Source organism: Pseudonocardia adelaidensis (assembly GCF_039543345.1).
In the GTDB taxonomy this organism is placed as follows: Bacteria; Actinomycetota; Actinomycetes; order Mycobacteriales; family Pseudonocardiaceae; genus Pseudonocardia; species Pseudonocardia adelaidensis.
The window spans coordinates 111423-223527 of the sequence record NZ_BAABJO010000002.1; the positions used below are offsets into that span (position 1 = coordinate 111423).

General features: G+C 73.4%; 114 protein-coding genes and 1 pseudogene (2 of these 115 only partly in view). 47 read left to right on the forward strand and 68 right to left on the reverse strand.

Going from position 1 to position 112105, the window contains the following annotated elements; all coding sequences use genetic code 11:
- The 3 genes from ABEA81_RS02375 to ABEA81_RS02385 all read right to left on the reverse strand — a co-directional run.
- A protein-coding gene (locus ABEA81_RS02375; protein WP_345602905.1) for a glycosyltransferase family 4 protein crosses the window boundary here: on the reverse strand, window positions 1-292 show its start. Its footprint begins 788 nt before the window's first position; 292 of the gene's 1080 nt are visible here — the first part of the coding sequence; the start codon lies at window positions 290-292; its stop codon lies off the left edge, out of view.
- Window positions 289-687, reverse strand: a complete 399-nt coding sequence (locus ABEA81_RS02380) for a 6-pyruvoyl trahydropterin synthase family protein (protein ID WP_345602906.1) — start codon at window positions 685-687, stop codon at window positions 289-291. The genes ABEA81_RS02375 and ABEA81_RS02380 overlap by 4 nt, the downstream gene beginning before the upstream one ends.
- A 106-nt stretch (window positions 688-793) precedes the next feature.
- Window positions 794-1771: a zinc-dependent alcohol dehydrogenase gene (locus ABEA81_RS02385; protein WP_345602907.1), complete on the reverse strand. Its 978-nt coding sequence runs from the start codon at window positions 1769-1771 to the stop codon at window positions 794-796.
- 124 nt (window positions 1772-1895) lie between these two features.
- Between ABEA81_RS02385 and ABEA81_RS02390 the strand changes: the two genes are divergently transcribed.
- The gene (locus ABEA81_RS02390) at window positions 1896-2564 is read left to right on the forward strand and encodes a CDP-alcohol phosphatidyltransferase family protein (protein WP_345602909.1); all 669 of its coding nucleotides are present in this window, start codon (window positions 1896-1898) and stop codon (window positions 2562-2564) included.
- A gap of 98 nt (window positions 2565-2662) precedes the next feature.
- A complete protein-coding gene (locus ABEA81_RS02395) occupies window positions 2663-4120 on the forward strand; it encodes an MDR family MFS transporter (RefSeq protein ID WP_345602910.1) in 1458 nt (485 codons plus the stop codon).
- A gap of 83 nt (window positions 4121-4203) precedes the next feature.
- Here the strand turns inward: ABEA81_RS02395 and ABEA81_RS02400 are convergent, their stop codons facing one another.
- On the reverse strand, window positions 4204-4494 hold the full coding sequence (locus ABEA81_RS02400; protein ID WP_345602911.1) for a hypothetical protein: 291 nt from the start codon (window positions 4492-4494) through the stop codon (window positions 4204-4206).
- 27 nt (window positions 4495-4521) lie between these two features.
- Between ABEA81_RS02400 and ABEA81_RS02405 the strand changes: the two genes are divergently transcribed.
- Window positions 4522-4656 (forward strand): hypothetical protein, encoded by a 135-nt coding sequence (locus ABEA81_RS02405; protein ID WP_345602912.1) that lies wholly within the window; start codon window positions 4522-4524, stop codon window positions 4654-4656.
- Between the two features lie 6 nt (window positions 4657-4662).
- Here ABEA81_RS02405 and ABEA81_RS02410 read toward each other — a convergent pair whose 3' ends face one another.
- Both ABEA81_RS02410 and ABEA81_RS02415 read right to left on the reverse strand, forming a co-directional pair.
- Window positions 4663-5514, reverse strand: coding sequence for a spermidine synthase (locus ABEA81_RS02410; protein WP_345602914.1), 852 nt, complete (start codon window positions 5512-5514; stop codon window positions 4663-4665).
- Window positions 5515-5920: 406 nt separating this feature from the next.
- Entirely contained in the window at window positions 5921-6406 is a 486-nt protein-coding gene (locus ABEA81_RS02415; RefSeq protein ID WP_345602915.1) for an anthrone oxygenase family protein, read from the reverse strand.
- A gap of 124 nt (window positions 6407-6530) precedes the next feature.
- Here ABEA81_RS02415 and ABEA81_RS02420 point away from each other — a divergent pair, with 124 nt between their 5' ends.
- The 3 genes from ABEA81_RS02420 to ABEA81_RS02430 all read left to right on the forward strand — a co-directional run bounded on the left by ABEA81_RS02420 (window position 6531) and on the right by ABEA81_RS02430 (window position 9624).
- Window positions 6531-7469, forward strand: coding sequence for an AraC family transcriptional regulator (locus ABEA81_RS02420; protein WP_345602916.1), 939 nt, complete (start codon window positions 6531-6533; stop codon window positions 7467-7469).
- Window positions 7470-8076: 607 nt separating this feature from the next.
- Entirely contained in the window at window positions 8077-8730 is a 654-nt protein-coding gene (locus ABEA81_RS02425) for a hypothetical protein (protein WP_345602917.1), read from the forward strand.
- 132 nt (window positions 8731-8862) lie between these two features.
- On the forward strand, window positions 8863-9624 hold the full coding sequence (locus ABEA81_RS02430) for a hypothetical protein (protein WP_345602918.1): 762 nt from the start codon (window positions 8863-8865) through the stop codon (window positions 9622-9624).
- Window positions 9625-9692: 68 nt separating this feature from the next.
- Here ABEA81_RS02430 and ABEA81_RS02435 read toward each other — a convergent pair whose 3' ends face one another.
- Entirely contained in the window at window positions 9693-11801 is a 2109-nt protein-coding gene (locus tag ABEA81_RS02435) for a PhoX family protein (protein ID WP_345602919.1), read from the reverse strand.
- Window positions 11802-12133: 332 nt separating this feature from the next.
- Between ABEA81_RS02435 and ABEA81_RS02440 the strand changes: the two genes are divergently transcribed.
- On the forward strand, window positions 12134-12709 hold the full coding sequence (locus ABEA81_RS02440) for an ATP-dependent Clp protease proteolytic subunit (protein WP_345603264.1): 576 nt from the start codon (window positions 12134-12136) through the stop codon (window positions 12707-12709).
- 5 nt (window positions 12710-12714) lie between these two features.
- Here ABEA81_RS02440 and ABEA81_RS02445 read toward each other — a convergent pair whose 3' ends face one another.
- Both ABEA81_RS02445 and ABEA81_RS02450 read right to left on the reverse strand, forming a co-directional pair.
- Window positions 12715-14895, reverse strand: a complete 2181-nt coding sequence (locus ABEA81_RS02445; RefSeq protein ID WP_345602920.1) for a GAF domain-containing protein — start codon at window positions 14893-14895, stop codon at window positions 12715-12717.
- Window position 14896: 1 nt separating this feature from the next.
- Window positions 14897-16057 (reverse strand): FIST signal transduction protein, encoded by a 1161-nt coding sequence (locus ABEA81_RS02450; protein ID WP_345602921.1) that lies wholly within the window; start codon window positions 16055-16057, stop codon window positions 14897-14899.
- Between the two features lie 193 nt (window positions 16058-16250).
- On the opposite strand from ABEA81_RS02450, the gene ABEA81_RS02455 reads away from it, so the two are divergent.
- A complete protein-coding gene (locus tag ABEA81_RS02455; RefSeq protein WP_345602922.1) occupies window positions 16251-17276 on the forward strand; it encodes a 6-phosphofructokinase in 1026 nt (341 codons plus the stop codon).
- Between the two features lie 98 nt (window positions 17277-17374).
- Here ABEA81_RS02455 and ABEA81_RS02460 read toward each other — a convergent pair whose 3' ends face one another.
- Together ABEA81_RS02460 and ABEA81_RS02465 are read right to left on the reverse strand one after the other, a co-directional pair.
- Window positions 17375-18022 (reverse strand): DedA family protein, encoded by a 648-nt coding sequence (locus ABEA81_RS02460; RefSeq protein WP_345602924.1) that lies wholly within the window; start codon window positions 18020-18022, stop codon window positions 17375-17377.
- Between the two features lie 81 nt (window positions 18023-18103).
- Window positions 18104-18835, reverse strand: coding sequence for a response regulator transcription factor (locus ABEA81_RS02465; RefSeq protein ID WP_345602925.1), 732 nt, complete (start codon window positions 18833-18835; stop codon window positions 18104-18106).
- A 153-nt stretch (window positions 18836-18988) separates the two neighbouring features.
- Here ABEA81_RS02465 and ABEA81_RS02470 point away from each other — a divergent pair, with 153 nt between their 5' ends.
- Entirely contained in the window at window positions 18989-20461 is a 1473-nt protein-coding gene (locus tag ABEA81_RS02470; protein WP_345602927.1) for a GAF domain-containing protein, read from the forward strand.
- Between the two features lie 37 nt (window positions 20462-20498).
- On the opposite strand, the gene ABEA81_RS02475 is transcribed toward ABEA81_RS02470, so the two are convergent.
- The 10 genes and pseudogenes from ABEA81_RS02475 to ABEA81_RS02520 all read right to left on the reverse strand — a co-directional run bounded on the left by ABEA81_RS02475 (window position 20499) and on the right by ABEA81_RS02520 (window position 32276).
- Complete coding sequence (locus tag ABEA81_RS02475; RefSeq protein WP_345602929.1) at window positions 20499-21467, reverse strand: TIGR04222 domain-containing membrane protein; 969 nt, start codon at window positions 21465-21467, stop codon at window positions 20499-20501.
- Complete coding sequence (locus ABEA81_RS02480; protein WP_345602931.1) at window positions 21467-21943, reverse strand: hypothetical protein; 477 nt, start codon at window positions 21941-21943, stop codon at window positions 21467-21469. The genes ABEA81_RS02475 and ABEA81_RS02480 overlap by 1 nt, the downstream gene beginning before the upstream one ends.
- A complete protein-coding gene (locus ABEA81_RS02485; protein ID WP_345602933.1) occupies window positions 21936-22790 on the reverse strand; it encodes an MbnB/TglH/ChrH family RiPP precursor modification enzyme in 855 nt (284 codons plus the stop codon). Before ABEA81_RS02485 ends, ABEA81_RS02480 begins: the two co-directional genes overlap by 8 nt.
- A gap of 249 nt (window positions 22791-23039) precedes the next feature.
- Window positions 23040-23828 (reverse strand): annotated as a pseudogene (locus ABEA81_RS02490) (erythromycin esterase family protein); the annotation flags it as partial.
- A gap of 69 nt (window positions 23829-23897) precedes the next feature.
- Window positions 23898-24326: a pyridoxamine 5'-phosphate oxidase family protein gene (locus tag ABEA81_RS02495; RefSeq protein WP_345602935.1), complete on the reverse strand. Its 429-nt coding sequence runs from the start codon at window positions 24324-24326 to the stop codon at window positions 23898-23900.
- Between the two features lie 85 nt (window positions 24327-24411).
- Window positions 24412-26238 carry a glutamine--fructose-6-phosphate transaminase (isomerizing) gene (gene glmS, locus ABEA81_RS02500; RefSeq protein ID WP_345602937.1) on the reverse strand — a complete coding sequence of 609 codons (1827 nt, stop codon included), beginning with the start codon at window positions 26236-26238 and terminating at the stop codon, window positions 24412-24414.
- A gap of 16 nt (window positions 26239-26254) precedes the next feature.
- Window positions 26255-26524 (reverse strand): hypothetical protein, encoded by a 270-nt coding sequence (locus ABEA81_RS02505; RefSeq protein ID WP_345602939.1) that lies wholly within the window; start codon window positions 26522-26524, stop codon window positions 26255-26257.
- A 72-nt stretch (window positions 26525-26596) separates the two neighbouring features.
- The gene (locus ABEA81_RS02510; protein WP_345602941.1) at window positions 26597-27853 is read right to left on the reverse strand and encodes a YbfB/YjiJ family MFS transporter; all 1257 of its coding nucleotides are present in this window, start codon (window positions 27851-27853) and stop codon (window positions 26597-26599) included.
- A gap of 8 nt (window positions 27854-27861) precedes the next feature.
- Window positions 27862-28407, reverse strand: coding sequence for a MarR family winged helix-turn-helix transcriptional regulator (locus ABEA81_RS02515; RefSeq protein ID WP_345602943.1), 546 nt, complete (start codon window positions 28405-28407; stop codon window positions 27862-27864).
- A gap of 149 nt (window positions 28408-28556) precedes the next feature.
- Window positions 28557-32276 carry an ABC transporter ATP-binding protein gene (locus ABEA81_RS02520; protein WP_345602945.1) on the reverse strand — a complete coding sequence of 1240 codons (3720 nt, stop codon included), beginning with the start codon at window positions 32274-32276 and terminating at the stop codon, window positions 28557-28559.
- 171 nt (window positions 32277-32447) lie between these two features.
- On the opposite strand from ABEA81_RS02520, the gene ABEA81_RS02525 reads away from it, so the two are divergent.
- The 3 genes from ABEA81_RS02525 to ABEA81_RS02535 are packed head-to-tail and all read left to right on the forward strand — an operon-like array spanning window position 32448 to window position 34620.
- Window positions 32448-33203: an amino acid ABC transporter substrate-binding protein gene (locus ABEA81_RS02525; protein WP_345602947.1), complete on the forward strand. Its 756-nt coding sequence runs from the start codon at window positions 32448-32450 to the stop codon at window positions 33201-33203.
- A gap of 44 nt (window positions 33204-33247) precedes the next feature.
- Window positions 33248-33871 (forward strand): amino acid ABC transporter permease, encoded by a 624-nt coding sequence (locus tag ABEA81_RS02530; RefSeq protein ID WP_345602948.1) that lies wholly within the window; start codon window positions 33248-33250, stop codon window positions 33869-33871.
- On the forward strand, window positions 33868-34620 hold the full coding sequence (locus tag ABEA81_RS02535; RefSeq protein ID WP_345602949.1) for an amino acid ABC transporter ATP-binding protein: 753 nt from the start codon (window positions 33868-33870) through the stop codon (window positions 34618-34620). Before ABEA81_RS02530 ends, ABEA81_RS02535 begins: the two co-directional genes overlap by 4 nt.
- A gap of 134 nt (window positions 34621-34754) precedes the next feature.
- Here the strand turns inward: ABEA81_RS02535 and ABEA81_RS02540 are convergent, their stop codons facing one another.
- From ABEA81_RS02540 to ABEA81_RS02555, 4 genes are all read right to left on the reverse strand, one after another.
- The gene (locus ABEA81_RS02540) at window positions 34755-35585 is read right to left on the reverse strand and encodes a hypothetical protein (RefSeq protein WP_345602950.1); all 831 of its coding nucleotides are present in this window, start codon (window positions 35583-35585) and stop codon (window positions 34755-34757) included.
- Window positions 35582-36499 carry an ABC transporter ATP-binding protein gene (locus ABEA81_RS02545; RefSeq protein WP_345602952.1) on the reverse strand — a complete coding sequence of 306 codons (918 nt, stop codon included), beginning with the start codon at window positions 36497-36499 and terminating at the stop codon, window positions 35582-35584. Before ABEA81_RS02545 ends, ABEA81_RS02540 begins: the two co-directional genes overlap by 4 nt.
- 19 nt (window positions 36500-36518) lie before the next feature.
- Entirely contained in the window at window positions 36519-37349 is an 831-nt protein-coding gene (locus ABEA81_RS02550; protein WP_345602954.1) for an SGNH/GDSL hydrolase family protein, read from the reverse strand.
- Between the two features lie 177 nt (window positions 37350-37526).
- The gene (locus ABEA81_RS02555) at window positions 37527-37988 is read right to left on the reverse strand and encodes an NUDIX domain-containing protein (RefSeq protein WP_345602956.1); all 462 of its coding nucleotides are present in this window, start codon (window positions 37986-37988) and stop codon (window positions 37527-37529) included.
- 125 nt (window positions 37989-38113) lie between these two features.
- On the opposite strand from ABEA81_RS02555, the gene ABEA81_RS02560 reads away from it, so the two are divergent.
- The 4 genes from ABEA81_RS02560 to ABEA81_RS02575 all read left to right on the forward strand — a co-directional run bounded on the left by ABEA81_RS02560 (window position 38114) and on the right by ABEA81_RS02575 (window position 44353).
- Entirely contained in the window at window positions 38114-39145 is a 1032-nt protein-coding gene (locus ABEA81_RS02560; protein ID WP_345602957.1) for an LLM class F420-dependent oxidoreductase, read from the forward strand.
- 69 nt (window positions 39146-39214) lie between these two features.
- Window positions 39215-40021 carry a hypothetical protein gene (locus tag ABEA81_RS02565; RefSeq protein ID WP_345602958.1) on the forward strand — a complete coding sequence of 269 codons (807 nt, stop codon included), beginning with the start codon at window positions 39215-39217 and terminating at the stop codon, window positions 40019-40021.
- Between the two features lie 346 nt (window positions 40022-40367).
- Window positions 40368-44117, forward strand: a complete 3750-nt coding sequence (locus ABEA81_RS02570; RefSeq protein ID WP_425570436.1) for a multifunctional oxoglutarate decarboxylase/oxoglutarate dehydrogenase thiamine pyrophosphate-binding subunit/dihydrolipoyllysine-residue succinyltransferase subunit — start codon at window positions 40368-40370, stop codon at window positions 44115-44117.
- 53 nt (window positions 44118-44170) lie between these two features.
- Complete coding sequence (locus ABEA81_RS02575; protein WP_345602961.1) at window positions 44171-44353, forward strand: DUF6104 family protein; 183 nt, start codon at window positions 44171-44173, stop codon at window positions 44351-44353.
- Window positions 44354-44359: 6 nt separating this feature from the next.
- On the opposite strand, the gene ABEA81_RS02580 is transcribed toward ABEA81_RS02575, so the two are convergent.
- Both ABEA81_RS02580 and ABEA81_RS02585 read right to left on the reverse strand, forming a co-directional pair.
- Entirely contained in the window at window positions 44360-44755 is a 396-nt protein-coding gene (locus ABEA81_RS02580; RefSeq protein WP_345602962.1) for a nuclear transport factor 2 family protein, read from the reverse strand.
- Between the two features lie 95 nt (window positions 44756-44850).
- Entirely contained in the window at window positions 44851-45768 is a 918-nt protein-coding gene (locus tag ABEA81_RS02585) for a MerR family transcriptional regulator (protein ID WP_345602963.1), read from the reverse strand.
- A gap of 57 nt (window positions 45769-45825) precedes the next feature.
- On the opposite strand from ABEA81_RS02585, the gene ABEA81_RS02590 reads away from it, so the two are divergent.
- On the forward strand, window positions 45826-46593 hold the full coding sequence (locus ABEA81_RS02590; RefSeq protein ID WP_345603266.1) for a maleylpyruvate isomerase family mycothiol-dependent enzyme: 768 nt from the start codon (window positions 45826-45828) through the stop codon (window positions 46591-46593).
- Between the two features lie 48 nt (window positions 46594-46641).
- On the opposite strand, the gene ABEA81_RS02595 is transcribed toward ABEA81_RS02590, so the two are convergent.
- From ABEA81_RS02595 to ABEA81_RS02615, 5 genes are all read right to left on the reverse strand, one after another.
- Window positions 46642-47262, reverse strand: a complete 621-nt coding sequence (locus tag ABEA81_RS02595; protein WP_345602964.1) for a class I SAM-dependent methyltransferase — start codon at window positions 47260-47262, stop codon at window positions 46642-46644.
- 104 nt (window positions 47263-47366) lie between these two features.
- On the reverse strand, window positions 47367-47723 hold the full coding sequence (locus tag ABEA81_RS02600) for a hypothetical protein (RefSeq protein WP_345602966.1): 357 nt from the start codon (window positions 47721-47723) through the stop codon (window positions 47367-47369).
- Window positions 47724-47748: 25 nt separating this feature from the next.
- A complete protein-coding gene (locus tag ABEA81_RS02605; RefSeq protein ID WP_345602967.1) occupies window positions 47749-50484 on the reverse strand; it encodes an FtsK/SpoIIIE domain-containing protein in 2736 nt (911 codons plus the stop codon).
- A gap of 6 nt (window positions 50485-50490) precedes the next feature.
- Complete coding sequence (locus ABEA81_RS02610) at window positions 50491-50742, reverse strand: hypothetical protein (RefSeq protein WP_345602968.1); 252 nt, start codon at window positions 50740-50742, stop codon at window positions 50491-50493.
- 121 nt (window positions 50743-50863) lie between these two features.
- Window positions 50864-51124 (reverse strand): hypothetical protein, encoded by a 261-nt coding sequence (locus tag ABEA81_RS02615; protein WP_220257148.1) that lies wholly within the window; start codon window positions 51122-51124, stop codon window positions 50864-50866.
- A gap of 129 nt (window positions 51125-51253) precedes the next feature.
- Between ABEA81_RS02615 and ABEA81_RS02620 the strand changes: the two genes are divergently transcribed.
- Entirely contained in the window at window positions 51254-52504 is a 1251-nt protein-coding gene (locus tag ABEA81_RS02620) for an MFS transporter (RefSeq protein WP_345602969.1), read from the forward strand.
- A gap of 8 nt (window positions 52505-52512) precedes the next feature.
- Here ABEA81_RS02620 and ABEA81_RS02625 read toward each other — a convergent pair whose 3' ends face one another.
- Window positions 52513-53055 carry a DUF5134 domain-containing protein gene (locus ABEA81_RS02625; RefSeq protein WP_345602970.1) on the reverse strand — a complete coding sequence of 181 codons (543 nt, stop codon included), beginning with the start codon at window positions 53053-53055 and terminating at the stop codon, window positions 52513-52515.
- A 144-nt stretch (window positions 53056-53199) separates the two neighbouring features.
- Between ABEA81_RS02625 and ABEA81_RS02630 the strand changes: the two genes are divergently transcribed.
- The 7 genes from ABEA81_RS02630 to ABEA81_RS02660 all read left to right on the forward strand — a co-directional run bounded on the left by ABEA81_RS02630 (window position 53200) and on the right by ABEA81_RS02660 (window position 59393).
- Window positions 53200-54051: a nitrilase-related carbon-nitrogen hydrolase gene (locus ABEA81_RS02630; protein WP_345602971.1), complete on the forward strand. Its 852-nt coding sequence runs from the start codon at window positions 53200-53202 to the stop codon at window positions 54049-54051.
- On the forward strand, window positions 54048-55340 hold the full coding sequence (locus ABEA81_RS02635) for an aspartate aminotransferase family protein (RefSeq protein WP_345602972.1): 1293 nt from the start codon (window positions 54048-54050) through the stop codon (window positions 55338-55340). The genes ABEA81_RS02630 and ABEA81_RS02635 overlap by 4 nt, the downstream gene beginning before the upstream one ends.
- Window positions 55337-56731 carry a dihydropyrimidinase gene (gene hydA, locus ABEA81_RS02640; RefSeq protein WP_345602973.1) on the forward strand — a complete coding sequence of 465 codons (1395 nt, stop codon included), beginning with the start codon at window positions 55337-55339 and terminating at the stop codon, window positions 56729-56731. Before ABEA81_RS02635 ends, hydA begins: the two co-directional genes overlap by 4 nt.
- A gap of 5 nt (window positions 56732-56736) precedes the next feature.
- Entirely contained in the window at window positions 56737-57750 is a 1014-nt protein-coding gene (locus ABEA81_RS02645; protein ID WP_345603269.1) for a TIGR03842 family LLM class F420-dependent oxidoreductase, read from the forward strand.
- Between the two features lie 12 nt (window positions 57751-57762).
- On the forward strand, window positions 57763-58056 hold the full coding sequence (locus ABEA81_RS02650) for a DUF1330 domain-containing protein (protein WP_345602974.1): 294 nt from the start codon (window positions 57763-57765) through the stop codon (window positions 58054-58056).
- Window positions 58057-58122: 66 nt separating this feature from the next.
- Window positions 58123-58524 (forward strand): cupin domain-containing protein, encoded by a 402-nt coding sequence (locus ABEA81_RS02655; RefSeq protein WP_345602975.1) that lies wholly within the window; start codon window positions 58123-58125, stop codon window positions 58522-58524.
- A 5-nt stretch (window positions 58525-58529) separates the two neighbouring features.
- Entirely contained in the window at window positions 58530-59393 is an 864-nt protein-coding gene (locus ABEA81_RS02660) for an NAD-dependent epimerase/dehydratase family protein (protein WP_345603271.1), read from the forward strand.
- 56 nt (window positions 59394-59449) lie between these two features.
- On the opposite strand, the gene pdxR is transcribed toward ABEA81_RS02660, so the two are convergent.
- Both pdxR and ABEA81_RS02670 read right to left on the reverse strand, forming a co-directional pair.
- A complete protein-coding gene (gene pdxR / locus ABEA81_RS02665; RefSeq protein ID WP_345602977.1) occupies window positions 59450-60829 on the reverse strand; it encodes a MocR-like pyridoxine biosynthesis transcription factor PdxR in 1380 nt (459 codons plus the stop codon).
- Window positions 60826-61233 (reverse strand): MerR family transcriptional regulator, encoded by a 408-nt coding sequence (locus ABEA81_RS02670; protein ID WP_345602979.1) that lies wholly within the window; start codon window positions 61231-61233, stop codon window positions 60826-60828. The genes pdxR and ABEA81_RS02670 overlap by 4 nt, the downstream gene beginning before the upstream one ends.
- A 28-nt stretch (window positions 61234-61261) precedes the next feature.
- Here ABEA81_RS02670 and ABEA81_RS02675 point away from each other — a divergent pair, with 28 nt between their 5' ends.
- Window positions 61262-62014, forward strand: coding sequence for a methyltransferase domain-containing protein (locus ABEA81_RS02675; protein WP_345602980.1), 753 nt, complete (start codon window positions 61262-61264; stop codon window positions 62012-62014).
- Here ABEA81_RS02675 and ABEA81_RS02680 read toward each other — a convergent pair.
- Window positions 62001-63548 carry a multicopper oxidase family protein gene (locus ABEA81_RS02680; protein WP_345602981.1) on the reverse strand — a complete coding sequence of 516 codons (1548 nt, stop codon included), beginning with the start codon at window positions 63546-63548 and terminating at the stop codon, window positions 62001-62003. The two genes, ABEA81_RS02675 and ABEA81_RS02680, sit on opposite strands and share 14 nt — an antisense overlap.
- Window positions 63545-63970, reverse strand: coding sequence for a hypothetical protein (locus tag ABEA81_RS02685; RefSeq protein WP_345602983.1), 426 nt, complete (start codon window positions 63968-63970; stop codon window positions 63545-63547). The genes ABEA81_RS02680 and ABEA81_RS02685 overlap by 4 nt, the downstream gene beginning before the upstream one ends.
- A 100-nt stretch (window positions 63971-64070) precedes the next feature.
- Between ABEA81_RS02685 and ABEA81_RS02690 the strand changes: the two genes are divergently transcribed.
- Both ABEA81_RS02690 and ABEA81_RS02695 read left to right on the forward strand, forming a co-directional pair.
- Window positions 64071-64403 carry a PadR family transcriptional regulator gene (locus ABEA81_RS02690; protein ID WP_345602984.1) on the forward strand — a complete coding sequence of 111 codons (333 nt, stop codon included), beginning with the start codon at window positions 64071-64073 and terminating at the stop codon, window positions 64401-64403.
- Window positions 64400-65095 (forward strand): permease prefix domain 1-containing protein, encoded by a 696-nt coding sequence (locus ABEA81_RS02695; RefSeq protein ID WP_345602985.1) that lies wholly within the window; start codon window positions 64400-64402, stop codon window positions 65093-65095. The genes ABEA81_RS02690 and ABEA81_RS02695 overlap by 4 nt, the downstream gene beginning before the upstream one ends.
- Here the strand turns inward: ABEA81_RS02695 and vapC are convergent.
- Window positions 65063-65470 carry a type II toxin-antitoxin system VapC family toxin gene (vapC, locus tag ABEA81_RS02700; RefSeq protein WP_345602986.1) on the reverse strand — a complete coding sequence of 136 codons (408 nt, stop codon included), beginning with the start codon at window positions 65468-65470 and terminating at the stop codon, window positions 65063-65065. The two genes, ABEA81_RS02695 and vapC, sit on opposite strands and share 33 nt — an antisense overlap.
- The gene (locus ABEA81_RS02705) at window positions 65461-65688 is read right to left on the reverse strand and encodes a type II toxin-antitoxin system VapB family antitoxin (protein WP_345602987.1); all 228 of its coding nucleotides are present in this window, start codon (window positions 65686-65688) and stop codon (window positions 65461-65463) included. Before ABEA81_RS02705 ends, vapC begins: the two co-directional genes overlap by 10 nt.
- A 64-nt stretch (window positions 65689-65752) precedes the next feature.
- Here ABEA81_RS02705 and ABEA81_RS02710 point away from each other — a divergent pair, with 64 nt between their 5' ends.
- Window positions 65753-66676: an SDR family oxidoreductase gene (locus ABEA81_RS02710; RefSeq protein ID WP_345602988.1), complete on the forward strand. Its 924-nt coding sequence runs from the start codon at window positions 65753-65755 to the stop codon at window positions 66674-66676.
- Window positions 66677-66737: 61 nt separating this feature from the next.
- Here ABEA81_RS02710 and ABEA81_RS02715 read toward each other — a convergent pair whose 3' ends face one another.
- From ABEA81_RS02715 to ABEA81_RS02745, 7 genes are all read right to left on the reverse strand, one after another.
- Entirely contained in the window at window positions 66738-67655 is a 918-nt protein-coding gene (locus ABEA81_RS02715; protein WP_345602989.1) for an ABC transporter substrate-binding protein, read from the reverse strand.
- The gene (locus ABEA81_RS02720) at window positions 67652-68413 is read right to left on the reverse strand and encodes an ABC transporter permease (RefSeq protein ID WP_345602990.1); all 762 of its coding nucleotides are present in this window, start codon (window positions 68411-68413) and stop codon (window positions 67652-67654) included. Before ABEA81_RS02720 ends, ABEA81_RS02715 begins: the two co-directional genes overlap by 4 nt.
- Window positions 68410-69075 carry an ABC transporter permease gene (locus tag ABEA81_RS02725; protein ID WP_345602992.1) on the reverse strand — a complete coding sequence of 222 codons (666 nt, stop codon included), beginning with the start codon at window positions 69073-69075 and terminating at the stop codon, window positions 68410-68412. The genes ABEA81_RS02720 and ABEA81_RS02725 overlap by 4 nt, the downstream gene beginning before the upstream one ends.
- A gap of 10 nt (window positions 69076-69085) precedes the next feature.
- The gene (locus tag ABEA81_RS02730) at window positions 69086-70183 is read right to left on the reverse strand and encodes an ABC transporter ATP-binding protein (protein WP_345602993.1); all 1098 of its coding nucleotides are present in this window, start codon (window positions 70181-70183) and stop codon (window positions 69086-69088) included.
- 103 nt (window positions 70184-70286) lie between these two features.
- Window positions 70287-72842 (reverse strand): putative bifunctional diguanylate cyclase/phosphodiesterase, encoded by a 2556-nt coding sequence (locus tag ABEA81_RS02735; RefSeq protein ID WP_345602994.1) that lies wholly within the window; start codon window positions 72840-72842, stop codon window positions 70287-70289.
- Between the two features lie 175 nt (window positions 72843-73017).
- Window positions 73018-74178, reverse strand: coding sequence for an NAD(P)-dependent malic enzyme (locus ABEA81_RS02740; protein ID WP_345602996.1), 1161 nt, complete (start codon window positions 74176-74178; stop codon window positions 73018-73020).
- A 509-nt stretch (window positions 74179-74687) separates the two neighbouring features.
- Window positions 74688-75008, reverse strand: coding sequence for a S26 family signal peptidase (locus ABEA81_RS02745; RefSeq protein ID WP_345602997.1), 321 nt, complete (start codon window positions 75006-75008; stop codon window positions 74688-74690).
- Window positions 75009-75078: 70 nt separating this feature from the next.
- Here ABEA81_RS02745 and sodN point away from each other — a divergent pair, with 70 nt between their 5' ends.
- From sodN to ABEA81_RS02760, 3 genes are all read left to right on the forward strand, one after another.
- Window positions 75079-75495 (forward strand): superoxide dismutase, Ni, encoded by a 417-nt coding sequence (gene sodN, locus ABEA81_RS02750; protein WP_425570425.1) that lies wholly within the window; start codon window positions 75079-75081, stop codon window positions 75493-75495.
- 704 nt (window positions 75496-76199) lie between these two features.
- Complete coding sequence (locus tag ABEA81_RS02755) at window positions 76200-76793, forward strand: acid phosphatase (protein ID WP_345602998.1); 594 nt, start codon at window positions 76200-76202, stop codon at window positions 76791-76793.
- A complete protein-coding gene (locus ABEA81_RS02760) occupies window positions 76790-77269 on the forward strand; it encodes a GNAT family N-acetyltransferase (RefSeq protein ID WP_345602999.1) in 480 nt (159 codons plus the stop codon). The genes ABEA81_RS02755 and ABEA81_RS02760 overlap by 4 nt, the downstream gene beginning before the upstream one ends.
- 19 nt (window positions 77270-77288) lie before the next feature.
- Here ABEA81_RS02760 and ABEA81_RS02765 read toward each other — a convergent pair whose 3' ends face one another.
- Window positions 77289-77702, reverse strand: coding sequence for a hypothetical protein (locus tag ABEA81_RS02765; RefSeq protein ID WP_345603000.1), 414 nt, complete (start codon window positions 77700-77702; stop codon window positions 77289-77291).
- A 540-nt stretch (window positions 77703-78242) separates the two neighbouring features.
- On the opposite strand from ABEA81_RS02765, the gene ABEA81_RS02770 reads away from it, so the two are divergent.
- Window positions 78243-78494, forward strand: coding sequence for a WhiB family transcriptional regulator (locus tag ABEA81_RS02770; RefSeq protein WP_343943538.1), 252 nt, complete (start codon window positions 78243-78245; stop codon window positions 78492-78494).
- 155 nt (window positions 78495-78649) lie between these two features.
- Here ABEA81_RS02770 and ABEA81_RS02775 read toward each other — a convergent pair whose 3' ends face one another.
- Window positions 78650-80140 carry a sensor histidine kinase gene (locus tag ABEA81_RS02775; protein WP_345603001.1) on the reverse strand — a complete coding sequence of 497 codons (1491 nt, stop codon included), beginning with the start codon at window positions 80138-80140 and terminating at the stop codon, window positions 78650-78652.
- Between the two features lie 87 nt (window positions 80141-80227).
- Between ABEA81_RS02775 and ABEA81_RS42510 the strand changes: the two genes are divergently transcribed.
- Window positions 80228-80302, forward strand: coding sequence for a 50S ribosomal protein bL37 (locus ABEA81_RS42510; RefSeq protein WP_369805044.1), 75 nt, complete (start codon window positions 80228-80230; stop codon window positions 80300-80302).
- 168 nt (window positions 80303-80470) lie between these two features.
- On the opposite strand, the gene rsrA is transcribed toward ABEA81_RS42510, so the two are convergent.
- Both rsrA and ABEA81_RS02785 read right to left on the reverse strand, forming a co-directional pair.
- On the reverse strand, window positions 80471-80812 hold the full coding sequence (gene rsrA, locus ABEA81_RS02780; protein WP_345603002.1) for a mycothiol system anti-sigma-R factor: 342 nt from the start codon (window positions 80810-80812) through the stop codon (window positions 80471-80473).
- Window positions 80809-81501 carry a sigma-70 family RNA polymerase sigma factor gene (locus tag ABEA81_RS02785; protein ID WP_425570437.1) on the reverse strand — a complete coding sequence of 231 codons (693 nt, stop codon included), beginning with the start codon at window positions 81499-81501 and terminating at the stop codon, window positions 80809-80811. The genes rsrA and ABEA81_RS02785 overlap by 4 nt, the downstream gene beginning before the upstream one ends.
- A gap of 222 nt (window positions 81502-81723) precedes the next feature.
- Here ABEA81_RS02785 and ybaK point away from each other — a divergent pair, with 222 nt between their 5' ends.
- On the forward strand, window positions 81724-82197 hold the full coding sequence (ybaK, locus tag ABEA81_RS02790) for a Cys-tRNA(Pro) deacylase (protein ID WP_345603003.1): 474 nt from the start codon (window positions 81724-81726) through the stop codon (window positions 82195-82197).
- 94 nt (window positions 82198-82291) lie between these two features.
- Here ybaK and ABEA81_RS02795 read toward each other — a convergent pair whose 3' ends face one another.
- Entirely contained in the window at window positions 82292-82930 is a 639-nt protein-coding gene (locus ABEA81_RS02795) for an alpha/beta hydrolase family protein (protein WP_345603004.1), read from the reverse strand.
- A gap of 795 nt (window positions 82931-83725) precedes the next feature.
- Window positions 83726-84520, reverse strand: coding sequence for an SOS response-associated peptidase (locus ABEA81_RS02800; RefSeq protein WP_345603005.1), 795 nt, complete (start codon window positions 84518-84520; stop codon window positions 83726-83728).
- A 108-nt stretch (window positions 84521-84628) separates the two neighbouring features.
- Here ABEA81_RS02800 and ABEA81_RS02805 point away from each other — a divergent pair, with 108 nt between their 5' ends.
- From ABEA81_RS02805 to ABEA81_RS02820, 4 genes are all read left to right on the forward strand, one after another.
- Window positions 84629-85048, forward strand: a complete 420-nt coding sequence (locus ABEA81_RS02805; RefSeq protein WP_345603006.1) for a hypothetical protein — start codon at window positions 84629-84631, stop codon at window positions 85046-85048.
- A gap of 184 nt (window positions 85049-85232) precedes the next feature.
- A complete protein-coding gene (aroA, locus tag ABEA81_RS02810; RefSeq protein ID WP_345603007.1) occupies window positions 85233-86504 on the forward strand; it encodes a 3-phosphoshikimate 1-carboxyvinyltransferase in 1272 nt (423 codons plus the stop codon).
- Window positions 86501-87499, forward strand: coding sequence for a ribosome small subunit-dependent GTPase A (gene rsgA, locus ABEA81_RS02815; RefSeq protein ID WP_345603008.1), 999 nt, complete (start codon window positions 86501-86503; stop codon window positions 87497-87499). Before aroA ends, rsgA begins: the two co-directional genes overlap by 4 nt.
- A gap of 28 nt (window positions 87500-87527) precedes the next feature.
- Window positions 87528-87953, forward strand: coding sequence for a DUF1707 SHOCT-like domain-containing protein (locus ABEA81_RS02820; RefSeq protein ID WP_345603010.1), 426 nt, complete (start codon window positions 87528-87530; stop codon window positions 87951-87953).
- Here ABEA81_RS02820 and ABEA81_RS02825 read toward each other — a convergent pair.
- From ABEA81_RS02825 to ABEA81_RS02835, 3 genes are all read right to left on the reverse strand, one after another.
- Window positions 87950-88618: a hypothetical protein gene (locus ABEA81_RS02825; RefSeq protein ID WP_345603011.1), complete on the reverse strand. Its 669-nt coding sequence runs from the start codon at window positions 88616-88618 to the stop codon at window positions 87950-87952. The two genes, ABEA81_RS02820 and ABEA81_RS02825, sit on opposite strands and share 4 nt — an antisense overlap.
- 171 nt (window positions 88619-88789) lie before the next feature.
- Window positions 88790-89299 carry a DUF6912 family protein gene (locus tag ABEA81_RS02830; RefSeq protein ID WP_345603012.1) on the reverse strand — a complete coding sequence of 170 codons (510 nt, stop codon included), beginning with the start codon at window positions 89297-89299 and terminating at the stop codon, window positions 88790-88792.
- Window positions 89300-89304: 5 nt separating this feature from the next.
- Window positions 89305-90714, reverse strand: a complete 1410-nt coding sequence (locus tag ABEA81_RS02835; protein WP_345603013.1) for a WS/DGAT/MGAT family O-acyltransferase — start codon at window positions 90712-90714, stop codon at window positions 89305-89307.
- Window positions 90715-90736: 22 nt separating this feature from the next.
- On the opposite strand from ABEA81_RS02835, the gene ABEA81_RS02840 reads away from it, so the two are divergent.
- From ABEA81_RS02840 to ABEA81_RS02850, 3 genes are read left to right on the forward strand one after another with little or no spacing between them, the layout of a single operon-like run.
- Window positions 90737-91504: a TrmH family RNA methyltransferase gene (locus ABEA81_RS02840; protein WP_345603014.1), complete on the forward strand. Its 768-nt coding sequence runs from the start codon at window positions 90737-90739 to the stop codon at window positions 91502-91504.
- A 9-nt stretch (window positions 91505-91513) separates the two neighbouring features.
- Window positions 91514-92734: an alpha-hydroxy acid oxidase gene (locus tag ABEA81_RS02845; RefSeq protein ID WP_345603015.1), complete on the forward strand. Its 1221-nt coding sequence runs from the start codon at window positions 91514-91516 to the stop codon at window positions 92732-92734.
- Window positions 92735-92775: 41 nt separating this feature from the next.
- Window positions 92776-92994: an antitoxin gene (locus ABEA81_RS02850; protein WP_345603016.1), complete on the forward strand. Its 219-nt coding sequence runs from the start codon at window positions 92776-92778 to the stop codon at window positions 92992-92994.
- On the opposite strand, the gene ABEA81_RS02855 is transcribed toward ABEA81_RS02850, so the two are convergent.
- A complete protein-coding gene (locus tag ABEA81_RS02855; protein WP_345603018.1) occupies window positions 92988-93482 on the reverse strand; it encodes an HAD-IA family hydrolase in 495 nt (164 codons plus the stop codon). The genes ABEA81_RS02850 and ABEA81_RS02855 overlap by 7 nt on opposite strands.
- On the reverse strand, window positions 93461-93919 hold the full coding sequence (locus ABEA81_RS02860) for a MarR family winged helix-turn-helix transcriptional regulator (RefSeq protein ID WP_345603019.1): 459 nt from the start codon (window positions 93917-93919) through the stop codon (window positions 93461-93463). Before ABEA81_RS02860 ends, ABEA81_RS02855 begins: the two co-directional genes overlap by 22 nt.
- 99 nt (window positions 93920-94018) lie before the next feature.
- On the opposite strand from ABEA81_RS02860, the gene ABEA81_RS02865 reads away from it, so the two are divergent.
- A complete protein-coding gene (locus tag ABEA81_RS02865; RefSeq protein ID WP_345603020.1) occupies window positions 94019-94480 on the forward strand; it encodes an Rv3235 family protein in 462 nt (153 codons plus the stop codon).
- A 20-nt stretch (window positions 94481-94500) separates the two neighbouring features.
- Here ABEA81_RS02865 and secA read toward each other — a convergent pair whose 3' ends face one another.
- From secA to ABEA81_RS02905, 8 genes are all read right to left on the reverse strand, one after another.
- Window positions 94501-97512: a preprotein translocase subunit SecA gene (gene secA / locus ABEA81_RS02870; RefSeq protein WP_345603021.1), complete on the reverse strand. Its 3012-nt coding sequence runs from the start codon at window positions 97510-97512 to the stop codon at window positions 94501-94503.
- A 176-nt stretch (window positions 97513-97688) separates the two neighbouring features.
- Complete coding sequence (hpf, locus tag ABEA81_RS02875) at window positions 97689-98342, reverse strand: ribosome hibernation-promoting factor, HPF/YfiA family (protein ID WP_345603023.1); 654 nt, start codon at window positions 98340-98342, stop codon at window positions 97689-97691.
- 255 nt (window positions 98343-98597) lie between these two features.
- Window positions 98598-99239 carry a ComF family protein gene (locus ABEA81_RS02880; protein WP_345603024.1) on the reverse strand — a complete coding sequence of 214 codons (642 nt, stop codon included), beginning with the start codon at window positions 99237-99239 and terminating at the stop codon, window positions 98598-98600.
- A gap of 232 nt (window positions 99240-99471) precedes the next feature.
- Window positions 99472-101238 carry an LpqB family beta-propeller domain-containing protein gene (locus ABEA81_RS02885; protein WP_345603025.1) on the reverse strand — a complete coding sequence of 589 codons (1767 nt, stop codon included), beginning with the start codon at window positions 101236-101238 and terminating at the stop codon, window positions 99472-99474.
- Complete coding sequence (mtrB, locus tag ABEA81_RS02890) at window positions 101235-102935, reverse strand: MtrAB system histidine kinase MtrB (protein WP_345603026.1); 1701 nt, start codon at window positions 102933-102935, stop codon at window positions 101235-101237. Before mtrB ends, ABEA81_RS02885 begins: the two co-directional genes overlap by 4 nt.
- 22 nt (window positions 102936-102957) lie before the next feature.
- Window positions 102958-103635 carry an MtrAB system response regulator MtrA gene (gene mtrA / locus ABEA81_RS02895; protein ID WP_147257591.1) on the reverse strand — a complete coding sequence of 226 codons (678 nt, stop codon included), beginning with the start codon at window positions 103633-103635 and terminating at the stop codon, window positions 102958-102960.
- 192 nt (window positions 103636-103827) lie between these two features.
- Window positions 103828-104469: a dTMP kinase gene (locus tag ABEA81_RS02900; RefSeq protein ID WP_345603027.1), complete on the reverse strand. Its 642-nt coding sequence runs from the start codon at window positions 104467-104469 to the stop codon at window positions 103828-103830.
- A 57-nt stretch (window positions 104470-104526) separates the two neighbouring features.
- The gene (locus ABEA81_RS02905) at window positions 104527-105894 is read right to left on the reverse strand and encodes an MFS transporter (protein WP_345603028.1); all 1368 of its coding nucleotides are present in this window, start codon (window positions 105892-105894) and stop codon (window positions 104527-104529) included.
- 64 nt (window positions 105895-105958) lie between these two features.
- Between ABEA81_RS02905 and ABEA81_RS02910 the strand changes: the two genes are divergently transcribed.
- A complete protein-coding gene (locus ABEA81_RS02910) occupies window positions 105959-106702 on the forward strand; it encodes an ArsR/SmtB family transcription factor (RefSeq protein ID WP_345603030.1) in 744 nt (247 codons plus the stop codon).
- Window positions 106703-106801: 99 nt separating this feature from the next.
- Here ABEA81_RS02910 and ABEA81_RS02915 read toward each other — a convergent pair whose 3' ends face one another.
- Window positions 106802-107254, reverse strand: a complete 453-nt coding sequence (locus tag ABEA81_RS02915; RefSeq protein WP_345603031.1) for an NUDIX domain-containing protein — start codon at window positions 107252-107254, stop codon at window positions 106802-106804.
- 41 nt (window positions 107255-107295) lie between these two features.
- Window positions 107296-108795 (reverse strand): adenosylhomocysteinase, encoded by a 1500-nt coding sequence (gene ahcY, locus ABEA81_RS02920; RefSeq protein ID WP_345603032.1) that lies wholly within the window; start codon window positions 108793-108795, stop codon window positions 107296-107298.
- A 273-nt stretch (window positions 108796-109068) separates the two neighbouring features.
- Between ahcY and ABEA81_RS02925 the strand changes: the two genes are divergently transcribed.
- The 3 genes from ABEA81_RS02925 to ABEA81_RS02935 are packed head-to-tail and all read left to right on the forward strand — an operon-like array spanning window position 109069 to window position 111898.
- Window positions 109069-109797, forward strand: a complete 729-nt coding sequence (locus tag ABEA81_RS02925; protein ID WP_345603033.1) for a (Fe-S)-binding protein — start codon at window positions 109069-109071, stop codon at window positions 109795-109797.
- Window positions 109794-111260 carry a LutB/LldF family L-lactate oxidation iron-sulfur protein gene (locus ABEA81_RS02930; protein ID WP_345603034.1) on the forward strand — a complete coding sequence of 489 codons (1467 nt, stop codon included), beginning with the start codon at window positions 109794-109796 and terminating at the stop codon, window positions 111258-111260. The genes ABEA81_RS02925 and ABEA81_RS02930 overlap by 4 nt, the downstream gene beginning before the upstream one ends.
- A complete protein-coding gene (locus tag ABEA81_RS02935) occupies window positions 111257-111898 on the forward strand; it encodes a LutC/YkgG family protein (RefSeq protein ID WP_345603035.1) in 642 nt (213 codons plus the stop codon). The genes ABEA81_RS02930 and ABEA81_RS02935 overlap by 4 nt, the downstream gene beginning before the upstream one ends.
- Before the next feature lie 67 nt (window positions 111899-111965).
- On the opposite strand, the gene ABEA81_RS02940 is transcribed toward ABEA81_RS02935, so the two are convergent.
- Window positions 111966-112105 carry the final stretch of a hypothetical protein gene (locus ABEA81_RS02940; protein ID WP_345603037.1) on the reverse strand. 202 nt of this gene lie beyond the right edge of the window, so 140 of the gene's 342 nt are visible here — the last part of the coding sequence; its start codon lies beyond the right edge, outside the window; its stop codon occupies window positions 111966-111968.

Here is a 112105-nt window from a genome sequence, read left to right on the forward strand (position 1 = left end):
GCCGCGCGTGCGGGGCGAGCACGTCCGGCACGGAGCACGCGACGAGCCCGTCGAGCAGCACGTCGGCCCCGTCCGGCACCGCCGCGAGGCGCCGGCCCAGCTCCCCGCGCGCCGCAGCGTCGGGCTCCGGCCAGCGGCCGTCGACGGCGATCTCGCACACGGTCCGGCCGACGGCCGGCAACGCCTGGCAGACGCGCCGGTCGTACGCGTTGCCGCCGCTGGGACGGGCCGGGTCGTCGATGTCGCCGGGGACGACGACGTAGATCGTCCGGGCCGTCACGGGAGCCGTCACAGGGACCGCTCGTAGCTCGCCCACGCGATGTGCGACTCGTGCAGCGTCACGACGATCCCGGAGATCCCGCGCGCCCCCTCGCCCAGCGCTCCCGCGTGGATGCGGTCGGCGAGGCGGTCGGCCACCAGCCGGGCCAGGAACTCGGTGGAGGTGTTGACGCCCGCGAAGGCTGGCTCGTCGTCGAGGTTGCGGTAGTTGAGCTCGCCCAGGACCTCGCCGAGCTGCTGGGTGGCCAGCCCGATGTCGACCACGATGCCGTCGTCGTCGAGCTCGGGGCGGCGGAACGTCGCGTCCACCACGAACGTGGCGCCGTGCAGGCGTTGGGCGGGACCGAACACGTCGCCCCGGAAGCTGTGGGCGACCATCATGTGGTCCCGGACCGTAATGCTGAACACTCTGGCTCCCTCGCCCCGCGGCTGGATTCCGTTCCTACCCCACACGTGCCGCTGCCCCGGGAAGTTCACCGGCACCGGTGAAACGGTGACCGCCGCCCCGGGTGCGTCAGGCGGTCGGGTAGCGCAGCCGCACGCACAGGGCGGGCAGCGTGCCGTCGGCGAGGCGGGGCAGCAGCGCGGGCAGCTCCTCGAACGGGTGCTCGGCCGTGACCAGCGCGTCGAAGCGCGGGTCGGCGAGCAGCCGCAGCGCGACGGCCATGCGCCCGGCGTAGCCGCGGCCGGCCCGGCGCGGCGAGACCGTGCCGACCTGGCTGCTGCGGACCGCCAGGCGCTTGGCGTGGAACGCCTCGCCGAGCGGCAACCGCACCGGCCGGTCGCCGTACCAGGACAGCTCGACGACCTCGCCCTCCGCGGCCAGCAGCTCGAGCGACCTCGCGAGTCCCGCCTCGGTGGCGCTGGCGTGCACGACGAGGTCGCAGTCGCCCTCGGCGGCGTCCGGCGTGGCGAACCCCACGCCCAGCTCGGCGGCGATCGCGGCCCGGGCCGGGTCGGCGTCGACCAGCTGGACCCTGGCTCCGGGGATCCCGGCGAGCAGGGCCGCGACGCTGCACCCCACCATGCCCCCGCCGACCACGGCGACCCGGTCGCCCACCAGCGGCGCGGCGTCCCACAGCGCGTTCACGGCCGTCTCCACAGTGCCCGCCAGCACCGCGCGGGCCGCCGGCACGTCGTCGGGGACGGGCGTGACGGCCGTCGCGGGCACCACGAAGCGCGTCTGGTGCGGGTACAGGCAGAACACCGTCCGGCCGACGAGGTCGGCTGCTCCGTGTTCGACGACCCCCACCGCGAGGTACCCGTACTTCACCGGGGCGGGGAAGTCCCCCTCCTGGAACGGGGCCCGCATCGCGGCGTGCTGGCTCCGTGGCACGCCGCCGCGGAAGACGAGGGTCTCGGTGCCGCGGCTCACCCCGGAGAACAACGTGCGGACGACGACGTCGGTGGGGCCGGGTTCGGGCAGGTCGACCGCCCGGATCTCGCCCTCGTGCGGCGCGCGCAGCCAGAATGCTCGGGCGCTGTGACCCATCTCTCATCCTTCCAGAGGTGAACCGACGGGACCGCGCGGACGTGATGCGGAGGTGGAACGCGGAGTGGTCACCAGCACGTGCACATTAGTGAAGGGAGGCCCGGAACAGGCCGCAGCTGCCGGCATGCAGCTGCTGATCCTGGCCGGGCTAGCCGCCGCGTTCGGGCTCGGACCGCTCGGTGTACTGGTCGGAGTGGTGTACGCGGCGGCATTGCTGGGGCTGCTGTCCGCCGCGATGCACCGTGCCGGGCGGTCCGTGCTCGGCCCCGCCGACCTCGTCACGCTCGCCAGGGCGCTGCTGGTCGGCGGGGTCGCCGCGGTCGTCGCCGACGGCCTGCTCACGGGCCGGACGGCCCCGGCCGCGCTGGTCGCCCTCGCCTCGGTGGCGCTGGCGCTCGACGCCGTCGACGGGAAGGTGGCCCGGCACACGGGCACCGTGTCGCCCGTGGGCGCCCGCTTCGACATGGAGGTCGACGCGTTCCTCGTCCTCGTCCTGAGCGTGCACGTCGCCGGCATCGTCGGGCCGTGGGTCCTCGCGATCGGCCTGATGCGGTACGTGTTCGTCGCGGCGGGCCGCCTGCTGCCCTGGTTGCGCGGGCCGGTGCCGCCGAGCCACGTCGCGAAGACGGTGGCCGCCGTGCAGGGCGTGGTGCTCGTGGTCGTGGCCGCCGGGTTGCTCCCGTACCCGGCCACAGTCGCGCTGGTGGCCGTGGCGCTCGCCCTGCTGGTCTGGTCGTTCGGCCGGACGGTGCAGTGGCTGTGGCGGGCCGCGCGGGTTCCGGCCGCCTGCTGAGGACACGCGTCCGGAGAGCATCCGCGCAGGGCGAACCGCGTGGCCATCACCGGGTCGCGATCGGTAGCGTCGAGGGGCCGAACGACAGGAGCTCCTCGATGACCGGCCCAGCCACCGGCCACCCCGACGCCGAACCGCAACCCGCTGCGGCCGCGGCCGCCTCGCTGGTGATCTGGCTCCTCGTCGGCTCCGCGTTCGTCATGATCCTCAACGAGACGATCATGAGTGTCGCCCTGCCGGCGCTGATCGCCGACCTCGGCATCTCCGTCAGCACCGCACAGTGGCTCACCAGCGGCTTCCTGCTGACGATGGCGGTGGTCATCCCGATCACCGGGTTCCTGTTGCAGAGGTTCCCGCCGCGGCGGGTCTACCTCACGTCGATGCTGCTGTTCAGCACCGGCACCCTCGTCAGCGCGCTCGCGCCCGGGTTCCCGGTGCTGCTCACCGGCCGGATCGTGCAGGCCGCTGGCACCGCGGTGATGGTCCCGCTGCTCATGACCACCGTGCTGCGCCTGGTGCCCGCCGAGCGCAGGGGCGCCACGATGGGCACGATCACGATCGTGATCGCCGTCGCCCCCGCGGTGGGGCCGACGCTCTCCGGCGTCATCCTCAGCACCCTCGGCTGGCGGTTCATGTTCTGGATCGTGCTGCCGATCGCCCTGGTCGCGTTCGCGGCGGGCGCCCGGTGGCTGCGGGTGGCCGCCGAGGTGCGACCGGTCCCACTCGACCTCGGCTCGGTGGCGCTCTCGGCCCTCGGGTTCGGCGGCCTCGTGTTCGGGCTGAGCAGCGTGGGCGAGTCCGCCCGTGGGCACGCGCTCGTCCCGCCGTGGATCCCCACCCTGATCGGGGTGGTGGCGCTCGCCGTGTTCGTCGCCCGCCAACTGCGGCTGCAGGGCGCGGGCAACGCGCTGCTGGACCTGCGGCCGTTCGCGCACCGGCCGTTCGTCCTCGCGATGGTGCTCGTCGTGCTGAGCATGATGTCGCTCTTCGGCGTGCTGATCCTGCTGCCGCTCTACCTGCAGGACGTGCTGCGGGTCAGCCCGTTCGTCACCGGGCTCGCGGTGCTGCCGGGCGGGCTCGCGATGGGCCTGCTCGGGCCGGTGGTCGGCCGCCTCTACGACGAGCTCGGCCCGCGCACGCTCGTCATCCCCGGAGCGGTGGTGCTCACCGCCGCGCTCTGGGCGTTCACCACGCTGGGCGATGGCTCGCCGCTGTGGATGATCATCGCGTTCCACGTCGTGCTGGTGCTCGGGATCTCGCTGATGCTCACCCCGCTCATGACCGACGCGCTGGGCCGGCTGCCCGGGCACCTCGACTCGCACGGCAGCGCGATCATGGCCACGCTCCAGCAGGTGGCGGGCGCGGCCGGCACCGCGCTGTTCATCACCGTGATGGCGGTGGCATCCGATGGCGCCACCGCGGGCACGGACGCCGGGGGCGCCCGCGCGGCGTTCATGGTGGCGGCGATCATCGCCACGATCGCGCTCCCGCTCACGTTCCTCGTCGGCGCCGGCACGCAGAGCTCCCGCGACGCGAACGGCACTCTGGCGCACTGATCCGAGAATGATGTCGGGGACGGGCGAGCGGGATCATCGGTCCCGGCGGGGTGGGTGCCCGGTCGGGACGGGCTGGGGTGCGGTCAGGCGGCGGGTTCGAGGGTGACCTTGTAGCCGAGTGCTTCGAGTTGGCGGACGTGGGTGCGTTTCTTGCGTTCGGGGCCGATCCGGTTGTCGTAGAAGTCGGCGCCGAGGTCGTGGTAGCGGGCCTCGGGTTCAGACAGCAGATGCCAGACGATGACCAGGATGGAGCGTCCGATCGCGACGATGGCCTTCTTCTTGCCGCGCCGGCGCGCGATCCGCCGGTAACGCTCGCCCAGGAAGGTGTCGGTTCGGCGGGCGGCGACGGCGGCTTCGCCCAAGACACGGGCCACGAGCTGGCCCGCCGCAGCCTCGGGCGCGTGTACGTCCTCGAGGACGACTACCGGCGTGCGATGGTCGGGGCCGAACAGGCGTGGGTGCGCTCGGTGCTCGGGCAGCTCGACGCGGGGGCGCCGGACGACGACCACTGGCGGGCCCACCACGCCGGCGGGTAGGGACGGTCAGCGCGTCTCGAAGGTCCCGTGTGGAGGCGCAGGCGACGCGGTGGCCCCTGCGTCGGCGACCGGGCGGGCGTCGCCGCGGAACCGGTCGAGCTCGGACCCGTGCAGCAGGCGCCCCGCGGACGGGTCGCCCGCGGCCCGCGCCGCCAGCAGGTCCACCGGCAGCGCGTCCCGGCGGCCGACGAGCAGCAGGTTCCCGAACCGCCTTCCGCGCAGCACCGCCGGGTCGGCCACGAGACAGGCGTGCGGGAACACCGCCTGCAGCGTGGCCACCTGAGCACGCGCGAAGGCCAGCGGGCCGCCGTCGGTCAGGTTGGCCGCGTAGGTCGCGTCCGGGGCCATGACGTCCGCGACGGCGTGCAGGAACTCGGTGGAGGCGAGGTGCGCCGGCGTGCGGGCGCCTGCGAACACGTCCAGGACGACGAGGTCGAACGTGCCGTGCCGGAGCCGCCCCACGACGTCGCGCGCGTCGCCCGTGCGCACCCGCAGCCGCCAGGACCGGTCGAGCGGCAGCTCCCGGCGCACCAGCTCCACCAGCGCCCCGTCCCGTTCCACGACCTGCTGGCCGGACCGCGGCCGGGTGGCCGCGACGTAACGGGCGAGCGTGAACGCCCCGCCGCCGAGGTGCAGCACGGTCAGCGGCCTGCGGGGCGGCGCCGCGAGGTCGACGACGTGCCCGAGCCTGCGGGTGTAGCCGAACTCCAGGTGCGTCGGGTCGTCGAGGTCGACGTGCGACTGGGGCGTGCCGTCGAGCAGGAGCGTCCACCCGCGCCTGCGGTCGAGGTCCGGCCGCAGCTCGGCGATCCCGGACGCGACGCGAGCACGCACCGGGTCCCGCCCGCGCCGTGCCACCGGGCCAGTATCGGATGGCGCAGCACCATGCTCCACAACGCGGTCGGAAGCGCCCGAGAACAGCGCTACGGCCCCATGACGCTGAGGACTGCGGGAGCGCCTGAGAGGGTGATCGGCAGCCTTCTGCTGCTTGCCACCACCGGATCAGTGGGCGGGAGAGCCCGGAGGCCGCCGGCGGGTCAGCGACGTCGGAAGAACGTGAACACGGGGCGAAGCTAGATCGGCGGCGCCCCGGGCGCACCTCGTTTCCCATCCCCGAGGAGTGCGCTGGAGGACCCCGGCCGTAGCGAGCGGCGTCCTGGGTGGCCGCCTCGCAAGGCGGAGCAGGAGGCCGATCCCGGGTCGTGTCCGCGACGACGTCAACGCAGCGAGGTGGCCGCCTGGGCGGCGCGCAGGTCGGGGCTCTTCAGCGCACCCCTGGGAGGCCGACCGCGAGCGCTGCCGTCGCCGCGACGCACGCGAGGGCACGGGCGTGGTTCCACGCGGTCCAGCGGGACAGGTAGTCCGCCCAGGTCGCGGCGCCTTTGTCGGTGAGGGGGTTGGCGGCGTCGAGCCGGTTGTTCATCGGGACGTTCACCACGAACGTCAGCCCGATGCTGCCGACGAGGTACAGCAGCCCACCGATCACGACCCAGGCCGTGCCGGGGCTGCCGCTGATCGGCGCGCCGATCACGAGCAGCAGGCTGAGCACACCGGTGCCCATGAACACGAGGAGGAAGAGCGGGTTCTGGATCACGCGGTTCACCTGCTGCATCGCCTCGGCTCCCGCGGCGGGGCGCAGCCGGCGCAACGCCGGCATGACCGACGTGGAGAAGGCGAAGAAGACCCCGGCCATGAGGCCGGAGCCGACGACGCCGAGCAGCGCGACGACGGGCAGGACGGTGGCGATCACGGTGTCCTCCTGGCGGGGTGGTGGGCATCCAGATTGCCCGGGTGATCCAGGACCATCAATGCTCGCCGGTCCCGGTCTCGTGCTCGTTCGTCCAGGAACCCTGGATGCGGCGCATACTCGGCCGGTGGCGACCGACCCGATGCAGGCCGACGACCCGCTCGGCGAGGCACTCCACTTCCTGCGCGTCACGGGCAGCTTCTACTGCCGATCCGAGCTGACGGCGCCGTGGGGCCTCACGATGCCGAGCTGGCCGGACTGCATGTGGTTCCACATCGTCACCGCGGGCCGGTGCGAGCTCGACCTGGGCACCGCCGTCCCGAGCCTGCTGCGTGCCGGCGACATCGCACTCGTCCCGCACGGGCAGGGGCACGCGTTGCCCAGCGGGACGGGTGCCGTCGCCCCGGACGTCATGAGCCTGGAGCACGAGTTCCGCAACCGGTACGCGGTCCTGCGCCACGGCGGTGGCGGTGCCGGCACCACGCTCGTCTGCGGCGCCGTCCGGCTCGACCACCCCGCCGCGCACCACATCGTCCCGCTGCTGCCGCACCTGATCCACGTCGAGCCCGGGGGCGACCCGCAGGACGAGTGGATGCAGAGCACGCTGCGGCTGATCGCCGCGGAGGCCGCGTCGCTGCGCCCCGGCGGCGAGGCCGTGATCACGCGCCTCTCGGACATCCTCGTCATCCAGACGCTGCGCTCCTGGATCACGGACGACCCGGCCGCGCAGCGCGGCTGGCTCGGCGCGCTGCGGGACCGCCAGATCGGCCGGGCGATCTCGCTGATCCACCGCGACCCGGCGCGGGACTGGACGGTCGCCTCCCTCGCAGGCGAGCTCGCGATGTCGCGCTCGGCCTTCTCGGCGCGGTTCACCGAGCTCGTCGAGGAACCCGCGATGCGCTACGTCACCCGGTGGCGCATGCAGGTGGCCCGCACCTGGCTCGCCGACGACGGTGCCACGGTCGGCGAGGTGGCGGGCCGGCTCGGCTACCGGTCCGAGGCCGCCTTCAGCCGGGCGTTCAAGCGGACCGTCGGGGTGCCTCCAGGCGCCCTCACCCGCGGCTGACCGACCCGGCGGAAGGCGGCACGACGCAACCCGTCTCGCCCCGCGCACACCGTCGACGCGGCTGCCCGGACGAACGGGGTGCGCCGACCGAATCGGGGGCGCGGGAGCGCGGCTCGGACACGTCGCCGACGCCCTCGCGGGTCACCCCCACACCGGCATCTGCGCCCACCCGCCACCTGCGGTCGACGTGCGGTGACCACGGTCCTTGCGCGAGCCACCCGCGGGAGGCCCCGACCGATCACCGGCAGCACCTCCCCCGAACGGGGCAAAAGGAACACCGCTCGTCGCTCCCGGGGGCACTCTCGTCCGCTTCGGCAGGGCTGTGACGTGCGACGATCTTCGCGGTTGCTTAGGTTCCCTCTCGGATCAATGACGGCACGGTCACGAAAAGGACACGGGACTCCCCACCCGCCGGCACCCCCGACGCCGGACGTCCTTACCGGGCCGCCGATCCGGAAGGCAGGTCGTGGCTCGGCATCGCTCCCCCCGGGGCCGAGGCGCGCACCAGCACCCGCTCACGGCGGTCCCCCGCCGCCGACGACGAGCGAGTGCGAGCGCGCTGCGGTCCGTACCGACCCCGCTGCGGCGGGGTGCCGCAGCAGTCGCCGTGACCGGCAGCGCGTTCTCGCTGGTCGGCGGCGCTGCACCCGATACGCAGGTGCGTCCGGACCCGGCGGTCGTGCCGCTCGCACAGGCGAGCTCGGACGACGCCGCGGCGGCCGACGTGTTCGAGACGGCCGTCGAGCCGATCGACCAGGAGCCGGAGATCGCCGACGCGGCCGGGCTCGTCAAGGCCGCGCAGCTCGCGGAGCAGCAGGTCACGCGCGCGGCCGAGCAGGCCCGCGCCGAGGCCGAACGGGCCGCGGCCGAGGCGGCACGCGGGCCGGTGAGCTGCGATCTGAACACCTCCGACCTCGGCCGCGTCAAGTCGAACGTGCGCACGGCCGCCGAGCAGCTCGGATGCACGTTCGGCCGTCCGACGATGTACGGCGTGGCCGGGCGGGCGGGCACGTCCGACCACCCGGGCGGCCTGGCCGTCGACTTCATGGTCGACCGCGCCACCGGCGACCGGCTCGCCGCCTGCGCGCTCGAGAACATGGACGCCCTCGGCGTCAAGTACGTGATCTGGCGGCAGCGCATCAACTTCGGCAGCGGCTGGAAGCCCATGGAGGACCGCGGCGGCGCCACCGCGAACCACTTCGACCACGTGCACGTCTCGTTCGACCGCGGGTCCGGCGGCGGCACCTTGCGCGGCTGCTGAAACACGCAGGGTGAGCGCCCGTCTCGCTGAGTGACCGATCCGCTATGGTCTGCGACGGACCGACGCGCGATCCCGCTCCCTGCCGGCATCCCCCGATCGCCGGCTCGGGTCGCGCGGTCCGGAAGGCAGGTCGTGTCTCGGCACCGCTCCCCCGGCGGCCGGAACGCGCACCCACGCCCCGTCGCGACCGCGGCGGCGCTCCCCGGTGCGCAGGCCCCCAGACCGGCGCGCCACCGCGCCCCGCGCGAGTCGGCCGTGCGCAACGGGATGGCCGCGGCCGCCGCTGCGGGCGGCGCCCTCGTCGTGACCGTGCCCGCGCTGAACGCCCCGGTGGCCCCGGCCGCGGCCGACGACATGTACATCCGCTCCGCCGCCGAGACCGACGGCCTGCGGATGGTCGCGAACCTCGTCCCGGTGGCGGCCACCCACGAGCCCGAGCCTCCCGAGCTCGACGTCTCCGACCTCGTGAAGGCCGTCGGCCTGCACGCGCTCGAGGAGCGGCGCGCGGCGGCGAACTGCGACGCCGACCTGGGCGGACTCGGCCGCGTCAAACCGTGGGTGCGGGACGCGGCCCGCTTCCTGTCCTGCCTGTACGACGAGCCCGACCTGATCGGCATCGGGCAGCGCAGCCGCGACTCCGACCACCCGCGCGGGCTCGCGGTCGACCTCATGGCCCGCGGCGAGAAGGGCGACCGGATCGCCAAGTGCGCCCTGGCCAACCAGGAGGAGCTCGGCGTCGAGTACGTGATCTGGAAGCAGCGGATCAACTACGGCGACGGCTGGGAGCGCATGGAGGACCGCGGCGGGATCACCGAGAACCACTACGACCACGTGCACATCTCGTTCGAACGCGGCGGCGGCGAGGGCACGCCGTTGGCGGAGCGCTGCGGCTAGCCACCGGTGTTGCAGCAAAGCCACTCTCATGCAACGACGCGGCAGGAAAGTGGCTTTGCTGCAACCGGTCAGGCCCCGATCCGCCCCGGCTGCCCGGCCCGGCCGGTTCGCCAGATGTTCACCACCGACGGGCGCGGCTGGCTGCCGGGGCCGTCGGGCCAGACGCTCTTCGGAGCGTCCGGGCTCGCGTCGTCGAGGTCGCCGGGGTGCTGCGGTGAGAGCAGCACGAAGTTCTCGGTGACGACCGGGCCGCAGCACTCGGCACCGGCCGGCACGCTCGCGAAGAGCGTGGTCCGCCCGCGCGTCGGCCCGTCCAGCGAAACGGCGTAGAGGCCGTCGTTGATGTTCAGCGCCCGGCCGGAGTCGGTGGAGATCCAGAGGTTGCCGTAGGGGTCGAAGGTGAGGTTGTCCGGCGAGGTGATCGGGCTGACCTGGGTCTTGTCGAACCCGCCGAAGTAGGTGTTCGGGTCGTTCGGGTCGCCGCACACCAGCAGGATCGACCAGCCGAACGCGGTGGCGGTCGGGTCGCCGCCCTCCTCGACCAACTCGACGACGTGCCCGTGCTTGTTGTCCACGCGCGGGTTCACCTCGTCGGCGCCCGCGGTGCGGGTGGCGTCGGCCTTGCCGCGGTCGGTGTTGTTGGTGAGCGCGATGTAGACGTTGCCGGTGTGCGGGTTGGACTCGATGTCCTCCGGCCGGTCCATCTTGGTGGCGCCGGCCTTGTCGGCGGCCTCACGGGTGAAGACGTAGACCTCGGCGGCGGTCATGCCGTCGACGAAGGACCGGTCGCCCGCCGCCAGCGGGATCCACTCGCCACCGCCGTCGAACGTGCCGTCGGCGGGCAGCCGCCCGCTGCCGTCGATCTCCCCCGCGGCGCTCGAGCCGGTGAACCGGGCGACGTAGAGCGTGCCGCGGGTGAGCAGCGTGCGGTTGTGCTCGCGGGCCGCGCGAGTCTCGCCGTCCATCATCGGCTCGTCGGAGACGTACTTGTAGACGTAGTCGAACCGCTCGTCGTCGCCCATGTACGCGACCACGCGGCGGTCGGAGGCGACCCGGATCGTGGCGCCCTCGTGCTTGAGCCGCCCGAGCGCCGTGTGCTTGACGGGCGGCGCCGCCGGGTCCTGCGGGTCGACCTCGACGACCCAGCCGAACCGGTTGACCTCGTTCGGTTCCCGCGTGACGTCGAAGCGGGCGTCGAACCGCTCCCACAGCCGCTCGGTGGCCTCCTCCTCCACGCCGTACCGGGCGAGGCGGGCAGCCGCGACCGGCTCGGTGACCCGCCCGGCATTGGCGAAGTACCCGTTGAAGTTCTCCTCGCCCGACAGGAACGTGCCCCACGGCGTGACGCCGCCCGAGCAGTTGTTGAACGTGCCGAGCACCCGGGTGCCGGTGGGGTCGGCGGAGGTGCGCAGCCAGTCCGATCCGGCGGCGGGACCGTCGAGCACGAACTCGGTGGTGCCGGTGAAGCGGCGGTTGTACCGCGTTTCGGGGATCTGCCCGTCGAGCACCGGCGTGATGCGGCCGGTGCCGCGGTCGCGCTCCACGACGACGACGGACAGGCCGTGGGCCGCCAGCCCGATGCGGTACTGCTCCTCGGTGGGGTTGGCCGCGTCGTAGCCGCGGAACATCAGCGGCTCGATCGTGTACTCGTGGTTCGAGAACATCAGGTACCGCTCGCCGGGGCCGCGCAGCGGGAGCAGCCCGCAGAAGTCGTTGTTGTAGCCGAACTGGGCGGCCTGCGCCTCCGCGGTCTGGTTGTCGAAGTCGAATGCGGGCGCACCGGGCAGCACCGGGTCGCCCCAGCGGATCACGACGTTGTTCTCGTAGCCGGGCGGCAGGGTGATCCCGTCGGCGGTGTTGGGCGCAACCGGCTCGAAGTCGAGCCCCTGGGGGGTGCCGGGCGCGGCGGCCTCCTCGTTCTCGGCCCCGGGCGCGCAGGCCGCGACGGCGGTGGTGGCGCCGGCGGCGAGGGTCAGGACGGCGCCGGCACGGAGCACGCCGCGCCTGCTGACGGCGCGCGCCAGCATGTCGCCGAAGTACTCGTTGTCCGAGGTGTTGGGCTCGTCGTGCGCACATGCGTCGGCACAGCGGTACCGGCAGGTGAGGCCTTGGCGGCCACCGTGGCTCTTCGTCAGCAGCGGGAGCGCGATACGACCGGACGGGCGCGGCAGGGCCACGTCATCCTCCTGGGGAGTTCGGGAAACGCGCCGACCCTAGGCAGCCCGGGCGAGTGCCCGATGACCCCCAGGTGGAGCAGAGGTGAACGGGCCCGTCGGGGCAGGAGGTGTTGCTCACCCCGCTCACCCTCCGCGAACAACGCCGCCGAGAGCGAACACGGCACCCCGTCGGCGCGCGCCCGGCCTAGCGTCGGCGCCATCGCCGACGAGAGGAGCCCCCGATGCCGATCCGGGACGCCGGGAACCACCCGCGGCCGCCGCAGCCACCGCCCTACCCGCCGGAGCCACCGCGCCGGCCGGTGCTGCCGCCCGCGCAGCCCGCGCTGCCCCCGATGAGCGGCACGGTCTTGTACGCCGCCGCGCCGGGCACCGCCGGCACCGACCCCGTGCTCGACAGGCTGTTCGAGGAGCGGATCGTCTTCCTCGGCCGCGAGGTCGACGACGAGATCGCCAACCGGATCAGCGCGCAGCTGCTCCTGCTCGCCGCGCAGGACCCGGAGCGCGACATCACGATGTACATCAACTCGCCCGGCGGCTCGGTCACGGCGGGCATGGCGATCTACGACACGATGCGGCTGGTCCGCCCGGACGTCAGCACGTGGGCCGTCGGCTTCGCCGCGTCGATGGGCCAGTTCCTGCTGACGGCGGGCGCCCCCGGCAAGCGCTACGCACTGCCGCACGCGCGCGTCCTCATGCACCAGCCATCGGCCGGCATCGGCGGGGAGGCCACCGACATCGCGATCCGGGCGGGGGTGTACGCGCAGATGAAGCGCGAGATCGCCGAGATCACCGCCCGGCACACCGGCCAGACCGTCGAGACGATCACCGCCGACGCCGACCGCGACCGCTGGTTCACGGCCGCAGAGGCGCAGGCGTACGGGCTGGTGGACCACGTCGTGCTGGAGTGAGCCCGTTACCGGGGTGAGAGGGGGAACGTGGCGCGCAGGGACGTGCCCTCCCCCGGCGGGCTGCTGATCGTGAACTCCCCTCCCGCCGCCTCCACCCGGTCGACGAGGCCGATCAGCCCCGATCCCCGGCCGACGTCCGCCCCGCCGACGCCGTCGTCGCGCACGACGATGCGCACGAGCTCGTTCGTCGCGTCGACGTCGATCTCCACCATGGACGCCTCCGCGTGCTTCGCGACGTTCGTGAGCGCCTCCGACACGACGTAGTAGGCGGGCACCTCGACCCGCTCCGGCAGCCGGCCCGCGACGCGCACGTTGAGCGTGGCCGGCACGGCGGAGCGGCGGGCGAGCGACCGCAACGCGTAGGCGAGGCCGCCCTCCGACAGGATCGCCGGGTGCAGACCGCGGGAGATCTCGCGGACCTCCGACAGCACCCCGGTCAGGCCGTCCACGACGCGCCCGATCGCCGCGGGCAGCTCGCGCGGCTCCGGCGGCACCATCGACTCCACCTCCCGCAGCGCGAGCGTCAGCGCCACGAGCCTCTGCTGGACCCCGTCGTGCAGGTTCCGTTCGAGGCGCCGCCTGGCGTCGTCCGCGGCGGCCACGACCCGCGCCCTCGACGCGGTGAGCTGGGCGCGGGCGTCCGCGTTGGAGATCGCGATCGCGATCAGGTCCGCGAACTTGGCGATGCGTTCCTCGGCGTCGGCGGGCAGCCCGCCCGCCGGCGTCGCCCCGACGTCGGCCGGTGGTGGACCGTTGCGCGGTCCAGTGGTCGCGGTCGCCGCGCCCCAGAGGCGGTCGCCGATCACGATGGGGGCCCCCACGCCCGCGAAGTCGGCGTCCGGCGCCATCGCGATCCACCCGGGCGGGCCGCGACGGCTGTCCAGGTGCACGGCCCGGCCGGTGCGGAACACCCTCGCGGCGATGCCGTCGCCGCGGAGCGGCCAGTCGGAGCCGACCTCCACCGGCGCGTGGCCGCTGCCCGAGCGCGCCACGACAGTCAGCGTGGCGTCCGGCTCGAAGCGGAGGACGAAGCCGTTGTCGACGTTCGAGATCCGGGCGATCTCCTCCGCGACGCACCGGAAGATGACGTCGGGCCGCTCCCCCTTCGCGACGAGCGTGGCCACCCGGCGCAGCGCCGCCTGCTCGTCGGCGAGCCGCACGACCTCGGCACGCGCCTGCGCGTTCGAGATCGACATCGCGACGAGCCACGCGAACTCGGCGATGCGCGACTCCGCGTCGGCCGGCGGTTCGGGCGCAGGCCAGCCGGCGACCACCACACCCCAGGGGCGGCCCTCGACGTCGATCGGGCTCGCCGTCGCGGAGCCGAGCCCGCATCCGTGCACGTGCTCGGCGATCGGCCCCCCGGCCGGGAGCTCCCCGCTGTTCATGCGGGTGGCGCGCTGCTCGCGGAGGACGACGCCGGCCAGCTCGTCGCGCTCGAGCGGGACCCGGGTTCCGAGCACGATCGCCCGGCCGGTGACCTCCGGATCGGTCCAGCAGGCCACCGCCGTGGCCGTCGTCGTCCCGGTGCCCTCGTACCGGAGCATCTGGGTCAGGCCTGCGCGCAGCAGCCGCCCGACCTCCTCCGCCACGCTGGCGAGCACCCGTTCCGTGCCGGGCTGGCGAGCCACGAGCGTGGCCACCCGGCGCAGCGCCGCCTGCTCGTCCGCGAGCCGCTCGAGCAGCATCTGGTGATCGGTCAGCGTCGCGAGCAGGTGGGCGTTCTCCGCGCTCTGGCGCTGGCTCTCCTTGCGCAGCGCGCGCTCGTCGTCGAGGAACCGGAGCATGCGCAGGGTCATCGAGGTCACGCGGGCCATGGCGTGCAGGAGCCCGACCTCGTCGGCGCTCAGGGGGTCCGGGCCGGAACGCGCGACGACCATGCGCGCGCCCGGCGGGTTCTCGAGCGCCACGACGGCGGCCGGGGAGCTCCCCGCACCGGGGACGGTCAGCTCGGCGCGATCCCCGCCCGCCACCGAGACGAGCTCGGCGACGGGGGCGGCGCCCTCGGGGTAGCCGATGGCGGCGATCACGGTTCCGCGCGACACGATCGCCACGACCTCGGCGTCCACCGACTCCGCCACCCGTTCGACCGCGCCCGCCGCGGCCTCGGCCTCCGTGGCGAACGACGAGACCGCCGCGAGGAACTCGGCGAGCTTCTGGGCCGGCCATCCCGCGGGCGCCGACATCTCAGGCGACCGACAGGAGGACGAGTGTCTGGTTGTGGAAGCCGATCACGCCCTGTCTGCGGGCGATCTCCCCGTAGGTGTAGCACCCGGCCACCGGCGCTCCGCCGCAGCACTTCACGATCTCGTCGATCTCCACGCGGATCCCTTCCTCGCCGAGCACGGGACGCCGTCCGACGCACTCGAACGCGAGCACGCCGAGCGGCGGGCGGCCCCCGAGCGCCTCGAGGGCGTCGGTGCACGCGGCGCCGCCGGCCCACCGGACCGACTCGACATCGCCTTCCATGAGCCAGACGAGCGCCGCCTGCGGCACCTCCGCGATGCACGCGAGGGACCGGTCGCCGAAGTCGCCGCCCACGATGAACCGGATCTCCTCCTCCCCGGCGCGCCTGCCGAGCCCGAGGGGGTGCACCAGCGCGAGCCTGGCGAGCTCCTCATGGCTCGTGTACGCCGCGGCGGGCGCTCCGAGCCGGTCCAGGTACACGTCGAGGGCGGGCTGCCCGTCGAGGGTGTGGACCCGGTTGCCGCCGCTCCCCGTCACCAGCATCGGCTCGCCGACGCGGCGCCACCCGTGGCGCACCCCGATGCCGAGCGGCGCGTCGGAACCGATCCCGGCCGCGACCACCGAGTCGGTCAGCACCCGGTCGCCGTGCAGCTGGAACGTCTGCGCCATCCGCACGTCGCCCGCACACCCGCCCACGAGCGGCACGCCCGAGCCGAGCACGCGGTAGACGCCGCGCAGGATCTCCCGCTGGTCACCGGCGAGGCCGTCGGTGAGCAGCAACAGGACGCGGTAGGGCCGCTCCTCGATCCTGGCGAGGCACCGCGCCACCGAGGCGCCCGCCGCCCTGAGGTCGTCCGACGCCGGCGCGGCCGCGGCCGTCCGGATCGAGAACCCGTCGCCCCCGAACGCCGTGACGACGACGCTCCGCACATCGGGGCCGCTCGGGGCGATCTCGCCGGACGTCGAGCACCCGATCAGGGGAACACCGCCGGACCGCTCGTTGACCTGCCGCAGCACCGCGGGCAGGTCGAGCGACGCGGAGCAGAACACGACCAGCAGCTTCGCGTCGGCGTGCCGGAGTGCGGAGCCCGCCGCCCGAGCTCCCGGCTCCGGCTCGGCTCCTCCGGCCTGTCCGACTCCGAGCCACCGCTGCGCGCCCATGGCCACCCCGGTTCGAGGAATCCCCCCACGCTACTCACGCGCACAATGCGCCACCCGAGCGAAGAACCGGTGTTCGGCCCCCCGGATGGACGGCCTGGAGGAGGCGGTGCGGGTGGTGCCGTCGCGGTGGCACGGTGGTGCCGCTAGCGTGGCCCACTCGCCACCTTCTGCATCGATGGAGAGGTCACCACCCATGCGCGTCGGCGTGCTCACCGGGGGCGGGGACTGCCCCGGCCTGAACGCGGTCATCCGGGCGATCGTCCGCAAGGGCGTCCCGGAGTACGGGTACTCGTTCCTGGGCTTCCGCGACGGCTGGCGCGGCCCGCTCGAGGCGCTCACCCGGCCGCTGGACATCCCCGCCGTGCGCGGGCTGCTGCCCCGCGGCGGCACGATCCTCGGCTCGTCGCGCACCAACCCGTTCGCGGTCGAGGGCGGCGTCGAGAAGATCCGCCGCAACCTGCAGAACCTCGGCGTCGACGCGCTCATCGCAATCGGCGGCGAGGACACCCTCGGCGTCGCCACCAAGCTCCACGAGACGGGCGTCAACGTCGTCGGCGTGCCCAAGACGATCGACAACGACCTCAACGGCACCGACTACACCTTCGGCTTCGACACGGCCGTCAACATCGCCACCGAAGCGATCGACCGGCTGCACACCACCGCCGAGTCCCACCACCGGGCGCTGATCGTCGAGGTGATGGGGCGGCACGCGGGCTGGATCGCGCTGCACTCCGGCATGGCGGGCGGTGCCAACGCGATCCTCATCCCCGAGGTGCGCTTCGACCTCGACCAGGTCTGCCAGTGGGTCGAGGCGAGGTTCCAGCTCGACTACGCGCCGATCATCGTCGTCGCCGAGGGCGCCATGCCCAAGGAGGGCGAGGAGGTGCTGCAGAGCGGCGAGAAGGACGCGTTCGGGCACGTCCGGCTCGGTGGAATCGGCGACTGGCTCGCCCACCGGATCGAGGAGCGCACCGGCAAGGAGGCCCGCACCACGGTGCTCGGGCACGTCCAGCGCGGCGGCACCCCCACCGCCCGCGACCGCTGGCTCGCCACCCGGTTCGGCCTGCACGCGATCGACGCCGTGCACGCGGGCAAGTGGGGACAGATGACCGCCCTGCGCGGCACCGACGTCGTCACGGTGCCACTGTCGGAGGCCACCAAGGAGCTCAAGGTCGTCGACCCGGGCCTCTACGCCGAGGCCGAGGTCTTCTTCGGCTGACCCCTCCCCCGCGAGTCTCGCGTTTCGCCGTCCGAGGTGCGCATTTCGGATGCGCACCTCACCTCGCGAAACGCGAGACTCGCGCACGGGGGTTGTGGTCAGACCGCGACCGGTGTCGGCGGCTGCGCCGGCGCCACCTGCACGACGGGCGCGGTGCCGGTCCGCAGGCGCCGGACCAGGCCGACCACGGACCCGATCGTCGTGCCGATGCCGAGGCTCACCGCGAGGGCGAGGAGCGGGTCGCTGGAGAGCGCCGAGCCACCGAGGAAGCCCAGCACCGCCACGTACGCCGCTGACATGGTGGCGCCGAGGGCGCTGAAGCCCACGTACCGGCGGGCCGGGAAGCGGCTCGCCCCCGCCGCCAGCGCCGCCACCGTGCGACCGGCCGGGATGTAGCGAGCGGTGAGCAGGATGAGGCCGCCCCGCGTCGTCAACGTGCGCTCGGTGCGGGCGAACAGCTCTGCCCGCGGCGTGCCGGGCGCCAACCTCCCGCGGAACGCGGCTCCGAACCCCCGTCCGAGGAGGAAGGCCACGAACTCGCCGACGAACGAGCCCAGCGCCGCCGCCGCGATCACGGCGACGAGGTTCTGGTGACCGGCGGCGGCACCCACACCGGCCGCGATGATCAGCGCCTCGCTCGGCACCATGGGCACCAGCGCGTCGACGACGGCGAGCCCGACGATCACGAGCAGCAACCACTGAGATGCCAACGCACCGTCGAGCAGCAGCCGCAGTCCCTCGATCACCGGACCAGGCTAAGGACGGCGCGACCGGCACCGCATCCGTCGGAAGGCCCAGGCCTCCCGGATTTCGTCTCAGGGTCTCCCCTAGACGATCCCCTGCCGCGTCGCCGTGTAGACGATCTCGGTCCGCCGGCGGACGTCCAGCTTGTCGCGCAGGTTCCGCACGTGGAACTTGACCGTGGCCTCGCTGATCACCAGCCGCCTACCGATCTCGCGGTTGGACATGCCCACCGCCAGCAGACGCAGCACCTGGTTCTCCCGCTCGGTCAGCATCGCGCCGCCGAGCCCGCGCACCGGTGGACGGTCCTCGTCGCGTAGCACGTCCATGACGACGGACCCGCTCGAGCCCCCGGCGTCGAACACGCTCTCGCCGCGCAGCAGCGTGTGCACGGCGCGGACGATGTCGGCGGTGTCGGCACCCTTGCGGACGTAGCCGTGGACGCCGAGGCGCACGGTCCGCAGCATGACCTCCCGGTCGCGGCAACCGGTGAGCACGAGCACCCGCACCCCTCGGTGGCGCTCCAGCAGCATGCGGGCGAGCTCGACACCCGCCGCGTCGCCGCGGCCGAGCGCGACGTCGAGGATCACCAGGTCGGGTGGACATCGGTCGGCGATCACCAAGGCGTCCCGGGGTGTGGCGGCCTCCCCGATCACGGACACGTTCGGGTCGGGGGCGAACAGCTGGCGCAGTCCGAAGCGGACGATGGCCTCGTCGTCCACGACGAGGATGCGGGCAGTACGCCTTATGGTGGTGCTCGGAGCGGTGCTCACCGGTTCGAGCAAGGTGTGCTGGTCGAGCAGTGCGTCAGCGGTCATCAGGCTCCCTCCCCCTGGCGCTGGTCGGGTGGGAGGAGGCTAGGCAGCCGCACGTTGCCTGCACGTTGCACGCGCAACGTCTGGCGCGCTTGCCGCCCGCGCCGCCCTGAGTGATGATGGCCCCGTCCTGGGGCGATGACGCTCGGAGCGCAGATGACTACCGATGGAGTGTTCGACCCCGCGGCCCATGCGCAGCGGTTGCACGCGGTGTTCGAGGCCGTGCTCGCCGGCGACCGGGTCCCCGTCTCACCCCGCACGCTCGTCTCCGAGTCGTGGCAGCGCAGCCTCGCGGCACACGTCGACCCGGACCGGCGCACACCGCCGGTCGTCCTCGGCGAGTCAGAGATCCCCCACCTGCGTTCGGCACACCCGCTGAACGCGGTCATGCCGCTGCTGCGCAGCACGCTGGTGAGCATCGCCGACGAGGCCATGCACGTCATGCTCGTCACCGACGCCGAAGGCACCATCCTGTGGCGTGAGGGCGCCGCCTCCGTGCTCAACTCGGCCGACGAGGTGGGCCTCACCCCGGGCACCCGGTGGACGGAGGACGCCATCGGCACCAACGCGATGGGCACCACGCTCGCCGTCGACGCGCCGGTGACGATCCACTCCGCCGAACACCTCGTGCGCACCTACCACGCGTGGACGTGCGCCGCCGCGCCCGTGCACGACCCGGACACCGGCACGATCCTCGGCGCCGTCGACATCAGCGGCCCACTGCACACGGTGCACCCGGCGATGAAGCAGCTGGTGACGGCCACCGCCCAGCTCGCCGAGCACCAGCTGCGGGTGCGCCTCGCCATCGAGGACGAGCGGCTGCGCCTGCGCAACATGCCCCACCTCGCCAGCCTCCGCGGGCAGGCCGGCGCCCTGGTCACGGCGAGCGGCCGGATCATCGCCGGCGAGCCGTACGGCATGTGGCCGGAGCGCGTGGCCCTGCACCCCGACTCCGACCGGGTGGTGCTCGACGACGGCCGCGAGATGGTCGTGGAGCAGCTCGCCGAGGGCTTCCTGCTGCGCGCGCCGCAGCCCAGCCGCCCCGCACCGCCGCGTTCCGCGCTGTCGCTGCGCTTCACCGGTGAGGGTGCGCCGACGGCCGTCCTCGACGGCCGGTCCGTCCCGCTGACGCTGCGCCCCGCCGAGCTGCTCACCGCGCTCGCCCTGCACCCCGACGGGCTCACCGCCGAGCAGCTGGCCCTGCTCCTCTACGGCGAGGAGGGCAACCCCACCACGGTGCGCGGCGAGATCCTGCGGTTGCGCGGGCTCATCGGCACCGACGTGCTGCGCACCCGCCCGTACCGCCTCGCGGCCACGGTCGACACCGACTTCCAGGCCGCGCGCCGCGCGATCCGCGCCCACCGCCCCGCCGAGGCCCTGCGCGCATGCGCCGGTCCGCTGCTGCCCCGCTCGGAGGCCCCCGCGATCCGGGAGCTGCGCGCGGAGCTGGAGGCCGGCCTGCGCGGCATCGTCCTGGAGGGCGACGACGTGGACCTGCTCGTCGAGTTCGCCGCCCACCCGCTCGGCCGCGACGACCTTGAGGTCCACGACCGCCTCCTGGCCCTGCTCCCCCCGTCCGACCCCCGGCGCGCGGCGATCTCGGCCCGTCGGGTGCACCTGCTCTTCTGACCCGCGGTACCGGACCACAGCCGAACGTCGAGCGGCCTCAGCCGGTGCCCCCGCCACCACCTCCGCAGCCACCCCCACCGCCGCCGCAGGACGATCCACCGCTGCCGGAGCCGCCGCCGCAGGACGACGCACCGCACCCGCCGCCTCCGCCCGACGAACCGCACCACGCGGCCCCACCGGGATCGGAGTGCGACGAGTCCGACGAGGACCCGGACCCGCCGAAGCCCCGACCCGCGCCGGCACCCGCCACACCCGCCATCAGCTCGTCCCGCAGCGGTCCCGGCATCAGCACCGCCGCTCCGCCGACGGCCACGAGCGCCGGCACCGCGGCCCCCGAGGCCGCCGTGCCCTTGGGTACCCACGGGTTGCTCCGCCGGAGCCGGGCCACGGCGCGCTTCCCGGCCTTGGTGAGCCGGCCCTTGGGCGCGAGCGACTCGCCGATGATCGCGGCCACGACTGCGCCGAAGAACACCGGGAAGACGGTGAACAGGTCAGGCGCCCCGTCCTGCTCACTCACGAATATGAGCGAGCCGACCAGCGCGAAGCCGGTGAGGAAGCAGGCCGTGCGTTGCGCCCTCGCGGCGAGCCGCCAGTGCCGGATCGAATCCGGCCGGTGGAGCACGCCGTGCGCCGCGAGCCCGTCCCCGATCTCCTGCACGGCCGGGCTTCGCATAGCCGCGGCCCGTACCGCCTCGAGGTCCGCCTGCCACTCCGGGCCGCAGGCGGCGAGCACCGCGCCCTCCACGCCGTCGCCCGCCACCGGCCGCAGCACCTGCAGCCGCCCGCCGGGTACGACCTGCACGCGCCCGTCCTCGTGCATGGTGCTGATCACCGTGTCCACCACCCGGCTCGGCCCGCCGACGAGGAATGCCGCCTCCAGCACCGACCCCGGCGTCCACCCGGGGGTGGCCCGCGAGGCCGAGGACCGGCCCGCGACCCGGGCGCCGAGAAGCCACAGCGTGGTACCGATGATCGTCGTGACGCCGATCGCGGCGATCACCTGCATCAGCGCCGCCCCCGTCCGAGTGCGGTACGGGCCAGCCGCAGCAGCTCTCGCGAGCGGTGCGCGCCGGGCCCCGATCGCTGCCGCCACCAGCGCCGCAGCTCGCGCCGGGCGCCGGGGTCGGCCGGTGTGCCTGCGTCGAGGAGCTGCCGCGCGAAGGCCAGCGCGTCCTGGCGGTAGCCGCCGGTGAGCGGGTGCCCGGCGGCGTACGCCAGGTACTCCTCGCGGTACGCCGCGCCCAGGATGCGCGGCAGCTCCGGCGCGATCTTCGCGATCACGTCCGCCCGCTTCGCGGCCAGCGCCCGCGCCTGCACCCGCAGTCGCGCCCGATCGAAGCCCTCCGGCGGCGGGGTGCCCACGACCAGCGCGGACAGCAGCGATGCCTGGCGCAGCGCGAGCCGCTCGCGGGCGGCGGAGAGCTCGTGGGTCTCGGTCGCAGGGGTCTCGGTCGCGTGGGTCTCGGTCAAGGTCTCAGGCACGAACGACCCCCTGCGCGTCCCCGGTGATACGGCCGATCGCATCCAGTTCGGCGGCGAGCTCGGCGACCGGCGGGAAGTTCTCGTCCCGCTCCAGCAGCACGCCGGGCGGGCTGACGCGCGCGCACAGCTCCCGCAGGACCTCCAGCACCGGCTCCGACACCGGGTGCGCGTGGCTGTCGTGCCACACCCCGTCATCCTCGAAGCCACCGGCGACGTGCACGTACGCGATCGCCTCCAGCGGCAGCTGGTCGAGCGCCTTCACGGGGTCCTCGCCGCGGTTGACGTGGTTGGTGTGCAGGTTCGCCACGTCGACGAGGAGCTCGACGCCGGTGCGCTCCACCAGCTCGCAGAGGAACTCGCCCTCCGTGAACTCCTCGTCGGGCCACGAGAAGAGCGCCGCGACGTTCTCCAGCGCGAGCGGTACGGGCAGCGCGTCCTGGGCGATGCGCACGTTCGCGCAGAGCACGTCGAGGGCGTCCCGGGTACGGGGCACCGGCAGCAGGTGCCCCGCCTCGAAGCGCGGGGAGGCGGTCATCGGCCCTCCGGCCCGCACGAACGCGATGTGCTCGGTGACCAGCGGCGACTCGGTGAGCTCGGCGCGCTGGGCGAGCGCCACCAGCCGGCCCGGGTCGGGCCGTTCCGCCCCGCCGAGGCCGAGGCCGACGCCGTGCGGGACGACGGTGACGCCGCGCTCGCGGAGGCGGGTGAGCGGTTCTGGGAGGTGGTCGTGGCAGAGGTTCTCCGCCACCACCTCCACCCAGTCGATGCCGAACAGCTGATCGATCCCGGCGGCGATCTCCGGCCGCCAGCCGATACCCGTCCCCAGCTGCGTCTGCTCCTGTGTCACGCGCCCCCCTGTCACGCAATCACCCGCGTCCGGCCCCTCACCGCCACGCCGACCCGAACTTCGCAATGCGGTCGCGGACCTCGCCCGCGGCGCGGTGTCCGCCCCCTCGGCGTTCACGGCGAGTGCTGCGCTGAGGCGATCGGCCACGTCCCCCCCGGGCTCCGATGATCGTTCTCGTCGCGCAACGGGAGGCTAGGAGGCCGCTCTCACAAGGTCAAGGACGGTTGCGGGCGCCGAGGCGGTCAGCGATCAGGTCGGCGTGCGCGGCCATGTCGTCCACGCCGACCGTCTCGGGCGCACACGCTGGCCCGCGAGCGTCCTCTGGACGTCCGTCGGTGACTCGGCGACGGCGGCCGCGTCGAGCTCCGCCGGCTCCACGCGCGGGATGTGGATCACCACGTCGTAGGCGTCCAGCGGGTTCTGGTCGGAGTAGTGGTGGCCGAAGCGCTGGCGGGTCGCCCCCCGGACCAGCGCGGTGTCCGCGGGCGACAGCCGACGTAGGTCGACGGCGAACGGGCCGTCGTGTGCGGCGTCCATCAGCGCGTCGAGGCTGCCCGGCTCCGGCGGGCCCAGCTCGGCGAACAGCGTGCCCGCGAAGAAGTCGGGTGCGTCGGCGAGGGTCGGGCCGGTGCCCGCGGTCGTGCCGATGACCACGTAGTCCGCGCCGAGCCGGTCGGCGAGGTGCATGCCCACCGACTCCTCCGCCACCCCGGGCATCGTGCAGGGACAGCGCTGGACGTGGCCGTTGTGCGCGGGCAGGACGATCCGGCCTTCCCGATCGGTGATCCAGTCGACGGTGTCGGCGATCGCCGTCTCACGGTGCATCGCGAACTGCTCGCCGCGGGCCATCGCGCGGAACTGCGCGTCGATCGTGACGGTGAGGTGCATCGTGCGGAGCGCCCGTTCGTAGACCGCCGCGCCGGTCCGCCGGGCGTACTCGGACCGCCGGGCGACCATGCGGGCCCGGAGGTCGGCGAGACCCGCCGTCAGCGCGTCCCTGCACTCGGCCGCGATGCCCGGGTAGCCGGCCATCGCAACGACGCCGTGATCCCGCTCGCGACCCTGGACCCGGCCACTCCACCGTGACGCCGGCGGTCGGGCCGAGGCTCAGAACGCGTACCGGTGCACCGCGTCCGGGTGGAGGACGGCGCGCAGCAGGTCCCCGGCCAGGATCGCGGCGAGCTCGTCGGCCCGGGCCGGGTCGTCGAGGTCCCAGTAGCGGGCGGCGAGGCGGGAGCAGAGATCGTGGGCTCCGTCGGTCTCCAGCGTGACGCGACCGGCGACGGACACCCAGCGCTCGCGCTCACCCACCGGGGCGGCCACGACGATCGAGGCGCGGGGGTCGCGGCGCAGGCGCCGCACCTTGAGCGCGCCCGGCTCCGTGAAGAACCGGACCGTCCCGTCCGCGCCGGCCTCGAACCAGATCGGCCGGGGCCGGGGCGGCTGCGGGCCCCCGGCCACGGTCAGGAACCCGTGCAGCGGGCGTCCGAGGAACTCGAGGTCCTCCGCGGTCAGCGTGCTCGTGGCGGTGCTCATGGGACCGATCCAACGTCGCGCGCCAGGGTGGATCCATGGGCGGGACGCCAGCTCACCTGTCCGTCCGTCCAGCCCCCCGCCCGGCTCACTCCACGGTCACGCTCTTGGCGAGGTTGCGGGGCTTGTCCACGTCCCGGTCCAGGGCGACCGCGGCGTGGTAGGCGAGGACCTGCAGCGGGATCGACAGCAGGATCGGGTCCAGCTCCGGCTCGGCGCGCGGCACCACGATGGTGCGGTCGGCGAGGTCGGGGGGCAGCTCCCGGTGCGCCACCGCGATCACCGGGCCCTTGCGGGCCTTGATCTCCGAGAGCGTCGAGGTGTTCTTGTCGAGCAGGTCGTCGTCCGGGACGACGGCGACGGTCGGCATCTCCGGGCTGATCAGCGCGAGCGGGCCGTGCTTGAGCTCGGCCGACGGGTACGCCTCCGCGTGGACGTAGCTGATCTCCTTCAGCTTCTGCGCGCCCTCACGGGCCACCGGCCAGCCGCGGCGGCGGCCCACGAACATCACGCTGTGGCTCTTCGCGACCTCCGCGGCCACATCGGCGATCGCGTCCGACTGCTCCAGGATCTGCGCGATCTGGCCCGGCAGCGCGTTCAGCCCCGCGATGATCCGCCTGCCCTGCTCGGGCGACAGGTCGCGGATGCGGCCCAGGTGCAGCGCGAGCAGCGCGAACGCCGCCACGGTCGAGGTGAACGACTTCGTGGCGGCCACCGACATCTCCGGGCCGGCGTGCAGGTAGATGCCGCCGTCGACCTGGCGGGCGATCGTCGACCCGACGACGTTGACGATGCCGATCACGCGGCCGCCCTTGCGCTGCAACTCCTGCACCGCCGCGAGCGTGTCGACCGTCTCGCCGGACTGGCTGACCGCGACGTAGAGGGTGTCCGGCTCGACCACGGGGTTGCGGTAACGGAACTCGGATGCGGGCTCGGCGCTCGCCGGGACGCGGGCGAGGTCCTCGATCAGCTGCGCGCCGAGCTCGCCCGCGTAGCACGCCGAGCCGCAGCCGAGGATCTTCACCCGCCGGAACTCCCGCGCCTCGCGGACCGTCATGTTGAGCCCGCCGAGGTGGGCGGTGGCGAAACGCTCGTCGATGCGGCCCTTCAGCGCCCGCTCGATCGTGCGCGGCTGCTCCTGGATCTCCTTCGCCAGGAAGTGCGCGTGGTCGCCGATCTCGGCGCCCACCACGTCCCAGTCGATCGTGGACGGGCTCTTCGCCACGGCGCGGTCGTCGAGGGTGTAGGTGCGGTAGCCGCTCGCGGTGATCGTGGCCAGCTCGCCGTCGTCGAGGTACACCACCTGCCGGGTGTACCCGATCAGTGCCGCGACGTCCGACGCCACGAACATCTCCTTCTCGCCGACGCCGAGCAGCACGGGGCTGCCGTTGCGCGCCACGACGATCCGGTCCGGGTGTTCGGCGTCCAGGACCGCGAGGCCGTACGCCCCGACCACCTGCCGCAGGGCCTGGCGGACCGCCTGCTCCAGGTCGTCGGCGCCCGCCGCGAACGCGGCTGCCACGAGGTGCGCCACCGTCTCGGTGTCGGTCTGCGAGGTGAACTCCACCCCGTCGGCGGTGAGCTTCGCGCGCAGCTCGTCGGCGTTCTCGATGATGCCGTTGTGGACCACCGCGATGCGTCCCGCCGCGTCGGTCTGCGGGTGGGCGTTGGCCTCGCTCGGCTCACCGTGCGTGGCCCAGCGGGTGTGCCCGATGCCCGGCGCCCCCTTGAACCGCGCCGGCAGTTCCGCGGCCAGCTCGGCGACCCGCCCGCTCACCTTGCGGACCTTGAGCCCGCTCCGTCCGCGCACCGCGAGCCCGGCGCTGTCGTAGCCGCGGTACTCCAGGCGTCCCAGCCCCTCCAGGAGGATCGGGGCGGCGTCCTGGGGTCCGACGTATCCGACGATGCCGCACATAGAAGTCCCTTCACGTTCAGCCGTAGACGATGCGCCGCAGCTGCCGAGCCGACAGCGGCGGCGGCGCCACCCGCCGCGTCGCCAGCTCCGCGTCCAGCACCGCGAATATCTGCTCGTTCGTGAGCCCGCGACGTTTCAGCTCCGCGTGCCTGCGCCGGACGAACGCCGGCAGCTGCTCGGAGAAGTAGCCGAGAACCTCGGCCACCACACGTGCCGCCTCCCCCGCGTCGAGCGGGGTGCTGCGGACCAGGTGCGCGATGAGGTCGTCGTACGGTCCGCCGGGCACGGGAGGAGATGTTCCCGTCCGCCCCACCGAACTTCAAACTTCCTGCCCGAAATCGGGCAGCATCACACCCGTTCAGTCAGATCCACGCCGGTTCGGACACGTTGGGTGATCGCTCGGACCCGGGCGGCGGTGCCTCCGGAACGGCCCCAGCAGCGGTGAGCGAGGCTCGTCGTGCGCCAGGTCGTCGCGGGGTGCGAGGAGCGCGACGGCAGCCACTACGGCCGCGCCGACGAGCAGCGCCGTCGTGAGGCTGGTGGCCTCGGCGAGGACGCCGCCGGTGAGCGGACCGAGGAGAAGTCCGACGCCCTGCGCGCCGGTGGAGGCGGCGACACCGGCGGAGGGGCGATCGACGTAGATGCGGGTGCCCCACAGGACGGTGACCGCGACGATCGTGTTGTACGCGGCGCCGAAGGTGGCGGCGGCGAACAGCACGATCGCGAGGCTGTCCGCCGCCAGGGCGATCATGGCGATCGCGGCGGCCTCCAGCAGCGCGGTGAGCACGAACGTGAGCCGGGCGCCGAGACGGGCCATGACGTCGGCGGCAGCCAGGCCGGAGAGGCTGGTGACTCCGGCCACGCCCAGCAGGATTCGACCCGCGGCCGGGTCGAGACCGGCATCGCGGACCTGGTCGACCGCAAAGGTCCAGAACGTCGCACTGCCCAGCCCGATGAGCAGCGCGGCCACGAGCATCGTCGATGCCGGACGGTGCCGGCCACGTGCGGGCGCTGCCGCCGCCGCGGGTTTCGCGGCACGTCCGGGCAGCGTGCGTACAGCGAGCAGCGTGCTCAGCGCGGCGCAGGCCGCGAAGGCGGCGTAGGCGGTTCGCCACGCATCGCCGCTGAGGATCGCGATCGGGGCGGCGACGGCGACGCCCCACCCGGTGCCGCAGCTGATCGTCGCCAGCGTCCGGGCTCGCGCGACCGGCGGAAGCCGGTGCACGGCGTCCCCGAAGGGCGCGAGCACGAGCCCGGCGCTGGCGCCGGCGATGGCCACCCCGGCCCCGAGCAGCACCGGGCCATCGGCCAGCGCCACCACGACCGTCCCGGCCACCGCCAGCAGGCCACCGCCCCCCACGGCGGCTCGGGGGCCGGCACGCTCGATGCAGCGGGACACGAGGGCCGTGGCGAGCAGGTAGGTGACGTACGCGAGCGTGCCGATCAGGCCGAGCGTGCTCACGCCCAGGTCGAGGTCGTCCTGGATGTTCGGCAGCAGCAGGCCGTAGCCGTAACGGGCCATTCCGAACGCGGTGGCGACGGCAGCCGAACCGGCCACGGCGAGCGCGAGCGGCGACGGGCCGCTCACCTGCGCCCCGGCCGTACGGTTCGTCACCGGCTCCGTCATCGGCGGGTGGCCGCGCCCGACGGCCTCGTCGGGTCCGGTCGGGTGGTGTGCTGGAGCGGACAGCCCGGGCCCGAGGTGCAGGCCTTGCGGTCGCAGAGCCGGCACACCCGGAGGGCGCCCGGACGGTCCTCGGCCAGGCCTGCTGCGACCTGCCCGAGCAGCCGCTCCAGCGTCGCCCGCTCACGCGGTGACAGCTCGGCCAGCAGGGGTGTGAGGGCCTCCGTGCGCGCCAGCAGGACAGCGTCCGCGGCCCGCGAGCCCGCGTCGGTGAGCACCAGGGAGACCGTGCGGCGGTTCCGCCCTACCTCGCGGCGCACGAGACCCTTCTCGACGAGCCGGTCCACCAACCGCACGGTTGCCGGCTGCGAGAGGCCCACCACGCCGGCGAGGTCTCCGACCGAACCGCCGGGCCACGCCTGCACGTGCACCAGCGCGGCGGCTTCGGTCTCACCGAGCCCGGCCCCGGCCGCGACACGGGCCCGGAGTCGATCCATCACGGCCAGGGCCGTCACGCCGAGGACCTGAACAGGACGGTCACCCATTTTCGGCATCATATGCGCAGCGCATCATATGCACAACGCATTGATTGGCGGCACGGCTCGGCGTCGGCCCGAGCAGCGGACAGCCGACCCCGGCGGCCGGCAACCGCCCGCCGCGCGGCACTACCGCCGGAGCACCGGCCCGGTGGCGGTCACGCAGCAGGCTCCATCTCCCCGGCCTGCCAGAGCCGCGCATAGTGCCCGCCCATGGCGAGCAGCTCGGCGTGCGGGCCGACCTCGACGATCCGGCCCCCGTCGAGCACCACGATCCGGTCGGCGCGCGCGGCCGTGCCCAGCCGGTGGGCCACGACGAACGCCGTGCGGCGGGAGGTGACGCGGTCGCCCGCGGCGTGCACCGCGGCCTCGGTGGCCGGGTCGAGGGCGGCCGTGGCCTCGTCGAACAACAGCACGTCGGGGTCGGCCAGCTCGGCGCGGGCGAGCGCGATGAGCTGCCGCTGCCCCGCGGACAGGCCCTGCCCCCGCTCCCCGACCGGGTGCCGGAAGCCGCCGGGCAGCGCGCGCACCAGCTCCAGCGCGCCGACGGCCCGGGCGGCCGCCTCGATCTCGGCCGGGCTCGCGTCGGGGCGCGCGTAGGCGATGTTGGCGGCGACGTCGCCGGTGAACAGGTGCGGCTCCTGCGGCACGATCCCCAGCCGATGCCGGTACGCGGCCAGCGGGTAGCGCCGGACGTCCACCCCGTCGACGAGCACAGCGCCCGTGCCGGTGTCGTAGAACCGGGCGAGCAGCTTGACCACCGTGGACTTGCCCGCGCCCGTGGCCCCGACGAACGCGATCGTCTCCCCGGGCGCGACCCGCAGCGAGACGCCGTCGAGCGCGGGCGAGGCGGCACCCGCGTAGGTGAACCCCACGTCGCGCAGCTCGACCTCGCCGCGCAACCGATCCGGCACCGGCACCGGGTCGGCGGCCGGCTCCGGCGGCACCGACGTGGGGGTGCGCAGCAGGTCGGCGATGCGCGAGAGCCCGATGCGGGCCTGCTGGTAGCCGTCGAAGACCTGTGACAGCTGCTGGACCGGCGCGAAGAACAGCCCGAGGTAGAGCAGGAATGCGGTGAGCACGCCCGGCGTGAGGTCACCGCCTGCCACCCGCGCCGCGCCCGCGCCGAGCACCGCCGCCGTGGCGACGTCCGACAGCAGCGCGACGAACGGGAAGTACGTCGCGATGTAGCGCTGCGCGCGCAGCCGGGAGCTGCGGTAGGCGGCGCTGCGCTCGCCGAACCTGGTGGCGCTGCGCTCCTCACGGACGTAGGCCTGCGCGACCCGCACCCCCGTGACGTTCTCCTGCAGGTCGGCGTTGACGATGCTCACCCGCTCCCTGGCCTCCGCGTACGCCGCCGACGCCACCCGGCGGAACAGCACCGTGGCGATCGCGAGCACCGGCACCACCGCGAGCGCGACGAGCGCCAGCTCGGGGTCGGTGACCAGGAGTGCGACCGCGACGCCGCCGATCGTGAGCACGCTGACCACGGCCTGCGCGAGACCGGTCTGCAGGAACGTCGACAGCGCGTCGACGTCGGTGGTCATCCGCGTCATGATCCGGCCCGACAGCTCGCGCTCGAAGTAGTCCAGCCCGAGCCGCTGCAGATGGGCGTAGCTGCGGACCCGCAGCAGGTAGAGCAGGGTCTCCCCGGCGCGCGACGTGATGACGGTCTGCGCGGCGACCACGAGCCACCCCGCCACCACCAGCCCGAGCCCCAGCAGCGTGGCCGTGACGAGCACGCCGGGCGCGCCCGCCGTGATGCCGCCGTCGATCGCCAGCCGCGTGATGCCGGGGAGCGCGAGGCTGCCGAGCGCGTCGAGGGCCACCAGCGTGATCCCGAGCAGGAGCGGCCCGCGGACCGGGCGCAGGAGGCGGGCGAGCCGGAACGCGGGATCCGGTGCCGTGGGGTCCTCACCGGGGACGCGGGGCACCTCGGTGGCCTGCGGCAGCGCCTCGACCGCGGCCAGCAGCTCCGGGGTGGGCGCCATGCTGCCCGCCGCGGCGCCCATCCCGCCGCCCCCGCGAGCGCCCACCCCGCTCGACGGGCTCGCCGTGCGCGCCGCCGGCACCGTGGCGTCGGTGCCCGGCTCCGGCCACAGCTCGGGAGACTCCCCCGCGTCGACCGGGTGCGTGCCGCGTTCGCGCACGCCGTCCGGCGCGTCGAGCAGCTCGCGGAACAGCGCGCATCGCTCCACCAGCTCCGCCTCCGTGCCGACGTCGACGACGCGGCCCGCGTCGAGCACGGCGATCCGGTCGGCGAGGGCGAGGCTCGAGCGGCGGTGCGCCACGAGGAGCGTGGTGCGCCCGGCGGTGAGCGCGCTCAGCGTGTCGTGGATGGCGGCCTCGGTGGCCGTGTCGACCGCCGACGTGGCGTCGTCCAGCACCAGCACGCGCGGGTCGGTGAGCACGGCCCTCGCCAGCGCGATCCGCTGGCGCTGCCCGCCCGAGAGCGTGAGGCCGCGCTCGCCCACGAGCGTGTCGTACCCGTCGGGCAGATCCTCGACGAAGCCGTCCACCTGCGCCGCGCACGCCGCCGCCCGCACCTCGTCGTCGCTCGCGTCGGGGCAGCCGTAGGCGATGTTGGCGCGGATGGTGTCGGAGAACAGGAACGCCTCCTCGAACACCACCCCGAGCTCCCGGCGCAGGTCGGCGAGGCGCAGCTGCGGCAGCGGCACGCCACCCAGCCGCAGCTCGCCCCGCTGCGGGTCGTAGAAGCGCGGCAGCAGCAGTGCGATGGTCGACTTCCCGGAACCGGCGGAGCCGACCACCGCGAGCGTCTCACCGGGCTCCACACGCAGCGTGACGCCGTCGAGCACGGGATCGTGGCGCGAGTAGCCGAACGTGACGTCCCGCAGCTCCACCGACAGCGGGCCCTCCGGGAGCGCCACCGGGGAGACCGGGTCGACGACGTCCGGGCGGGAGTCGATCAGGTCGTGCACGCGCTCCACGCCCGCACGGGCGAGCTGGGCGCTCACCACGACCGAGCCGAGCAGGCGGGCGGGCCCGACCAGCTGGGCGAGGTAGGTGGAGAACGCGAGGAACGTGCCGAGGCTGAGGGAACCGTGCAGCGCGAGCGAGCCACCGACCGCGATCACGCCGACCTGCCCGAGCGTGGGCAGGGCGAGCAACGTGGGGTTGAGCCGGGCGGTGAGCCGGGCGGTGCGCATGCGCTCGGCGAACAGGCGCGCGGCGCCGCGCTCGAGCGTTGCGGTCTCGCGGGCCTCCTGACCGAAGCCCTTGACCACCCGCACGCCGGTGACGGTCTCCTCCACGTGCTGGGCGATGTCGGCCGCGCGCTGCTGCGCCGACCACGTGGCCGGGAACAGCTTGGCCCTGGTGCGCAGCGCGATCCAGCCCACGGCCGGCACCACCACGAGCGCCACCACCGTGAGCACCGGGGAGAGCCACAGCATGGCGGCGACCGAGGCGACGACCAGTACCAGCGCCCCGAGCGCGAGCGGCGCCATCGACAGCAGCGACTGCACCAGCTGCAGGTCCGTGATCGCGCGCGACACGACCTGGCCGGTGCGCAGCGCGTCCTGCCCTTCGCCGTCGAGGCGCTGCATCGCGGCGAACACCTGCCGCCGCAGGTCGTGCTGCACGTCGAGGGCGAGCCTGCCCGCGAGGTAGCGACGCAGGAACGCGGCGCCGAAGCGCACCAGCGCCAGCGCGATGATCGCCCCGACGACGGGGGCGAGCACCGCCGTGGACCCGGCCACGGCGTCGTCCACGGCCACGCGGGTGAGCAGCGGCCCGACCGCCTCGAGGCTGACCCCGAACACCGATGCGATGAGGGCACCCACCGCCACCGCGCGGTGACGGAGGCAGGCGTGGACGAGCCGGCGGATCCAGCCGGGGGAGCGAACATCGGGCACGGCTCCACGTTATGTCGCCGCACCGACACCTGCGCCGGGGTTCCGGCGATGTCACGAATCGGTGTCCGGTCCGGACCGATCGGAACACCGCGGTCGGTCCTCGCGCTGCACCGGGCACCTCGTGCGATGCTGACCGCCCGGTCGACGCGCCCCAACCGACAGGAGAACCCGGTGCGCCCCAAGATCATTGCAGTGGCGGCAACGCTGCTGGCCGCCCTCGGCATCGCCGGGTGCGGAGGCGGATCCGACTCCGGCACCCTGCGGGTCGGCACCGAGGGCACCTACAGCCCGTTCAGCTTCCAGGGGCCCGACGGCAAGCTGACCGGCTACGACGTCGAGGTCGTGCAGGCGGTCGGGGCGAAGCTCGGCAAGGAGGTCGAGTTCGTCCAGACCCCGTGGGACGCGATCTTCGCCGGGCTGGAGTCCAAGCGCTTCGACCTCGTCGCCAACCAGGTGACGGTCAACGACGAGCGCAAGGCCAAGTACGACCTCTCGGACCCCTACACCGTCTCCGAGGGCGTGATCGTCACCCGTGCCGACAACACCGGCATCACCAGCCTCGCCGACCTCGAGGGCAAGACCACCGCGCAGTCCGCCACCAGCAACTGGGCCACCGTCGCGCGCGACGCCGGCGCGAACGTGGAGGCGGTGGAGGGCTTCGTCCAGGCCGTCCAGCTGCTGAAGGACGGCCGGGTGGACGCCACCGTCAACGACACGCTCGCGGTCGCCGAGTACCAGAAGGTGCAGGGCGACGCGGGCGTGAAGATCGCCGGGACCACCGGCGACACGAGCCAGCAGGCGTTCGCGGCGCGCAAGGACAGCGGGCTGATGGCCGACGTCAACCGGGCGCTCGGCGAGCTGCGCGCGGACGGCACGCTGAAGCAGATCTCCGAGAAGTACTTCGGCACCGACGTCAGCGGTCCGTAGTGGACCCAGGCACCTGGGATCTGATCTGGCGGAACCTGTGGCCGATGCTGGCGGCCACCGTCACGAAGACCCTGCCGCTGACGGCCATCAGCTTCGCGCTCGGCCTGGTGCTCGCGCTGTTCGTCGCGCTGGCCCGGATCTCGCCGATCCGTCCGCTCTCGCTGCTGGCGCGCGGGTACATCTCGGTGATCCGCGGCACGCCGCTGCTGGTCCAGCTGTTCATCGTGTTCTACGCGTTGCCGCAGCTGAACATCGTGATCGACCCGTTCCCGTCGGCGGTGATCGCCTTCACCCTGAACGTCGGCGGCTACGCGGCCGAGGTGGTCCGGGCGGCCATCCTCAGCATCCCCAAGGGGCAGTGGGAAGCGGCGCAGACGATCGGCATGGGCTACCCGACGACGCTGCGCCGGGTGATCCTGCCGCAGGCAGCGCGCACCGCGGTGCCCCCGCTGTCCAACACGTTGATCTCGCTGGTCAAGGACACGTCGCTGGCCTCGACGATCCTGGTCACCGAGCTGCTGCGCGTCGCCCAGCTGGCGGCGGCGCCGACGTTCGACTTCTTCGCGCTCTACGGGGTGGCTGCGGTCTACTACTGGGTGATCTGCCTGCTCCTGTCGTCGGGGCAGGTCCGGCTCGAGACGAGGCTGGAGAGGTACGTGGCGAGGTGACCGACCTGCTGACCGCCCGCGGCCTGGAGAAGGCGTTCGGCGGGCTACAGGTGCTGCGCGACGTCTCGTTCGAGGTGCCCGCCGGCACGGTGACGGCGGTGATCGGGCCGTCGGGCTCGGGCAAGACCACCGTGCTGCGCACGTTGAACGCCCTCGACCGGGCCGACGCGGGGGTGATCACGATCGGCGACCTGTCGGTGGACTTCGCCCGTGACGTCGACCGCGCCACCCTGACCCGCTTCCGGATGCAGAGCGGCATGGTGTTCCAGAGCCACAACCTGTTCCCGCACATGACGGTCCTCCAGAACGTGATCGAGGGGCCGGTGATCGTCCAGAAGCGGCCGAAGGACGAGGCCATCGCGGACGCCCGGCGGCTGCTGGAGCAGGTGGGGCTGGCCGAGAAGGCCGACCAGTACCCGTTCCAGCTGTCCGGCGGGCAGCAGCAACGGGTCGGCATCGCCCGGGCGCTCGCCCTTGCGCCCAAGCTCATGCTGTTCGACGAGCCGACCTCGGCGCTGGACCCCGAGCTGGTCGGCGACGTGCTGCGGGTGATCAAGGACCTGGCGAACCAGGGCTGGACGATGGTGATCGTCACCCACGAGATCCGGTTCGCCCAGCAGGTGGCCGACCAGGTGCTGTTCCTCGACGGCGGTGTCGTGGTGGAGTCCGGCCCGCCTGCACAGGTGCTCACCGAGCCCACCGAGGCCCGCACCCGGCAGTTCCTGGAGCGCATCCTGAACCCGATCTAGATCGGGTTCGCAGGACGATGCCGCGCCGCACCCTGCTCGTGACCGCACACACCGGGTGGGCTCCGCACACATGCCGGGTCATGTGTGCCGCACCGCCGCAGTGTGTGCGGTGGCCCCGCGGGCAGCGCCGGCGGTCAGGTGATGTCGCGGCGGGCGGCTACCAGCCAGCCGACGGCCCCGACGACCGCCGTCCAGGCCGCGAGGACGACCAGTGCGACGCCCCAGCCCGGCGGGGAGGTGACACCGGCGAGCAGCTCGACGACCTGGGGTCCCGTCACGGGGCCCGCGATCTCGTTCACCGGGATGCCGTAGACGGCCACCTCGCCCGCGTTGCCCGGCAGGTAGGACGACAGGGCGCGGACGGACCGGGACTCCGCCCCGTCGAGCAGCGCCCCCACCAGCAGCTCCCCTGCCATCAGGTACAGCAGGAGGGCCACGAGGGCGCTGACCTGGTTGCTCACCGCGGTGCCGAACGCGGCGCCGAGCGCGCCCCAGAGCGCCGAGACCGCGACGCCGATCAGGGCGGTGGCCGCGAGCGGCGCCACGCCGGGGAACGCCACTCCGGCGTCCGCGACGGTGCCTGCGAGCACCCCCGTCACCACGGTCGCGATGGCGTAGCACGCCCCGACGCCGGCACTGACCAGCATTTTCGCCAGCAGCACCGGCGCCCGGCCGCGGGTGGTGAGATAGGTGGTGGTGATGGTGCGGTGCCGGTGCTCACCCGCCGCGGCGGCGACGCCGTGCACGGCGGCGAACACGCTCGTGAGCCCGAGCGCGTAGGCGAGCGACCCCAGCAGCAGCGGCAACCGCTCGGCCTCGTCGAACGCCGCCGTGAAGGCCCCGCCGAAGAGGTTGATCGTGCTCGACAGCAGCGCGACCGGGATCAGCAGCCCCCACCACAACCGCGTCGACACGACCTTGCGGAACTCCGCACGCACCGGCGCCGCGACGGGGCCGACCCTCATGCCGCGCGCCACGGGTCGGTGGTGAGCTGGAAGAACAGCTGCTCCAGCTCCACGCGCTCGTGCACCATCCCGTAGATCGCCACGCCGGCACCGAGCGCCACGTCCCCGACGTGGACGGGGTCGGTGCCCGCCACGCCCAGCCAGCCGCCGGAGAGGGTGTCGATCTCCAGCACGCCGGTGGCGGCGAGCGCATCGGCGAGCCGTGCGGGGTCCGCGCAGCGCACCAGCACGCGAGTGCTGCGCGAGCCCTGCAGCTGCGCGAGCGATCCCTGGTAGACGCAGCGGCCGTGGCTGATCACCACGAGGTGGTCGGCGGCCTGCTCGACCTCGGCGAGCAGGTGGGTGGAGATCAGGACGCTGCGCCCCTGCGCGGCGAACGCCCGCAGGAACGCCCGCAGCCACGCGATCCCCTCCGGGTCGAGGCCGTTGCCCGGCTCGTCGAGCACGAGCACCTGCGGGTCGCCGAGCAGCGCGACGGCGAGCGCGAGCCGCTGGCGCATGCCGAGCGAGTAATCGCCCACCGGGCGCTCGCCCACGTCCCCGAGCCCGACCGTGCCGAGCGCGTGCTCCACCGCCTCGTCTGGCACCCCGATCGCCGCCGCGCAGGCGAGCAGGTGCGCGCGGGCCGTGCGGGCGGGGTGGAAGCCCTGCGCCTCGAGCACGGCCCCGACCACCCGGGCGGGCTGCGGCAGCTGCGCGAACGGCAGGCCGTTGATCCGGGCCTCGCCCGCGGTGGGCGTGACGAGGCCGAGGATCATCCGCAGCGTCGTGGTCTTCCCGGAGCCGTTCGGCCCGAGGAACCCGGTCACGGCGCCCGGCTCCACCGAGAACGTGAGCCCGTCGACAGCCTGCACGGCACCGAACCGCTTGCTCAGCTCGCGAACGGTGATGCCCTCGGTCCGGTCGTCCTGCACCAGGTTCGTCGGGTCCGGTCTAGTCGTCGGCCGGCTCGGCATCGCCCGCCGGCTCGCGGTCGTCGACCGCCTTGCGCTCGCCCGCAGGCGTGCCCGTGGCCGTCGGCCTGCCGTCGACGGCCGGCACCACGGGCAGCTCGGGGTCGGTGGACGGCGCGATCTCGGCGGGAGGGCCGTCGATCGCGGCGAGGACGGCCTCGGCCCACCCGGCGTGCTCGACGTCGCCCAGCGGGTTCATCTCACGCCCCTTGCTGCCGGGCCCGAACCGCGGCGGGAGCTCGGCGACGCGCAGCCGGTGCCGCGCGGCCTCCTCCCGCGTGATGGCGTCGAGGGCAGCGGCCGTCCCACCCCGCGCGCCGCGCGCGAAGGTGGCGACCACCGCACCCGACGGCAGCGAGGCGAGGAGCTGTCGCAGCGACACGTCGAGTCCGGGGACCCGCCGGGCGATGTCCTCGGCGCCGATGATGCAGCTCACCAGCGCCGCGGACTGGTCCCTGGTGAGGTCGATGAGCTCGGGGAGCTGGCGGGTGAGCACGTCGGCCACGCCCGCGCCCGCGCGCGAGAGGTTGACCACGCGCCACGCGTCCCGGTGGCGCAGCCGCTCGTGCACCACGCCGACGTAGCCGGTCTCCCGGCGGGTGGCTCCGATGCCCTGGCTGGCCGAGTCGCCGAGAACGACCCACAGCGGGCCGGTGGCCCGCCTGGCCTCCAGGTTGGCGGCCGCCCAGTCGTCGGCGAAGGCCTTGATCTGCAGCCTGCGGGCGGATGCGCCGGGCAGCACGCCCCCGAGGAAGCGCTCGCCACCCGCCTTCACCCGTCGCGCCGCGGCGCGCATCCGAGGGACCTGCATTGGAGAGCTCATAGGGAACTCCGAAGGGTCGTGACTACCCGCCGGCACGGGGGTTGCACGCGGGTGGGGATCGTCACCGTATCCAGTGGCGTCCTCCCGCCGGTAGGCGGGGGCTCGGGTCCTGCGGTCCGGTTCGTCCCGTTCCCGCGGCGGCCGGGAACGGCGATCACGTCAGGGTCAGAACCCGAACGCCGTGATCGTCGGCAGGGTACCGGCGCGCAGGGCGTCGAGCACGTACCGCTCGTGCGGCACCACCGGCTCCGGCAGCGCCGTGAGCGGGAACCACCCCAGGCCGGCCGCCTTCGCCGCCTCCAGCAGCCGCGGCTCGCCCGTCCAGCGCCGGCAGGCGAAGAAGAAGTCGACGCGCTCGTCGATCGGGTCGTGGTTGGCGTGGGTGCGGTGCATCGTGGTGAGCGGCTCGAGGTCGGCCGGCTCGATCTTCACGCCGACCTCCTCCGCCGCCTCCCGGCACGCGGCCGCGAACACCGACTCGTCGGCCTCGACGTGCCCAGCGGCCGCAGCGGCCCAGTGCCCGTCGCGGTACCCGGTGCCCTGGCGCAGCTGCAGCAGCACCTCGGCATCGGGGCCGGTTCCGCGGAGGAGGAGCACGTAGGCGGCCGGAACGACGCGGAACCTCACCCGGGCACCCTAACTTCGCACACGCGGCCCCGGCTTCGCAGATGGCCGGCCTTGCGCGAAGTGGGAGCCAGGTGTGCGAAGTCACCAGGTCAGGCTTACTTGACTCGTCGGTAACATCTCCGGCCATGCTGCTGTCGACCCAGCTCCAGTACAGCGAGGACCCCGCCCGCACCGCCGGGTCGGTGGTCGCGATGGAGCAGGCGGGACTGGACGTCGTGTGGGTCGCGGAGGCGTACAGCTTCGACGCCGTCTCGCTCATGGGGTACCTGGCCGCGCGCACCTCGCGCGTGCAGATCGGCTCCGGGATCCTGCCGATCTACAGCCGGACCCCCACGCTCACCGCGATGACCGCGGCCGGCGTCGACGCGCTGTCCGACGGCCGCGCGATCCTCGGGCTGGGCGCGTCCGGCCCGCAGGTGATCGAGGGTTTCCACGGCGTGCCGTACGACAAGCCGATCGCGCGCACGCGCGAGATCATCGAGATCTGCCGGAAGGTCTGGCGGCGGGAGCGGCTCACCAACGACGGGATCTACCCGATCCCGCTGCCCGAGGGCCGGGGCACCGGGTTGGGCAAGCCGCTTAAGCTGATCAACCACCCACGGCGGGAGGACATCCCGATCTGGGTGGCCGCACTCGGCGAGAAGAACGTCGAGATGACGGCCGAGCTCGCGAACGGGTGGCTGCCGCACGTGATGCTCCCGGAGAAGATGCGGGAGGTCTTCGGGCCCGCGCTCGACGCGGGCCTCGCCAAGCGCGCACCCGAGCTCGGCCCGCTGCAGATCACCGGAGGCGGGATCCTCGCGGTCGACGAGGAGATGTTCGAGCCCGCCCGCAGGCTCGCCCGCGGCATGTACGCCCTGTACATCGGGGGCATGGGGGCGCGGGGGCGCAACTTCTACAACACCGTCTTCGCCCGCCAGGGCTACGCCGACGCGGCCCGGCTCGTGCAGGACCTCTACCTCGAAGGGCGCAAGGAGGAGGCCGCTGCCGCGCTGCCCGACGACTTCATCGACAAGGTCACGCTGATCGGGCCCCCGTCGTACGTCCGGGAGCGGATCGACGTGCTGCGCGGGGCGGGCGTCACGCACCTGCACGTCAGCCCGGTGAGCGCGGACGTCCCCTCGCTGCTCACCCGCGTGAAGGAGTGGATCAGCTAGGTCGGCGCGATCACGCACGGTGACTGGGTCACACTCTGTTGTCGACCGTCGCCGAACGCAGGGAGCGCCGTGATCGAGCCCGCCATCGCCGTGTCCGACCGATCGATGGCGCCGCACCAGTACCGCTTCGTGGAGACGCACGCGTGGTGGCTCGGAACGTTCGGGCCCCACCAGCACCTCACCGAGCACCGGCTGCGGCAGTGGATCCCGGTCCAGCCCGACCGGGAGTGGGTGCTGGAGCGGGAGCTGACGGGCGCGCAGACCTGGCTGACCGGCTCGGCGCAGGAGGCGCGCGAGGACGGGTTCGACATCCTCGACGTCGCACCCGTCGGCCGCTTCCGCGCCCGCTACGGCGACTTCGACACCGCACGGGACCCCGCCGACGACCTCCGGGTCGGGTTCGACACCGTGTTCTGCGCGCCACCGCTCCCGCCCCGGCGCGGGAGCTGGCAGTCCCCCACCCCCGACTTCCTGCAGCGCCTGCCCCGGGACCCGGCCACGCTCCTCGCCCGGCTCCGCGAGGACAACCCGGGCAGCTGGTTCGGGCCGTTCGCGGCCGCGGTCACGGCGCTGCGCACAGCGCTCGTGCCCGCCGAGCTGCGGGCGGCGTTCTTCCGGGCGCTCTCCTCCCTCCCCGGCGTGAGCTTCACCGACGACGCTCGCAACGTCGACGGGCACGAGTGCGTCGCGCTCGTCCACGACGCCGGGCGCACCCGCACCGAGCTGCTCCTCGACCCGGCGGACGGCCAGTTCGCCGGCGAGCGCGACACGCTGCGCACCGACTCCCGCGCCGGCCTGCGGGCCGGCACCGTGATAAGCACCACTGCCGTGCGGACCGCGGTCGTCGACGCCGAGGGCGAGCTCCCGGCGGCGTAGGAGGCACACCCCCGGTTCGCTCCACGCATCCCGGGTCCGGTTGCACTGATCGCCGTCGAGGACCCGGCGCAGGCCACCGGGATCGCGACGGTGCGCGATCCGCCCGGGCCCGCAACGCGGTGGAGTTCGCGCCGCACTGCGGTGCAGTTCACTGAACCGAGCCCTTGACCGGTGCAGCCGATCACGCCCACCGCGCGGTACCCGCCCCGCGAGCGCGGGGACTAACCTGGCGGGCAGTCCTCGGCGATGTCGATGAGATCCGATCAAGGCGGTCATCAGCGTGTCCAGCAGCAGTACGTCCAGTCCAGCAGGAGAGTTCGGGCCGAACGAATGGCTCGTCGAGGAGATGTACCAGCGTTTCCTCGACGACCCGAACAACGTCGATCCGGCGTGGCACGAGTTCTTCGCGGACTACCGACCTACCGACACGTCCTCCCCCGCTGCCGCCGACCCCGCCGACGACTCGGCCGGCACCGGTTCCGTCCAGGAGGCCGCGCAGCGGCCCAGCCGCCCCGCAGCACCCTCCGACGCGCCCACGGCGCCCGCTCCCACCCCCGCCGCCGAGCGCCCGGAGCCCAGCGAGCGCCGCCGGGCCGCCGACCGCGCCGCGCTCACGCCCACGAACGGCAGCGCGCCCACCCAGAAGCGCAGCACACCGTCCACCGGGGCGAAGCCGCCCGCGGGCAGCACCTCGCAGGCCGCGCGCCCCGCCACGGGGGCTGCGGCCGACCCGGGTGCCGGCACCACCATCCCGCTGCGCGGTGCCGCGAACGCGGTCGTCAAGAACATGAACGCCTCGCTGGCCGTGCCCACGGCCACGAGCGTGCGCGCCGTCCCGGCGAAGCTCCTCGCCGACAACCGCGTCGTCATCAACAACCAGCTCAAGCGCACGCGCGGCGGCAAGGTCTCCTTCACGCACCTCATCGGGTACGCGCTGGTCAAGGCGCTCGCCGACTTCCCGGTGATGAACCGCCACTTCGCCGAGCAGGACGGCAAGCCGGTCGTGGTGCAGCCCGACCACGTCAACCTCGGGCTCGCGATCGACCTGCCGGGCAAGGACGGGCAGCGCTCGCTCGTCGTCGTCTCGATCAAGGGCTGCGAGACGATGAACTTCGCGCAGTTCTGGTCGGCCTACGAGGCCATCGTGCACAAGGCGCGGGCCGGCACCTTGACCGCGGAGGACTTCGCGGGCACCACCATCACGCTCACCAACCCCGGCACGCTGGGGACCAACCACTCGGTGCCGCGGCTGATGCAGGGCCAGGGCGCGATCATCGGCGTCGGCGCGATGGAATACCCGGCGCAGTTCCAGGGCGCGAGCGACGAGAAGCTGGCCGAGATCGGCGTGAGCAAGATCATCACGCTGACCTCGACCTACGACCACCGGATCATCCAGGGCGCCGAGTCCGGCGACTTCCTGCGCCGCGTGCACGCGCTGCTGCTGGGCGAGGACGAGTTCTACGACGAGATCTTCCGGTCCGTGCGGGTGCCGTACGAGCCGGTGCGGTGGGTGCAGGACATCCCCGAGGGCGCGATCGACAAGACCGCCCGGGTGATCGAGGTGATCGACGCCCACCGCACGCGCGGGCACCTCATGGCCGACACCGACCCGCTGAACTACCGCCAGCGCAGGCACCCCGACCTGGACATCCTGTCCCACGGCCTCACGCTGTGGGACCTCGACCGGGAGTTCGCCGTCGGCGGGTTCGCCGGCCAGCAGCACATGAAGCTGCGCGACGTGCTCGGCGTGCTGCGCGACGCGTACTGCCGCACCATCGGCACCGAGTACATGCACATCGCCGACCCCGAGCAGCGCGCGTGGCTGCAGGAGCGGATCGAGGTGCCGCACCAGAAGCCGGGCGCCGCCGAGCAGAAGTACGTGCTCTCCAAGCTCAACGCGGCCGAGGCGTTCGAGACGTTCCTGCAGACCAAGTACGTCGGGCAGAAGCGGTTCTCCCTCGAGGGCGGCGAGACGGTCATCCCGCTGCTCGACGCCGTGCTGGACAAGGCGGCCGAGCACGAGCTCGACGAGGTCGTCATCGGCATGCCGCACCGCGGGCGGCTCAACGTGCTGGCCAACATCGTCGGCAAGCCGATCAGCCAGATCTTCCGCGAGTTCGAGGGCAACCTCGACCCGGGCCAGGCCCACGGCTCCGGCGACGTGAAGTACCACCTCGGCGCCGAGGGCAAGTACTTCCGGATGTTCGGCGACGGCGAGACGGTCGTGTCGCTCGCGTCCAACCCGTCGCACCTGGAGGCGGTCGACCCGGTCCTCGAGGGCATCGTCCGCGCCAAGCAGGACATCCTCGACAAGGGCGAGGGCGGGTTCACGGTGCTGCCGCTGATGCTGCACGGTGACGCCGCGTTCGCGGGCCAGGGTGTGGTCGCCGAGACGCTCAACCTCGCCAAGCTGCGCGGCTACCGCACCGGCGGCACCATCCACGTCGTCATCAACAACCAGGTCGGGTTCACCACGGCGCCCGAGCACTCGCGTTCGTCGCAGTACTCCACCGACGTCGCGAAGATGATCGACGCTCCGGTGTTCCACGTGAACGGCGACGACCCCGAGGCGTGCGTCTGGGTGGCGAAGCTGGCGGTGGACTACCGCGAACGCTGGCACAACGACGTCGTGATCGACATGATCTGCTACCGGCGGCGCGGCCACAACGAGGGCGACGACCCGTCGATGACGCAGCCTGCGATGTACGACATCATCGACGCCAAGCGCAGCGTCCGGAAGATCTACACCGAGTCGCTGATCGGCCGCGGGGACATCACCGTGGAGGAGGCCGAGCACGCGCTCAAGGACTTCTCCAACCAGCTGGAGCACGTCTTCAACGAGGTCCGCGAGCTGGAGCGCACCCCACCGGCACCGAGCCCTTCCGTCGAGAAGGAGCAGTCGGTGCCCACCGACCTCGACACGTCGGTGTCGCTGGAGGTCGTCCACCGCATCGGCGACGCGCACGTCGAGCTGCCCGATGGCTTCACGGTGCACCAGCGGGTCAAGCCCGTGCTGCAGCGGCGCTACCAGATGTCGCGCGAGGGCAACGTCGACTGGGCGTTCGGCGAGCTGCTCGCGCTCGGCTCGCTCGTGATGGACGGCCGGCTGGTGCGGATCGCCGGCCAGGACACGCGCCGCGGCACGTTCGTGCAGCGCCACTCCGTGATCATCGACCGGCGCTCGGGCGAGGAGTACTACCCGCTGCGCAACCTGTCGGAGGACCAGGAGCGGTTCCTGCCCTACGACTCGGCGCTCTCGGAGTTCGCCGCCGTCGGCTTCGAGTACGGCTACTCGGTGGCCAACCCCGAGGCGTTCGTGGCGTGGGAGGCCCAGTTCGGCGACTTCGTCAACGGAGCGCAGTCGATCATCGACGAGTTCATCTCGTCCGGCGAGGCCAAGTGGGGCCAGATGTCGGACGTCGTGCTGTTGCTGCCGCACGGGCTGGAGGGCCAGGGGCCCGACCACTCCTCCGGCCGCATCGAGCGGTTCCTGCAGCTGTGCGCCGAGGGCTCGATGACGGTGGCCATCCCCACCGAACCGGCCAACTACTTCCACCTGCTGCGCCGCCACGCGATGGACGGCGTGCGCCGCCCACTGGTGGTGTTCACACCCAAGTGGATGCTGCGCGCCAAGCAGGCGGTGAGCCCGCTGACCGACTTCACCGGCGGCCGGTTCCGCCCGGTCATCGACGACCCGCACTTCCGCGAGAACAACGGCCCGGCCTCGGACGTGCGCAAGGTCCTGCTGTGCTACGGCAAGCTCTACTACGAGCTGGCGGCCGCGCGCGAGAAGCGGGGCATCGAGGACACCGCGATCGTGCGCATCGAGCAGCTGTACCCGGTGGCCGACCGCCAGCTCGCCGCGGTGCTGGAGCGCTACCCGAACGCCGAGGACATCCGGTGGGTCCAGGAGGAGCCCGCCAACCAGGGTGCGTGGCCGTTCGTGGGGCTCGAGCTGCCGATGAAGCTGCCCCGGCTCGTCGGGTTCCGGCGGGTGTCGCGGCGGCGGATGGCCGCGCCTGCCGCGGGATCGGGGAAGGTGCACGAGGTCGAGCAGGCCGCCCTGATCGACGAGGCCCTCAGCACTTCTGATTGATCAACGCCACCAGGCGGAGATCAATCAGGGAGAACGGAGTCGGAGTAGCAGTCGTGTACGCAACGGACCGCGGCATCGAGGAGCTGGTGGAGCGGCGCGGCGAGGAGCAGGTCAGCGTGGAATGGCTCGCCGATCGGCTTCGCACGTTCGTCGACCTCAACCCCGGCTTCGAGAACGCCGTCGACCGGGTCGCGAGCTTCCTGGCCCGCGACGACGCCGACGATCCGGAGGACTGAGCGGGGTCACCGGCCGGCGCGCGACACCTGCCGGGCGGTGATCCGCCACCCGTGCGGCGTGCGGCTGACGCGGTCGTCGTAGACCACGCTTCCCGTGCGGCCGTCCCGTAGGACGCCGATGCCCTTCGACCGGACGGTGGCGCCGCCGTCGGCGCCCTCGGTGACCACGATGTTGGTGACGTGGTGGCCGATCGGGTTCCGCGCGTCGTCGGCGAACGACTCCGAGAGCGCGCGGAACTCGTCGATGCCGCGCACGACGCCCTGGCCCATCGCCGTCACGTCGTAGACGACGTCGGGGGTGAACAGCTCGTCGAGGCGGTGCAGCTCGCGACCGTCGACGAGGTGCCCGTGCAGCGCGACGAGCTGGTGGATCGCGATGATGTCGTCCGCGGTCAGCGTCATGCGCGCAAGATAGCGATCTGACCCGAGGGCGCGCCGAAAGGCTGGTCAAGCCGCACCTGGCCCGGCCGTTGGAGCGCGACGAGGCCCGGCGGTGATCACGACACCAGTGCGCCGGTGACGGACCGTTCGAGCGCGTCGACGAGCCAGGCCTGTGCCGCACCGACCGTCACGGGCTCGCCGGTGACCTCGCCGACGAGTGCCCAGTAGCGACGCAGCCGGGGGTCGCGGTCGACGGTGGCGGTGGTGAGCAGCTCGCGGCGGAACCGCGGGGTGTCCCGGCTGCGCTGCACCGCGGCGTACGCGGCCACGAACCGGTCCAGCGCCTGGCCCGGCTCGGGCTGCCGGCCGGCGAGCACCAGCGGGTGGGCCAGGTGGCACGCCTCACCGATCCCGGTGAGCAGTTCGGCCTCGTCGCGGACGAGCTCGAGGTTCACCCGTGCCCTCGCCCGCATCCGGCGCAGGAGGTCGCGGTCGCCGGCCACCGCGACCAGCTCGGCGTACGCCACCACCTGTCGTGGCGTCGGGTCCGGCGGCGGCGCCGGGACGCTGACCTCGAGGAACATGCTCGTCAGGTCGGCCGGCAGCTGGGCGATGAAGAGGCGGTGCCAGAAGTCGAGGAGGGCGTCCCGTGCGGCGTTGTGGTCCTGCACCGCGGCGAGCAGCGCGAGGCGGGCCGCCCGCTCGGCGGGGGCGGCCTCCTCCACCGCCGCGAGCGACGCGCGTCGCCAGGCGAGCGCCGCCAGCTCGACGTCGAGCGCCGCGCGTTCCGCCGCGACGACCTCCGCGATCGACCGCTCCTCCCGGAGCACAGCCGCGATCGCGGGCAGCCCGAGTCCGAGCCCGCGCAGCCGCCGCACGAGCGCGAGCCGCTCCACGGCCGACGGCGGGAACCGGCGGTGCCCGCCGGCGCTGCGGTGGGAGTCGAGCAGCCCTTCGTCGCAGTAGAAGCGGATGGTGCGCACCGGCACGGCCGTCAGCGCGGCGAGGTCACCGATCCCGAGCGTGTCCCGCATCACAGTCGCTCGAACCTCCAGCAGGGTGGAGTTCCTACGGTACGTCCCGTGGATCAGATGCAGAGCCTGGAGATGGACGTCGACCGGATGGTCACCGGACTGCGGGAGGTGACCGGCGCCCTCGCCGACGCGATCGCCGGCCTCGACCCGCAGGGCACGGTGCCGACCTGCCCGGAGTGGCGGGTGCGGGACCTCGTGGGGCACATCGGGCAGGCCTACCGGTGGAGCGCCGGGCTCGTGCGCAGCCGGGCGGCCGCTCCCCCACCGGACCCGCGCGACTCGGAGCCCGGCCGGTCGCGGGACTGGCCGGCCTGGTTGCGTGACGGCGCCGCCGACCTCGAGCAGGCGATCGGCGAGACCGGCCCCGACACCGCCGTGTGGACGTTCGTCGGGGAGCGGCCGGCGCGGTTCTGGCTGCGGCGCATGATGGCCGACACCGCCGTGCACGTCGCGGACGCGGCGTTCGCCGCGGGGCGCCCGTTCTCCGTCGCCCCGGACCTCGCCGCCGAGGCGATCAGCGAGGGGCTCGGGCTGATCTCGGCCGCCGCGGCCGCCGGCCTGAAGCCCGAGCTGGAGGAGCTGCGCGGCGACGGGCAGACCCTGCAGCTGCGGCCAGCCGACCTCGAGCCCGGCTGGCTGGTCACCCGTGCCCCCGGAGGCGTCACGTGGGAGCGCGCGACGGGCGACGCGGACGTCGTCGTGGCCGCCCCGGTGGCCGACCTGCTGCTGGTGTTCTCCCGGCGCATCACACCCGACGACCCCCGGCTGGCGATCAGCGGCGACCGGGCCTTGCTGGACCACTGGTGGGCCCACACGGCGTTCTGACCGCGCGCCGCGAAGCGAAGATCACCAGCGCTCGTCACCCCGGCCCGCTCACCCCCGGCCAGCCGTGGCCGGCTTCGTCCACAGGAGCGAGTAGCGGAACAGGACGTGCCTGCGCATCCGGACGCCGGGCAGGAGGCGCTCGGCGGTGGCCCGGACCTGGGCGAACGTGTCCGGGGGCGGCCAGACCGTCGGCGCCGACATCTCCGACTCCCCGCCCCGCCGCCACCGGAGCCAGCGGTGCGCGACGACCCCGGCGACGGCGTACGGGAGGTCGTGGGGCCAGCGGGAGCGCGGCAACCCGACCACCGCGAGCACGCCGCCGGGGCGCAGCAGGTCCCGCATCCGCTCCAGGCCGGCGGCGGTGTCCATGTGGTGCAGCGCCGCGATCGACGCGACCACGTCGAACGACTCGGGTTCGAACGGGTGCGTCAGGATGTTCGCCTGCAGGTACTCGATCCCCGGGCCGCGCGCGTGGCTCTTCGCCCGCTCGAGGACCGGCCGGTCGCGGTCGATCCCGATGACCGACGGCACGACCGCGCTCAGCTCCTTGGTCAGCAGCCCTTCACCGCAGCCCACATCGAGCGCCGCCCGGCTCCCCGGCGGCACCGCCGCGAGCACGAACGGGTGGTAGTGGATGTTGTGGTTCCAGCGCGTCTCGGTGGCGGGCACGACGGCAGCCTCCCACGCCCCGCTCACACACCAACCCCGGTGCTCGCACACCAACTGCAGTCGGTGTGCGAACGCTCGAGTTGGTGTGTGACCCGGGGGGTCGGTCAGCGGCGGGGCAGGCCGAAGCGGCGGCGGGTGGCTTCCAGCAGCTCTGCTGCCCTGGCCTCCACCTCGGCGTCCAGCTCGTCGATGGCCGCCGGGTCGGCGCGCCGATCGGGGGCGGGGCGGGGCCGCAGCTTCATCCACGACTCCACCCACAGGGCGTCGAGCGCGGCCTCCCAGTGCAGCTCGACGCCGAGGCGGGTCAGGCCGGCGCGCTCCTCGGCGTGTGCCATCGCCCGGCCGAGCCCGACCAGCTCGCGGTTCAACGCGGCGGCCCGCACCCGGTCCCGCTCGCGCAGGGCATCCGCCGCCGCCGCGATCCCCGCGACGACCTCCTTGTACTCCCGCGCGGCACTCATCGCACGGCCTCGCTCGCAAGCCCTCTCATCGCGCCTCCTCCAGCGAGGGAACGATGACCACCTCGGGCTGGGTGTGCTGCGCCCGGTCGAACAGCAGCCCCCGCCCGGGCCGCGGCGACCACGTGACGAACATGCCGGGCACGAGCGGCTGCACCTCCGAGCCCTGGACGTCGAGGGCCACCCACGCCCCCAGGTCGTCGGGCGAGGCGCCCATCATGAGCAGGGCCTTCAGCCGCGCCGGGCTCCGCCACCACCCGAGCACGTGCACTCCGGTCTCCGGGCCGAAGTGCAGCACCTTCCGCAGCGCCTCTGTTCCGGCCCGGTCCAGCGCGGTGTCGGCGGCGTCGGCGGCGTAGAGCACCAGCGCCACGGGATGGCGCGACGCGGTGCCGGCCAGCCGCTCGGACACCTCCTGCGCCAGCGCCTCGACGCGGGCGCGCAGGTCGTCCAGCCGGACCGTCTCGACGCGCTGGCCGGCCCCGGCCACCCGCTCGGCGAGCCGCTGCGCGGGCTCGAGGGCCTCCGCGATGAGGGGGGCGATCACCACGTCGAGGGTGTCCCGCGCGTGCTGCCCGGCCAGCGAGGCGGCGGCAGCGCCGAGCACCTGCACGGCCTCCCGCGCTCCGGACGCGAGCACGCCGAGGTTGCGCCCCGGCGCGTCCGGCAGTGCGACCGCGGCCGCGCTGCCCGCGACGTCGATGCACTGGCCCACCAACGCCCGGGGACCCGCGGGCAGGACGGCGAGCAGCTCGGAAAGGCGCGGCGAGCGGCTCCCGTCGAACAGGCGCGGCTCGGCACGCCCCTTCGCGTACGTCTCGTGCAGCACGTGCTGCACCTCGTCCACCGAGCCCTTGCCGGTGGCGTCCGGGATCCGCACGACCTCGTTGCCGTGCGTGATGCCCGACTCGTGGTTGATCACCGCGTGCCAGCGCGGCAGGCCGAGCGTGGCGTCGTTCAGCTCGGCGAGCACGCGCCGCGCGCGCGGCAGCGCGATCCGCAGCACGAACTGCTCGAAGATCGCCGGACGCCCCCAGAACGCCTCGATGCCGGACACGTCCTGGCTGGCGAGGACGAGGTGGATGCCCTGGGAGCGCCCACGCCGTGCCACGTCCTCCAGCAGGAGCGTCGCCTGCCGCGTGACGGCGTCGCGCTCGGCGAACAGGTACTGGAACTCGTCGATCACGGCGACGATCCGCGGCCAGCGGCCGGTCGGGTCCTCGCGGCGCAGCTCCTCGAGCTTCGTCACCTCGTGCGCCTTGGCCGCCTCCGCGCGGCGGCGCATCTCGTCGGAGAGGAACTGCAGGAGCGCGAGGCCGAACTCGCGGTCGGTGTTGATGTTCACGCCGATCAGCCGAGCGTGGGGCAGCCAGGTCCGGTCCCGCCGCCCGGGGGCGAACTGCGCGAACGAGACGCCCTCCTTGAAGTCGAGGAGGTAGAACTCGAGCTCGTCGGGGCCGTAGCGGGCGGCCATCGAGCTGATCATGGTGAGCAGGAGGTTGGTCTTCCCGGAGCCGCTGGGGCCGCCGATCAGGGCGTGCGGGGAGGCGTCGGCCAGCGAGACCTGCGCCGGCAGCCCGTCGGTGAACCCCACGGGCGCGTGCAGCCCGCTGACGGACCGCGAAGCACCCCACTTCTCCGTGCCCGGCATCAGGTCGGCGAACGTGCCGATCCGGCTGCGCCAGCGCTCGTGCTCGTCGGCGATGGCATGGGCGGCGCGGGTGGCCTCGGCGGCGGGCAGCGGGGCATCGGGCTCCACCGTGACGTGCGGCCCGGTCATCGACGAGGTCGCCATGCCGGTGTCGTCGAGCCGGATCGTCTCGATCGGCGCGTTGGCCGTCATCGGCACGTCCAGCAGCACCAGCTGCACGCCGCACGCGAGCCCGTCGCGCGCCACCCGCTGGAGCTGGCGGTGCTCGGTGTCCTTCAACGACGCCCGGTTGCCCAGCAGCACCGCGACGACCCACGGCTCGGTGCGGCCGCCGTTCGCCTCGGCCATCGCCCGCAGCGACGGGTGGCCGTCGACGAGTGCCCGGGTGTGGACGCGCCGGATCCGGTCCGACAGCTCCTCGAGCAGCTCGTCGAGCATGGCCGGGTCGTGCACGGTGAGCAGCCCGCTGCGGGTGAGCGGGTAGAGACCGGGCAGCGAGCCCGCGAACCGGCCCACGTCCCACACGTGCAGCTGCACCACACCGGGCCGGAAGCTGCTCATCACCCGCAGCAGCAGGTTCTCCACCAGCGCCTCGGCGCGGGGCCGGCTGTCGTGCGTGGAGCTGACCTGCAGGTGCGACTCGTCGAGCAGCGGGACCGCCACCGGGAACCCCGGCTCCGCGCGGCCGATCCGCCCGGTGCCGATCCGCCACAGCGACGGCACCGGCCCCGCCCCGTCGACCTTGCCGACCTGGCCGAGCCACTCGTCGGGATCGCCGCCCGCGGCCGCGGGCGCCGCCTCGGCGAGGATCTGCTCGAGCCGCCGGGGACCGGTGGCGAGCCATTCCCGGAACGCGGCCGTCCGATCGGCCGCCACCCGCTCGACCGGTCCGGCGAGACCCGGGTTCGCCAGCAGCCGGCGCAGGCCGGGATCGTTCTCGACCGCGTCGAGGCCGTCCTCGCGCAGCCACATCTCGACCATCGCCTCGGCGTGCGCGCGCACCGCGGACTCGCGCGCGCCCTCCGCGGCGCCGAGCGCCCGCGCGACCGCGTCGCACAGCGCGTCGAACGCCGTGGCGATGCGCTGCTGCCGCTTGCTCGGCCCGCGTGCCACGCCGACCTACAACCGCGCGTCGATGTCGGCCACCGCGGTGGCGCCGCCGCTGATCAACCCCAGGCCGCGCTCCAGCTCCTCGGCCGCCTGGCGCAGCTCGGGGGGCACGAGCGGCTCGGAGTGCTGCTCCCCCAACCCGTCGAGCACGGCGACGGCGTCGGCGATCCGGGCGCGCGCGACCCCCGCCTGCTGGTAGGCGCTGCCGAGTTGCTCGGTCACCCCTGCCAGCACGGCCCGGATCTCCCCCAGGTCGCTCACCCGGCCTCCTCGCTGCGCTCGTCGGACGCGTTCGCGCTCACCGTGTCCGATCGTGAGCTCGCTGTTCTCACCCGCCCCGCCGGCTCCGCGAGCTCCGCCGGCGTCCGTCCCCCGGGCTCGCTCACAGCCTGTTCGCGACGCCCTCGGACGCCTGGATCGCGGCCTGCACCTGGTTCTGCACCTCGCCGATGCTCCCGACGGCCTGGGCGAGCAGCCCGTTCGCCTCGGACACGTCGGCCTGCGTGCTGCCCTCCGTCACGCGCTGCAACGCGCCCTGCGCCTGCTCCAGCGAGGAGTGCGCCTGTTGCAGCGCCCCGAGGCTCTCCGAGGCCTTGTCGTTGGCCAGCGCGATGCCGGCCCGGACCTCTTCGATGCTCGCCATCTTCTTCTAGCTCCCCGTCGTACCCGAAACCAGTCGTACGGTGCGAATCTAGCCGCGATACGGCTACCCGCCGCATGCGGCTCGCTACTCGGTTTCCCGAATTCTCCTGCCGACCTAGGCTCGTCGGTCGTGGCGGACGGGGGGCAGCGCGACACGGGCACGCGCGGTAGCCGTGGCGGACCGGTTCTCATCGGCGCACTCGCCGTCGACTCCCTCGGCAACGGGCTCTTCCTCCCGCTGTCCCTCGTCTACTTCGTCGAGCTCACCGAGGTGTCGCTGGCGCTGGTCGGGGTGCTGCTCACGATCGCCAACGCGGTGACGCTGCCGATCCCGGTCTGGGCGGGCACGCTCGCCGACCGGTTCGGGGCGCTGCCGCTCGTGGTGGGCGCGCAGCTGCTGCAGGCCGTAGGCTTCCTGGCGTACGCATGGGTGAGCGGGCCCGCCGGCATCCTCCTGTCGTCCGCGCTCGTCGCGGTCGGCGTGCGGTTCTTCTGGTCGGCCGTGTTCACCGCGATCGCCGACTTCGTCGACGGGAGCACGTCCACCCGGTCCCGCGACACCTGGTACGCGCTCGCCAACGGCGCCCGCACGGCGGGGCTGGCGGGGGGCGGGCTCGTCACGGGGATCGTCGTGTCCGACGGGCGGGACGCCACCTACCGCGCCGTCGCGTACGCCGCCGCCGCGTGCTTCACGCTGGCGGCCGTGCTCATCACGGCGTTCGTCCGGACCGGGCCCGGTCACGCGCACGAGCCGCTCGAGCGCTCCGGGTACGGCACGCTGCTGCGCGACCGGCCGTTCCTCGGCCTGATCGCGCTCAACGCCGTGTACGCGCTCTCCAGCATGATGCTCGGCGTCGCGCTCCCGACGGTGGTGCTCGCCGGCATCGAGGGACCGGCGTGGCTCACGTCGGTGCTGCTCGCGGGCAACGCGGTGCTGATCGCCGTCCTGTCCGCACCGGTCGTCGCCCGCCTGACCGGGTTCCGCCGGACGCGCGGCATCATGGCCGCCGCCGCGCTGTGGGCGGCGTGGTGCGTCTCGCTCGCGGTTCTGGTGCCGGGACAACCCGGCTGGGTGCTCCCGGTGCTGGTGGGCGGCACGCTGCTCTTCACGGCGGCCGAGATCGTGCACGCCCCCGTGTCGATGGGGCTGGCGGCCGCGGCGGCACCGCCCGCTGCCCGCGGCCGCTACCTCGCCACGTTCCAGTACTCGTTCACGATCTCGTCGATCATCGCGCCCGCGTTCTTCGCCACCCTCTTCGAGATCGCCACACCCGCCCCGTGGATCGCGCTGGGCCTGCTGAACATCGCCAGCATCGGCGGGATGCTGACGCTGGAACGCCGGCTCCCGGCAGCAGCCCTCAAGGACCCGGCGCCGGCCTGACTCCCCCTTCAGATCGTCCCGAGCAGCATGACCGCCATCGCCGCGGCCGTCACCAGCTGCGCGGCCGCGGCGGGTCCGGGGGCCTCCAGCACCCGCGCCCGCACGGCGGCGCGGGCGGCGCCGGGGGCCGCGGGTTCGGGGCGGCGGCACCGGTCGGCGCACCGCAGGGTGTGCCAGGCGAAGTAGCCGGCGAGCCCGAGCGCGACCACGGACGCCATGCCCAGCGTGCGCGTCGTGCCCGGGCCGTGTCCCGCGGCGAGCACGAGCAGCATGGCGCCGCTGGCGACGACGTGGTGGCCGGCGTCGCCGCCGAACGTCCTGCTGCGCAGCACCGCGCCCCCGAACCAGGCGAGGCAGAGTACGAACACGAGCGTCCACACCGGACCGGGAACGGGGTCGTCGAGGGGCGAGAACATGGCGGCCATGCCGGCGCCCATCGCGGCGTGCGCGAGCTCGCTCGCGACGTCGCGGCGCAGCACCACCAACCGGGCGATGTGGAACAGGCCGACCGCGAGGCACCCGGCCGCGAGCACGCCGGTCACCCACGTCATGCGCCCTCCCCCCGACGCCACCGACGATAGGTCGGCGACCCGCGGGTGGGACAGGACGAAGCCCCACCGCATTTGGGTCTTGCGACGGGATGCGTCGGCGTTCGAAGGTGTCCCCTTCCGGTCGAGGACGTCGGAGGTCTGGCGATGGCGGGAGAGTCCCGGGTGGTACGCGCGGCGCTGGTGCAGGCGAAGTGGACGGGCGACACCGCGTCGATGGTCGATGTGCACGAGTCGTACGCGCGGTCCGCCGCCGAGCAGGGCGCGCAGATCATGGGGTTCCAGGAGGTCTTCAACTCGCCGTACTTCTGCCAGGTGCAGGAGGCGGAGCACTACCAGTGGGCCGAGCCCGTGCCGGACGGGCCCACCGTCCAGCGGATGCAGGCGCTGGCCAGGGAGACGGGCATGGTGCTCGTCGTGCCGGTCTTCGAGATCGAGAGCGCGGGCAACTACTACAACACCGCCGCCGTGATCGACGCCGACGGCACCGTCCTCGGCAAGTACCGCAAGCACCACATCCCGCAGGTGAAGGGGTTCTGGGAGAAGTACTACTTCCGGCCCGGGAACCTCGGCTGGCCGGTGTTCGACACCGCGGTGGGCAAGGTCGGCGTCTACATCTGCTACGACCGGCACTTCCCCGAGGGCTGGCGCGCGCTGGGCCTGGCCGGGGCGCAGATCGTGTACAACCCGAGCGCCACGAGCCGCAGCCTCTCCTCCTACCTGTGGAAACTGGAGCAGCCGGCGGCCGCCGTCGCGAACGAGTACTTCATCGCCGCGATCAACCGGGTCGGCGTGGAGGAGTACGGCGACAACGACTTCTACGGCACCAGCTACTTCGTCGACCCGCGCGGGCAGTTCGTCGGCAACGTGGCGTCCGACCGCGACGAGGAGCTCGTGGTGCGCGACCTGGACCTGGGGCTGATCGACGAGGTGCGCCAGAACTGGGCGTTCTACCGCGACCGCCGTCCCGACGCCTACGGACCGCTGGTGCAGGCATGAGCGGCGCCGACGACCTGCTGGCGCGCACCCGCTCCGTCCTCCCGTCCTGGCTGGCGATCTACTACCAGGAGCCGATCGAGATCGAGCGCGGCGAGGGCCGCTACGTCTGGGACGCCGACGGCAACCGCTACCTGGACTTCTTCGGCGGCATCCTCACCACGATGACCGCGCACGCGCTGCCCGAGGTGACGAAGGCCGTCGCCGACCAGGCCGGGCGGATCATCCACAGCTCCACGCTCTACCTGAACCGGCCGATGGTGGAGCTGGCCGAGCAGATCGCGTCGGTGTCGGACATCCCGGACGCGAAGGTCTTCCTGACGACCAGCGGCACCGAGGCCAACGACACCGCGCTGCTCCTGGCCAGCTCGCTGCGGCGGTCCAACCAGATCCTGGCGATGCGCAACAGCTACCACGGCCGGTCGTTCTCGACGGTGGCGATCACCGGGAACCGCACGTGGTCGCCCACGTCGCTGTCGCCGTTCCAGGTCTACTACGTGCACGGCGGGCAGCGGTACCGATCGCCGTTCGCACACCTGTCCGACGGCGAGTTCATCGCCGCGTGCGTCGCCGACCTGAAGGAGGTGCTCGACCAGGCAGGCGGTGACGTCGCCGCGCTGATCGCGGAGCCGATCCAGGGCGTCGGCGGGTTCACGTCGGGCCCGGACGGGCTGCTGGGCGCGTTCGCCGAGGTGCTGCGCGAGCGCGGGATCCTCTGGATCTCCGACGAGGTGCAGACCGGGTGGGGCCGCACCGGCGAGCACTTCTGGGGCTGGCAGGCCCACGGCGCAGCCCCGGACATCGTCACGTTCGCCAAGGGCATCGGGAACGGGCTCTCGATGGGCGGGGTGATCGCGCGGGCCGAGGTGATGGACTGCCTCACCGCCAACTCGATCTCGACGTTCGGCGGGTCGCCGCTCACGTCCGCCGGCGCACTCGCCAACCTGCGCTACGTGCTCGACCACGACCTGCAGGGCAACGCCGCCCGGCACGGCCGGACGCTGTTCGAGGGCCTGCGCGGGGTGGAGTCGCCGATCGTGGGTGACGTCCGGGGCAAGGGCCTGATGATCGGCGTCGAGCTGGCGCGCCCCGGGACGGGAACGCCCGGCGAGCCTGCCCCGGACCTCGCCAACGCCGTGCTCGAGGCGTGCAAGCGGCGCGGGTTGCTCGTCGGCAAGGGCGGGCTGCACGGCAACGCGCTGCGCATCGCCCCGCTGCTCACCCTCACCGCCGACGAGGCCGCGGAGGGCCTCGCCATCCTGGTGGCCGCGATCGAGGAGGTCACGCCATGACCCGCACCCTGATCCGCAACGGGCTCGTGATCACCGCGACCGACGAGCTCACCGCCGACGTCCTCGTCGAGGACGAGAAGGTGGTGGCCCTCGCCGATCCGGCCCTCGCGGAGTCCTGGAGCGCGGACACCGCCATCGACGCCACCGGGATGTACGTCGTGCCCGGCGGGGTCGACGCGCACACCCACATGGAGATGCCGTTCGGCGGCACGACGGCCGCCGACACGTTCGAGACCGGCACCCGGGCCGCGGCGTGGGGCGGCACGACGACGATCATCGACTTCGCGATCCAGTCGGTCGGCGGCTCACTGCGCGAGGGGCTCGACGCCTGGCACGGGAAGGCCGACGGGAACTGCGCGATCGACTACGCGTTCCACATGATCCTCGCCGACGTCAACGAGGGCTCGCTCAAGGAGATGGAGGCGCTCGTCGGCGAGGGCGTCACCAGCTTCAAGCTGTTCATGGCCTACCCCGGCGTCTTCTACTCCGACGACGGCAAGATCCTGCGGTCGCTGCAGAAGGGCGCCGAGACCGGCGGCCTGATCATGATGCACGCCGAGAACGGCATCGCGATCGACGTGCTGGTGGAGCAGGCGCTCGCGAAGGGCCACACCGACCCGCGCTACCACGGCGAGGTGCGCCACGCGCTGCTGGAGGCCGAGGCGACGCACCGGGCGATCAAGCTCGCGCAGGTGGCGGGCGCGCCGATCTACATCGTGCACCTCTCGGCCACGCAGGCGCTCGCTCAGGTCGCCGCGGCCCGCGACGAGGGCTACAACGCCTTCGCCGAGACCTGCCCGCAGTACCTGTTCCTCTCCACCGACGACCTGGGCCGGCCCGGTTTCGAGGGGGCCAAGTACGTCTGCTCGACGCCGCTGCGGCCCGCCGAGCACCAGGCCGCGCTGTGGCGGGGCCTGCGCACCGACGACCTGTCGGTCGTGTCCACCGACCACTGCCCGTTCTGCTTCAAGGGGCAGAAGGACATGGGCATCGGCGACTTCTCGAAGATCCCCAACGGGCTGCCCGGCGTCGAGACGCGGATGGACCTGCTGCACCAGGGCGTCGTGGACGGGCACATCTCGCGGCGGCGCTGGATCGAGATCGCCAGCGCCACGCCGGCGAAGATGTTCGGGCTCTACCCGCGCAAGGGCACGATCGCGCCCGGCTCGGACGCCGACATCGTGATCTACGACCCGGCCGCCACGCAGGTGCACTCGGCGCAGACCCACCACATGGCGGTCGACTACTCCTGCTACGAGGGGCGCGAGACCACCGGGAAGGTGCGCACCGTGCTCTCCCGGGGCCGGGTGATCGTCGACGGCGGCGAGTACCGCGGCAAGGCCGGGGACGGGACGTTCCTGTCCCGCGACACGTGCCAGTACCTCCGATGACGACGATGGACGTCGGCCTCGTCCTGCAGACCGACCCGCCTGCGCAGGCCGTCGTCGACCTCATGGTGCGGGCCGAGGAGCTCGGGTTCAGCCACGGCTGGACGTTCGACTCGCACGTGCTCTGGCAGGAGCCCTACGTCATCTACCCGCGGATCCTGGAGCGGACGCAGCGGTTGGTGGTCGGTCCGATGGTGACCAACCCGGCCACCCGCGACTGGACGGTCATCGCGTCGCTGCACGCCACGCTGAACGAGCAGTTCGGCAACCGCACCGTCTGCGGCATCGGCCGCGGCGACTCCGCGGTCCGGGTGCAGGGCCGCCCGCCCACCACCCTGGCCCGGCTGGAGGAGTCGATCCGCGTGATCCGCGAGCTCGCGGAGGGCCGCCCCGTCGAGCTGCACGGCACGACGGTGCGGATCCCGTGGGTCGCCGACGGCACGAAGCTCCCGGTCTGGATGGCCGGGTACGGGCCGAAGGCGCTCGACCTCGTCGGCCGCGCCGCCGACGGCTTCATCCTGCAGCTCGCCGATCCCTACCTCGTGGAGTGGACGGTCAAGACCGTGCGCGCCGCGGCGGAGGCCGCCGGGCGGGACCCCGCGACGATCACGATCTGCGTGGCCGCCCCGGCGTACGTGGGCGACGGCAGCGCAGAATCCCTGGGGCACGCGCGCGACCAGTGCCGCTGGTTCGGCGGGATGGTCGGCAACCACGTCGCCGACCTCGTCACCCGCTACGGCGAGACCTCGGCGGCGGTGCCCGCCGCGCTCACCGGCTACATCAGGGGCCGGGAGGGCTACGACTACAGCCACCACGGCCGCGCCGACAACCGCTCCACCGACTTCGTCCCCGACGACGTCGTCGAGCGGTTCTGCCTGCTCGGCCCGCCGTCCGCGCAGCTGGAACGGCTCGCCGAGCTGAAGGAGCTGGGCGTGGACCAGTTCGCGATCTACGCCATGCACGACGCGAAAGAGGCGACGATCGAGGCCTACGGCGCGTCCGTGATCCCCGCACTGCACTGAACTGGAGGTCCCGTGCCCGGCTACCTGATCCTGCACGGCGACGTGACCGACCCCGACGGCTACGAGGAGTACAAGGCGAAGGCCCAGCCCGTCCTCGCCGCGCACGGCGGGCGCTACCTCGTGCGCGGCGGCGGGTCCACAGCGGTCGAGGGCGAGTGGTTGCCGCGGTTCGTGGTGGTGGAGTTCCCGAGCTACGAGGCCGCGCTCGCCTTCTACCGCTCGCCGGAGTACCAGGAGGCGGCCGAGATCCGGAAGCGGTGCAGCACCTCGGCGGTGGCGATCGTGGAGGGCCTGCCCACGCCGTGACCGGTACAGCAGATCGAACCGGAACCGGTCCAGGCGATTGGACCGGTTCAGGGTTAGCGTCGGCCCGTGCAGTCGTCGAACTCCCTCCTCACCCCACTCGGCCACCAACCCCTGCCACCGGTCCCCGACGGCGCCGAGGTCGCGACCGCGCTGGTCGAGCTGCCGCCCGGCGACCCGGGCACCCCGCCGCACCGCCACTCCGGCCCCGTCTACGGCTACGTCACCGAGGGCGCGATCGTCTTCGAGCTGGAGGGCGAGCCGGAGCGCGTGATCCGGGCCGGTGAGGCGTTCTGGGAGCCCGGCGGCGACGTGATCCACTACCAGGCCGGCAACGCGGTGGCCGACGAATGGAGCCGGTTCGTCGTGGTGATGCTCCACGCGCCGGGCGCGCCGGTGCTCACCATCGTCGACGGGGCCGAGCTCGCCCAACGCCGCCACCTGCGGGCCCCGCGGCCGGTGGAGGCGTGACGCCGATGCGCATCCTGCTGGCCGGTTCCACCGGTGTCGTCGGAAGGCGGCTCGTGCCGCTGTTGGTCGCCGAGGGCCACCACGTCACCGCGCTCACCCGCAAGCCCGAGCGGGTTCCCGGGCTGCGCGCGGCCGGGGCGCACCCGGCCGTCGTCGACGTGCGGGACGCGGGCGCGCTCGCGGCGACGGTCCGCGATGCCGAGCCCGAGGTGGTGGTGCACCAGCTCACCGACCTCGGCGCGGCCGACCTCGCCGCCAACTCGGAGCTGCGCGTGACCGGCACCCGCCACCTCGTCGACGCCGCGCTCTCCGCCGGCGCACGCCGGGTCGTCGCGCAGAGCATCGCCTGGGCGTACAGGGGCGGGGACGACCCCGCCGACGAGACGACCCCGTTCGACCTCGACGCCCCCGGGCCACGCGCCGGCACCGTGCGCGGGATCGCCGCACTCGAGGCGGCGGTGCGCGAGGCGCCGGAGTGGGTGGTGCTGCGCTACGGGATGCTCTACGGCCCGGACACCTGGTTCGCCCCCGACGGGCTGCGCGCCGCGGACGCGCGGGCGGGCCGGTTGGTGGCCGACGGCGACGTCACGAGCTTCCTGCACGTCGACGACGCGGCCGCGGCGGCGGTGGCCGCGCTGGGCTGGCCGTCCGGCGCGGTCAACGTCTGCGACGACGAGCCGGCCGCAGCCCGGGACTGGGTCCCCGCCTTCTGCGCCGCCGTGGGGGCGCCACCACCGCCGTCCTCGGAGGCACCGCGGCGCGCATGGGCCCGCGGCGCGGCCAACCGGGTCGCCCGGGAGGAGCTGGGCTGGACGCCGATGCACCCGTCCTGGCGAGCGGGCTTCCCGCTCACCGCTCGGCCTCGCTAGCGCTCGGCCGGCGCTTCGCGCAGGGCGCTGTGACATTGATTCGCTCGCAAGCTCGCTCATCGCAGCAGCTCGGTGAGCGCGTCGAGCGCCCCGCGCCACGCGTGGCCCGCGGGCGTCGCGTAACCGACCACGAGCCCGCTGGGGCGCTCCGGGGCGGTCCCGTGCCAGTAGCCGTCGGCGTGCAGGCCGTGGACGTGCACGCCGGCGCGCTCGGCGGCCTCCACCGTCGCCCGCTCCCGCTGCGCCGAGCCGAGCGGGAACAGCGCGTGCAGCCCGGCGGCCACCCCGACCGGCGGCGCACCGACCGCCGCGAGCCGGGCCCCGAGCTCCTGCCTGCGCGCCCGGTAGACGAGCCGCATCCGCCGCACGTGCCGGTCGTACTCGCCACGTGTGAGCAGGTCGGCGAGTGCGAGCTGGTCGACGGCGGGAACCCACGCGCCGAACGCCGCCATCTCGGCGTGCAGGGGGGCGCGCAGCGCCCGCGGAACCACCAGCCAGCCGAGCCGCATGCCGGGCGCGAGGGTCTTGCTCACGCTGCCGGCGAACACGACGCGGTCCGGGGCGAGCGGCTGCATCGCCCCGACCGGCTGCCGGTCGTAGCGGAACTCGCCGTCGTAGTCGTCCTCCACGACGAACCCGGCGCAGCGCCGGGCCCACTCGGCCACCGCGGCCCGCCGTGCGGGCGCCAGCACCACCCCGTACGGGTACTGGTGGGCGGGCGTGAGGAGCGCGAGCGCCGCGGCCTCCGGCAGCGCGGCCGGGTCGGCGCCCGCGTCGTCGACGGGCAGGGGCACCGTGGTCAGGCCGGCCGCGCCGAGCACCTCCCGGTGGCGGGCGAAGCTCGGGTCCTCGACCCCGGCGCACCGGATCCCCAGCCGCTGCGCGGCCCGCGCGAGCAGCGCCAGCGCCTGCGTGAACCCGGCCGTCACGATCACGGCGTCCGGGCTCGCCCGCACCCCGGGGGTGCGTCCGACGTACTCGGCGACGGCGGCCCGCAGCGGCGGGAGGCCGCCGGGCTCGACGTAGTCCAGCGACGCGGCGCTCCCCGCGAGCGCCCGCCGGACGGCACCGGCCCATGGTGCCCGGGGGAACGCGCCGAGGTCGGGGCGCCCCGGCCGCAGGTCGATCCCGGGAGGGGCGGCGGCCGGGTCCGGTCGGCCTTCCGGCTCGGAGGGCGCGGAGCCGACCGGGACCGCGCCGACCACCGTGCCGGAGCCCGCCACGCCGACGAGCCACCCCTCGGCCACGAGCTGGCCGAACGCCTGCACGACGGTGCCACGGGACAGGCCGAGATCGGCCGCGAGGCTGCGGGTGCCCGGGAGGCGGGTGCCGGGAGCGAGGCGCCCCGACCGCACCGCGTCACGCAGCGCCGCCTCCAGCGCCCGGCCGCGCCCCCGGCCCTCCCCGACGTCCAGGTGCAGGTCGAGCCCGCTCACCGCGGGATCCGCGCCTCGAGCCGGGCCACGAAGTTCGGGCACTCCACGAAGTCGGGCGCCGGGCACCTCAGCCCGTGGCCGATCAGCTCCCGCGCCGCGGTGGCCGACGCGATGCGGCGCTCCAGCTCGGCGTCGTGCCGGGCGAGCGCCTCCTTGCGGGCCGCGGGGTCCGTGGTGGTCAGCATCGCGCGGATCTGCTCCAACTCGAAGCCGAGCTCCTTGAACTGCTGAATGAGGGCCACCCGCGCGAGCGCGTCCCGGCCGTACCGGCGGCGCCCGCTCACGCGGCGCACGGGCGTGAGGAGGCCGACCGCCTCCCAGTGCCGCAGGACGTGCGTGGCGAGGCCGAACCGGCCTGCCAGCTCGCCGATCGTCATCTCGCCCTGCCCGGAGCTTGACTTCACGTCAACATGAAAAGGCAGGGTCGGCCGCATGGACAAGACCTTTCTGGAGCGCCTGATTGCCTTCGACCGCCTGCCGGGTTCCGTCCGGCTGCGGCGCCGCTCGTACGAGCTGCTGCAGGTCGAGCGGGGCAGCCGGGTGGTGGACGTCGGATGCGGCGGCGGCACCGCCGTGGCCGAGCTCGCGGCCGTCGGGGCGGACGCCGTCGGCATCGACGCCGCCCCGGAGGCGGTCGCCTTCGCCCGCGAGCACCACCCGGGCCGCCGGTTCGAGGTGGGCGACGCGCTGCGGCTGCCGTTCCCCGACGGGAGCCTCGAGGGATACCGGGCCGAGAAGCTCTACCACGCGCTCGACGACCCGGCCAAGGCCTGCGCCGAGGCACTGCGGGTGCTCGCGCCGGGCGGGCGGATCGCCCTCGTCGGCCAGGACTGGGAGGCATACGTGATCGACTCCGACGACCCCGTGCTCACCAGGACGATCGTGGCCGCCGCCGCCGACGACATGGTGCACGGCCGGGTGGCCCGCCGCTACCGCAACCTGCTGCTGGACACCGGCTTCGACGACGTCACCTGCGAGGTGCACACGGCCGTCCTCGGCGATCCGGCACTGGCGCTCTTCACCCTCACCCGGCTGGCCACGGGCGCGGTGCGGGCCGGCGCGGCGAGCGAGGCGCAGGCCGACGCGTGGCTCGGCGACCAGCGCGCGCGGGCCGACCGGGACCGGCTCTTCGTCGCGATGCCGCTGTTCCTCGCGGCCGGGCGCCGGCCGGTCACACCGTCCTGATCGTCGCCATCATCGCCATGTCCTCGTGTTCGAGGTTGTGGCAGTGGAAGACGAAGCGTCCGGCGTGGTCGGAGAAGCGCACCGCCACCTCGACGACCTCGGCCGGGCGCACGTCCACGGTGTCCTTCCAGCCGACGTCGTGGTCGCTCGGCCCCCCGCTGCCGCGGCGCAGCACCTGGAAGGCGTCCAGGTGCACGTGGACCGGGTGGTGCACATCGGTGACGAAGCGCCACACCTCGGTCCGGCCGAGCCGGATGTCGGCGAGCGAGGTGTTCGGGTCGAACGACGTGCCGTTGATCGTCCAGCCCTCGTGGCCACCGGCGGCGCCGCGGCTGAACCGGAAGGTGCGCCGCGGGGCCCCGGCCGGTGGCGCGAGGGGCTCGATCTCGGCGAGCCGGTCCGGCACCCGGCTGTCGTCCCGGGCGGCGCGCACCACCCGGAACCGCATCACCCGGCCCGCCGGGCCGCCGTCCAGGCCGTTCACCATCGTCACCTCGGTGCCGACGGGGAGCACCGAGAAGTCCACCACCACGTCGAACCGCTCCCCCGGTGCGATCTCGATCGCCTCCTGCCCGACCGGCGCCGCGAGCAGCCCACCGTCCGACCCGATCTGCACGAACGGCACATCCGGCCCGCCGGGCACGGTGAGGGCGAGGCGGTAGCGGCGGGCGTTGGACGCGTTCAGCAGGCGCAACCGGTAGCGCGCGGCGTCGACGTCGTGCACGGGCCACGGCGCCCCGTTGACCAGCACGACGTCCCCGAGCACGCCCTCCATCCACTCGTCCTCCACACCTGGGAGCGACCGCATCCCCTGGTCGAGCCCGGGATAGGCGAACGAGCCGTCGGCGGCGAACGCGCGGTCGCAGATCATGAGCGGCAGCTCGCGCTCGCCGCGGGGCAGCGGCAGGGCGTCCTCGACGTCGTCGCGCACGATGTGGAACCCGGCGAGCCCGCGGTAGACGGCCGGACCGGTGAAGTCCATCCGGTGGTCGTGGTACCAGAGTGCGGCGGCCCGCTGGTCGCTCGGGTACCGGTACTCCCGCTCGCCGGCGGCGAGGTCGCCGACCATGCCGTGGTGGCTCCGGCCGCTCGTGTCGCCGACGGGCAGCACGAGATCCAGGGGCCAGCCGTCGTGCTCGGCCGGGGTGTGGCCGCCGTGGAGGTGCACCACGGTCGGCACCGGCAGCTCGTTGCGGTGGCGCACCACCAGCGGCCGGCCGCGGCGGGTCTCGAACGTCGGGCCGGGGAAGATCCCGTCGTAGCCGAGGATCGGCGTGCGGAGCCCGGGCAGGATCTCCGCGTCGGCCACCCGCTGGGTCACCCGGTAGACCTGGGCGCCGGCCTCGTCGACGCCCACGGGCCGCGCGACCGGCGGAACGGGCAACGGCACCCGGAACGGCTCGGGCAACGGCGCCGCGCTCGCCAGCACCTCCCCGGTGGAGCCTGCCGTCGCGCCCGACCCGCACGCCGGGAGCGCGGCGAGCGCCGCCGCCCCGCCCAGCAGCCCGAGGAACCCCCGCCGCGAGACGTTCATCGCACACCCCGCGGGCGGGCGGCCGCCGGCGTCCAGACCCACGCGGCGAGCAGCACCGCGGCGACCACGATCGCGACGCCGAGCGGGACGTGCACCTGCAGCGCCCGGGAGTGCCCCATCCCGATCTGGAGACCCTCGGCGAGGAACAGCAGCACGGTGACCGGCAGCACCCAGAGCTGCCCTCGTCCCCCGAGGACGTACGCCACGGCGCCGGCGACGAGTGCCATCGCCACCAGCGACATCAGCGATCCGACGAGGCCGTGAACCGTGATCGCGTCGACGTCACCGGTGAGGTAGCGGCCTGCCAGCACGGGCTGGGCGAGCACGGCGACGAGGTGCCCGGTGAGCAGGAACCGCAACGTCCAGAGCGACAGCCGGGGCTTCCTGGTCCGAGCGGCTGTCCGGGGTGCAAGGGTGTCCACGACGCCGGACGCTATATGTAGATAGCCTACTTATGAATCCGGGATCTCCCTGATGCGGCACCGGATGCCACAGCGGGCCGAATAGGTAGGATCCCTGAATATGAAGCCCGACGCCGTCCGTGGCCACCTGGACGGATTGATCCTCGCGGTGCTCGAGGACGGCCCACGGCACGGCTACGCGATCATCGAGGCGCTGCAGGCCCGCAGCGGCGGTCGGCTCGACCTGCCCACGGGCACCGTCTACCCGGCACTGCGCCGCCTGGAGCGGGCTGCGCTGCTGTCTGGCAGCTGGAGCACGGTGGGCGGGCGCGAGCGCCGCACGTACACGCTCACCAGGGCAGGTCGGCACGCCCTCGCCGGCCAGCGGGCCGACTGGACCGAGTTCAGCACGGTGGTCGAGGCCGTCCTGCGGCCCGCGGCAGGCATGTCATGACGGCCGCGATCGATCCGGTCGGCGCCCACGTCGCCGAGCTCGACCGCGTGCTGCGCGGGCCGGCCACCGTGAAGCGGAGCATGATCGCCGAGGTGCGCGACGGGCTCGCCGACGCGGCGGCCGACCACCGAGATCGCGGGCTCGACCCGCAGCGCGCCGCCGCGGCCGCCGTCCGCGACTTCGGGCCGGTGCGCGAGGTGGCACCGCTGCTGCAGGAGGAGCTCACGGCCCGGCAGGGCCGGCGCACCGCGCTGCTGCTCGTCGTGGCGTTCCCCGCCACCCTCCTCGCCTGGGACGGCCTGTGGATGACGGGCCGCGGGTGGTCGACGCCCCCGTCGGCCGCCGTCATGGCGCTGGCCCGCGCCACCGACGTCATCACCGTGCTCATCGCGGCGGCCGCGCTCGTGCTGCTGGTGGCCACGTTCCGGGGCAAACCGCTGCCGCGATGGGTCACGGGCCTCACCGGCCTCCTCGCGGCACTCGGTGTCGTCGGCTGCGGCGGCATGTCCGTCGTCATGAACCTGTTGCTGCCGAACGCCGGTGAGGGGCTCCCGATCTCCCCGGCCACCGGCCTCGTCATCGGGTTGACCGTGGTGGCCGGCGGGCTGGTGGCGAGGTCCGCCGCCCGGTCGCTGCGCTTTTCGCGCGCGGCCAGCAGGTCACACCAGGGAGCGGACCCGCAGGTCGGGTAGGGCCGCGGCGAGCACGTCGAAGTCGCGGTCGCGGTGCACGAGGGTTGCGCCGGTGCGCGCGGCGACCACGGCGATCAGGCAGTCCATCGGCTTGCGGACGGTGTGACCGCCCCTGCGGACCGCCCGATACGCGATCGCCGCATCGCGGTAGTCGACCGACGCGTCGACGGGCAGGAGTCTGAGTCCGCGCGAGAGCTTGTCGATCTGGTGGAACGCACGATCACTGGACGCGCCGGCCAACAGCTCCATGATGACCGGCTCGGTCATCGCCACATCGCTCGGGCGTTGCTGCAGCAACCCGCGCAGCTCGATGTTGGCCTGCGAGCCGGTCCGGCGGAGGAACTCGATCCACGCGGACGAGTCGATCAGCTCCACTCGCGGTCCTCGATCTCCTGCATCCGTGACTCCCGCATCGCATCCAGGTCGCCGTCCCAGCCGATGCCTTCGAGGCTCTCGATGAACTCCGGCGACAGCCGCGGTCCCACCAGCCGACGCAGGGCCAGCTCGACGGCCTCCTTCTTGGTCTTGAGGCCATACTTGCGCATCGCCTCGGCGACGAGCTCGTCATCGATGTCGATGTTGGTACGGCTCATACACAGACCATACACCTCAAATACACCGACGGCACTTGTCAGGGTTGGGACCGACGATCACCCCATGACAGGAACGGACGGGCTCCTCGCCGGGCGAGTGGCCCTGGTCGCAGGCGCGACGCGGGGTGCGGGGCGGGGCATCGCGGTGGAGCTCGGCGCGGCGGGCGCCACGGTGTACGTCACCGGCCGCACCACACGGGAACAGCGCAGCGAGTACGACCGCCCCGAGACGATCGAGGACACCGCCGACCTCGTGACGGCCGCGGGCGGCACCGGGATCGCGGTGCCCACCGACCACCTCGTTCCCGAGCAGGTCGAGCGGCTGGTAGCGCGCATCGACGCCGAGCAGGGGCGCCTCGACGTGCTCGTCAACGACATCTGGGGCGGCGAGTACCTCGCGGAGTGGGGCACGCTGGTGTGGGAGCACTCCCTCGCCGGGGGCCTGCGGATGCTGCGCCTCGCGGTCGACACCCACCTCGTGACGGCCCGCTACACCTTCCCGCTGCTGATCAAGCTGCCCGGCGGGCTCGTCGTCGAGGTCACCGACGGCACCGCCGAGTACAACGCCGGCCACTACCGGCTCAACGCCTACTACGACCTCGCCAAGCTCGCGCCCATCCGGCTCGCCCGCAGCTGGGCGCACGAGCTCGGCCCGCACGGCGCCACGGCGGTGGTGATCACGCCCGGCTGGCTGCGCTCGGAGATGATGCTCGACCACTTCGGTGTCACGGAAGCGACCTGGCGCGACGCCTGCGCGAAGGAGCCGCACTTCGCGATCTCCGAGACCCCGCGCTTCGTCGGCCGCGCCGTGGCCGCGCTCGCCGCCGACCCGCGCCGCGACCGGTGGCAGGGCCGGAGCCTGTCCAGCGGCGGCCTCGCGAAGGAGTACGGCTTCACCGACCTCGACGGCTCGGCTCCCGACGCCTGGCGCTACATCGTGGAGGTGCAGGACGCGGGCAAGCCGGCGGATGTGACGGGATACCGCTGAGGTCGTACGAACGGCACCCTCGTCCAGCTCTATCGGACGGGAGTGCCGTTCGTACGGTGGCTCAGAGGCCGTTGGCCGTCAGCCAGCCCTTCGCCACGGTGTCGACCTCGGGCTTGTCCGGCGCGTTGAGCTGCCGGTTGAGCTGGATGAGCCCCTCGGTGGTGAGCTTCGCCGACACGGCGTTGAGTGCATCGGTGACCTGCGGCGTCGCCTTCGTCGAGTTGATCAGCGGCACCACGTTCTGCGCGGCGAAGTTGTTCTGCGGGTCATCGAGCACCACGAATCCGTTGTCCTCGATGGCGGGGTCGGTGGTGAACAGGTCGGCGGCCTGCACCGTGCCGTCGGCGAGCGCCGCGACCGTGACCGGCCCGCCGGTGTCGAGCGCGCGGAACTCCTTGAACGTGCAGCCGTACGTCTCGGCGATGCCGGGCAACCCGTCGGGCCGGGTCTGGAACTCGGGCGGGCCACCGAAGACCAGCTGTCCGCACACCGGGCCGTAGTCGGCGAGCGACCTGCCGTGCTGCTGCGCGGTGGCGGCCGTGACGACGACCGCGTCCTTGTTCTCGGCCGCCGAGCGCTCGAGCACGGTGAGGGGGGCGGGCGCCTGGGCCTTCAGCGCGTCGTAGACCGCGTCCGCCTCGGTCTCGGTGGCGTCGGGGTTGATGTACTGCAGGAGAACGCCGGTGTAGTCGGGGACGAGGTCCCACGACCCGTCCTTGAGGCCCGGGAAGTAGACCTCGCGGGCACCGATGCCGAAGTCCCGCTCGACGGTGACGCCTGCCTTCTCCAGCGACTGCGCGTAGATCTCCGCGAGCAGGCGGTTCTCCGGGAAGTCGGCGGACGCGATGCGGATGGTGTCGGCGGCCGCGGGTGCCTGACCGCCGCCGCCCGGGGCGAGCGGGTCGCTCCCGCCGCCGCACGCCGACAACAGCAGGAGCCCCGCGGCCGCGCAGGCGAGAAGGGTGGACGTGCGCTTCATCGTTCGACTCCAGCGAGTTCGGGAGCGGGGGATCGTTGAGCGGGAGGAGCATCGGGTTCGGGGCGGGCGACGTCGACGGTGGGCGAACGCCGCGTGCCGCCCCGCAGGCCGGGTGAGACGATCGCCCGCTGCACGAGCGACAGCACGGCCTCGACGACGAGCGCGAGCAGTGCGATCAGCACCGCACCTGCGACCATCTGGGCGTAGTCCTGCTGGCGGAGCCCGTCGATGAGGTACCGGCCGAGCCCGCCGTAGCTCACGTACGCCGCGACCGCCGCCGTGGCGATCACCTGCAGCGCCGCCGACCGCGCGCCACCGAGCACCAGCGGCAACGCGTTCGGCAGCTCGACCTTGAACAGGACCTGGGCCTCCCGCATGCCCATGCCGCGAGCGGCGTCGACGACGGACCGGTCGACGTTCCGGACGCCCGCGTACGTGCCGGCCAGCAGCGGCGGTACGGCGAGCACGGTGAGGGCGAGGACGACCGGGAGCAGGCCGATGCCCATCGAGAGCACGAGCAGGATGAGCAGTCCCAGCTCGGGGAGCGCACGCAGCCCGTTGGCGAAGCCCACGACGAGGAAGCTGCCCCGCCCGGTGTGCCCGACCGCCACCCCGATCGGGACGGCCACCACGAGCCCGAGCAGCAGCGCCAGGCCGCTGTAGTACAGGTGCTCCACCAGCCGGATCGGCACACCGCCGGCGCCGGTCCAGTTCGCGCTGGTGGTGAGCCACGTCGCCACCTCGGCGAAGATGTTCACGGCCGGCTCCTCCTCGCTCCGCGGCTCGCCCGTTCCCACGGGGTGGCGAGGCGCCCTGCGGTGAGCAGGACCGCGTCCGCGAGCAGTGCCAGTAGGACGATCAGCGCGATGCCCGCCACGATCTCGCTCGGGATGTTGCGCTGGTAGCCGTCGGTGAAGAGCCCGCCGAGCCCGCCGATGCCGATGAGCGCGCCCACGCTGACGAGGCTGATGTTCGCCACCGTGGCCACGCGCAGGCCCGCGACCAGTACCGGAACGGCCAGCGGGAGCTCCACCGCGACGAATCGCCGCGCCGGCCGGAACCCCATCGCGGTGGCCGCGGCCACGACCATGCTCGGCACGGCGGCCAGGGCGTCGGCGATGGTGCGCACGAGCAGCGCGACCGTGTAGATCGTGAGCGCGACGATGACGTTGACCGGGCTCTTGACCTGCGTGCCGAGGATGCCGGGAAGCACGACGAACAACGCGAGCGACGGGATCGTGTAGAGCAGCCCGGAGGTGGGGATGAGCACGGCGCGCGCCGGGGCACTCCGGTTGGCGTACCAGCCGAGCGGGACGGCGAGCACCAGCCCGACCAGCACCGGTACCAACGACAGCACCACGTGCTCGCCGAGCAATCCGGCGATCCGGCCCACGTTGCGCGGGATCCACTCCCAGACCACGGGTACGCCCTCAGGCCGCTGCCACGTCCCGCCGGACATCGTCCAGCGCACGCAGCACGTCGTCGGCGGTGATCGAACCGGCCACCCGCCCCTCGGCGTCGATCGCGACGCCGCGGCCCGACGGCGAGGACAGTGCGGCGTCCAGTGCGCTGCGCAGGGAGCCGCTCCCGATGTCGTAGAGCGACCCGCCCGGCACCAGGTGCTCGGGGTCGACGACGGTGGTGCCGTTGCGTTCGGCGCCGTTCAGCCAGCCCTGCGGGTGGCGGTCGGAGTCGACGACCAGCACCCATGCGTCGTCGTCGGGCAGCGGCTCGCCCAGCGCCACGGTGGGCAGCTCGCCGATGGGGATGTCGGCGGACGACAGGAAGCCGAGGCCGCGGTAGCCGCGGTCGCGGCCCACGAAGTTGTCGACGAAGTCGTCGACCGGGCGGGCGAGGATCTGACCCGGCTGGTCGTACTGCGCGAGCACGCCGCCGACGCGCAGCACGGCGACCTTGTCGCCCAGCTTGATCGCTTCGTCGATGTCGTGCGTGACGAACACGATGGTCTTGCCCAGCTCGGATTGCAGGCGCAACAGCTCGTCCTGCAGGCTCTCGCGCACCACCGGGTCGACCGCGCTGAACGGCTCGTCCATGAGCAGGATCGGCGGGTCGGCGGCCAGCGCCCTGGCCACGCCGACGCGCTGCTGCTGCCCGCCCGACAGCTGCGTGGGGTAGCGCCCCGCCATCTCGGGCGCCAGGCCGACGATCTCCATCAGCTCCGCCGCGCGCGAGCGGGCCTTCGCCTTGCTCCAGCCGAGCAGCAGCGGGACGGTGGCGATGTTGTCGAGGATGGTGCGGTGCGGGAAGAGCCCCGCCTGCTGGATGACGTAGCCGATGCCGCGGCGCAGATCCGCGGCGTCGGTGGCGCTGACGTCGCGCCCGTCGACCGTGATCGTGCCCTCGGAGGGCTCGATCATGCGATTGATCATCCGGAGGGACGTGGTCTTGCCGCAGCCGGACGGCCCGACGAAAACCGTGATCCCCCCGGCGTCGACCACGAGGTCGAGGTTGTCGACCGCAACGGTGCCGTCGGGGAAGCGCTTGGTCACGCCCCGGAACTCGATCATCCGAGGGACCTCCGTGTTCGCCGACGACCCCTTGCCGGTCGCCGCTACGCAGCGAGGCTAACGCGAGGGACCGACAACCGCGACCGATGTGATCGGTCCGCGATCAGACCGCCCTCATCCGGCCCGCGGACGCAGGCGTCGCGAGCCTGCCGCGCGCGAGCACCTCGCGCACGCCGGTGGACCGCACCGGCCGGGAGAACAGCCAGCCCTGGTAGGCGTCGACCCCGATGCCGCGCAGCACGTGGAACTGCTCCGCGGTCTCCACGCCCTCGGCCACCGTGGTGCGCCCCATGGCCCGGGCCATGTCCACGACGGCCCGTGCGACGGCGAAGTCGGCCGGGTCGTCGGCGATGCCGGTGACGAACGCGCGGTCGACCTTGACGGTCTGCGCCGGGAGCTCCTTGAGCCGGGCGAGGGAGGAGTAGCCGGTGCCGAAGTCGTCCACCGCGAAACGGACGCCGCGCTCGGTGAGCTCGGCCATCGCCGCGAGCGCGTGCGGCGGGAGCGCGACGAGGCTGGTCTCGACGAGCTCGAGCACGAGCCGGTCCCACTCGAGCCCGGCGTCCGAGACGGCGTCGCTCACGGCCGTGCGGAACGCCGCGTCCCCCGGGAGCAGCCCGGCGAGGTTCACGGCGACCGCGCACCGGCGGCCGCGGTGCTCCGGCCATGCCGCCGCCTCGCGGGTGGCGGCGCGCAGCACCCACAGGTCCAGCTCGCGCAGCAGCCCGCTGCGCTGCGCGACGGGCAGGAAGTCCGCGGGCGGGATCAACCCGCGTTCCGGATGCGGCCAGCGCACCAGCGCCTCGGCCGAGAGCACCGTGCCGTCGGGGCCCACGACGGGCTGGTAGTCGAGCACGAGCCCGTCACCCGCGATCGCCGCCCGCAGCTCCGCCTCCAGCTCGAGGGCCTTCGTGGCCGAGCTGACCACCCCGTCGGTGGCGATCCCGATGCCGCCACGGGCCTGCCGGCGCTTGGCGTCGTGCATGGCCGCCTCGGCGAACCGCAGCAGGTCGGCGGCCCGCACGTCGCCCGTGGGCACGGGGGTGGCGAGGCCGACGGACGCCGTCATCTGCACCGGCCGCCCGTGCACGGTGATCGTGGTGCGCAGGAGGTCGGCGACGGTCCGCGCGAGCAGGTCGGGCCCGCCGACCTCGGAGTGGTCGGCGCAGATCACGACGAACTCGTCGGCGCCCAGCCGCGCGGCGGTGCAGCCGAACGGCAGCTCGCGCTGCAGGCGACCGGCGAGGGAGACGAGCAGGTCGTCACCCGCGTCGTGGCCGAGCGAGGAGTTGACGCGCGCGAAGTCGTCGAGGTCGCCGCACACCACCGCGACCCGGTCCCGGCCGGGCCCCGCCAGCAGCCGGTCCACGAGCTCGAGCCCCGCGGCGCGGTTGGGCAGGCGGGTGAGCTCGTCCACCGTGCCGACGCTGCGCAGCAGCTCGGCTGCCCGGCGGCGGTCGGAGACGTCGGTGCACGCCACCAGCCAGAACCAGCCGCCGTCGTCCGCAGCGGTCACGGCGACGGCCAGCTCGCACCACACCGTGGTGCCGTCCGCGCGGCGCAGCGGCGCGCTGTCCACCCGGTAGCCGTGGCGCGCCCCCGGGGGCACCTGCCGCAGCCACTCCGGGAGCGCCGGCGCGCCCGCCGGTGCGTCGTCGGCGGACAGGGCGGCGGCCGAGGTGCCCCGCAGCCGTTCGAGCGGGACGTCCAGCAGCTCGCACATGCCCCCGTTGGCGTCCACGACGCGGCCGGCGGGGTCCAGCAGCGCCACCCCGCCGGGCACGAGGGCCATCAGGTCGGCGAAGCGCCTGCCCGCGCGCTCCGTCCGGAACCGGGCGATCCGCTCCGCGCTCACGTCGTGCACGACGCCGATCAGCCGCAACGGGGCGCCGTCCGCACCGCGCTCGACCTGGGCGCGGCAGCTCAGCATCCCGTCGCCGGGCAGGTGCAGCTCGACGTGGTGGTCCGCGGCGGTGTTCCCGGCGCGCAGCTCCCCGCACAGCGCGGACACCTGCTCGCCCTCGATGGGCCGGCAACCCGCGTCCGGGTCGACGCCGACCGCGCTGTAGAGCTCCTCGAGCGTGCCGCTGCGCTCCAGCGAGGAGGTCGCCAGGTCGAAGGACCACGTCCCGATGCGGGCCAGCCGCTCCAGCTCGGTGACCCAGACCGGGTCCACCACCGGTGCGGCGTCCCGCTCGAGGACCACGACGGCGGTCAGGCCGACGCCCGGCAGCGGCCACCGCACCGCGCGGACGGGCACGCGGCTCCCGTCCGCGCGCACCAGCTCCGTGTCCTGGTCCGGCCCCACGAGCAGCCGGTGCATGCGGGCCCCGACGAGCGCAGCGGTGTCCGCGGCCCCGGCCAGCTCGGCGAGCGCGTCGTTGGCGCGCACGACCCGGTTGTCGCGGTCGTGGACGAGCGCGGGCTCCGCCGGGAACGCGACCGCGGGGCCGCTGTCCCGCTCCGGCGCCGGGTTCTCCGCGACGGCGCGGGCCAGCGTGGAGGCGAACAGCGCGGCCTCCGGGTGCACCTCGGCACCGAGTGCGGCGTGCCGTTCGCGGTGCATGTCGGCCCGCAAGACCGCGTCGGACCCACCGGACGGCTCGGTCGGTGGCTCGACCACCGGGCCGTCACCGAGGCGGTGTCCGAGCTCTCTCACTTGCGTCTCCCAGCGTCGCGGCCTCGATACTCATCGCTACAACGACGCCGGGGGCCACACGATCTGCCCGAAATGCTCGGTCGACCGACACCGCCCCGAGTGAGTGAACGACCCCGTCGGCACTCTGCGTGACGGCGATGATCACCATCGGAGCAAAACCCGCAGGCCGGGGGCTTCAGGGCGCATCGGCCGCCGCGGCGGCGACAGCTGACGAAACGGCTAGGGCGACACGCGGGTCGAAGGGGCTGGGCACGATCGCGTCGGCGGAGAGCTCGCCGCTCGCCACCGCGAAGATGGCATCCGCCGCCGCGAGCTTCATCGCGTCCGTGATGCGGCGCGCCCCCGCGTCGAGGGCGCCGCGGAACACCCCCGGGAACGCGAGCACGTTGTTGATCTGGTTCGGGAAGTCGCTGCGCCCGGTGGCCACGATGGCGGCGTGCCGCTTCGCGACGTCGGGGTGCACCTCCGGGTCGGGGTTGGAGAGCGCGAAGACGATCGCGTCGGCCGCCATCCGGGCCAGCAGCTCCTCGGGCACCTTCGCGCTCGACAGGCCCACGAACACGTCGGCGCCGTCGAGGGCCTCGGCGAGGCCGCCGGTCACGCCCCGCGGGTTGGTGACGGCGGCCAGCGCCGCCTTCTCCCCGCCGCGGGCGGCGTCGAGCACACCGCGTGAGTCGAGGACGACGACGTCGGGCACGCCGGCCGCGAGCAGGATCCGCGCGCACGTGACCCCCGCCGCCCCGGCCCCCGAGACGACGACGCGCAGCCCCTCGAGGCCGCGGCCCTGCACCGCGCAGGCACCGCGCAGCGCGGCGAGCAGCACGATCGCGGTGCCGTGCTGGTCGTCGTGCATCACCGGGCAGTCGAGCGCATCGATGAGCCGCCGCTCCAGCTCGAAGCAGCGCGGTGCGGCCACGTCCTCCAGGTTCACCGCGCCGAAGCTGGGGCGCAGCCGCACGAGCGTCTCGACGATCTCCTCGACGTCGGTGGTGTCGAGCACGAGCGGGATCGAGTCCAGCCCGGCGAACGCCTTGAACAGCGCGGACTTGCCCTCCATCACGGGCAGCGCGGCGCGCGGGCCGATGTCGCCGAGGCCGAGGACGGCCGTGCCGTCGCTCACGACCGCGACGAGGCGGTCGGTCCAGGTGTAGCGGGCCGCGAGGCCGGGGTCGGCGGCGATGGCGCGGCTGACCTCGGCCACACCGGGTGTGTAGGCGACGGCGAGGTCGCGCGCGTCCGCCAGCGGGGCGGTGAGCGCGGTGCCCAGCTTGCCGCCGCCGTGCGCGGCGAAGATCTCCTCGCGGGTGGGGATGGTGCGTTCTGAAGCGATCGTCACGGGTCCACTTCCTCGTGGTGCTCAGGGGGCGCCGTAGGGGCGCCTGCGCTCGCCGTGCACCGGGGGCCGCGGGTCCGCGACCACTGCCGGACGGCCGAGCGCCGAGCAGCCGCAGGATGCCGCGGCGAGCCCGGCGGAGGGGCATCGGGTATCGAGGCAGATCTTACGCATCCGGCCGCCCCACCGCGTCGGCCTCCGGCCCGCTGGCACAGAGGGCCTCACGGTTCATGACGGACCTCACCCGGTGGGCGGGCAGCTCGACGGCAACGACCGTACGACGGCCGCGGTGGGCCGACACGGGGGCGGGCCGGGCCCGGCCCGGTTCGGTCGGCCCCCTGATCAGCCCGAACGTGACATGAACCGCAGGGGTGCGGCTGAGGTCACGATCCCGATGCGAGCTCTGGACACGAGGGTTGCCGGCGAGCTACGCCCGTCGACGAGGCACGTCCGGCCACACGGGGAGCGCGGCGGTCGACATGGAGTGCACCCCGGGCCCGTGGGCCGCCGGGTCAGCGGACGCTGCGGAACCGCCTCGGGCGGGGCCACAGCCGGCACCGCACCACGGCGAGCACGGTGGCGGGGCCGAGCGTGCGGGAGTCGGTCGAGCCGAAGTCGTTGTCGCCGAGCACCCACCAACCGTCCTCCGACGGCCGCGCGGCCCGCTTCACCGACAGCTGCTCCGGCCGGGCCGTCCACCGCACCAGCACGACGTCCCCGGCCCGCACCCGTGCGCCGAACCGCACGAGCACGACGTCCCCGTCCCGCAGCGTCGGCGACATCGACGGCCCCCGCACGCCCACCCTCCGCCAGCGCACACCCACCCCCTTCATCACCCTGCTGCGCCCCGACGCCCGGAGTAGTGTCGGACACGCCAGAACGATCACCACCCAGGGAGGACCCATGCGGCTGCTAGCCCGCATTCTCCGCCCGCGGCTGGAGGCCACCGCACACTGCGACCTCCCCTGCGGCGTGTACGACCCGGCGCAGGCCAGGATCGAGGCCGAGTCGGTGAAGGCGATCCAGGAGAAGTACCAGGCCAACGAGGACCCGGAGTTCCGGTCGCGCGCGCTCGAGATCAAGGAGCAGCGGGCGGACCTGGTCAAGCACCACCTCTGGGTGCTCTGGACCGACTACTTCAAGCCACCGCACTTCGAGAAGTACCCGGAGCTGCACGAGCTGTTCAACAAGGCCACCAAGAAGGCGGGGGGCGGCCCCGGCGGCGCCAAGGCCTCCACCGACCCGGCCACCGGCCAGGAGCTGCTCGACTACATCGCCCAGATCGACAAGATCTTCTGGGAGACCAAGGCGGCTGCCTGACCACAGCCCCAAGAGCGGCGCTGACCAGCGGGAAGACCTCCTGTTGGTCAGCGTCTTTCTTGTTGTCGGGCAACTTCCCACAGCCCGGTGACGGCCCCGCCCGGGAAGCCGGACCACGGCTCGCTCGGCGGGACGCGGCGACCGATCAGAATGAGCACGCTCGCCGCCGCCGCGACGGCACAACCGCACAGCTCCGCGGGATCCCGGCGCCGAACGACTTGACGAGCGTCGGAGAGGACGCCACTGGGGCGATCACGTATTCCACGGGAAGGGCAAGTGTCGCGGCGGCGAGGAATCCGGCGGCAACTGCGCCGAACGGGCGCATCGTGAGCGGATCCCGCCGACCGGTCCGTCACGAGGCCGGACGGGTCGGCGTTGATGTACAGGAACGGCAGAGCGCTCCCGACAACCGCCAGCACCGGGCCGACCAGGAGCAGCACCGCAGCCACTCGCAATCGGACCACATACCCGCCCACGTCCGTCCTCCCATCCCGGCAGCGCCGCCCGAACACCCGCGGTGAGCCGAGCGGGCCCGATCGTAGAGATCATCACCAGTCGGAACGACCCGGACGCGAGGTGAAAGGTCGGGGCATGACAGGGCTCCGGGTCGCTCACCTCCGCCCGGGGCGTGACAGCCCTCGTGGAGGTCGACGGGATGCCACGAGCGGGCCGCCTGGTCCAGGCCGGTCGCTAAGGTCGCACCCATGACCGGCCGCGTGTTCCTGCTGCGCCACGGCGAGACCGAGTGGTCACGCACCGGCAAGCACACGGGTCGCACCGACGTCCCGCTCACCGAGCGGGGCCGGGAGCTCGCCACCGCCGCGGGCCGGCTCGTCGCGGACCTGCACGACCCCCCGCCCGCGCTCGTGCTGACCAGCCCGCGCAGGCGCGCGCGGGACACCGCGCGGCTCGCCGGGTTCCGCGTCGACGACGTCGACGAGCGGCTCGCCGAGTGGGACTACGGCGAGTACGAGGGCCGCACCACCGCGGAGATCCGCGAGTACGTGCCGGGCTGGACGGTCTGGACGCACCCGTGCCCCGGCGGGGAGACCGCCGACGACGTCGGCAGGCGGGCCGACGGCGTGATCGCGCGCACCGCCGACGCCCTCGAGCGGGGCGACGTCGTGCTCGTCGGGCACGGCCACTTCAGCCGCGTCCTCGTGGCCCGGTGGATCGGGCTGCCGGCCACCGAGGGCGTCCGGTTCGCGATGGAGGCGCCGTCGTGGGCGGTGCTCGGCGACGAACGCGGCGTGCCGCGGCTGGACCACGTCAACCTGACCCCGAAGGGACGCCGATGATCCGGGAAGCACGTGCGGAGGACGTGCCGGCGGTCGTCGGCCTCGTCCACGAACTGGCCGAGTACGAGCGCAGCCCCGAGCTGTGCACGCTCACGGACGAGCAGCTGCACGCCGCCGTGTTCGGTCCCGACGCCGTCGCGCACTGCCACGTCGCCGAGGTGGCCGGCGAGGTCGTGGGGTGCGCCATCTGGTTCCGCAACTTCTCGACGTGGCGCGGGGTGCCCGGGATCTACCTCGAGGACTTGTTCGTCCGGCCGTCCCACCGCGGCAGCGGGCTGGGCAGGGCGCTGCTGGCCGCGCTCGCCGCCGTCTGCGCCGAACGGGGCTACGCCCGGCTCGAGTGGCAGGTGCTGGACTGGAACGAGCCGTCGATCGGCTTCTACCGGGCGCTGGGCGCCGTGCCGATGGACGAGTGGACGACGTTCCGGCTCGACGGTGACGCGCTCACGACGTTCGCGAAGAGCGCGGACGGCTGACGCCCGGCGTCGTGCTGCCCTATCCCTGACGCCGCAGCTCGTCCATCCCCACCGCCCAGGTCCTGGAGGCCTCGCTGATCAGCAGCAGGAACGTGCCGGCGACGTAGACGCCCGCCAGGATGCCGGGCACGAGCTGGTGCGACGGCCCGATCAGCGTGTAGACGACGGGCAGCAGCAGCAACTGCGTGACGATGGCCGGGGTACGTGCCCAGCGGCGACCGGCCACCAGTCCGAGCCCGACGGCGACGAGTGCCGCTCCGATGAGAAGGAAGTAGCCCGCCTCGCCCACGATGTCGCGCACCAGCAGGCCCGTGCCCTCGACGCTCAGCGCGCGCACGACCAGCGCGACCCCGAAGCCCAGCCCCAGCAGGCCCTGGCCGCCGACCAGCACGCCGGCCAGCCGCACCTGCCCGGGTGCCTGCTCGGAGCTCATGTACGCGAGAATAGGCCGGAGAGGCGCGCGGGCCTCCGGGCGGCCGGCCTCGGGAACCCGCGGACCGCGACTCCTGGCCGTGTCCGGCGCGCTACGGGTCGTCGTGCGAGGAACGCAGCTCGTCGCAGCGAAGTCCGCCGATCACCCGCTCGAGTGACGGCCGGCGGCCATTCACCGCTGCTCGTGGACCGTCGAGCCGATAAGGGCTCGCACCTGGGGAAACGTTGCCCCATGGTAGGTCACGGACAAGCGAGTGATCGCGAGTGGACTTCTCGCATGGTCTAACCGGACCTGGGTAACCGGGCCCGGTGGGCGGTTCGAGGTTGATCGCTCAGCGCGGCGACACGAGGCAGGCGGTACATGAGTAGTAACCGTCAGTGCTGGCGCTCGTTGCGTTGAGTGGGTGAGAGTGCTCACCCCGGTGGACCTCGACCCTTGAAGATCGAGCGTGCTCGTGAAACTATTCACAAGCGCGTCCACAAGACCGTGACAGACGATCGGCGCGACCCCGATCGCGCAAGCACAAGGAGCCGAAGACCAATGGATTGGCGTCACCGCGCTATCTGCCGCGACGAGGACCCCGAGCTGTTCTTCCCCGTGGGGACCAGCGGTCCTGCGCTGCTGCAGATCGCCGAGGCCAAGACCGTCTGCCGGCGCTGCCCCGTGGTCACCGAGTGCCTCAGCTGGGCGCTCGAGAGCGGCCAGGATGCAGGCGTCTGGGGCGGCATGAGCGAGGACGAGCGCCGGGCGCTGAAGCGCCGCAACGCGCGCACCCGGGCACGTACTGCCTGACTCCCTCCTTCCCCAACCGCGGGCCCGAAGCCGGACTGCACCCGGCTCCGGGCCCGCGGTCGTTACACCGGGCGCACGCGGGGGCTGCTCCGGAGGGGGCCGACGGTCCGGGCGGCGCGACCACGCCCGCAGGACCAACGACCTCCAGCGGAAGGCTAGCGTCCCCGCATCGAGAGCTTGATGACGGCCTCCGTTCCGCCTCCCGGGCGGGGCCGCACCTCCAGCACCGAGCCGAGTTCCGAGTCCACGAGCGTGCGCACGATCTGCAGGCCGAGACCGGTGGAGCGCTCCAGGTCCATCCCCTCCGGGAGCCCGCGCCCGTCGTCGCCGACCACCACCTCGAGCTCGCCGTTCGAGCGGTTCGCAGACACCACCACCTCGCCCGCCCGACCGGGGTCGAAGGCGTGCGCGAGCGCGTTGTGCACCAGCTCGGTGAGCACCAGGACCAGCGGCGTGGCCAGCGCGGCCGGGAGCGTGCCGAAGCTGCCCTCCCGGCGCACCTTCGCGCGCGACTCGGCGGTGGCTCCGTCGCCGATGGCCGGGAGCACCTTGTCGACGAGCTCGTCGAGGTCCACCCGCTCGGCCACCGACACCGACAGCGCCTCGTGCACCAGCGCGATCGAGTTCACCCGACGCACGCTCTCGGCGAGGGCGATCCGCGCCTCCGGGATCGCGGTGCGGCGCGCCTGCAGGCGCAGCAGGGCCGCCACCGTCTGCAGGTTGTTCTTGACCCGGTGGTGGATCTCCCGGATCGTCGCGTCCTTCGACAGCAGGGCCATGTCCCGGCGGCGCAGGTCGGTGACGTCACGCACCAGCACCAGCGCGCCCGCCGCGTCGCCGCGCGGCCGCAGGGGTATCGCGCGCACCAGCATGACCGCCCCGCGGGCGCGGACCTCCATGCGCAGCGAGTGCTTGCCGTCGAGCGCGCCCTGGATCCGTTCCGCGACCTCGGCCGCGTCGAACGGGTCGTGCACCAGCTCCCGCATGGTGTCGGCGAGCACGAGGCCGACGAGGTCGCTCGCGTGGCCCATGCGGTGGTAGGCCGAGAGCGCGTTGGGGCTCGCGTACGCCACGAGACCGTGCGCGTCCAGCCGGATCAGGCCGTCACCCGCCCGCGGGCTGCTGACCGCGCCCACGGTCTCGGCACTGGGCGGGAAGGCGCCGTCGGCCACCATCTGGCACAGGTCGGACGCGCTGCCGAGGTAGGCGATCTCCAGCGGGCTGGGCACCCGGGGCATGGCGAGGTTGGTGTCCCGGGAGAGCACGGCGATCACCGAGCCGCCGTACCGCACCGGGATCGTCTCGCGCCGCACCGGCACCTCCAGGTGCCAGCGCGGGTTCTCCTCGCGGCAGATCCGGCCCTCGACCACGGCGCGCCGCAGCTGCGGGCTCTCCGTGGCCGTGATCCGGGCCGCCACCATGTCCTCGGGATGCGCGGTGGGCGCCGTGGTGGGCCGGGCCTGCGCCACGCAGAGGAACTCCGCGCCGCTGCCGAGGGGGACCCCCGCCAACGGGATCCACAGCAGGAAATCGGCGAACGACATGTCCGCCAGCAGCTGCCACTCGGCCACGACTCGCTGGAGGTGCTCGACGGCATCGCCGCGCATCTCCGTGTGCTCGGCGAGCAGCTCACTCAGGGTGGACACCCGACGCAGCCTCCAGGTCCGTACTCGGCTCCATGAAACCACGTGGGAGAATCGGGGCATCCCCCGGTTGGAGCGAGGAGGTCGAGCATGTCCAAGCGCGCACGCAAGCGCCGCGACCGCAACAAGAAGGGCGCGAACCACGGCAAGAAGCCGAACACCTGAGCCGTGAGCGGGGCGAGCGGCACTACTGCACGCAGCCGGCGCGCCGGGGTGCCGCTCGCTCGGCGAGCCGCCCGGTGTGGAGCCGACGGCACAGCCGCTCGCGCCTAGCTCGCCGGAGTGCCGCTCGCTCCGCGTGCCGCCCCGGTCGGTGGGTCCGCTCCCGGGGCGCTATCCGCGCTGTTCGATGCGCGTGCCGCGCACCTCGACCGTGGTGGTGGTGCCCGAAGGGCCCTCCTCCACCGTGACCTCGGCCTGCTCCAGTACCGCCACGCGGATCTGCTGGCGCAGCCGGTCCTTCAGGCCTGCAGGGGCGTGCTCACCGCCGCACTTCGCGGCGAGGAGCCGCTTCAGTTTCTCGTCGATGCCGTACTCCGACAGGCACGGCTCGCACTCGTCCAGGTGCTGGGCGAGCAGCCTGCGCCGCGCGTCGTCGCACTCGTGGTCGAGGAAGAGCCATACCTCCGCGAGCACTTCGGAGCAGTCGGTGTCGTGATGGTTGCCGCAACTCATGAGGAGACCCCCTCCTCCTGCCGTCCCCGCACGAATCCACGGTCCCGGGCGGTGCCTGTGAGCAGGTCCCGCAGCTGCCGCCGGCCCCGGTGCAGCCGGGACATCACGGTGCCGATCGGGGTGCCCATGATGTCAGCGATCTCCTTGTAGGCGAAGCCCTCGACGTCGGCGAGGTACACCGCCATCCGGAAGTCGTCGGGCAGCTGCTGCAACGCAGCCTTCACGTCGTCGTCCGGGAGCCGGTCCAGCGCCTCCATCTCGGCGGACGGCAACCCCTGCGAGGTGTGCTCCCCCGCCTGGGCGATCTGCCAGTCGGTGATCTCCTCGGTGGGAGCCTGCACCGGCTGACGCTGCCGCTTGCGGTAGCCGTTGATGTAGGTGTTGGTGAGGATCCGGTACAGCCAGGCCTTCAGGTTGGTGCCCGCCCGGAACGTGCGGAACGCCGAGTAGGCCTTGAGGTAGGTCTCCTGAACGAGGTCCTCGGCATCGGCCGGGTTGCGCGTCATCCTCAGCGCCGCCCCGTACAGCTGGTCGATCAGCGGCATGGCGTCGCGCTCGAAGCGAGCCGCGCGCTCCTCGGCGGTCTCGTCGGGCTCGCCGGCCGGCTGTCCACCGTCCGGGCTCTCGTCGGCGGGGCGGCCGTCGAGCTCGTTGTCGACGGCGTCTGCCGCGTGCTCGGTGCCGGGCACCGCGCTCCTCTCGCGCCGGGTCGCCCGCGCGGCGACCTCGGGAACGGTCACCCCCGTGGCGACCGCGTAACGCCCAGAGGGTACGCCGCCCGGCTGGAGCGAGCCCGTCCGGCGCACCCGCCCGGTGCGCGGAACGTCCATCACTGCCTGTGTCACGGCTGCGTCAACACCCCGCGGTGCCAGGTGATTCCCCGCGCAACGGTCTGTTCTAGTCTCCGCGGCGTGGCAGGCAAGGGGACCCCGGCGACCGCGCTGCTGGTCAAGCAGGGGGTCACCCACCAGGTGCACACCTACGACCACGGTGCCGGGCAGGCGTACGGCCCGGAGGCCGCCGAGCGGCTGGGACTCGACCCGGAGCGGGTCTTCAAGACGCTGGTGGCCGAGGTCGACGGCACGCTCACCGTGGGCGTCGTACCGGTCTCCGCCACGCTCGACCTGAAGGCACTCGCCGCCGCCGTCGGCGGGAAGCGCGCCCGCATGGCGGACGTGGCCGCCGCCGAGCGCGCCACCGGTTACGTGGCAGGCGGCATCTCCCCGTTGGGACAGCGCAAACGCCTCCCGACGGTGGTCGACGAGTCGGCACAGCAGTGGGAGACGGTGTTCTGCAGCGGCGGCCGTCGGGGCCTCGAGATCGAGCTGGCCCCGGCGGAGCTGGTGCGGCTGTGCGGGGCGACGGTGGCGCCGATCGCCACCTGAGACGCCAGCATGGTGGCTTTACTGGCATACCGCGGCAGCAAGGCCACCATGCCGGCATTGCCGGCCCGGCCCGTGGGGCACGACGGACCGGCGCTCAGTGATGAGACGTCCCCGTCGTCGCCGGCAGGAGCTCCTCCAGCCAGGAGGTGACCGCCGCCCGGAGGCCGGGCGCGTCTGATTTCAGGCTGTGGTCGCCTCTCAGCAGCACCACGTCCCGGCCCGGTACGGGCTCCGGGCGGCCGAAGGGATCGGTCTGCCCCTGCACGACGAGGATCGGCACCGTCGGCTGCGCCAGCTCCGGCAGCCGGTCCTTCTCCGGCCTGCCCGGCGGGTGCACCGGGAACGCCAGGCACAGCACCCCGACCGCGCCTGCTCCGGTAGCCGTGCGGCAGGCCACCCGCGCGCCCGAACTGCGCCCGCCGACGACGAGCGGCAGGTCGTCCCGGACGTGTTCCACCACGGCGAGCCAGGCCGCGTCGAGCTGCGCCGCGGGGGCGGGGGCGCGTCGGCCGGCCACCCGGTACGGCTGCTCCACGAGCACGACGTGCACCCCGAGAGCGAGGGCGGCCCCCGCGGCGACGAGCAGGTCGGGGGCACCGACACCGCCGCCGGCGCCGTGGCCGAGCAGCAACCGGCCCCGCGCGGGACCGTCGGCGTCGCGGCGGGTGATGCGGGCCGGGCCGTGCGGGGTGGGGACCTCGGTGCTAACGCCTCCGGCATCAGGGGTCGGCATCGGCACAATATATCGGCCGCCGAACGCCGGGCCGCTCGCCGACTGTTTGCAATAGTGAATGGTGATCATCCGATCGGGGGTATCCCCTCTCGCAGAAGCATCGGGACGATGGAACTCGAAATGCCTAATCCCGGGGAATCCCACGCCCGCACAGCGCAGACGGGAACCGCATGACGACGCGCCTTCGACGTGCCGCGACCGCGACATTGATTGCATTCACCCTGCTCGTGTCCCTCCCCGGCACCGCCACCGCCGCGCCCGTTCCGACCGAGCCCAACACGTACACGCTTTCCCGCGGAGCCTCGGTCGATCGGAAAGCGGCAACCGCTGACCAGGACTCGGTCGACCGGTCTGCAGCACCACCACCATGCGTGACCGCCAGCCTCGACCCCCGCGGAATTGCCACCCAGACGATCCATGTCCGGAACGGCTGCAGCACCCAGCAGCGAGTGAAGATCATCGTCTCTACGGGATGAACTGGGACGCCTTCGACGAATGCCTGCGGGAACTGCTCGTCGTGGCTGAGGGCGGGCTCGGGAGCTACTACGGCGATCGCGCCGGCAGGCGAGCACGGAGCCTCGTGATCACTGTGGCCGACGCAGGGCACCTTCTATAGCACGCGCCGCGCCGCGATTACGAGACATTCCTCAGAATCCTCAGGCGAACCGCCGGGAGGTCGCCCGACCTCTGGGGCGGGGACACGCCACTCGGGCAGCTCTTCGTCCTGTTCTCCGTAGACCCCACCGTCCCGCCCGGCCCCAACTACCACCTCGCGACCTGACGGTCGGACGCAGCTCACTTCGGGTTCGGCCCCGCCAGCAGGTCGAGCTGGATCGGCTCCCGCACCTCCTCCTCCGGCATCGCCTCGAGCAGCTGCGGGCCGTTGTTGCGGACGCTGTTGACCAGCGCCGACACCGGCCGGAGCTCCAGCTGCGTGACGAGGTCGAGCGAGGGCGGCGTGATGAGCGACGCGACCGCGTCGTCGTCGGCGTGCCGGTCGGGATCCAGCCACGCGTCCCATGCGGACGGCGGCAGCACCAGCGGCATCCGGTCGTGGATCTGGGCGAGAGGGCCGACGGCCTCCGTGGTCAGCACGGTGGCGGTGACCAGTCCGTCCGGGTACTCGCCCGCCGGGTCGTCCTTCGGCTTCCAGTACTCCCAGAGCCCGGCCATGGCCAGCGAGCTGCCGTCGGCGTAGTGCGTGTAGTAGGGCTGCTTGTGCTCGGGGCCCCGCTGCCACTCGAACCAGCCGTCGGCGGGGATCAGGCAGCGGCGGGCGTTGAACGCCCGGCGGAACGCCGGCTTCGTGGCCACCGACTCGGACCGCGCGTTGATCATGCGGGCGCCGCCCTTCGGGTCCTTCGCCCAGGACGGCACCAGCCCCCAGCGCACCATCCGCAGCGTGCGCTCGGTGCGGTCCGCGTCGGGGGTGCCCTCGGCGTCGCGGGGGTGCCGCTCGACCACCGTGATGATCTGCTTGGTCGGCGCGACGTTGTAGTCCGCCTGCGCCGCGCCGTCGGTGGCGTCGACGGCGCGGAACTCGTCGGCGAGGTCCGCGGGAGCCTTGATGGAGGCGTATCTGCCGCACATGCCTCCATCGTGCCCCCGCGGCGGCGCCCCCGTCCGCCGAACTCGCCGGCTGTCCCGGTTGTCGCGGACCGGGGCCCGCGGACGACAGCGGACGGATACCCTCGTCCCATGCCTGATTCGGGGGACGAGCTCGAGGCGCGGGTGTCCCGGCTGGAGGGTGAGGTCGCCCGCCTCAAGGACGGGGTGTCGGTCTCCCGCGCCGACGCCGCGGCCGCCCGGGTGCTCGCCGGTGGCGCCGACCGTGACGTGTCGGAGATGAAGACGCTGCTGCGTGCCCACACCCAGACCCTGAACGCGCTGCGGGAAACGCAGATCGAGCAAGGGCGGAAGCTCACCGCGCTCGACGCGAAGGCCGTCCAGATGGACGTGAAGTTCGTCCAGATGGACGCGAAGTTCAACCAGATGGACGGCAAAGTGGACCAGATGGACGCGAAGGTGGACCAGGCGCTCGGGATGCTCAGCACGGGTATGGCGCAGATCGTCGCCTTGCTGAGCGGCCCCGGCCGCGGGGACGACCGGTCCAACTGAGCCGGTCTGACGACCAGGGCGAACCTGGCGAGCCGTCCGACGAGCAAGACGGACCCGCGACCCGAGCCCATTTCCGAGATCGTCGATCGGATGATGGCTCGGATCGACGAGATCACCGCGATCCTCGGGCACCGAGGCGCCAGTCGCGGCTGAGGGTGCGCCCGCCATGCGGAATCATGGCGGGGTGACCGCACCCTGGCCCGCCCCGCACGCCGCCGCGCCCGTCCGCGGCCGGGTGAACGTGCCGGGCTCCAAGTCCGTGACCAACCGTGCGCTGCTGCTCGCCGCGCTCTCCGGCGGGCGGGCCACCGTCTCCGGGGCGCCCACCTCCCGCGACACCGCATTGATGGTGGGGGCGTTGCGCGCGCTGGGCGTTCCGGTCGAGGTCGACGGGGAGCGGATCGAGTTCGCCGGTCACGACGGGCTGCGGGGCGGCGGGAGCGTCGACTGCGGCCTCGCCGGCACGGTGATGCGGTTCGTACCGCCCGCCGCGGCGCTCGCGGACGGCGCGGTGACGTTCGACGGCGACCCGCGCGCCCGCGAGCGCCCGATGGGCACCGTCCTGGACGCGCTGCGCGCCCTCGGCGCCCGGATCGAGGGCACCGCGCTGCCGTTCGTGCTGCACGGCACCGGCGGGCTGGCCGGTGGCGACGTGGTGATCGACGCGTCGGCGTCGTCGCAGTTCGTCTCCGGGCTGCTGCTCTCCGGTGCCCGCTACGAGAAGGGGGTCACGGTCCACCACGACGGGAAGCCGGTGCCGTCGCTGCCGCACATCGAGATGACGGTGGCGATGCTGCGGGAGGCCGGGGTCGAGGTCGACGACGCCGAGCCGAACACGTGGCGGGTCTCCCCCGGCCCGGTCGCGACGCGGGACTGGGTGGTGGAGCCGGACCTGTCGAACGCCGCGGTGTTCCTCGCCGCTGCGGCCGTCACCGGCGGCGAGGTCACGGTGGCCGGCTGGCCCGCCACCTCCACCCAGCCGGGCAGCGAGATCCTCTCCGTGCTCGAGCAGGCGGGCTGCGCGGTCATCCCCGGTCCCGACGGGATGACCGTGCGCGGTCCGGCCGAGCTGGCCGGCGTGGACGTCGACCTGCACGACGCCAGCGAGCTGACGCCGACGGTGGCCGCGGTGGCCGCGCTCGCGACCGGGCCGTCGCGGATCCGCGGCGTCGCCCACATCCGCGGCCACGAGACCGACCGGCTGGCCGCGCTCGCCGCCGAGCTCACCCCGCTCGGCGGTGCCGTCACCGAGACACCGGACGGGCTGGAGATCCGACCCGCGCCGCTCATCGCCCCGGCCGACCGGCCGTGGCGGGCGTACGCCGACCACCGCATGGCCACGGCGGGCGCGCTGGTGGGGCTCGCCGTGCCGGGCGTCACGATCGACGACATCGGCTGCACGGACAAGACCATCCCCGACTTCCCGGCCCGCTGGGCGGCGCTGCTCGCGACGTGAGGGCTCGCGAGTACGACGAGTCCGACGTCCGGATCCGCCCCGGGCGCCGGGGCTCGCGGCCGCGCAGCAAGCGCCGCCCGGAGCACGCCGACGCGGCCGAGGCGATGGTCACCGCCGTGGACCGCGGCCGCTGGACGTGCGCGCCCGACGGCGACGCGCACCGGCCGCCGGTCGTCGCGATGCGGGCGCGCGAGCTCGGGCGCACACCGATCGTCGTCGGGGACCGGGTGGGCCTGGTCGGCGACCTCTCCGGAACCGTCGACACGCTCGCCCGCATCGTGCGCGTCGAGGAGCGCCACACGCTGCTGCGGCGCACCGCCGACGACACCGACCCGTACGAGCGCGTCGTCGTGGCCAACGCCGAGCAGCTGGTGATCGTCACCTCGATCACGGACCCGCCCCCGCGCAGCGGGTTCGTGGACCGCTGCCTGGTGGCCGCGTACGCCGGCGGGCTCACGCCCGTGCTGTGCCTGACCAAGGCCGACCTCGCCGACCCCGAACCGTTCGCAGCGCAGTACCGGGAGCTGGACCTCCCCGTGGTCGTCACCCGCCGCGACCGCGAGCCGACCGCCTTCGCGGACGTCCTCGGCGGACGCGTCTCCGCGCTCGTGGGGCACTCGGGTGTGGGCAAGTCGACACTGGTCAACGCGATCGTCCCGGACGCGGCCCGCGCCGTGGGCGTCGTCTCGGCGGTCGGCAAGGGCCGCCACACCACCACGGCGGCGCTCGCGCTCCCGTTGCCCGACGAGCTGGGCGCCGGCTGGGTGGTCGACACCCCGGGCGTGCGCTCGTTCGGCCTCGCGCACGTCACGCCGGACGACGTGCCTGCCGCGTTCGACGACCTCGCCGAGGCGATCGAGGACTGCCCCCGCGGCTGCGGGCACCTCGGACCACCGGCCGACCCGGAGTGCGCCCTCGACACGATGGTCGCCGACGGCAGGCTGCGGCCGGGCCGGCTCGCGGCGCTGCGCCGGGTCCTCGTGGCCCTGCGCTGAGCCGGGTGGGAGTGGCAGGCTCACACGCATGGCCACCGGAGAGGAGTCGTCGCCGCTTCGCATCGGCCACGCGGAGCGCACGTCGGCGCAGCAGGCGCTCGACGAGCACCTCGCGGCGGGCCGGTTGGACGTCGACGAGTACGCCGACCGCTCGGCAGCCGCCGCGAACGCCGTCGTTGCGGCCGACCTGGCAGCCCTGTTCACCGACCTGCCGCAGCCGCACCCGGAGCTGCCGGGCGGCCCGGCCGCCCCGCCGCCGACGGCGCCGCTGCCGATGACGCCGCCGCCCGGCGAGGTGGCGCCGGCTGCGAAGGCGCTGCAGAACGTGGGCGGTGGCGTGTTGCTGCTCGCCGTGGCGATCGCGGTCGGGCTGTTCCTCGTCACCCGGGCCGGACCGGTGTTCCTGCTGATCCCGCTGGCCGCCGTGGTCCTCTGGGGGGTGCGGCGCCGCTAGCGCCTCTCGTCGGCGAACACGGGTAGCCCACCCTGGTAGAGGCGCACCTCGTAGACGTCGGTGACGCTCTTCGGCTCGCGGGTGTAGCAGCGGTACGGCGTGCTGCGGTAGCCGGGATCGAGGCCGGGGCTGTCGTCGAGCGGGAACAGGTCGGCTCCGCCGGGGATGGTGTCGCAGCGCAGCACCGCCCCCTCCGCACGCTGCTCCTCGGCGAAGATCGCGAATTCGTGGTGCAGCCGCTGCTGCGTCAGCAAGCGGTTCGTCCGCTCGAGCCGGTACTCGCACGACCGGCTGGTGATGAGGTCGCGACAGCTGCCGTACTCCACCCGCAGGGTGATCGCCTCGTCCCCGACGCGGATCCGGCAGCTGATGATCGGCTCGTCACAGCCACCGTCGACCGCGGGCAGGCATCCCGACGTCGCGACGTCCACCCGTGCGGCCTGCTCGATCTGCGCCCTGCGGTCCTGCTCCTGTTCCGGGGTCGGATCGGGTAGCCCGGGGGGTTCGCATCCGGCCGCCGCCCCGACGACCTCCTGCGTGGTGGCCGGGTCGAAGGCCGGCGTCGGATCGTGGCGGGAGAACGAGATGCCCGCCCAGACCAGGACGCCCACGGCCAGGACGAGCCCCGCCAGGCACCCCGGTCGGGCCACGAACGGTCGCGTCACACCCCGGACGATAGGTGAGTGGATCACGCCCCCGGCACTCAGCCGAAACGTGGGCCCACGGGTGCTGGGCATGGTCGTGGCGGCCGCGATCGGGTCGTTCCTGCTCACCCAGCAGGGCGGGGTCTTCCTGCCGATCCCGCCGGCGGCCGTGCTGCTCCGGTTCTCCCGGTGCTAGGAGCGGCCCTCCACCAGGAACGCCACCTCGGAGGGGTCGTACCAGGCCAGCTCGTGGTCCTCCGCCTCCCCCACGAGGAACTCGGCGTCGAGGTCCCCCATGTCGGCCGCGTCGACGGCGCCCGCGGCTTCGCGCACCGCGTACTCGGCCTCCTCGGTGTCGACGTGCACGGCAGCGATCGACTCGAACGGCACGGAACCCGAGATCCGCACGACACCGTCGTCGAGGTCGGGGCGCAGGGTGACGTCGTCCAGGTCGGCGGACACCACCACGCGCCGCGCGGGCGTGGTGTCCTCACCGAGGCCGAACTCGACGGAGAGCAGGCGCAGCGACGCCCGTGCCGCCTGGTTCATCGCCGCGTACTCGAGCTCCTCGTCGTCACCGCTCGTGTAGGCCTCGCGCAGGGCGGGGGTGAGGGCGAAGGCGGTGCCCCCGATCGGGTCGAGCACCCCGGTCTTCACGAGGGTCCGCAGCATCGGCCAGGTGGCCGGCACGTAGATGCGCATCAGGATCACGCCACCGTGGTCAGGAGCTCGTCGAGGGACTCGTTCACCATCCCGGCCAGCACGTCGAGATCGTGCATGGCGTCGCGGTCCCCGTTGAACCCGTAGTAGACCCCGCCGTCGTAGGAGGTGAGACCGATCGCCAGGGCCTGGCCCTTCGCGAGCGGCACGACGGGGAACATCTCGAGCATGCGGGCGCCAGCGGCGTAGAGCGGGAACTGCGGTCCCGGCACGTTCGTCACCACCAAGTTGAAGATCCGCTTCGAGAACCCGCTGGCGGCACGTGCCCCCAGGGCGTGCAGCGTAGGCGGCGCGAAGCCGCCGATGCGGACCAGGGTGTCGGCGCCGACGGACCGGCCACCCGCCGTGTGCTCGCGCATCGCGTGCGTGACGTGGTGCAGGCGCACCACCGGGCTCGGCTCGCCGACGGGCAGGTCGACGAGGAACGACGTGACCCGGTTGCCCAGCGACCCCGCCGTGGCGGAGCTGGGCACGTCGGCCTCGCCCCGCACCGACAGCGGCACCATCGCCCGCACCGAGGACGACGACGTGATCGGCTCGCCACGGGAGAGCAGCCAGCTGCGCAGCGCCCCCGAGATGACGCTGAGCACGACGTCGTTCACGGTGCACCCGTGCGCGGCGCGCACGCGCCGGTAGTCCTCCAGCTCGGCGCGGGCCACCGCGAAGCGGCGCTGCGTGGAGATGTCGACGTTGAGCGGGGTGCCGGGGGCGGGCCTGCTCGCCGTCCACGCCATCGAGAACAGCTTGCCCGCGGCGCTCGCGACCTTGCTGACGGTGGCCATCGCGTCGCCGGCGGCCACCTGCACGTTGTCGACGATCTCCGCCGGGCGCGCGACGGCGTCGGCGACGGCGCCGAGCACCAGCTCCGCGCCCGACGGCTCCGGGCGGGGCATCCACAGCTCCTCGGGCACCACCCGCGGTTCGGCCGACACGTCGAGGATCACCTGTCCGATGTCGATCGCGCTGATGCCGTCGACCATCGCCTGGTGGGTCTTCGTGACGACCGCGATGCGGCCCTGCGCCAGCCCCTCCACCAGGTACATCTCCCAGAGCGGGCGCGTGTGGTCCAGCGGGCGCGACATCAGGCGCGCGACGAGCTCGGTGAGCTGCTCCTCGGAGCCCGGCCTGGGGAGCGCGGAGCGCCGGACGTGGTAGGCGATGTCGAAGTCGGGGTCGTCGATCCACACCGGCCGCGCGAGGTTACCCGGCACGTACCGGACCTTCTGCCGGTAGCGCGGGACCAGCGCGATGCGCTGCTCGACCAGGTCGACGAGCCGGTCGTAGTCGAACCCCGTCCGCGACCGCCGGAAGATCGACACCGCCCCGACGTGCATCGGGGTGGTCGGCTGTTCCAGGTACAGGAACGAGGCGTCGAGGGCCGAGAGCCGAGGCGGCATGTTCTGATCCTAGGCTCGGAGGATGGCGGGCGAGCGGTCTCCGAAGGACACCTTCATCACGGTGTACGGCCGCAAACCGGTGCTCGAGGCCCTCGGCGACCAGGCGTTGCGGGTGGACAAGGTGGTGCTCGCCGAGGGGTCGCGCGGCGAGCCGGTGCGGGCGATCCTGGACGCCGCCCGCCGGCGGGGAGTGCGGGTGCAGCGGGCGTCGGCGCACCGGGTGAAGGTGCTCGCCGGCAACGGCCGGCACGACCAGGGCGTGCTCGCCGACGTCGTCGCGCCGCGGATGGCGCCCGTCGCCGAGTTCACGGCGGCGCTGCGCCCCGGGGCGGCCGCCGCGGTGCTGGTGCTCGACCGGCTCACCAACCCCGCCAACGTCGGGATGATCCTGCGCAGCGCCACCGCGGCAGGCCTCGACGGCGTGCTGCTGGCCCGGCGCGGGCTGCCGGCGATCGACCCGCTGGTCGTGAAGGCGTCGGCGGGGATCGCGTTCCGGGCGCCGGTACTGCGCTCGGGCACCGTCGAGGACGGGTGCGCGGCGCTGGCCGAGGCGGGGTTCGCGCTGTTCGGCCTGGACGCCCACGGCGACGCGCTGCCCGACACCACCCTTCCCGACCGGGTCGCGCTCGTGCTGGGCAACGAGACCGAGGGCCTCTCGGCGTCGGTCCGCCCCCTGCTCGACGGCCTGCTGGCCATCCCGATGCACGGCGGCGTCGAGTCGCTGGGGGTGGCGAGCGCGGGCGCCGTCGCGGCCTTCGAACTCTCTCGCCGGCGGCATCAACCGGCTTAGGGTGGCGGCATGGTCCAGCGTCGCCTGCCCCGCCCGTCCGAACTGCGCTCGCTCCTGCGGCCTGCCCCGTTCGTCTGGGACGCGGACGAACGACGGTTGCGGCGCGCGGCGAGCATCGCGGACCTGCGGGCGATCGCGCGCAGGCGCACACCGCGCGCCGTGTTCGACTACGTCGACGGCGCGGCCGACGGGGAGCACTCGCTGCACCGCGCGCGGCAGGCCTACGCGCGGGTCGAGTTCACCCCCAGGGTCCTGCACGACGTCTCCGAGGTCGACACGAGCCGGGAGATCCTCGGACGCCGGGCCGGCCTGCCGTTCGCGTTCGGCCCCACCGGCTTCACGCGGATGATGCACCACTCCGGTGAGCCCACGGTCGCGTCCGTGGCGGAGCAGTTCGACATCCCGTACACGCTCTCCACCATGGGCACCACCACCATCGAGGACGTCGCGGCCGCCGCCCCGCAGGCCCGCCGGTGGTTCCAGCTCTACCTCTGGCGCGACCGCGCACCGGGCAAGGACCTCGTGCAGCGGGCGGCCGCGGCCGGCTACGACACCCTGATGCTCACCGTCGACACCCCCGTGGGCGGGGCGCGGCTGCGCGACATCCGCAACGGGCTGACGATCCCGCCCGCGCTGTCGCTGCGCACGTTCCTGGACGGGGCCCTCCACCCGCACTGGTGGTTCAACCTGCTCACCACCGAGCCGCTGAGGTTCTCCAGCCTCGAATCGAGCTACGGCTCGATCGAGAACATGATCAACCGCGTCTTCGACCCCGCGCTCACCATGGACGACGTCGCCTGGCTGCGCGACGCCTGGTCCGGCAAGCTCGTGATCAAGGGCATCCAGAGCGTCGACGACGCGGTGCGCGTGGTCGACGCCGGCGCCGATGCCGTGCTCCTGTCGAACCACGGCGGCCGCCAGCTCGACCGCGCTCCGGTGCCGCTCGAGCTGGTCGAGCCCACCGTCCAGGCACTCGGCGGCCGGGCCGAGGTGCTCGTCGACACCGGCATCACGAACGGCGCCGACATCCTCGCGGCCACAGCGCTCGGCGCCCGCGCCGCGCTGATCGGGCGCGCCTACCTCTACGGGCTCATGGCGGGCGGGCGGCTCGGCGTCGAGAAGGCGGTCTCGATCCTCGCCGCCGAGATCGTGCGCACCCTGCAGCTGATCGGGGTCAACAGCGTCGACGAACTACGCCCTTCGCACGTACGGCTCCGCTCGAACGGGTGAGAGAAGCTGCAGGCCCGCGGCATCGGGGCCATGGTGCAGGGATGGGTTTCATGGACAAGGCCAAGGACATGCTGAACCAGCACGACGACAAGGTCGACGAGGGCCTGGACAAGGCCGGTGAAGCAGCCAAGGAGCGGTTCGCGGGCCACGACGAGCAGATCGACCAGGGCGTCGACAAGCTCCAGGAGATGTCGGGCGGCGGCGACACGACCCGCCCGCCGGCGGACGAGGAGCAGCCGCCCCCGCCGCCGCCTCAGTGAACGACCGCACTGGAACCGAGGACAACGACACCGACCGCAGCGACAGACACCTGACCGGACACCACGACGAGGTGGCCCCGCCCCGGTAGCGCCGGGGTAGGGCCACCTTGCCCGGCCGGGACGTCGAAGAGGACCGACAGCTCGTCGACCGTGGTCGCCTCGTCCTGGTGGTGCACCACCACGGCACCCGCCGCGCGGGCACCCCGCACGTTGCGCACGTGGTCGTCCACCACGACGCACCCGGCGACCGGCACGCCGAGCCGGGCCGCCACGAGCCGGTACAGGTCCGGATCCGGCTTGCGGGCACCCGGCATGGAACCCAGAACGACCAGGTCGAACGCCGCCGCACACGCGTCGGGGACGGTGTCGGCGTCGGTGACGAGCGCGGTCGGCGTCCCCGTGGAGCGCACCCGCCGGACCAGCTCGAGCAGCCCGGGTCCGTCGGTGAGCACCCCCGAGTAGTCCATCACCAGCGCGTCGAACGCCACTGGACCGCTTCCTCGTCCATGGCCTGCAGCAGGCCGTGCAGGTGCGCGCGAATCAACGCCGCCGCGTCGGGAGCCGGTTCGGGCAGCGCTGCGACGGCGCGCGCGACGCCCGCCGCGGCCGCTGCGTGCCGGTCCCGCCCGTGCGGCGTGATCGCGACCCGCACGATCCGCCGATCGGCGCCGTCCCGCACCCGCTTCAGCGCGCCGTCCGCTTCCAACGCGTCCAGCACGGGGGTCAGGGTGGCCGGGGCGAGGCGGAGACACCCGGCCAGGTCGCGGTGCGACAGCGCGTCGACCTCGACGAGCGCGGCCAGCACGGCCAACGCCGTGGCGCTCAGCCCGTGCGCGGCCGCCGCCTGCCGGGTGAGGCGCTGCAGTGCCAGCCCGGCGCGCACGATGAGCCGGTCGAGCGGCTCCGTGGCAGGTCCGGCGGACACGGCCCGACGGTACGGCGGCGACGGTGCGGACACGTACCGTACGGACCCGAAGCAACTCGTTCGGCCCTGCGACCGGCACCGGCCGCCGAGTATCGAGCCGTGACGATCACGCTTCCCGCCCCCGTCCAGCCCCGCCTGCGTCCCGTCCCCTACGAGCCGCTCCCCGGTCAGGCTCCCGCCCGTGCCGCCCCGGCCGAACCGCCACGGCGGACCCGACCGTCGGAGGAAGGCCCGCCGGGTGGTGCAGGCGAGTTCCTCGACGCCCACCGCGCCGCCACCCGCATCCTGCGCCTCGCCCTCGAGGTGCTCGACGGCAAGCGCGCACCGATGCAGCTCGAACCGCACTTCGCTCCGCGCCCCCTGCGCTACTGGCGGGCCGCCACCGGACAGCGCGTCACCAGGGCGCCGGTGCGGCACGGCCGGATCCGGCTCTGCACACCGTGCCCCGGGGTGGCCGAGGTCGCCGTCACGTGCCGTGTGGACGGCACGTACCGCGCCCTCGCCGCCCGGCTCGAGCGGGCCGACGGCCGGTGGCGCTGCACCGCCGTGCGGCTGCTCTAGGAGCGGGCCCGGGGGCGCGCTCAGGGCCGGGCCGCGGTGGGCGACCCGTGGCACTGCTTGTACTTGCGGCCCGAGCCGCACGGGCACGGCCGGTTGCGCGACGGCTGGCCGCCACCGGCCGCCGTGGCGTCGCCGCGGCTGCCGTCCCGCCCGGCTCCGCTGCCGGCCGCCGACCGCCTGGCGGTGGTGCCGCCGTCCTCGGCCGGACCGCTGTAACGCAGGTCGGTGGGCCGGGAGCCGCGGAACGCCGCCGGGAGCACGCTGCCGGTACCCGTCGGGTCGCCGCCGGGCGCAGGCGCCGCGTGCCGACCGGCGGCAGCAGGCTGCGCCGGTGCCCGCCGGGCCGCGGGGGGCGCCTCCTGGGCCGGAGCGGCCCCCGTCGGCTGGGCGGCCGGGGCCGGGGCCTCGGCGCCGCTCGCAGCGCCCGGTGCGGGCTGCGCGGCCTGCACGGTGGCGTTGAACAGGTATCCGACCGTCTCCTCCTTGATGCCCTCCGACATCGCCTGGAACATGTCGAAGCCCTCGCGCTGGTACTCGATCAGCGGGTCGCGCTGGGCCATCGCGCGCAGGCCGATGCCGTCCTTGAGGTAGTCCATCTCGTAGAGGTGCTCGCGCCACTTGCGGTCGATCACCGTGAGCAGGACCTGGCGCTCCAGCTCGCGCATCCCGCCGAGCGGGGCGATGAGCTCGTCGACCTCGGCCTCGCGCCGGGCGTACGCGTTCCGCGCGTCGGCCAGGATCGCCTCGAAGAGCGTCTCCTTGTTGAGGTCGTCGATGATCCCGTCCGCGTCGCCCTCGCCGACGAGGTCCTGCCAGCGGATGCCGACGGGGTAGATGGTGCGCAGGGCCGTCCAGAGCTTCTCGAAGTCCCAGTCCTCGGCGTAGCCGTCGGCGGTGGCACCGTCGACGTACGCCCGGATGACGTCCTCGATCATGTGCTCGATCTGGGACTGGATGTTCTCGCCGTCCAGGACGCGACGGCGCTCCTCGTAGATGACGGTGCGCTGCTTGTTGAGCACCTCGTCGTACTTGAGGACGTTCTTGCGGATCTCGAAGTTCTGCTGCTCGACCTGGGTCTGCGCGCTGCGGATGGCCTTGGTGACCATCCCCGCCTCGATCGGCACGTCGTCGGGCAGGTTGAACCGGTTCATGATCGACTCAACCAGCTGGCCGTTGAAGCGGCGCATCAGGTCGTCGCCGAGCGAGAGGTAGAACCGCGACTCGCCCGGGTCCCCCTGACGGCCCGAGCGGCCGCGCAGCTGGTTGTCGATGCGCCGCGACTCGTGGCGCTCGGTGCCGAGCACGTAGAGCCCGCCGGCCGCCTTGACCTCCTCGGCCTCCTCGGCGACCTGCTCCTTCATCTTCGCGACGGTCTCGTCCCAGGCCGCCTCGTACTCCTCACGGGTCTCGACGGGGTCGAGCCCGCGGCGGCGCAGCTCCAGGTCGGCGAGGAACTCCGGGTTGCCGCCCAGCATGATGTCGGTGCCGCGACCCGCCATGTTGGTGGCCACCGTGACCGCGCCCGCGTGCCCCGCCTGGGCGACGATCGCCGCCTCCTTGTCGTGGTGCTTGGCGTTGAGCACGTTGTGCGGCACCTGCAGCCGCCGCAGCAGCCCCGACAGGTACTCCGACTTCTCCACGCTGGTGGTGCCGACCAGCACCGGCTGGCCCGCGTGGTACTTCTCGGCGATGTCGGCGGCGACGGCGTCGAACTTCGCCTCTTCCGTCTTGTAGATCAGATCGGGCTGGTCGAGGCGGATCATCGGCCGGTTGGTGGGGATCGGCACCACGCCGAGCTTGTAGATCTGGTGCAGCTCGGCCGCCTCGGTCTGGGCGGTACCGGTCATGCCGGAGAGCTTCGTGTAGAGCCGGAAGTAGTTCTGCAGCGTGATCGTGGCGAGCGTCTGGTTCTCGTTCTGGACCTGCACCTGCTCCTTGGCCTCGATGGCCTGGTGCATGCCCTCGTTGTAGCGCCGTCCCGCGAGCACGCGGCCGGTGAACTCGTCGACGATGAGGACCTGCCCGTCGCGGACGATGTAGTCGCGGTCCTTCTTGAACAGCTCCTTGGCCTTGAGCGCGTTGTTCAGGTAGCCGACGAGCGGGGTGTTGGCGGCCTCGTAGAGGTTGTCGATCCCGAGCTGGTCCTCGACGTGCTTCACGCCCTTGTCGGTGACGCCGATCGTGCGCTTCTTCAGGTCGTACTCGTAGTCGTAGCCCTGGATCTCCGCGCTCCGCCGGGACAGCTCCTGGGGCGAGAGCCCGGTGACGTCGTAGCCGCGCATGGCCACCTTCGCGGTGCCGCGGCCGTTGGCCATGTCGGCGAAAGCCTGGTACCAGCGCGAGCTCGCCTCGGCCGGGCCGGAGATGATCAGCGGCGTGCGCGCCTCGTCGATCAGGATGGAGTCGGCCTCGTCGACGATGGCGAAGTTGTGCCCGCGCTGCACCATGTCGGCCTTCTTCCAGGCCATGTTGTCGCGCAGGTAGTCGAAGCCGAACTCGTTGTTGGTGCCGTAGGTGATGTCGGCGGCGTACTGCTCGCGCCGCACGGCGGGCGGCATCTCGGAGAGGATCACGCCGACGGTGAGCCCGAGGAACCGGTGGATGCGGCCCATGTTCTCGGAGTCGCGCTTGGCCAGGTAGTCGTTCGTGGTGACGACGTGGACCCCGTCGCCGGAGATGGCGTTGAGGTAGACGGGGAACACCGAGGTGAGGGTCTTGCCCTCACCGGTCTTCATCTCGGCCACGTTGCCCAGGTGCAGCGCCCCGCCGCCCATGAGCTGCACCGGGTACGCCCGCTGCCCGAGCGTGCGCACCGCGGCCTCCCTGGCCACGGCGAAGGCCTCGAACATCATGTCGTCGAGCGACTCGCCGTCGCGGTAGCGCTCCCGGAACTCGTCGGTCTTCGCCCGCAGCTCGGCGTCGGTGAGCACCTGGATCTCCGGCTCGAGGCCGTCGATCACCTGGGCGTACTTCGCGAGCCGCTTCACCAGCTTGGTCTCGCCGGCACGAAGCAGACGGTTCAACAGCGGCACGGATTGACCTCATTCGCCTTCGCGGACCAGTTCGCGTTCACGCAGCCCTGCCGGAGCACGCGCTGCCCCGACCAGGGTAGCGAAGTGGCAGGCCCCTACACCGAACAACGCCGGAGGGGCGGTCCGCGTTCCTCCTCGAACGCGGACCGCCCCTCCCGAGCAGGGCTGCCGGATCGTCAGTGCTCCAGGCGGATCATCCCGTAGTCGTAGCCCTTGCGCCGGTAGACGACGCACGGATAGCCGCTGTCGACGTCCGAGAACAGGTAGAAGTCGTGCCCGACGAGCTCCATCCGGGACAGCGCGTCGTCGACGGTCATCGGCTTGGCCGTGTGCACCTTGTGCCGGACCACACGGCCGGGAAGCACCTCCGGCAGGTCCTCGTCGTGTGCGCGGGGACCGGGGATGTCGAGGGTGTCGTCGGCGCGGAGGTCGGCTTCGTCATCGGTGCGATCGTCGTCGGTGACGGCCACGTCGTCGAGCACGGCCGTACCCGCGCCGCGGCCCGCCATCACGCGGGCGCGCTTGCCGGTGACCCTGCGGCGGTCGTGCGAGCGGCGCAGCTGCGACTCGAGCTTGGCCACCGCCGAGTCCAGAGCGGCGTAGAAGTCCTGCGCGCAGGCCTCCGCTCTCACGACGGGACCGCACCCCCTGCCGGTGATCTCGATACGCTGGCAGCTCTTGAGCTGACGGCGGTTCCGCTCGTGGAAGAGCTCGACCTCCATGCCCACGATCTTGTGGTCGTATCGCTCAAGTCGACCGATCTTCTCGGTCACATGGATCCGGAAGTGGTCGGGGACCTCGACGTTTCGCCCGGTGACAACGATCTCCACGCAGACTTCCCTCGCTCTCAGCATCGCTTTGGCGTCGGGTTGACGTTTGCTGGGGTGCCGGGAGTTCCCACCCCCGGCGCTCGATCGGTGATCCTCCTGATGGGTGCCTCGGTGGGATGCCGAGCACCGTAACGCGCATCACGGTTCGGCAACAGACCCCACGACGCACTGACCCCGGGCCGGGTGGAACCGGGGCTCGAAAGGTTCCGCATCCCGGGCCACGGCGGTACGATTGTCGGACTCCATGATCAACTGCTAGGTGGTGGCGTCGCAGAGGACGAGCGCCGCCGCTACGTCCACGCCCACTCCGGCGAGCGCATCGCCGCAGGTCCGCAGCGTGGCACCGGTCGTCACCACGTCGTCGACGAGCAGCACGGGGCCGGGGCCGGGCAGCGCGGCGGTGCGCACGAGCACCCGGCCCGCCAGGTTGGCGGCACGCTGGTCGGCGTCGAGGCCCACCGAGTCGCGTGCCCGGCGGGCCAGCCGCAGCGGCCGCACGACCCGCACGCCGGGCCGACCGCGCGCCACCACGCGGCAGAGGCGGGCGACGTGGTCGCCGCCGCGCTCCCGGGCCGCCGCCGGGCGTGACGGAGCGGGTACGAGCCACACCGGCGCCGGGCCGACCGCCTCGTCGAGCGCCGCCGCGAGCAGTTGCCCGAGCGGGCGGGCGAGGTCGCGCCTGCCGCGTTCCTTGTAGTGCAGCAGTGCCGAGCGCAGCGCACCGGTGTACCGCCCGACCGCGAGCACGGCAGGCCCGCCGGGCAGGTGCGGGCGCGTCGGCGGCCCGAGCTCCCCCCGGCACTGCGCGCACCACGGGTGCTCGGGCGCGCCGCACCCGGCGCAGTCACCGGGGAGCACGAGATCGACCAGCGCCGCGCCGAGCCCCCGCACGTCCACGGGACCAGCATCCCGCCCACCCCGGTCACGCGGCGCCGCGCGAAGCGGAGTTGTCCACAACACCTGCGCCCGTGCGCGAAACGGAGAACTCGTCCCCCGAAACGCGAGACTCGCCTGCCGGAACGCGAGACTCGCGCGGCCCCGGCGAGCCCCGCATCTCGACAGGGCGAGTCCCGCGTTTCAGTGGGCGGGTCCCGCGTCAGCTCGGGCGAGCTCCGCGTTCGGGAACCGGTCAGCCCGGGTAGAGGGGGACGGCGTCCGGGGCGCCTGAGAGCACCTGGCGCCATGCGACCTGGTCGCCGCCGCCGAAGCTCCAGACGCCGGTCTGGTCGGTGACCCACAGCGGCCGGTTGGCCGCCGCCGCGATCGCGGTGAGCGGGGCCGTGAGGTTGTTGCTCACGATCTGCGTGACGACGAGGCCGTCGACGCTGACCTGCCCGACCAGCATCTCGGGGTTGCGGGTGATCGCGACGATCGACTCGGTGGAGCGCCAGTCCGCGGACGCGACCGCGCCGAGGTCGTCCGAGCGCAGCCGACGGACGTTGCGGATCGCCACCTCGCCGTCGATGGTGCGGGCGACGGCGCCGGTGTAGAGGCCACCGCCGATCACGGCGAGGACCCGCATGCCGTCGCGGGACAGACGCAGGTCCTCGATCGGCCCGATCCCGGCGAGCGCGTCGGCGTTGACGCGGCCGGTGCGCGGCGGCGCCGTGTTGTCGACGAGTACGCGAGCGACCACCCTGGAGTCCAGGACCGTCCACACCTCGCCGCCGGTGGGGGTCCAGGACGGTCGGGTCATGGTGCCCGCCGAGAGCGGCACCGCCGTGACGTCACCCGCGGCCGCGTTGCCGATGAGCAGCGAGCGCTGGGCACCGACCCCGGCCACGGCCGCGAGGCGCCTCCCGTCCACGGTGGAGGCGGCGGACTCCACGTCGTAGGCGCCGTCGCCGAGCGGGCCGGGCAGCGGAGCGCTGGGTTCCGGTCCGCTGAGCTGGCGCACGCGCCCCCCGGCCACGACGAGCCCCGGCACGTCGGCGCCCGGCTCGACCTCCGCCGACAGCGCGGCGACGTCCTCGCGGGTGAGGTCCTGCCGGTCCGGCAGGAGCGGCTCGCCGTCGGCGAGCAGCCGGACGCGCCCGACGTTCACCTCGGAGAGCGACAGCACCACCTGCGCGGCGAGCAGCATCCGCGACGACTCGTCGAGGTCTCCGAGCCGGGTGAGGTCGACGACGACGGCTCCGTCGTCGCTCGTCGTCACGTTCGACCGCAGCTGCGCGCCCGGTGGGAGGAGGGAGACGGCCGCGCCGGTGAGCGCCCCGGACGGCCCGGCGAGCAGCAGCTCCATCACGCGGGCGGCCTGGGCGCGCGCCGGCACGCTCGGCACGTGCCGCACGTCGGCGACGGCGAGCCTGCGCACGGGGTCGATGAACCAGGTGCGCACCGGCTTGTAGTTGTCCCGGAACACCGAGAGCGGCACGACGACCCCGGCCGGGAGGTCGGAGATCCGCCACTGGCCGTCCCGGCGGACGACGGTGACGTCCTGCTGGAACATGGACTGCCCTGGCTCGAACGAGCCGGACGAGGTGAGGTGACCGATCGCCGTACCGCGGATCCGGATCGTCGTGGTGTCGGCGCTCGGGCCGCCCGCCCCCGGGGCCGGGACGGTGTCGAACTGGCCGTCGAGCACGGTGAGGCCCGCGGAGTCGTCCCAGCCCGCGGCGTCGGGGGACAGGAACCGGCGGGCCGCGCCGTGCCGCTCGGTGCTGCTGCCGGACGCGAACACGAAGTCGCGCACGAGGTCGAGCGGGTTGCTGCCGGCGACCGGGCCGGGTGGCACGATCGCGTCCTCGCCGCCCTCGACCTGGCGCAGCACCTGCACCGGGGAGCTCTCGGGCACGCTCGCGCACCCGGCCGTCACGGCGAGCGCGAGCAGGAGGGCCGGGAGGAGCGCGGCACGTCGGCGCCGCCGTGTCCCTCGCTCGCTCACGGGCCCGCTCACGGCTCGTCCTGCTCGAACCCGTCGGGCCGTGCGGGCACGGTGGTCGGGCGCGGGCGGGGCGGGGTGGGGACCGACGCGGGCTCGGTCGGGGCAGGGGGCTCCTCTGGGCCCAGCGGCAGCGGGCTCGCCTCGACGGCGTCGCCGACGGTGCGCGGCAGCGTCAGCCGGAACGCGGCGCCCTTCCCGACCTCGCCCCACGCCTGCAACCACCCGCCGTGCAGCCGGGCGTCCTCGATGGCGATCGACAGCCCCAGCCCGCTACCGCCGCTGCGCCGGGCCCGCGACTCCTCGGCCCGCCAGAACCGGTTGAACACCAGGCCCGCCTCGCCCGGCCGCAGGCCGACGCCGTGGTCGCGCACCAGCACGGCCACGGTCCGCTCGTCGGCCCCGAGCACGACGCGGACGGGCTTGCCCTCGCTGTGGTCGATCGCGTTCGCGACGAGGTTGCGCACGATGCGCTCGACGCGGCGCGGGTCGACCTCGGCGTGCACGCCGACCGGCAGGTCCAGCTCGAGCGGGGTACCGGTCTCGTCGGCGATGCCGCGGACCGCCTCGACGGCCCTCGTGACGACCCCGTGCATGTCCACGCCCTCGGCCCCCAGCTCCGCGACACCCGCGTCCAGCCTGCTGATCTCGAGCAGGTCGGCGAGCAGCGCCTCGAACCGGTCCAGCTCCGCGACGAGCAGCTCCGAGCTGCGGCGCAGCGCGGGGAGCAGCTCGTCGCGCGAGGCGTAGAGCACGTCAGCGGCCATGCGCACGGTGGTCAGCGGCGTGCGCAGCTCGTGGCTGACGTCGGACGTGAAGCGCCGTTGCAGGGCCCCGAACTCCTCCAGCTGCCGGATCTGGCTCTGGATGCTGCTCGCCATCTCGTTGTAGGACTCCCCCAGGCGCGCCACCTCGTCCTCGCCCTGCACCGGCATCCGCTCGTCGAGGTGGCCGTCGGCGAAGCGTTCCGCGATCTCGGCGGCCTGGCGCACCGGCCGCACGACCTGTCTCGTGACGATGCCGGCGATCCCCGCGAGCAGCAGCAGGAGCACCAGCCCGCCGACGATCAGCGTGCTCTGCACCGTGCCGAGCGTGCGTTGCTCGGCGGTGAGCGGGAACAGCAGGTAGAACTCCAGGTTCCCGACGGCGGTGCGCACCGGCTGCCCGACGACGAGCGTCGGGACCTCCACGCCCTGCTCGGTGAGGGTCGTCGTGTACTGGCTCGAGAGCGTGCCCGCGGCCACCGCCTCGCGCAGCGTCGCCGGGACGTCGTCCACCGGGCCCGCGGCGACCTGCGCCCCCGCCTCGCCGGCGCTCGTGCTGAGCACCGCGCGGAACTCGCCGGCCGTGGCGGGCTGGTCCTCGGCGGAGCTCGCGTTCGTCAACCGGTCGAGCGCGTTGTTGAGCTCGCCCTGCGCGCCCTCGCGGTCCGGGTCGACGCCTGCGAGGTCCCGCTCCAGGAGCACCGCGCCGGTCTCCGTCCGCAGGCGCGCGTCGGCCTCCTTGGCCTGCAGCAGCCGCTGCGCGATCTGCGTCTGCAGCACGAGGCCGAGCACGAGCACGACGGCCGTCGACAGCGCGAGGGTGCTGATCACGACCCGCAGCTGCAGCGAACGGCGCCACGCCACGCTCCAGGCCTCGGTCAGCTCCGCGATCAGCTGCCGGGTGGGGGCCAGGCGACGCCGAACCCGCTCGCGGAGCGGCGTGGTCATGCCGGGTGGCGGGCCCGGGCGGTCACGGCGGTCCCGCCTTGTACCCCACGCCGCGGACGGTCAGCACGACCTCGGGGTGTTCCGGGTCGCGCTCGACCTTCGACCGCAGCCGCTGCACGTGGACGTTCACCAGCCGCGTGTCGGCCGCGTGCCGGTAGCCCCAGACCTGCTCCAGCAGGACCTCGCGCGTGAACACCTGCCGCGGCTTGCGGGCCAGCGCCACCAGGAGGTCGAACTCCAGCGGGGTGAGCGCGATCTGCTCGCCGTCCCGCATCACCTGGTGCGCGGGTACGTCGATCGTGACGTCGCCGATCGCGAGCTGCTCGGCGGGCTCGGCCTCGGTGCGCCGCACCCTGGCCCGGATCCGCGCCACCAGCTCCTTGGGCTTGAACGGCTTCACCACGTAGTCGTCCGCGCCCGACTCCAGGCCGAGGACGATGTCGACGGTGTCGCTCTTGGCGGTCAGCATCACGATCGGCACGCCGGACTCGGACCGGATGGCGCGGCACACGTCGATGCCGTTCATGCCGGGCAGCATCAGGTCGAGCAGCACGACGTCGGGCCGCAGCTCCCGCACGGCCGGGAGGGCCCGCGTGCCGTCGGCGACCACGGCGGTGTCGAACCCCTCGCCCCGCAGCACGATCGTCAACATCTCGGCAAGCGCCGGGTCGTCGTCGACCACCAGAACGCGCGACTTCATGAACGCAGCATCCCACCTCGCGCCGAGGGCCCGCCTCGGGCCCGCGGGTTCGCCCGAACTGCACCCACCGGCATGTCCCTCAGCCACGCGAGCATGATCCGGCGCGCCGTGCCCTCCGGGCGGGTCCGGCAGAGGTGGGTCGCGTGATGCCACGCTGGGCGGGGTGACCGGGCATCGAGCCGAGATGGTCGGCTACCCGAGGAGCTGAGCGGCGAGCGTGCCGGCCTCGATCTGCCCACTGCCGTCCAGCACCGTCCACGGCGAGAGCCAGGACACCGCCGCGAGCTGCGCGTACGCCGCGGCCGTGCGCTCCTGGAGATGCGCGTCCGACTCGTACGCGTCCCGTTCCCGCCCCTCCTCGGTGCGCTCCCGGTGCGCGGCCCGCTGCGCGGCCACCTCCCGCGGAACGGCGAGCAGCAGCTGGTGGTCCGGCACGGGCACACCGAACCGCTCCACCTCCAGCTCCCGCACCCAGCCCGCGAACTCGCCGTCGGCGCGCTGGTGCAGCCGCGCCGCGTTGTAGGCGACGTTCGAGGCGATGTAGCGGTCGACGAGCACCACGTCGTGCGACTCGCGCGCGGCCCGCAGCTCCGGGGCCGCCGCGCGCCGGTCCAGCGCGAACAGCAGCGCCATCCCGTGGACGGACGCGGCGAGGTCGCCGTGCCGACCGTAGAGGGCCTCGCGGGCCAGCTCGGCGTGCACGTCGGCGTCGTAGCGGGGGAACGCGAAACGGGCGATCCGCGCACCACTGGCGGTGAGCGCCGTGCACAGCGCGTCGGACAGGGTCCGCTTGCCGGCCCCGTCCAGCCCCTCCACGACGATCAGCCGCCCCATGCGCGCATCATGCCGGGCGCGGATCCCGCGACCGCGGGCGCCTGTACGGGCGGTGCGTCAGCGCCGGGACGTGGCCAGCAGGGTGAGTGCGATCGCCGCGGCGTACGCGACGACGGTCACGGCCATCGGGACGACCAGCGACATCCCGGACCCGACGACCAGCAGGCTGCCGAGGACCGCCGCGCCCAGGGCGCCCCCCGCCTGCCGCGCGGTGTTCAGCACGCCGCTGCCCAGCCCCGCCCGGTGCGCCGCGACGTCGGACATGACGACCGACGTCATCGCCGGCATCGCGAAGGAGCAGCAGCCGAGCACCACGCCCGCGGCCACGACCAACTCCACCGGGCCGGAGGAGCCGCCGGCGAGCAGCAGGCCCGCACCGGTCGCGCCCGCACCCAAGCCGAGGAGCATCGGGACGCGCGGGCCGAAGCGGGCGGTGAGCCGGCCACTCGTCGCGGCGCCCACCGCGATCGCCACGGTGAGCGGGAGGATCTGCATCCCGGCCGCGAACGCCGGCTGTCCGAGCGGGCCCTGCAGGAACAGCGACACGCACAGCAGGGCCCCGTAGAGGCAGAAGTTGAAGAGGAATCCCACGCCCGTCCCCGCCGAGAACCGTCGCGACGCGAAGACCCGCATGGGCACCATCGGCTCGGGGGCGCGGCGCTCGACCCGGACGAAGATCGGGACGAGGAGCGTTCCGCCGGCCAGGAGGGCCAGCGGGAGCGGGTGGGTCCACCCGAGCTGGCCGGTTTCGATGAGCCCGCCGGTGAGAGCGGCGAGCGCAGGCGTTCCCAGCACCAGCCCCTGCAGGTCGAGCGGACCGCCGCGCCGCGCCGGTGACTCCACGGCGAAGCGGCCGATCATCACGATCGCGACCAGGCAGATCGGGACGTTCACCAGGAAGATCGATCGCCAGCCCGCGAGCTCGACCAGGACCCCACCGACGACGGGGCCCGCGGCCATCCCGATGCCGGAGACGCCACCCCACACACCGAGGGCGGGTGCCCGTTCGCGCGGGTCGGGGAACTGCTGGACGATCAGCGCGAGCGAGCACGGCAGCAGCGCGGCGGCGCCGATGCCCTGCAGCGTCCGGGCGGCGATCAGCACCGGCACGTCGGGCGCGGCCGCGCACGCGACGGACGCCAGCGCGAAGACCGCAAGCCCCAGCAGGCAGACTCGCCGCGACCCGAACCGGTCCCCCATCGAGCCCGCGGTGAGCATGCCCGCGGCGAGTGCGACGGTGTAGCTCGCCACGACCCACTGCTGGTCGGCGAGCGCACCGCCCAGGTCGGCACGGACGGCTTCGAGCGCGACGTTCACGACGGTCGCGTCGAGCTGGATGACGAAGAAGCCCAGGCACGCCGCGACCAGCGCCGCCCGCGGCGCCGCGGACGTCCTGCGGGTCTGTTCTCCAGTGCTGCCAGTCATGACCGCAGGATGTGCCGGAAGCGGTTCGACCAGGATCGAATCGTCCACGGCCTACCGTGGGGACGTGACCGCAGGAGACGTGGAGATCAGCGAGGTCACGGCGCTGCTCGCCGACCGGGCGCGGTGCCGGGTGCTCCTCGCGCTGAACGACGGGCGGGCGCTCCCGGCGAGCGTGCTCGCCGACGAGGCGGGCGTCACGCGGGCCACCGCCAGCAGCCACCTCGGCAAGCTGGCCGATGCCGGGCTGCTGCGCGTCGAGGCGCAGGGGCGGAACCGCTACTACCGGCTGGCCGGGCCCCAGGTCGGGGAGCTGCTGGAGAAACTCATGGAGATCGCCCCGGCGCGGCCCGTCCGGTCCCTGCGCGAGAGCACGAAGGCAGCCCAGTTGCGCGCCGCGCGCACGTGCTACGACCACCTCGCCGGGCGGCTCGGCGTGGAGATCATGGCGGCGATGATCGGGCACGGGTACCTGGACGGCGGGGACGGCCGCCACCACCCGGAGCGCAGCCGGCACGACCAGGTCCGGGGGTACGGGCGCGACGTCGCCTACGCGCTGACCCCTGCCGGTTGGCGGCTGCTGGACGAGATGGGTGTCGTCGTCCCGGATCGCAGGCGCCCGCTCATCCGCTACTGCGTCGACTGGAGCGAGCAGCGGCACCACCTGGCCGGCCTGCTGGGGCGCTCGATCCTCGACCGCTTCCGGTCCGCGGGCTGGGTCCGACCGCGGGATCACGGCCGCAGCGTGAAGGTCACGCCGACCGGCGCCGCGGCACTCGCCGAGAACCTGCACATCCAGTGGGCCGCCTGACCAGCCGGCGAGTCGGAGGACATCCCGGCGCGCCCGCTCGTCGGTCGAACGGCACCTTCCGATAGCGCCGTACGAGCGTGCCGTTCGTACGGCTGCGGGTCACGCGATCGCGCGGACCGTCTCCCACGTCGCGGCGAAGCCGGGGTGGAGCGGGAGCTCGCCCAGGCGGTCGGCGCACACCCAGCGCACCTCGAGGGTCTCGGCGGTGAGCGCGGTGGGCAGGACCGCGGTCCGGGCCTGGCCGACCACCGTGGTGTACGACCAGCCCCCGTGGTCGTCCACGTAGGTGCCGGTGACCTCGTAGGCGTCGGCGCGCAGCCCCGCCTCCTCGGCGGCCTCGCGCCGAGCGGCCTGCTCCGCGGTCTCCGCGCGGTTGCGCGCGCCGCCCAGCAGCCCCCACGTGCCGCCGTGGTGGCTCCACAGCGCGCGGTGCTGCAGGAGCACGCACTCGCGGTGCCACAGCAGGAGCCCGGCCGCGCCGAAGAGCCCCCAGTGCTTGTGGCCGAGGGCGCAGTACGTCCAACCGTCGCCGTCGCCGCGGGGGAGCACCACGCATTCACATTATGTCGTGACGCTCCCCCGGGCGAGCTCTCTCAGTACCGGTAGTGCTCGGGCTTGAACGGGCCCTCGACGTCCACCCCGATGTACTCGGCCTGGTCCTTGGTCAGCTTCGTCAGCTCACCGCCCAGCGCCTGCACGTGGATCCGGGCCACCTTCTCGTCCAGGACCTTGGGCAGCCGGTAGACGTCCTTGTTGTACTCCTCGTGCTTGGTGAACAGCTCGATCTGCGCGATCACCTGGTTGGAGAAGCTGTTGGACATCACGAACGACGGGTGCCCGGTGGCGTTGCCCAGGTTCAGCAGCCGACCCTCGGACAACACGATGATCGAGTGCCCGTCCGGGAAGATCCACTCATCGACCTGCGGCTTGATGTTGATCTTCCGGATGCCCGGGTACCGGCCCAGCCCGGCCATGTCGATCTCGTTGTCGAAGTGCCCGACGTTGCCGATGATCGCCTGGTGCTTGGTGCGCGACATGAGGTCCGCGGACACGATGTCCTTGTTGCCGGTGGTCGTGATGATCAGGTCGGCCTGGCCGATCACGTCCTCCAGGCGCGCCACCTGGTAGCCCTCCAGCAGTGCCTGCAACGCGCAGATCGGGTCCACCTCGGTGACGATCACCCGGGCGCCCTGCCCCGCCAGTGCCTCGGCCGAACCCTTGCCCACGTCGCCGTAGCCGCAGACGACCGCGACCTTGCCGCCGATCAACACGTCGGTGGCCCGGTTGATGCCGTCGACGAGCGAGTGGCGGATGCCGTACTTGTTGTCGAACTTGCTCTTGGTGACCGAGTCGTTCACGTTGATCGCCGGGAACAGCAGCAGCCCCTGCTCGGCGAGCTGGTAGAGCCGGTGCACCCCGGTGGTGGTCTCCTCGGTCACCCCGCGGATGTCCGAGGCCACCGTGGTCCAGCGCTTGCCGTCCTCGGCCAGCGAGCGGCGCAGCGTGTCCAGGATGATCCGGTACTCGTCGGAGACGGTGAGGTCCTCGTCCTCGACGGTCGGCACGACACCGGTCATCTCGAACTCCACGCCCTTGTGCACCAGCAGCGTGGCGTCACCGCCGTCGTCGAGGATCATGTTCGGGCCGACCACGTTGCCCGCCTCGTCGGTGAACTTGAACAGCTGCTCGGTGCACCACCAGTACTCCTCCAGCGACTCGCCCTTCCAGGCGAACACCGGAACGCCCGTGGGTGCCTCCGGGGTGCCGTTCGGGCCGACGACGATGGCCGCGGCCGCGTGGTCCTGGGTGGAGAAGATGTTGCACGACACCCAGCGCACCTCGGCCCCGAGGCTGACCAGGGTCTCGATCAGCACCGCGGTCTGCACCGTCATGTGCAGCGAACCCGCGACCCGGGCCCCGTGCAGCGGACGCGCCTCCGCGTACTCGCGGCGCAGCGCCATCAGGCCGGGCATCTCGTGCTCCGCGAGCCGGATCTCCTTGCGGCCGAACTCCGCCAGGCCCAGATCGGCCACGGCGAAGTCGATGCCGTTGCGCTTCTGCAGCCTGCTGCTGATGTCGGCAGTGGCGGTCATGGGGTACTAACGCCTCCTCGTCGGGCTGGTGCGGCCGGCCACGCTACTCGTGCACCGGCTCGCCGGGACTTCGAGGACGGCGGAACGGAGAACATCGGGCCCGCCCTCCTCGTGTGAGTGCAGGCGCCCTTGTTCCGTGTGCAATGGCCAGGTGGTCGAGCGTGGCGGGCTCCGGCCCGTCGCAGCGCCTCTCGACCCCGACTTCGCGATTGCGCCACCCAGGATCCGAGCTCCGGCCGGTGCTGTCAACCGCGCTGGTCATAGGCTGACGCGGTGAGGATCGCGCTGTTCCTGACGTGCCTGGGCGACGCGGTGCACCCCGAGGTCGGCCGGGCCACCGTCACACTGCTGGAGCGGCTGGGACACGAGGTCGTGTTCCCGGCCGACCAGACGTGCTGCGGCCAGATGCACGTCAACACCGGGTACCAGCGCGAGGCGGTGCCTCTCGTGCGCCACCACGTGACCACCTTCGAGCCCTACGACGTGATCGTCGCGCCGTCCGGGTCGTGCGTGGGCTGCGTGCGCCACCAGCACGCGATGGTCGCCCGCGGCGCCCACGACGACCGGCTCGCCGAGCGCGCCGACGCCGTGGCCGCGCGCACGTACGAGCTGTCCGAGCTGCTCGTGGACGTGCTGGGCGTCGAGGACGTGGGCGCCTACTTCCCGCACCGGGTCACCTACCACCCCACCTGCCACTCGCTGCGGATGCTGCGCGTGGGCGACAAGCCCCTGCGGCTACTGCGCCACGTGCGCGGCATGACGTTGCTGGAGCTGCCCGAGGCCGACCAGTGCTGCGGGTTCGGCGGCACGTTCGCGCTGAAGAACGCCGACACGTCCACTGCGATGCTGGCCGACAAGATGCGCAACGTCCTGTCCACCGGCGCCGAGGTCGCCACGGCGGGCGACGCGTCGTGCCTCATGCACATCGGGGGCGGCCTGTCCCGGCTGCGCAGCGGCACCCGCACCGTCCACCTGGCCGAGATCCTGGCGAGCACCTCATGACGACCTTCCTCGGGATCCCCGCCCCGCGCGGGGTCGGGCACCTGCGCGGCGAGCGGTCCTTCCCCGACGCCGCCCGCGGCGCGCTCGCCGACTCCCAGCTGCGGCGCAACCTGGGCCACGCCACCCGCACGATCCGCAACAAGCGCCTGAACGTCGTCGGCGAGCTGGACGACTGGGAGCAGCTGCGCCTGGCCGGCTCGGCGCTCAAGGCCGCCACGATGGCGCGGCTCGACGAGCACCTGGAGCGGCTCGAACGCGAGGTCACCGCGCGTGGCGGCACGGTGCACTGGGCCCGCGACGCGAACGAGGCGAACGCGATCGTCACCGGCCTGGTCCGCGATACCGGGGCGTCCGAGGTCGTCAAGGTCAAGTCGATGGCCACCCAGGAGATCGGCCTCAACGAGGCCCTCGAAGGGGCCGGGATCGAGGCGCACGAGACCGACCTCGCCGAGCTCATCGTGCAGCTGGGCGGCGACCTGCCCAGCCACATCCTGGTGCCGGCCATCCACCGCAACCGCGCGGAGATCCGCGAGATCTTCCTGCGCGAGATGCCGGACGTCGACCCGGAGCTCACGGCCGAGCCGCGCCGGCTCGCCATGGCGGCGCGCGCCCACCTGCGGGAGCGCTTCCTGCGGGCCAAGGTGGCGATCTCGGGCGCCAACTTCGGGGTGGCCGACACCGGCACGCTGCTGGTCGTCGAGTCCGAGGGCAACGGGCGGATGTGCCTCACGCTGCCGGAGACGCTGATCACCGTGATGGGGATCGAGAAGGTCGTGCCGACGTGGCAGGACCTGGAGGTCTTCCTGCAGCTGCTGCCCCGCTCGTCCACCGGCGAGCGGATGAACCCGTACACCTCGGCCTGGACCGGCGTCACACCCGGCGACGGCCCGCAGACGTTCCACCTCGTGCTGCTCGACAACGGCCGAACCGCGGCGCTCGGCGACGACCTGGGTCGCACCGCGCTGCACTGCATCAAGTGCTCGGCCTGCCTGAACGTCTGCCCGGTCTACGAGCGCACCGGCGGGCACGCGTACGGCTCCGTCTACCCCGGCCCGATCGGCGCGGTGCTCTCGCCGCAGCTCACGGGCGTGGAGGACAACGCGTCGCTGCCGTACGCCTCGAGCCTCTGCGGCGCCTGCTTCGACGCCTGCCCGGTGCGGATCGACATCCCGTCCCTGCTGGTGAAGCTGCGGGCCCGGCACGTCGACGAGCAGCGGAAGCGACCGGTGCCGAGCGCCGAGGCGATCGCGATGGCGGCGGCGTCCTGGGTGATGTCCTCCCCGGCCCGCTTCGCGGCGGCCGAGAAGGGGTCGCGGGTGGGACGCGTGCTCGGCCGCCGAACCGGCCGGATCCGTGCGCTGCCACCCCCGCTGTCGGCCTGGACGGCGAGCCGGGACGCCCCGCGCCCGCCGGCGGAGACGTTCCGGGAGTGGTGGGCGCGCGAGCGCGGGGGTGCATCGTGACGGCCCGCGAGGAGGTGCTCGGCCGCATCCGCGCCGCCAACGCCGCCGCCGGGCACCCGCCGCCCCCTGAGGTGCCCCGCGACTACCACCGCAGCGGGGAGTACTGGGCCGGGTCGCCCGAGCTGCTCGCGCTCTTCCGCGACCGGCTCGTCGACTACAAGGCGACGGTGCTGGACGCCCCGGCGGACGGCGTCGGGGAAGCGGTGCGGATCGCGCTGGCCGACGTCGCCGGCGACGTGGTGGTACCACCGGGCCTGCCGGACGGGTGGTGGCCCGGCGACGTCGCGGCCACCCGCCACACCGACGACGGGCTCTCGCCCGCGGACCTCGACGCCGCGGCGGCCGTGCTCACGGGCTGCGCCGCGGCCTGCGCCGTCACCGGCACGATCGCCCTCGACGGCTCGCCGGACCAGGGCAGGCGCGCGATCACGCTGGTGCCCGACGTGCACGTCTGCGTGGTGCGCGCCGAGCAGGTGGTGCAGACGGTCCCGGAGCTCATCGCCGCGCTGGAGCCGACCCGCCCGATCACGTTCGTCAGCGGCCCATCGGCCACCAGCGACATCGAGCTGGAGCGGGTGGAGGGCGTGCACGGCCCGCGCACCCTGATCGTGGTGCTGGCCGGCGCCGCGCGCTGGTGACGGCAAGGTGGCTTCACCTGTGCTGTGCCGGTGAAGCCACCTTGCCGGCATCCGCTGCCTGGCCGGCCTACTTCGGGGCAGCGGCCTTGTCACCGTCCGGCGCGACCGCGAACCACGCCCCGTCGGCGGCGAGAACCGGCTCCCAGGTCTCGGTGCACGGGCTGGCGCACGTGGCGGCCGGCGGCCGCGCGCTGTCGCGGTCGAACC

What these genes read in the sequence shown, in the direction of transcription:
- ABEA81_RS02385 (WP_345602907.1), bottom strand. Translation starts at nt 1,771, where the DNA reads ATGGGTCACAGCGCCCGAGCATTCTGGCTGCGCGCGCCGCACGAGGGC.
- ABEA81_RS02390 (WP_345602909.1), top strand. Translation starts at nt 1,896, where the DNA reads ATGCAGCTGCTGATCCTGGCCGGGCTAGCCGCCGCGTTCGGGCTCGGA.
- ABEA81_RS02395 (WP_345602910.1), top strand. Translation starts at nt 2,663, where the DNA reads ATGACCGGCCCAGCCACCGGCCACCCCGACGCCGAACCGCAACCCGCT.
- ABEA81_RS02440 (WP_345603264.1), top strand. Translation starts at nt 12,134, where the DNA reads ATGAGCGGCACGGTCTTGTACGCCGCCGCGCCGGGCACCGCCGGCACC.
- ABEA81_RS02445 (WP_345602920.1), bottom strand. Translation starts at nt 14,895, where the DNA reads ATGTCGGCGCCCGCGGGATGGCCGGCCCAGAAGCTCGCCGAGTTCCTC.
- ABEA81_RS02450 (WP_345602921.1), bottom strand. Translation starts at nt 16,057, where the DNA reads ATGGGCGCGCAGCGGTGGCTCGGAGTCGGACAGGCCGGAGGAGCCGAG.
- ABEA81_RS02455 (WP_345602922.1), top strand. Translation starts at nt 16,251, where the DNA reads ATGCGCGTCGGCGTGCTCACCGGGGGCGGGGACTGCCCCGGCCTGAAC.
- ABEA81_RS02465 (WP_345602925.1), bottom strand. Translation starts at nt 18,835, where the DNA reads ATGACCGCTGACGCACTGCTCGACCAGCACACCTTGCTCGAACCGGTG.
- ABEA81_RS02470 (WP_345602927.1), top strand. Translation starts at nt 18,989, where the DNA reads ATGACTACCGATGGAGTGTTCGACCCCGCGGCCCATGCGCAGCGGTTG.
- ABEA81_RS02475 (WP_345602929.1), bottom strand. Translation starts at nt 21,467, where the DNA reads ATGCAGGTGATCGCCGCGATCGGCGTCACGACGATCATCGGTACCACG.
- ABEA81_RS02495 (WP_345602935.1), bottom strand. Translation starts at nt 24,326, where the DNA reads ATGAGCACCGCCACGAGCACGCTGACCGCGGAGGACCTCGAGTTCCTC.
- glmS (WP_345602937.1), bottom strand. Translation starts at nt 26,238, where the DNA reads ATGTGCGGCATCGTCGGATACGTCGGACCCCAGGACGCCGCCCCGATC.
- ABEA81_RS02515 (WP_345602943.1), bottom strand. Translation starts at nt 28,407, where the DNA reads ATGGGTGACCGTCCTGTTCAGGTCCTCGGCGTGACGGCCCTGGCCGTG.
- ABEA81_RS02530 (WP_345602948.1), top strand. Translation starts at nt 33,248, where the DNA reads ATGCTGGCGGCCACCGTCACGAAGACCCTGCCGCTGACGGCCATCAGC.
- ABEA81_RS02540 (WP_345602950.1), bottom strand. Translation starts at nt 35,585, where the DNA reads ATGAGGGTCGGCCCCGTCGCGGCGCCGGTGCGTGCGGAGTTCCGCAAG.
- ABEA81_RS02550 (WP_345602954.1), bottom strand. Translation starts at nt 37,349, where the DNA reads ATGCAGGTCCCTCGGATGCGCGCCGCGGCGCGACGGGTGAAGGCGGGT.
- ABEA81_RS02560 (WP_345602957.1), top strand. Translation starts at nt 38,114, where the DNA reads ATGCTGCTGTCGACCCAGCTCCAGTACAGCGAGGACCCCGCCCGCACC.
- ABEA81_RS02570 (WP_425570436.1), top strand. Translation starts at nt 40,368, where the DNA reads ATGTACCAGCGTTTCCTCGACGACCCGAACAACGTCGATCCGGCGTGG.
- ABEA81_RS02580 (WP_345602962.1), bottom strand. Translation starts at nt 44,755, where the DNA reads ATGACGCTGACCGCGGACGACATCATCGCGATCCACCAGCTCGTCGCG.
- ABEA81_RS02585 (WP_345602963.1), bottom strand. Translation starts at nt 45,768, where the DNA reads ATGCGGGACACGCTCGGGATCGGTGACCTCGCCGCGCTGACGGCCGTG.
- ABEA81_RS02590 (WP_345603266.1), top strand. Translation starts at nt 45,826, where the DNA reads ATGCAGAGCCTGGAGATGGACGTCGACCGGATGGTCACCGGACTGCGG.
- ABEA81_RS02600 (WP_345602966.1), bottom strand. Translation starts at nt 47,723, where the DNA reads ATGAGTGCCGCGCGGGAGTACAAGGAGGTCGTCGCGGGGATCGCGGCG.
- ABEA81_RS02615 (WP_220257148.1), bottom strand. Translation starts at nt 51,124, where the DNA reads ATGGCGAGCATCGAAGAGGTCCGGGCCGGCATCGCGCTGGCCAACGAC.
- ABEA81_RS02625 (WP_345602970.1), bottom strand. Translation starts at nt 53,055, where the DNA reads ATGACGTGGGTGACCGGCGTGCTCGCGGCCGGGTGCCTCGCGGTCGGC.
- ABEA81_RS02630 (WP_345602971.1), top strand. Translation starts at nt 53,200, where the DNA reads ATGGCGGGAGAGTCCCGGGTGGTACGCGCGGCGCTGGTGCAGGCGAAG.
- ABEA81_RS02635 (WP_345602972.1), top strand. Translation starts at nt 54,048, where the DNA reads ATGAGCGGCGCCGACGACCTGCTGGCGCGCACCCGCTCCGTCCTCCCG.
- hydA (WP_345602973.1), top strand. Translation starts at nt 55,337, where the DNA reads ATGACCCGCACCCTGATCCGCAACGGGCTCGTGATCACCGCGACCGAC.
- ABEA81_RS02645 (WP_345603269.1), top strand. Translation starts at nt 56,737, where the DNA reads ATGGACGTCGGCCTCGTCCTGCAGACCGACCCGCCTGCGCAGGCCGTC.
- ABEA81_RS02660 (WP_345603271.1), top strand. Translation starts at nt 58,530, where the DNA reads ATGCGCATCCTGCTGGCCGGTTCCACCGGTGTCGTCGGAAGGCGGCTC.
- ABEA81_RS02675 (WP_345602980.1), top strand. Translation starts at nt 61,262, where the DNA reads ATGGACAAGACCTTTCTGGAGCGCCTGATTGCCTTCGACCGCCTGCCG.
- ABEA81_RS02680 (WP_345602981.1), bottom strand. Translation starts at nt 63,548, where the DNA reads ATGAACGTCTCGCGGCGGGGGTTCCTCGGGCTGCTGGGCGGGGCGGCG.
- ABEA81_RS02690 (WP_345602984.1), top strand. Translation starts at nt 64,071, where the DNA reads ATGAAGCCCGACGCCGTCCGTGGCCACCTGGACGGATTGATCCTCGCG.
- ABEA81_RS02695 (WP_345602985.1), top strand. Translation starts at nt 64,400, where the DNA reads ATGACGGCCGCGATCGATCCGGTCGGCGCCCACGTCGCCGAGCTCGAC.
- ABEA81_RS02705 (WP_345602987.1), bottom strand. Translation starts at nt 65,688, where the DNA reads ATGAGCCGTACCAACATCGACATCGATGACGAGCTCGTCGCCGAGGCG.
- ABEA81_RS02710 (WP_345602988.1), top strand. Translation starts at nt 65,753, where the DNA reads ATGACAGGAACGGACGGGCTCCTCGCCGGGCGAGTGGCCCTGGTCGCA.
- ABEA81_RS02715 (WP_345602989.1), bottom strand. Translation starts at nt 67,655, where the DNA reads ATGAAGCGCACGTCCACCCTTCTCGCCTGCGCGGCCGCGGGGCTCCTG.
- ABEA81_RS02730 (WP_345602993.1), bottom strand. Translation starts at nt 70,183, where the DNA reads ATGATCGAGTTCCGGGGCGTGACCAAGCGCTTCCCCGACGGCACCGTT.
- ABEA81_RS02745 (WP_345602997.1), bottom strand. Translation starts at nt 75,008, where the DNA reads ATGAAGGGGGTGGGTGTGCGCTGGCGGAGGGTGGGCGTGCGGGGGCCG.
- sodN (WP_425570425.1), top strand. Translation starts at nt 75,079, where the DNA reads ATGCGGCTGCTAGCCCGCATTCTCCGCCCGCGGCTGGAGGCCACCGCA.
- ABEA81_RS02755 (WP_345602998.1), top strand. Translation starts at nt 76,200, where the DNA reads ATGACCGGCCGCGTGTTCCTGCTGCGCCACGGCGAGACCGAGTGGTCA.
- ABEA81_RS02760 (WP_345602999.1), top strand. Translation starts at nt 76,790, where the DNA reads ATGATCCGGGAAGCACGTGCGGAGGACGTGCCGGCGGTCGTCGGCCTC.
- ABEA81_RS02765 (WP_345603000.1), bottom strand. Translation starts at nt 77,702, where the DNA reads ATGAGCTCCGAGCAGGCACCCGGGCAGGTGCGGCTGGCCGGCGTGCTG.
- ABEA81_RS02770 (WP_343943538.1), top strand. Translation starts at nt 78,243, where the DNA reads ATGGATTGGCGTCACCGCGCTATCTGCCGCGACGAGGACCCCGAGCTG.
- rsrA (WP_345603002.1), bottom strand. Translation starts at nt 80,812, where the DNA reads ATGAGTTGCGGCAACCATCACGACACCGACTGCTCCGAAGTGCTCGCG.
- ABEA81_RS02795 (WP_345603004.1), bottom strand. Translation starts at nt 82,930, where the DNA reads ATGCCGACCCCTGATGCCGGAGGCGTTAGCACCGAGGTCCCCACCCCG.
- ABEA81_RS02800 (WP_345603005.1), bottom strand. Translation starts at nt 84,520, where the DNA reads ATGTGCGGCAGATACGCCTCCATCAAGGCTCCCGCGGACCTCGCCGAC.
- ABEA81_RS02805 (WP_345603006.1), top strand. Translation starts at nt 84,629, where the DNA reads ATGCCTGATTCGGGGGACGAGCTCGAGGCGCGGGTGTCCCGGCTGGAG.
- ABEA81_RS02820 (WP_345603010.1), top strand. Translation starts at nt 87,528, where the DNA reads ATGGCCACCGGAGAGGAGTCGTCGCCGCTTCGCATCGGCCACGCGGAG.
- ABEA81_RS02830 (WP_345603012.1), bottom strand. Translation starts at nt 89,299, where the DNA reads ATGCGCATCTACGTGCCGGCCACCTGGCCGATGCTGCGGACCCTCGTG.
- ABEA81_RS02835 (WP_345603013.1), bottom strand. Translation starts at nt 90,714, where the DNA reads ATGCCGCCTCGGCTCTCGGCCCTCGACGCCTCGTTCCTGTACCTGGAA.
- ABEA81_RS02840 (WP_345603014.1), top strand. Translation starts at nt 90,737, where the DNA reads ATGGCGGGCGAGCGGTCTCCGAAGGACACCTTCATCACGGTGTACGGC.
- ABEA81_RS02845 (WP_345603015.1), top strand. Translation starts at nt 91,514, where the DNA reads ATGGTCCAGCGTCGCCTGCCCCGCCCGTCCGAACTGCGCTCGCTCCTG.
- ABEA81_RS02850 (WP_345603016.1), top strand. Translation starts at nt 92,776, where the DNA reads ATGGGTTTCATGGACAAGGCCAAGGACATGCTGAACCAGCACGACGAC.
- mtrB (WP_345603026.1), bottom strand. Translation starts at nt 102,935, where the DNA reads ATGACCACGCCGCTCCGCGAGCGGGTTCGGCGTCGCCTGGCCCCCACC.
- mtrA (WP_147257591.1), bottom strand. Translation starts at nt 103,635, where the DNA reads ATGAAGTCGCGCGTTCTGGTGGTCGACGACGACCCGGCGCTTGCCGAG.
- ABEA81_RS02900 (WP_345603027.1), bottom strand. Translation starts at nt 104,469, where the DNA reads ATGGGGCGGCTGATCGTCGTGGAGGGGCTGGACGGGGCCGGCAAGCGG.
- ABEA81_RS02905 (WP_345603028.1), bottom strand. Translation starts at nt 105,894, where the DNA reads ATGACTGGCAGCACTGGAGAACAGACCCGCAGGACGTCCGCGGCGCCG.
- ahcY (WP_345603032.1), bottom strand. Translation starts at nt 108,795, where the DNA reads ATGACCGCCACTGCCGACATCAGCAGCAGGCTGCAGAAGCGCAACGGC.
- ABEA81_RS02930 (WP_345603034.1), top strand. Translation starts at nt 109,794, where the DNA reads ATGACGACCTTCCTCGGGATCCCCGCCCCGCGCGGGGTCGGGCACCTG.